The sequence below is a fragment of the Mucilaginibacter tolerans genome, from assembly GCF_030519375.1.
Classification (GTDB): Bacteria; Bacteroidota; Bacteroidia; order Sphingobacteriales; family Sphingobacteriaceae; genus Mucilaginibacter.
Map to the genome: position 1 here is coordinate 288,357 of NZ_JAUMKB010000002.1, position 115,343 is coordinate 403,699.

Sequence of the window (115,343 nt, forward strand, 5' to 3'; positions counted from 1 at the left end):
TACCGGGCTCTCCAGGGCATAACCTTCAGGCATGCGTATATTTTGGGTATTCGAATAATTTAGCTGGAAGGTAGCAGTTAAGTTCTTCACTATCTGCGTACTGTATTTGGTGAAGATGGTGTTCCTCAAAAAAGACGTATTAGGCACTGTACCTGTTTGGTTGAAGTTGGAATAAGATACAAAGTAATTTGAAACCGGACCACCCCCATTTATACTAACCGTATTGTTATAAGTGTGCCCAGTTTTAAAAAACAGATCGGCCTGGTTATACTTTTTAGCAGGCTGGCCATTGATCTTCAGGGTGTCCATTAAAGGCCCCCAGGAGGTACTTGTTTTCTGGTTTGTACCGTCATAAAATATCCCATGTGTACCTTGTGCATATTTATCCTGAATTTGAGGGAGCCACGGATTTTCGAACGAAAAATCGGACGAAAAATTAATAGTAGGTTTCTGATTGTTGGCACCGTTTTTTGTAGTAATAATAATTACTCCGTTTGCACCGTCCGAGCCGTACAAAGCTGTGGCAGCAGCCCCTTTTAGCACGTTAATGTTATCAATAATTGAAGGGTCTATATCAGCTAGCCTATTGGTACCGGGCCCGGAATTGAGATTGCCCGTCTCGCTATTATCTATAGGCACACCATCCAAAATCATCAGAGGATTGTTATTTCCATAAAAAGAGGAAGCACCACGAATAACAATACGTGACGAACTTCCCGGTGTACCCGACGAGGTGGTAACCTGCACGCCAGATACTTTTCCATCAATAGCATTCACCAGGTTTGGGTCTTTCGCCTGTACCAGTTCATTACCCTTTATTTCCTGGCTGCTATAAGTCAGAATCTTCTTCTCACGCTTTACACCCAGGGCTGTAACAACTACTTCATCAAGCTGCTGGTTATCCTCGGCTAATCTGATCTCAATGCTTTCGTTGTTTGTTAAATTAATTTCCCTGGTAATATAACCTATGGCAGTTATTACCAAAGTTGCAGGCGCTTTATAGCTTATCTCGAAGGCACCCTGTGCATCGGTCGCGACACCACGGGTAGTGCCTTTTATTTTCACCACCACACCCGGCAAAGGCGTGCCATGTGAATCCAGCACATGGCCCTTGAGGGAGATTCCCTGGGCATATGCGGCTGAATAGAGTGCAAGCACTCCCAAGCAGCAAACAATCAGCTTTTTAAGTACATGTTTTAGCTTCATAGTCAATAGTTTTAAGTTTCTTTTCAATGATCAATTAGTAAGTAATGGAGCAGTAAAACTATCGGGTAACGACCGGCTTTTTTTTCAGGAATCTTGCTAACAGTTGCAGTATTTTAACATAGTTGTTACATAAAGTTCACAGATCGTACTTAGAGAAGATTTATGCGGAGAAATGTCTGGCCGCTAAACACAGCAAGTGGTGCAAAAACAAGACGTGTTCATAAAGGCGCCTGATATCGCAAAAAAGGGATCAAACCATGAGGCTTAAGAAAATGAAACGTAGTTTATTCAGGATAATATCCCGGGGATCTTATTCGGGCTATTTGCCCAGGTCGTAAAACCGCCAGCTTGTGTTAAAATTTTTATTCAAAGGCGCGCCGGTAAGTATCGCTCTTGTCATTTCAACCGGGATAAGGTTTTCTTTAATAACGGCATCGTTGAATTGCTTGTAAGTCATCTTTCCGTTGTCTACCAGCTCTTTTTTAAGGCTCATCAATTGTAGTCCGCCAACCAAATAAGCTACCTGGTACAATGGCCCATAGCCCCCTTCAAATGACCGTCTTACCTCACCTTCAGCATTTGCTCGTTCATGGCCCACTCTGTCGGCCAGGAAATCGATGCATTGCTGCGGTGTCCAGTTACCCAAATGATAGTTGAGCGAGAAAATAATGCGTGCACACCTATGCATCCGCCAAAACAACATGCCTACCCGTTCTTCGGGTGTTTTAGCAAAACCCTGGTCGTAAAGCAGCAGTTCCCAGTATAACGACCATCCTTCAATGGCAAAGGGTGTAGCAAAGTCCTGACGGTAAGCTTTATATCTACTGCCCATAAAGTATTGCAAATTGTGCCCCGGTATCAATTCGTGCTGTACGGTACCCCTGGAAAAGTAGGGGTTATTGCCGCGCATGCTCATCAGCTTGTCGTCCTCCTGCATAGTGTTGGTCGGATAGGAAATGCTGATTTCACGGCCTCCCGTAAAAAACGGGTTTACCAGTTGCCGCTTTGGTGTCATCATAATCATGCCCCAGGTTTCTTCAGCAAGAGGAGGTATCGTGATCAGATCCTTCTCATTTATAAAGCTGATAGCATCATTATATAATTTCAAAATCAGTTCAGGCTGTTTACCAGGCGCTACATAGCTGTTTTTCACTTTTTCCAAAGCTTTCTTCCAATCGTCGCCGTAACCCATCTCCCTCGATGCCTTTAGCATTTCTTTATCGCACCATGCAAATTCCTTTGTTGCAAGCCTGATCAGTTCCTCAGGCGTATAGGGTATCATTTCGGCGTTTAGCTGACGAATGATCTCATCACGACCTATCGGAACACCTTTTATGCCGCTGCTGTCGGGCTTTTGAGTAGTTAGAAGCTTCCCTTTTTTTATGATCTTTTTACCATAAAGCGTTAATGCGCTGTCCAAAGCATTGTATGGCTTTGGAGCCCAAAAGGTGAATAAAGGATCGTAGCCATTATAAAAATCAAAAAAGTTCTTCAGTCTGAATTTTAGCCCAGTCACCGCCTCATGAGCTTTAGCCGCAAGCTTCATATCCAAAAATGGTACTTTACTTATGGCAATGGAGTCTGTCTTAAGCTTTTTTAGAATTGAATTCAAGTGATCGGCCACTTCCTGTCCATCCATTGCCGCGCCGCGCCGGCGTTTTTGCTCCAACAGATAAATGTCATCTGCAAACGAAATGTACTTCCTGATACTATCATATTGTTCTTCCTCCTTTTGAAGGCTTCCCAGCTCGAACCTGATTTTCTTCTTTAGCAGGATATAATCTACCTTTCCATAAACGCTCATCGCGTCAAAATCAACCTGGTCAAGTTTATTAAGATAATCATTATTGACCTCTGTCAACCGCTTCCTTTGTTCGGGCGAGTTCAGCACGGGATATTTCTGCTGATACTCCTCGTTAGGATTAAGATGATAAGGCCAGTAAAAATCTTTGATTGCATTAATATCCTGGCCATATTGAATGACCAGTCCGCTGACCTCACTTGCCTGTTCATACAGGCTCGATTGCTGATTAATTTTTTGTGCTTTCGCATCAGCCTGGACTAATATAGTCAGGAGTAAGATAAGGCTCTGTACAAAAAGCTTATTACTGTCGAATGATCTCCGATTTTTAAAACAAATCATGATTAAGATATTAGAACTTAGAATTTCATTACATGGCATAAATCTGCCAAGCAGGTTATTTAAAAAGAGCAAATTGTTAGCTTGCAATTTTAGAGGCACTGTTCACACTATTTAGATAATTATCAAGGTACTCACGTGGCGAAGTGCCAATAACGCATTTAAAAACACGGTTAAAATTGGTGATGCTCTTGAAACCACATTTATAGGCTACTGTCGATATGCTCTCGAACCTATGCGCGGTTAGCTTTTTGCAGGCCTCGTTTATCCTTATCTCGTTGAGGAATGATATAAAGGTGTGCCCGGTGTGTTTCTTAAAGTACCGGCAAAACGATTCGGGGGTCATGCAAGCCGCCTGGGCAATATCTTCTAAGGTGATGGCTTCCATGTAGTTTTTCATGATATAATTGTAGATATTACCGATCCTGATACCTTCGTTTTCGGTGATGGCAGGTAAATCGCCATAAGACGAAAGTGGTTCCAGCTTAGTATCAATTTCCATCATGCTCTCCAGCAGTCCGAAAAACTGCACAAGCTTGTTGGAGCCAGCAGCATTCTTTACTTCAATCATCGCCTGTGAAACCTGCTGAAAATGATTATCGGGGACTTTGAAACCCTGTTGATGCTGTTGCAAAAAAAGTTTCAGGCTTTTCATTTCGGGTAACTCAAAAAGCGGCGATAATAAACCGGCAGGATTGAAAAAAAGAGTCATTGCCTTGATCATTTTACCGTTACCGGGTTTGAAATATTCAGGGTTGCTTTTGAATAGATGAGGCAGGCTGCCACCCAAAAAATAAATTTCGCCCGACGAATAAGCATGCATATTGTTGCCAGCTATCAAAGTTCCTTCACCTCGTTGTATCCAGGTCACCTGCACCTCCTTATGACGGTGCAGATAGGGGTAGTGATAAGGTAACTCCACCTGCTCCGTGATGACACTTTTGTCATGAACTACCGGGATAGTAAATTGTAATACTTTCATAGCTCGGCTTTTAATCTTTTTCTGAAATTTACAATTATTTAACCCAAATATTCAACTGTTTTACTATAAAGGTTAATATATAAGAAAACACTGCTAAAATGTGTGTCAATATCACACTTATTCAAGAGAAAAAACAAAACAATGCTACTATTTTATGCCGGGTAGTACAAAACCTGCCACGAATATTAACAAGATAAAATTTGCACAGCACCAGTCAATAATTTGCCACTATTGCTTGTCGTGTCTGATAATTTTGTTTTCCGAAAACTTAAAGAGTATCTTGCTAATTTAATAACCTGAATTAAATGAATAAATATCTTGCAATTGCTGCATGCTGTTTGTCAGCGACCTTCTTTGCCGCTCACAAAGCGAATGCGCAGTCATACGTACCTGAGTTAAATGATAACCGTTTGGCGATAAGACCTAAAATTGAGATCAAGGCCTACTCATTTGACCTGCAGGATGTGCATCTGCTGAAAAGCCCTTTTCAGGAGGCGATGGAAAAGGACGCGGCTTATTTATTGTCCATCGAGGCGGACCGGCTGTTGTCGGGATTTCGATCGCACTCAGGCCTGAAACCAAAAGGAGCCTTATATGAAGGATGGGAGTCGTCGGGACTGGCCGGGCACACGCTCGGGCATTACCTTTCAGCAATTTCGTTGCATTATGCTTCTACCCACGACCCCAAGTTTAAAGAAAGAGCTAATTATATTGTAAAAGAACTGAGGGAGTGCCAACTGGCACGTAAAACAGGTTATGTGGGCGCGATACCTAAAGAAGACACAATATGGGCTGAAGTTGCCAGGGGTGATATCAGATCGAGAGGATTTGATTTGAATGGGGGCTGGTCGCCCTGGTACACCGTACATAAAGTAATGGCCGGGCTACTGGACGCCTATTTATATTGTCATAGCCAGGAAGCGCTAACCGTATGCAAAGGAATGGCCAATTGGACTGGTGAGACGATTAAAAACCTTAACGATGACCAATTGCAAAAAATGCTGTTATGCGAATATGGCGGTATGGCCGAAACACTTGTAAATTTATATGCCATCACCTCAAACCCGCGTTACCTGGCGCTTTCTTATAAATTTTATGATAAGCCTATTCTCGATCCTTTAGCTGAGCAAAAAGACATCCTTGCAGGAAAGCATTCCAACACACAGATTCCAAAAGTTATCGCCAGCGCCCGGCGCTACGAGCTTACCGGTGATCTGAAAGATGAGCGCATCTCAACCTTTTTCTGGGAAGCGATAACACATAATCACTCCTACGTAAACGGCGGCAACAGTAATTACGAATATCTTGGCGAGCCTGGAAAGCTAAATGACAAACTTACTGAGAGCACCACTGAAACCTGCAACACCTATAACATGCTGAAACTCACACGGCATCTGTTTGCTGCTAACCCATCGGCAACTTTGATGGACTTTTACGAGAAGGCATTATACAATCATATACTCGCTTCGCAAAACCACAGAGACGGAATGATGTGCTATTTTGTGTCGCTGCGTATGGGCGGGAAAAAAGAGTACAGCACCCCATTTACAACGTTCACCTGCTGTGTAGGCTCAGGCATGGAGAACCATGTCAAATACAACGAAAGCATTTATTTCCGGGGGAGTGACGGCAGCTTGTATGTCAATTTATTTATCCCATCCGTACTTTACTGGAAGGACAAAGGCGTTACCATTACTCAAAATACAGGCTTGCCCACCGATAACAAAGTTGATCTTACTATAAATACGCTGAAAACAACAGCTTTTGCAATACGCATACGCAAACCTAAATGGGCCGTTAATTATTCAATTAAAATTAATGGAGCCGCACAAAAGGTATCGGCTGACGGACACGGATACCTTGTTTTAAACCACAAATGGAAAAACAAGGACAAAATTGAGTGCACCTTTGAGGAAAATCTCTATACCGAAGCTATCCCGGACAATATGAATCGTAAAGCACTATTCTACGGTCCAGTGCTGCTTGCTGGTGTGCTGGGCGATACTGAGCCCGATCCGCTTAAGGGCATACCAGTTTTTGTGACCAACACAAATGATCCTAATCAATGGTTGCAAATGACCGATCCCAAAAATCTCACCTTCCAGACTAAGGGTATTGCGAAACCAACCGATATTAAACTTATACCTTTTAATCAAACAACGAATCAATATTATTCGGTTTACTGGGATGTTTTCTCACCGGAAACGTGGGCCGCGCAACAAAAGGCTTATCAGGAAGATCTGAAAAAACAACAGGCCCTTGAAGCTCATACTACCGACGTAATACGTTTGGGCGAGATGCAACCAGAGCGGGACCACAACTTTACCGGTGAGCACGAAATAACCGGCGAGGATCATCAGAAAAAATGGCGATCGACAGAAAACGGGGGATTTTTAAGTTTTGAAATGAAAACGGACACAGGTTCACGAAATACCTTGATCAATACCTATTGGGGAATGGATAATAGGGGTAGGGTATTCGACATCCTGGTCGACGGCGCTAAAATTGCAACAGAGGATTTGAATAAATATAAAGAGAGTAAATTTTATAACATATCCTATGATATTCCGGTTGAATTAACGAAAGGGAAATCAAAAGTGACGATAAAGCTGCTGCCTAAAGCCGGTAACGGTGCTGGGCCGATATACGGATGCCGGATGGTGAAAAATAGTTGAAGATGATGAAATAAACCCGGTCAATTTGGCTGGGTTATTAATAAAGTATTTCAAAGTGTTGTAATGCGTTCCATCCGTTGCACTGACAGCCAATAACCTAAAAAGTTGTTTGCTTGCTTTATTTTATGTGTCCTTCCCAAATTATGTACTGGTAAAGCCAACGTCAATTTTAAATCAATTGTCATTTCACCAATCCACATTTCCTATATTTGTTCTACCTTGAAATTACAGTAAAACACACTTATTCTTTAAACCCATACCCATGAAAACCAATATTGGAATCTCCGAAGAAAACAGGAAGGCTGTTTCCACTCAACTTGCAAAGTTACTCGCCGACGAATTTGTTCTGTACACCAAGACACGTAACGCGCACTGGAACGTGGAAGGGCCTGATTTTCATTCGATGCATTTGTTTTTTGAGTCACAATACGAAGAACTTGATGAGATAATGGATAGCGTTGCAGAGCGTATTCGCATGATCGGTCATTATGCACCCGCTACCTTGAAAAGCTTTTTACAGCTTACTCATTTGGGAGAGCTCACCGAAAGATCAAACGATAGCCTCGGCTTCATCCGCGAACTGGTTGAGGATCACGACAGCATTATTCAATTTATCAGAGGAAATATTAATCCCTTTGCCAATGAATACGGCGATGCAGGTACCAGCGATTTCATCACCGGGCTGATGGAAACACACGAAAAAATGGTGTGGTTCCTACGTTCGCATCTGAAATAGCAAAGTAATCTGCAACCTATAAAAAGGGCGGATAGCATGTGTTGTGTTATCCGCCTTTTGTTTATACGCACTCAATTAATCTATCTTCGTATATCGCTTAAACATAATCTAACCAAAATGAGAATTATTCGCTGGGGTATTTTAGGCACAGGGCGCATCGCACGTAAATTTGCATCCGACCTTAGATTGGCAGAAAATTGTGTATTAATAGCCATCGGCTCGCGCAGTCAGCAATCAGCTGATGAGTTTAACAAAGAATTTCCGGTGCAATATTGCCATTATAGCTATGAGGAATTGGCTCAAAACCCTGAAGTCGATGTAATCTATATAGCCACGCCCCATAATCTGCATTATGAAAACACCTTGCTGTGCCTACAACATAACAAAGCTGTATTATGCGAAAAACCTTTTGCCATGAACAGCAGGCAGGCTGTCGAAATGATTAACATGGCAAAAGAAAAGAAACTTTTTTTAATGGAGGCCATGTGGACTAAGTTTCATCCCCACTACATCAAAACGATTGAGATGATAAAGCAGGGTTTATTGGGCGAAATCAAGTCTGTATTGGTAAACTTTGGTTTTAAACCAATCCCACCTATCCCTGCCAGGCTATTTGATCCTGCATTGGGTGGCGGCACCGTAATGGATATTGGTATTTATAATATATTCATAGCAATGAGTGTGCTTGGCAAACCCGACCATATTGAGGCTACCATGACACCCGCCTCTACCGGCGTTGACGAGCAGTGCGCTGTACTTTTCCGCTATAAAAATGGGGCTTTGGCCCAATTGTTTTCTACCTTTTCTTCTAACCTGGCAACAGAAGCCGACATTAGCGGCACCGACGGAAGGATCAGGCTTACATCGAGGTTTTATGAGCCGTCCTCCAACATCGAGTTTTATAATGGACGACCGGATTCAAAAGAACTTATCGCTGTACATAAAGAAGAAGGTTTTGGTTATCAATATGAGGCCCGGCATGTAAATGATTGTTTGAGAAATGGGCTAACAGAAAGCAATGTCGTTTCCTTTGCCGATACTCTTTTAATGATGGAAGTACTGGATAAAGTCAGAAATATAGCTGCCATTCATTATCCGGCCGATGAAGTTTAACCGGTTTTATATCGCACAGACTTTTTACATTATATTATATCAGTGACCTTGTACTTTATGATTTTGGGGCGGGATAGATTTTAAGTAAGTGTACATAACATCTACATCCTGGTCACTTAGCCTTTTAAATTCAGGCATTGGCGGGTGTAGTTTTCCGCTGGGTGATTTGCCTTCTTTTACAGCTTCACGGAACTGTATTTTGTTATAATTGCCAATCCCTGTCTGCTTATCCGGGGTAAGATTTGAGGCATATATTTCGCCCCCTGACGGGGTTTTAAATTTCATACCACCCGCCATATAACCTTTGGATTGCTCAGGAATAAGATAATTTAGCTTGGTAAGACTTTTTGAATGGCAATGAAAGCAGCCAATGTTGTCTATTAAATAGCGACCTGCGGCAACTGAGTCGCTTTCGTTCGGCCTTTTTATTTCCGTTTTATAAGGCAGAGGCTTCGCCATCATGTTCATTGCCATTTTTCCAATCCATGTCAAATGACTAATTCCGATAGATGTATCAGCAGCAGCTACGGCCGGATCATCGGAGCGGAGATAACCTATGATATCATTAAGGTCCTCATCGGCCATATTGGGCCTCAGCATATAGGGGATAAAACGACCATCTCGGGCTATGCCTGTTTTGAGCAAATATTTTAACTCTGCATCTGTATAGCGGGGAGCAATGCCATTTGATTTGGATTTGGTAAGATTTGCAGAATATACTTTTCCCACAATACCTGGCACTTCATGAATACGCTTCCCGATAAATTTACCGACAGAGGGATCATAATGACATCCGCCGCAAATACTGTAAACCAATACCTGGCCATGTTCCAATGTAGCTTCCGAGCGTGTAGCTGTAAAGCTTGATTTTGTGGTATCAAATTTTGTTTTACAACTGCCTATAATAACGGCAGCCGATAAGATACTTATTGCTGATAGCCGTTGATATTTTTGCATGGCACAGAATTGTCTTACTCATTAATACATAATCAATTAAACGTTTTAAATGTTTTATAAATGAGAAACAATTTATGACCGCAATTACCACCACTTCAATGGAAACTTGATCTTATCTACCGAGCTCACCACAAGGTCCGGTTTAAAGGCGTAATGATTCAAGGTGTCCTTATCAGATATTCCGGAGAGCACAAGGATGGTTTTGTAGCCCATTTGCACACCGCCCTGTATATCAGTTTCCATCGTATCGCCGACAACTGTGGTTTCGGCAGTTTCCAGTCCGAGATATTTACGTGCCGAGCGCATCATTACGGGACTTGGTTTACCTGTAACAAAAGCCTTTCGGCCTGTGGCTTCTTCAATCATGGCTGTGGTAGCTGCAATGCCCAGGTTGTTCCATCCGGGTTTTTTGGGGGACGGGTCACGGTTGGTGGTGATAAATTTAGCGCCTGCCAATATCATGTCTACCGCGCGTTGTACCATTTCGAGGGTAAAATTTCGCCCCTCACCCAAAACCACAAATTCAGGATCAGTATCTACCAGTGTAATACCATTCTCATGTAGACTGGTTAACAAACCGCCTTCGCCTAAAACATAAGCTGTAGTTCCGTTAGGACTTTGGTCTCCCAGGAATTTCCCGGTCGCCATAGCACTTGTATAAATATGATCTTCGGTTACTTCTATACCAAGCCGCTTAAGTTTACGTACCGCTTCCAGCCGTGTACGCTGGCTATTGTTGGTCATAAACGTAAAAGGTATATCGTTTTTGAGTAAGTAACTTATAAATGTATCTGCTCCGGTAATCAAATCCTCACCGCTATAGATGACGCCATCCATATCGATTAAAAGTCCGTGTTTCATAATGGATATTTTTGTATTTCAGTAGCCTGCTGGCTGCCGCATTTAGTTCAAAGATAAGTATAAACTAGCTGAAATAGACTTTTATTAACATAAATTCATTAAAAATTAGCTACAATTGCCAATATTGTTAATTAAATGTTAATTTGTTAATAAGTTGACAATACCGGGTTGTGATTGACTGATTTTTATCGATGTAAAAAATTTATATACATTTAGCTTATTAAATGGAAGCTAAAAACAACAAACGCACCATACGTGCCTGGGCCTTTTTTGATTGGGCCAATTCAGCCTATAACCTGGTCATTACTTCAACTATTTTTCCGGCTTATTATGTTGCCATTACCAATAACGACAAAACAGGTAATCATGTAACTTTTTTCGGGCACAGCTTTGTCAATACGGCGCTTTCTGATTATACACTGGCGGCAGCCTACCTGGTAATTGTTATCCTATTGCCAATGTTAACAGCCATAGCCGACTACAGGGGGAATAAGAAAATATTCATGCAGTTTTTTACCTGGCTCGGCTCAATATCCTGCTGCATGCTATATTTTTTCAAGTTTGATACTTTGCAAACCAGCATGATATTTTTCGGGCTTGCAGCTATAGGATATAGTGGCGGCTTCGTTTTTTATAATTCATACCTGCCCGAAATTGCTACGTTGGACATGCAGGACCGTGTAAGTGCCAAAGGGTTCACCTATGGGTATATCGGCAGTGTAATATTGCAACTTATCTGTTTCGCTTTTGTGCTTGAGCCACAATGGTTTGGTATTGTTGACAAATCGTTCCCGGCACGATTATCATTTTTATTGGTGGGTATCTGGTGGATATGCATTGCTTACATACCCTTTACTATTTTGCCAAAGGGAAGTCCCAATGCACAAAGTCATCATAAAAATATTATCAAAGGTGGTTTTATTGAGCTGGGCAATGTATGGCGGCAGGTGAAGAATATGCCTGTTTTGAAACGCTTTTTACCGGCATTCTTTTTTTATTCAATGGGTGTACAAACTATCATGCTTGTAGCAACCAGCTTCGGAGCAAAAGAGTTGCACATGGAAGCCAAGTCCTTGATATCGATTATCCTGATCATCCAACTGGTGGCTATTGGCGGGGCTACACTGATGTCGCGCCTGTCGGATAAATTTGGCAACATAAAGGTGCTTACCCTGGTAGTAAGCATTTGGATAGTGGTGTGTATTGCTGCTTATTTTATCACCAATTCCAATCAGTTTTACTTCCTGGCGGTAGTGGTTGGACTGGTAATGGGTGGTATACAATCCCTTTCACGTTCTACTTATTCTAAATTCATACCGCAGGATATACCCGATTCGGCTTCATTTTTTAGCTTTTATGATGTGACCGAAAAACTGGCAATAGTAGGAGGGATGTTCAGTTTTGGCCTGGTAGACGACATCACCAACAGTATGCGCAATTCGGCACTGGTGTTGTGTATTTATTTTATTGCAGGACTGATTTTGCTTCTTTCCCTATTAAATTATCAGAAAAGGCATAATCGGATTTAATTATAATTTTTCGTCTGCAAAATTGATAAGGATCATTTTTTAATAGATTCTGGCATCGCAGTTTTGCCGCGATGATTATTTATAAAACTTTCACATTCGATTCAGCGCACTTTTTGCCCAACGTACCCGAAGGGCATAAATGCAAAAACATGCATGGGCATACTTATCGGTTAACAGTTTTTATTGATGGGGAAATTACAGGGCCTTATGGATGGATGATAGACTTCGCCGATTTGAAAAAACATATCAGTCCTATAATTAACCAGCTCGATCACCATTGCCTGAATAATTTAGAGGGACTGGAAAACCCCACCAGCGAAAACTTGGTTGTGTGGCTTTGGAACAGAATAAAGCTTTTGATACCTGAATTGAAAAGAATCGAACTAAATGAAACCGCAACTTCGGGGGTTATTTACGAGGGTAAATAATAATCGATTAGCGTTCATACATCATGTTTCACAACATATTTTCGCTTAAACACCCCGAAATTGAATAAAAGCTTTTTCCTTAAAAGCAGTGAACGCCAATCGATAAATAAAATACCACCTATAAAGAATAGCCCTAATATCAGACTAACAGCTGATGGCCAGGAGAAACCTTTGTCAATAATATTTTCGATATTTTCTGATGCGTATTTGCCTAAATGCACTGTAATAGCATCACTTGTGAATTTGCCAACAAAAAAGACAGGTATCACGTAAATCGCGTTGATGCGGGCCATACCACTGGCCAGAAATATGGGGGTGGTGGGCAATGGCAACAAAGTGTAGGCTAATATTGCAACCTGTCCGCGCCAACCAAGGTCCTTCATCCGTTCGCCAAGAAACTGTACATCTTCATTTTTTGATTTCTTGAATATTCGGTCAGCCAGCATCGGAACATATAATGTAAGTACGTACCTGCCCAAAATAGAACCTGCTACACCTATGATAATTACCCACCAGATGTCGAGTCCAAATGCAACTTGCAGAAAGACCATAATTGTAAAGGCCGGAGGAAGCGGAATTGGCACAACATCAAACAAAAAAGCCCCTAGGAAAACTAACAGGTATTGCCACCACATATTTAATATTGAGTTTCAAATTCATCTAATATAGAGGCAAAAGCTATAATAAATATATGATAAATATCATTTGATGATCTGAAATAAGTCACTTAAATTGCATTAGTTCCGCTTATTGCAGATTGAACTAAACATAGTTTACCTAAATTTTCAATATTATACTGATGAAGAAAATCTTATTTACAGTCTTATTTTTAGCCCCGTTTATCGGGTTCGCACAAAAACTCAAAGAATATCATGCGTCAAATGGGATAACTTATCATCCGGGCGATACCATTAAAGTTGGATTAGGATCAATGCCTGACGGTAATTTTAAATATATCCAGATCAATCAATTGCTTCCCGGCCCGCCGGACCCGCGGCGCAGCAACAGTATGACTGCGCGCAAAGATATGTCGGGCAGCGGTTATGTGATCAAAAAGATTCAGAATGTAAGGCAAATGGGCGGCGGTGATAAAACGGTGATCACCATCAAAACCGGTGGTCTGCCGACCTGCGATATCTGGATAGACGAAGCGATAAAGACCTGTGAAGTAACGCCCTGTGCTGATCAGAAATCCGGTACAGCAACCCAATACAGTGTTGCCGACGAACTGCTCAAACTAAAAAAACTACTGGACGCGGGGGGCATTACCCAGGCGGAGTATGACGCGCAGAAGAAGAAGTTGCTGGCACAGTGAAGGATGGCATAAGTCTTGAGTTCTGAGCTTTAAGTCTCAAAGCCTGTGCATTATTCAGATTATTTTTGATAATTTCAGGCACCAATCATAAACTTTATGGGAGACAAACCAGGTAAAAAGACCTCTGGCCGAAGAGACTTTTTAAAAAGCGTCAGCGTGGGCGGAACAATGGCTTTTATTCCGCTAAATATACTTAGCATAGCGGATAAGAAACCTGAGCCGGCACCATACCCAGCCGAATTATCCAAAAAGCACTCTGATGAAAAGCGAAAATATAATACACCCTATACTGGCGAATTCCTTAACCGTGTTGCTTTCCCGATAGGCGGCTTGGGTGCTGGTATGTTTTGTTTGGAGGGCACGGGTGTTGTTTCGCAGGTATCGGTACGCAACCAGCCGGATATGTTTAATGATCCGGGGATGTTTGCTGCCATTTCAATAAAAGGCATCGAAAACGGGGCCAAGTTAATGGAAGGTCCGGTGCCTGACTGGAAAAAATTTGGTTTGCACGATGCAGGAAATGGTCTGAGTGGATCGACCACGGGATTGCCGCATTTTCATAGTGCAAGCTTTAAAACGGAATTCCCTTTTTGCCAGATTGAACTTACGGATAAGGACATTCCCTTATTGATCCAAATTACTGGTTGGAGCCCTTTTATTCCAACTGATGATGACAATTCGAGTTTGCCGGCTGGGGCTATTGAATATCACTTTACTAATCCTGGTAAAACAGCCATTGACGCGGTCTTCTCCTTTAATGCGAAGAATTTTTTAAAGGTTGACGAGGGAAAAAATAGTATAAAGCCAATCAAAAACGGCTTTGTCTTGTCCGAAGTCGGAACAAAAGAAAAACCATATCCTACAGATTTTGCCATTTTTTCGGCAGAAGAGAATACCGTGGTCGACCATTGCTGGTTTAGGGGCGGATGGTGGGACCCGTTCACCATGGCATGGAACGCGATAAAAAACGGCGAGGCAAAAAGCAACCCACCTGTGCCTAATGATGCTCCGGGGGCAAGCTTATACGTGCCATTTAAATTGGAGGCCGGTCAGAAAAAAGTCATTAGAGTGATGATGACCTGGTACACGCCTGATTCGGAAATTACCTTCGGCAAAATGAGGACCCGCAAGCAAGACTGCGATGCTGCCAGCGGATGCTGCAATACACCTTCGGATCTGGAACTGGATAAATACGATAAGAATTTTAATGGTAAGTTTTACAAGCCCTGGTATAGCAGCAAATTTGATAGCGTGAGCGCTGTTACAGCTTATTGGGCTCAGAATTATGACGACCTGAGAAAGAAGTCGGGATTATTCAGTACCACCTTTTACAATAGCACGTTGCCAGCTGAGGTAATCGAAGCCGTTGCAGCCAATCTTACCATCCTGAAATCGCCAACGGTAATGCGCCAGTTTGATGGCCGCTTGTGGAGCTTTGAAGGCTGCGGCGACTCATGGGGATGCTGTCACGGATCGTGCACGCATGTATGGAACTATGCGCAGGCTATCCCGCACCTGTTCCCGGCGCTGGAAAGAAGTTTGCGGCATACCGAGTTTTGTGAGAGCCAGGATGAGAGCGGGCATCAAACTTTCAGGGCCAACCTACCCATAGGGCCGGCAGCACATGATTTTCATGCTGCTGCAGACGGGCAATTGGGCGGCATAATGAAGGTTTATCGCGAATGGCGCATCAGCGGGGATAATAACTGGATCAAAAAGATGTATCCCATGGTAAAAACAAGCATGGATTACTGCATCAAAACCTGGGATCCGCGCCATAAAGGCGTAATAGAAGAGCCGCACCATAACACCTACGACATTGAATTTTGGGGACCCGATGGGATGCATACCAGCTTTTATATCGGCGCGCTCAATGCATTTAGCGCCATGGGCGAATTCCTGGGAAAGGATGTAAGGTTTTACCGGCAGCTATCATCCAAAGGCAAGAAAATGCTGGAAAGCGAATTGTACGACAGCGAATATTTTATACAGAAAATAACCGTCGCCGGTTTGAGTGCTAAAAACCCGGCTACAGAGCAATCATTTGGGGGCGAATATTCAAAAGAAGCGCAGGCATTATTGGAAAAGGAAGGACCAAAATACCAGTACGGCAAAGGCTGCCTTTCTGACGGCATACTCGGGGCATGGATAGGACGCATGTGCATGGTGCCAGAGACGATCGATCCGCAAAAAATTAACAGCCATATTAAAGCGGTTTATAAGTATAATTTTAAAGAAGACCTGAGCGAACATGCCAACCCGCAGCGCCCGTCCTATGCCTTGGGCGACGAGGCAGGTCTGCTATTATGTACCTGGCCAAAGGGCGGAAAACTATCCCTGCCATTTGTTTACAGCGACGAGGTATGGACCGGCATTGAGCACCAGGTAGCATCCCACTTAATGCTGATGGGTAACGTGGAAGAAGGTCTTGGCATTCTCCGCGCCTCGCGTGACCGATACGATGGCCGTATCCGCAACCCTTTTAACGAATACGAATGCGGTCATTGGTATGCCCGGGCACTGGCTAGCTACGGCTATTTGCAAGCACTTACCGGCGTTCGTTTTGATGCGGTAACCAAAACGCTTTACATCGACTCTCGAGTTGGGGATTTTACGAGTTTTCTGAGTACTGAAACTGGGTTTGGGAATGTGAGTTTGAAAGGTGGGAAACCGTCGTTGGATGTGGTTTATGGGAATATTAAGGTGGAAAAGGTGATGGTTGGTGGGAGGGAAACGGTTTTTTAATAGTTATTTTAGACTGATAACCAATAATATACCTATATGATAACTAATCGTAATCGTTTATTGTGGATGATAATCCTTTTAACAGGACACATCTCTGCCGGCTTTGCCCAGGCAGCAAAACCATTGATGACTTTAAAACAGATAGACCCTGAATTCAGCAGCATAGTTAGTAGAAACGCTAAGGCGCAAATATTGGCCGATGGGTTTTTGTGGAGTGAAGGGCCAGTATGGGTGGAAAGCCAAAAAATGTTCATTTTCTCTGACGTTAAAAAAAACATGATTTACAAATGGACCGAGGAGAAAGGCAAGGAGGTTTATCTGAAGCCTTCGGGCTATACAGGGACTTTACCGAGGGGTGGAGAGCTTGGCTCAAATGGCCTGGGGTTAAATTTAAAAGGCCAATTGGTGATCTGTCAGCATGGTGACAGGGCGGTATCTATAATGGACGCTCCTTTGGATAAACCCCAACCCAAATTTATCAAGATAGCATTTAATTATAAAGGTAAAAGGTTTAATAGTCCCAATGACCTTGCCTTTTTAAGCAACGGCGATATTTATTTTACAGATCCGCCCTATGGACTTGAAAAAAATGTGGACGACCCTTTAAAAGAGGCGCCATATCAGGGCGTTTATAGAATTTCAGCGAACGGCAAAATAACCCTGCTTACTGATACGCTCACTCGGCCAAACGGCATAGGATTCTTTCCTGGCGGCAAAACCATATTGATCTCCAATTCAGACCCCTCAAAAGCTTATTGGTATGTTTATGATCTTGATAAGAACGGCCTTTTCACTCATGGCAGGATATTTTACAGCGCAAATGAGGCGGCAAAGACAGCCGCCGGCATGCCCGATGGCCTAAAGATCGACAAAAAAGGCCATGTGTTTGCTTCCGGCCCAGGCGGCATATGGGTTTTCAACCGGGCAGGCCAGTTACTGGGCAAAATATTAATAAATGATCTTGTTTCTAATTGCCGTTTATCGGGTGATGAGAAAACACTGTATGTAACATCCAATCATCGTGTTTTGAAGATAGTGCTGCGTTAAAGTGCGTGGCGGAGACGGGTCTTTGCGCACCGCACTTCGAGTCCCCCAGCGTGACACCCTTTTTGTCAAAAAAACACAACTAAACTGATTATCAAAATCTTATATTTACTTAACCAAAGTAAACCGACATGATAAAAGTGAGCGTTCTCTATCCGAATGGGGAGGGTAAAACCTTCGATATGGAATATTACCTCGGTACACATATTCCAATGGTTTTGCAATTATTAGGCGATGCATGTAAGAAGGGAGCGGCGGAGCAGGGTATTGCCGGCGGTACGCCAGGCTCGGCGCCAACCTATACAGCAATGGGGCATATGTATTTTGAAAAACTGGAGGACTTTAACTCTGCGTTTTCACCCCATGCCAGCGAAATTATGGGTGATATTCCAAACTATACCAATATTGCCCCGGTTATTCAGATCAGCGAGGTGAAGCTCTAAATTGGTGTTCACACCAAACAAAGATAAAAGCGGCTACCAATACCCAATGACCGGGCGACAATTAAAAACTTTTTCTGAAATTAGTCGCCGATGAAAGTTGAGTTGTTTATCCCTTGTTTTGTTGATCAGCTTTACCCTGATACCGCCTGGAATACCGTTAAAGTTTTAGAAAAAGCGGGGTGTTCAGTTAGCTACAACCCCGAGCAAACCTGTTGTGGTCAGCCGGCATTTAATGCCGGTTTCTGGGACGAAGCTAAAACAGTGGGAACGAAATTTCTCAATGGCTTTTCAGAAGACAGTGTGATTATAGCGCCTTCTGCATCCTGCACGGGCATGGTCAAAAACTACTATAACGACTTGTTTACCAATACACTCTTGCATAATAAATGCCGTGCCATACAGGGTAATATTTATGAGTTATCGGATTTTCTGGTGAATATCCTGCAGGTTGATTACTTCGGTGCCGAACTGGATGGGCGTGCTGTATATCATGATAGCTGCAGCGCCCTGCGCGAATGTAAAATTAAAGAAGAGCCACGCCAATTATTATCCAAAGTGCTCGGCTTGGAACTGGTAGATCTGAAAGATAACGAAACCTGTTGCGGTTTTGGCGGTACATTTGCCGTCAAGTTCGACGCTATATCCACTGCAATGGCCCAGCAAAAAGTAGATAATGCCCTGGCAGCGGAAGCTGATTATATTATATCCACTGATGCGTCCTGCCTGCTACACCTGCAGGGGTATATCGATAAAAACAATCTTCCAATCAAAACTATGCACCTGGCCGATGTACTGGCTCATGGGTGGGGGAATGTTTGATTTACGATTTTAGATTGACTTGAATCATAATGAATGCTTTTTTGTTTGGCAGATATGATGCCATTAAAAATGCATAAATATCACAGTGATCATGATAGTGGTGTGGTGGCTTATCATATTGAAGATCGTGATATAAAGATCCTTTTTCCTCCTGATAAGGATGGGAAGCCGTTTGTATATACCTACAGTTACTCCAGACCGGGCAAAAAGCATGTGGAAGAAATGAAGAAGCTTGCTGAGAAGGGCTCGGATTTGGCAACTTATATCAATAAAAATATTCGAGAAAGGTATGAAAGGAGAGACCGCGCTGACAATGTGATTATAACAGATTAATCGGCATAATCAAAATTCAACAATCTGTATAATCATCTAAAATCTTCTATATTTGCACACAAACATAAGGTCACTTAGTAGGTGACCTATTCATTTTTCATAGAAAATTAAATCATAGTTGTAGATGATTAACATTACACTTCCCGATGGTTCCGTTCGTCAGTACGAAAAGGGAACTACTGCCATGCAGATCGCTCTGTCGATCTCCGAAGGCTTAGCAAGAAACGTATTAGCGGCCGAAGTTGACGGCCAGGTTTGGGATGCCAGTCGCCATATTGAACAAGATGCGCATGTAAAATTGCTTACCTGGACCGACACTAATGGTAAATCGACTTTTTGGCACTCATCAGCCCACTTAATGGCCGAGGCTTTAGAAGCTTTGTATCCTGGCACTAAGTTTGGTATCGGTCCGGCTATTGAGACCGGTTTTTATTACGATGTAGATTTTGGTGACCGCGAGTTTTCTTCGGATGATTTTAAACAGATCGAAGACAAAATTCTGGAGCTGGCTAAAACTAAAGAGGAATATGTCCGTACGCCGGTGTCCAAAGCTGATGCTATTGACTATTTTACAAAAAAAGGTGATGAGTACAAGCTTGACCTGATAAAGGACCTGCCTGACGGCTCTATCACTTTCTATACACAGGGTAACTTTACTGATCTTTGCCGTGGGCCACATATCCCGAACACAGGTTTTATAAAGGCAGTAAAACTAATGAATGTTGCCGGCGCTTACTGGCGCGGTGACGAGACTCGTAAACAGCTAACCCGTATTTATGCGGTTACTTTCCCGAAGCAAAGCGAATTGACTGATTATTTGCACCTGATAGAGGAGGCAAAAAAACGTGATCACCGTAAATTAGGTAAGGAGCTGGAATTGTTTGCCTTTTCTGAAAAAGTCGGCATGGGCCTACCATTATGGCTGCCAAAAGGCACTGCTTTACGTGAGCGTTTGGTAAACTTTATGCGTAATGCACAGGTAAAAGCGGGTTATGAGCAAGTTATCTCTCCGCATATCGGTCATAAAAACCTGTATGTAACTTCTGGTCATTACGAAAAATATGGTAAGGACAGTTTCCAGCCAATACAAACACCGCAAGAAGGAGAGGAGTTTTTCCTGAAACCAATGAATTGCCCGCATCACTGTGAGATGTATAAAACCAAACCGCGTTCATATAAGGATCTGCCGGTTCGTTATGCTGAATTCGGCACTGTTTATCGCTATGAGCAAAGCGGTGAGTTGCATGGTTTGACACGGGTTCGCGGCTTTACTCAAGATGATGCGCACTTGTTTTGCCGCCCCGACCAGGTAAAAGAAGAATTTAAAAAAGTGATTGATCTGGTGCTGTATGTGTTCTCGGCCCTGGGTTTTGAAGAATATACTGCACAGATATCGCTTCGTGACCCTGAAAATAAGGCCAAGTATATTGGCTCTGACGAAAACTGGGCATTGGCCGAACAGGCTATTATTGAAGCAGCTGATGAGAAAGGTTTAAAAACTGTCGTAGAATTAGGCGAAGCCGCCTTTTACGGACCTAAGCTCGACTTTATGGTAAAGGACGCAATAGGCCGTAAATGGCAGTTAGGCACTATACAGGTAGATTATAACCTGCCAGAGCGCTTTGAATTGGAATATACCGGCAGCGACAATCAAAAGCACCGCCCGGTGATGATCCACCGTGCGCCTTTTGGCTCATTGGAGCGTTTTGTGGCAGTTTTGATCGAGCACTGCGCGGGTAATTTTCCGTTGTGGTTATCGCCTGAACAATTCACCATCCTGCCCATATCTGAAAAATATGAAGAATATGCAAAAAAACTTTCTGATATATTAAAAGATTCCGATATTTGCGGGCTGATTGATTTTAGAGACGAAAAGATAGGGCGGAAGATACGCGACGCTGAAGTCAAAAAAATCCCTTATATGCTTATTGTAGGCGAAAAAGAGGCAGCTGAAGGTTTAGTTTCAGTTCGAAAGCATGGACAAGGCGATTTGGGCAGCATGACTATTGAAGAATTTAAACAACAAATAATAAAAGAAATAACGGTATAACTTGGCATTAAACAAACCCAATTTTAACAGAGGACCAAGGCCACCTTTTAAGAAAAAGGAAGCCGAACACAACATTAACCAATTCATCAGAGCTCAGGAAGTTCGCCTTGTAGGTGACAACGTTGAGCAAGGTGTGTACTCATTAAGAGATGCACTTGCGATAGCACAAGAGCAGGAATTGGACCTGGTTGAAATCTCTCCGAATGCTGTTCCGCCTGTTTGTAAAGTAATAGACTATAATAAGTTTATTTACGAACAGAAGAAGAAGATGAAGGAGATCAAAAGTAACGCTAAGCAAACCGTTATAAAGGAGATCCGCTTCGGACCGAACACGGACGACCACGATTTCGAGTTTAAATTGAAGCATGCCATCAAATTCCTGGAAGCAGGCGAAAAAGTGAGGGCATATGTACACTTCAAAGGTCGTGCGATAGTATACAAAGAGCAGGGAGAAATTCTGTTACTGCGTTTCGCACAGGCATTAGAGGAAGTCGGCAAGGTTGAACAATTGCCAAAACTGGAAGGAAAACGGATGTTCTTAACCGTAGCTTCCAAAGGAGTAAAGAAATAAATTTTACGTGTGACGTTTTACGTTGTACGTTTTTTATAGAGAGCAAACGTTGAGAAACGTAAATATCTAAAAACAAACAAATAGAGTTATGCCAAAAATGAAAACCAATTCCAGTGCTAAAAAGCGTTTCACGCTTACTGGGACCGGTAAAATCGCAAGAAAGAACGCATACAAAAGCCACATCTTAACCAAGATGTCAACCAAACGTAAGCGTAACCTTACCCACACCAGTTTAGTATCTGATGCGGATATGGGTAACGTAAAACGTATGCTTTGTATCGGAAAGTAATTAATTAATTTTTAAACCAGGTATTAGAGTAAACAAGATCTCCACATAAACGGGAGGCACTCACTACCAAAAAGACAAAAAGATGCCACGTTCAGTTAACGCAGTAGCGTCGAGAAGACGCCGGAAAAGAATCATGAACCTCGCCAAAGGTTATTGGGGTTCAAGAAGCAAGGTTTATACCGTTGCAAAAAACACAGTTGAAAAAGGTTTACAGTACGCTTACCGCGACCGTAAAACCAAGAAAAGAGAGTTCAGGGCTTTATGGATACAACGTATCAACGCAGGTGCCCGTCAGCATGGGATTTCTTACTCTCAGTTAATGGGTAAGTTAGCTGCTAAAAATATCGGTTTAAACCGTAAGGTATTGGCTGATTTAGCGATGAACAATCCGGATGCTTTCAAAGCAATTGTTGATGCTGTAAAATAAAGATCCAGCAAAATAATTTTTAAAAGGCTTGCATTTATGCAGGCCTTTTTTGTTTATCTCATATCAGCCAAAGTAGGTATCCTAAAGCTGATCCCCCAAGCACCACAAATGCGGTGTTCAGTTTTTTAAAACCAAATGATACTGCAAAACCTAAAATAGCTATTACGATGGTTTTCCAGTCGGTAACCGATGATTTGCCCATTTCTATGCAAACTGCAAGTATCAAAGCGATCGACGCCATATTTACTGTATCCAAAAAAACTGACATTACTTTTGAGCTTCGCAGTTTGCGAACAAGGGGGTTCAAAAATGCCACAAACAGAAATGACGGCAGAAATATACCGATAGTGGCAGCAACAGCTCCTTTAATGCCGCTCAGTTGCCAGCCAATAAAAGTAGCTGATGAAAATACAGGACCCGGCGTAAATTGTCCTACAGCTATTGCGTCGATCAATACCTGGTGAGAAAGCATCCCGGTTTTTACCAGTTCTGTATTCAAAAAAGCGAAAAGTACGTAACCGCTTCCGTATAAAATTGATCCTATTTTAAGAAATATCCAGAATAATTTCCATTGACTTTGGTTAGTAGCAGGCAGATCACCACCTGCCATCAAGAATGAAAGCGGTAAGATCAAGTTCATTGATGCGGTATTGGTTTTAGCAAGGTGAACAAGAATACCTATTAATCCAGCCCCAAACAACAGATATATTTCATTTACACCATACAGTGCTAATAGGGCACATGCTATTCCAATCAACCCTAATTCGGTAGTTTTTAATGCCTTTTTACCAAGGTTGATCATCAGCGATACAACAACTCCGATAATAGCCGGTTTAATACCATAGGTAAATGGCGCCACTTGCGGCAAAGTACCATATTGCTGATAAGCCCATGCCAGCAATCCTGTGATAATTACAGCAGGAAGAATGAAGCATGCACCGGCAACCAGCAAGCCTTTCCACCCGGCGTGTTCCTGGCCACAATGCAACGCCATTTCTGTAGAGTTGGGGCCGGGTATAAGATTAGTTGCACCAATAAGGTCTAAAAAATGCTCATGGGATAGCCATTGCCGCTTCCTTACAATTTCTTCCTCCATCATGGCAATATGTACAGCCGGCCCACCAAAGCCTATGAGACCTAGTTTCAGGAATACACGGGCTACTTCAGCTAAGTTTGATCTCTCCGGTTTCAAATCATGAAGGCTTTAGTATTTAAATTTGAATTTTTTTAGATTAGGTTGATATTTACGCTCTCTCTTCAATTCATATTGATAGATTGTCTGCGCCAGGTTCTTCATAAAAGGCAGGCACACGGTTTTGTACTCATATTTGTTGTCGTTGTAAATCTGATCATCATTGGATTGTACCACAGCTGAGATGATAAATTCTACCTTATTCTTAAAATCAGCTATGTAAGCATTATCAATATCATAGCCGTAGGAGTCGCCTATCTTATTAAATATCCGGATATGGGGATTCATTACTGCTAAGCTATCGCCGCCATAAAACAGCCATTTACAATAAGCAGGGAAATACTCGGGTGGACTATAAGTTGGGTGCTTGCTTTCTGTAGGCCACATGCTCATGTATTTATAGAACAACTTATATTGGTCGTCTGTCAGGTTAAAGCGATCATTTTCAGGATAAGTCTCAGGAAATAATAAGCGTTTTAAAACCGACTGCTGATCCACAAGAGGGTAGACATTATTTTGTGAAAAGTCAAAAGGCTTCATTACCAGTTTATCGTCTTTATCCAAATAGCCTTTGCCCTGTATCATATTTTCAAGATGCATGGAGTAATCTTTGGAGTCATACAGAGCTGGTTTATGATATACCAGTTTATTCCTTTTATAAAAATCGATCGAGTTGGTGTGTCTTGCACTTTCATCCTTATCGCCAATAGCCAGCCTGCCTATAATGCGAGTGCCTGTTAAGTTATATTTTTTTAGTTTATCATTTATTTCTTCACGTCCAACGAACTCATACAAACGGTTATAAGCATCATTATCGCTCACCAGCAATATCTTTTTAATATAATGCTCAATGCTCGGCAGCCCACTTTTGGATGAAGTGTCTTTGGTCACTTTGGTTTGCCTGGCAAAGGCGCTATCAGTGATCATAGTAGATTTAACCGTAAAACCTTTAATGTTAAGTTTATTCAGTTTTTCCAAAGTGAAAATGGCGGTAGGCAACTTTACCGTGCTGGCAGGATAGAAGTACCGGTTTGGATTCAACCGGTAACTAAATGATTTAAAATGAGGGACATTATGCTCATCACGATCAATTTGAGTGTACAAAACCTGCACCTCGTTGTGGCTTGGGTGATGTAAAACATGTTCAAATACCTCAGAATGAGATTCAATAAGGGTTTTCAGAAAAACCGTATCCGGCTGTTGTGCCATGACAGATAGATTTAGAACAAGCACCAGGCAGGTAAGGCAAAACTTCATGTGTTAAAGATAGAGATTAGTTGATTTAGTTAAATCGTTGATTGGGTAGATTGAACTAGCCATATGGGATAATTTAACCAGTTAACTAAATCAATCAATCAACTAACATATTTGAAAATCACAAATCCATCACCTACATTTGCGGCGCTTTAGGTTTTCCTGAGAGCATCAGGAAATTAAAAGGGAACCAGGTGTAAATCCTGGACTGTCCCGCAGCTGTAAGCTCCATAACCAAAGTTCACTCAAGGCCACTACCCCGAATATTCGGGGCGGGAAGGCAGAACAGAAGGGGAGTGAGTCAGAAGACCTGCCAGAGCACAGAACTATTCATAGCTTTCGGGGATTGAGGCTTGAATGTGAAACTTGCTCACCTTAGTTTCCATTCCAACTTTCCATTTCTGTATGCTGTGGGGTTAAACTCACAACAACATGAAAAAAAATTATGTTAACGTTGTCGCAAGCCTGGGGCTTGTGCAACTGGCTTTGCTAAATATAGCAGCCCATGCCCAGGAGAAAAACCGGGCACTCGACACGGTAGTGGTTACCGCTACACGCTCACCAAAAAAATTGTCCGAAACAGGCCGGGTAGTTACCATTATTTCCGCCGAGCAAATTAGCCGTTCGCAGGGCAAATCATTGCCTGAATTATTAAATACCGTTCCGGGCATTATTTTTTCAGGAGCGAACAATGCACCCGGAATAAGCTCAGATGTGTACGTGAATGGGGCCTCAACAGGTAATACACTTATTCTAGTTGACGGTTTTCCGGTGAACAATGCATCCTCTATTGACGGCAGTTATGACCTGAATGCCTTCCCACTCGACCAGATCGATCATATTGAAATATTAAAGGGAAGCGGCTCAACTTTATATGGTTCTGATGCTGTGGCAGGGGTAATCAATATTATTACCAAGCATGCCCAAAAACAAGGGTTGAAAGCCTCTGTACAATTATCCGGAGGCAGCTACAACACTTTCAAAGAATCAGCAGGGGTAACAGGGACATTAAAAAATACCGGTATTGCTGTTAATTTATCTAATACAGACTCCAGGGGCTTTCCTGCAGCAACGGATACAATCGGCAAAGGGAATTTTAGAAATGATGACTTCCATCAGCGTTCAGCAAGTGTAAATGTAAATCAGCGAGTTACCGATAAATTCAGTCTGAATGGTAATCTTCAAACCACTTATAACAAAGGACATTTACCATACGGCGCATTTATTGATGATAAAAACTATACTTATAACAACACTTTCCTATTTGCCGGTATCGGCGCAAAAATGGCGCTAAAAAAAGGTGACTTGAAGTTCAACTTAAGTCAAAACAACGTTTGGAACAATTATAATGATCTTCCAAACAATGCGAACTTTAATACTCCATATCACGAAAAAATTAAAGGCCGTATAACAAATGCCGAAGCTATCTTCAATTATGGTTTGAATAAATATCTGGACATAACAAGCGGTGCCGACTTTAAATATAGCGGTACAGATGAGATTGGCACAGATACTTTGCCTAGCAAAAACAATAACATAACAAGTGTTTATACATCTATATTCTTCAAATCAGATATGTTCCATCTAGAATTGGGCGGCAGATATAATTATCACAGTAAATATGGCAACAATTGGACCTACACAATAAACCCGTCGGTGCTTCTGGCCGGTCAATTTAAATTATTTGCAGCTGTCGCAACTGCGTTTAAAGCGCCTACGCTTTACCAGCTATCTTCGCTATACGGCAATGGAAGTTTAAAACCTGAAACCACAACTTCATACGAAGCTGGTTTTGACTGGAATATTATCAGTAATGCCTTATCATTCAATACATTGTTTTACAAAAGAGATACCAAGGATGTGATTTACTTTAAAAATTTGCCAGATTATCCATTTGGTATATACGAAAACGGGGCATTTGAGCATGATAAAGGGTTCGAGAGCACGCTTACTTTAAAATTAGGCCAGGTTTCGGCATCGGTTTATGCAGCGTATGTTACCGGTTCGCAAACTGACGCCAGCGGCGTAAGAACCGATGGTTTGATCCGTCGGCCAAAAAACACCTATGGCGCTAACATCAATTACCAGGTGCTAAAAGAATTAGCATTTGGCTTGAACTATAAATATACCGGCGGCAGGGCAGATACAAAGTTTGCCCCGGTTACCTATGTACCAACCCCGGTAACTTTAAAACAGTATAGTCTGGTTGATGGCCATATTCAATACCAGGCTACCAATAGGCTACAACTATTCGGTGATTTGAACAATATACTTAACGCGAAATATACCGATTGGCTTGGTTATAATACCAGGGGCATTAATTTTACAGCAGGATTAAAGTATCAGATCAATTAAATTTCATTTAAAGAGATATTTAAGTAATTTTACACTATAATAATCATCATGTCACTACAAAAAATAAACCTCAGAAACAGCTTGTTGATCTTAATGATCATAATAGCCGGTGCAACCCGTCTAATCAACTTCAACCATATTACCGGATGGACAAACTTTACACCTGTTGGTGCAATGGCCCTTTTTGGCGGAGCTTATTTTTCGGATAAATGGAAAGCCTTTTTGGTGCCTTTATTTACTCTCTTTATAAGTGATATTGCACTAGACTATCTTTATTTTGGCAAATTCATGCTTTTTTATGACGGAGCGCTACCTGTTTATTTTGCATTTGCCCTTATGGTGCTTATAGGAACTTTCATTAAGAAAGTTAATGTAACTAATGTGGTTTTAGGTTCTGTTGGAGCTGTTCTGGTTCATTGGCTTATTACAGATATCGACCCATGGTTGCAGGGAACGATGTACTCTAAGAGCTTTTACGGATATGGTGAGTCTTTAATTGCGGCTATTCCATTTGAAAAAGGGATGCTATTCGCAAACCTTATTTATGGAGCTATATTATTTGGCGGCTTCGAATTAGCTAAGAGTAAATTTGCTGTATTGCGCAACAATCAACAGGTTGCAGTTTAAATAATAAGAATATAAAAGAAAAGCGATCCGCATTACGCAGATCGCTTTTTTTATAGGTCGATTTTTATGATATATTATATAACAGGCGGTACACGGTCGGGTAAAAGTCGCTATGCCCAACAATTAGCGTTGAGTTTGAGTGATAACCCCGTTTACCTCGCTACGGCCCGGAAATGGGATGAGGATTTTGAGCAACGAATCAGAAGGCATCAACAGGACCGTGACGAGCGCTGGCAGAATATTGAAGAAGAACGATATCCATCAAAACTTGATTTACAAGGCAGAATAGTAGTTTTGGATTGTGTCACTTTATGGCTCACCAATTTTTTTTCGGATACGAAATATAACGTTGACGAAACATTGAAGCAGATCAAAACAGAGTTTGATAAACTTGCCGGGATTGAGGCGACCTGGATCATTATTTCAAACGAAATTGGCATGGGCATGCATGCGGATACCGAAACCGGGCGAAAATTTGCCGACCTGCAGGGCTGGATAAATCAACATATTGCCCAAAGGGCCGATAAAGCCATTTTTATGGTATCGGGACTACCTCTAAATTTAAGGGGATGAAGAATGTAGTCATTTTAACTGGTGCCGGCATAAGTGCCGAAAGTGGTTTAAAGACTTTCAGGGATAGCGATGGCCTGTGGGAAGGGTACAACATCCAGGATGTGGCTACACCAGAAGCATGGGAATGGAACCCAACCCTGGTGCAGGATTTTTATAATATGCGCCGGAAATCTGTTTTGGAAGCGAAACCTAATGCTGCGCATTATGCTTTGGCAAAGCTTGAGGAAAAATATAAGGTAACCGTCATCACACAAAATATTGACGATTTACACGAAAGGGCTGGTTCAAAAAATGTATTGCATTTGCATGGGATCATCACACGTTCACAATCGAGCAAAAATCCCAACCTTACGTACCCGATAGATGGATGGGAATTAAAAATGGGCGAATTATGTGAATTAGGTTCGCAGTTAAGAGCTCATGTAGTTTGGTTTGGTGAGCCGGTACCGATGATAGATAAAGCCGCTCAAATATGTTCGCAAGCAGATATTTTTATGTTAATAGGCTCATCATTGGCAGTTTACCCGGCCGCAGGTCTGCTCAATTTTGTGCCGGCTTATGTTCAGAAATATGTTATCGATCCTAAAATACCTTCTGTTTATGGTATTGAATCGATGGTTAGAATAGAAGCAAAAGCTGCAATTGGCGTACCCCGGCTGGTTGAGGAGTTGTTAAAATGAAATAAGGATGGAAACGGAAAGCGAAAGACTATTTAATCAGGAAGAGGCCGATCTTTTATTAGACATCATGGTGAACAGGAGGGATGTAAGGGGAAACCGCTTTTTAGACCGGCCGATAGAGGAAGAAAAGATCCGGCAAATTCTTTTAGCCGCAGTAAATGCGCCATCTGTTGGGTTTTCGCAACCCTGGGAGTTCGTTTTGGTAAAGAGCAATGAAATTAAGCAACAAATAAAGGAGAGTTTTAACAAGGAAAATGAAAAAGCTGCAGATCTTTTTGAGGGCGAAAAACAAAAGGAGTATAATCGTTTAAAACTGGAAGGCATTTTCGAGGCACCATTAAACATTGCTATATTTTATTCGCAAGCTCAAAAACCAGTTCTCGGGCAAACTTCAATGCCCGAAGTTGGACTTTACAGCGTGGTATGTGCTATTCAAAATATGTGGTTAATGGCCCGCGCATTAAATATCGGTATGGGCTGGGTTAGTATTATCGATCCGGAAAAAGTCAAATATATTTTAAAAGCCCCTGAGAACAATAAGCTAGTAGGCTATTTTTGCCTGGGTTATACCAGCCAGTTTCTTAAACAGCCCGAACTAGAGATGCTGAAATGGGAGTCGCGCAAAGAATTGAAAGAAATAACCTTTAATGATACTTATTAAGTAAAACTTTTGAAGTAAATGTCCGAAAAACTGAAATGTATTTTTAATTGGAGCGGGGGCAAGGATAGCGCTCTTGCATTATACCATTGTCTTCAAAATCCTAACATTGAAATCAAATATTTAGTTACCACCGTAAACGACGCGCTAAATCGTATTTCGATGCATGGTGTAAGAGAGGAATTGCTGGTTTTGCAAGCAGAACGAATCGGTATTCCTTTATATGAAATAAGGTTGCCCGAAATGCCTGGCATGGCCGAGTATGATAATGCCATGCGCCTTCATATGGAAAAATTCACAGAAGAGGGGGTAAGTCACGCTATTTTTGGAGACATATTTTTAGAGGATCTTAAAAAATACCGCGATGAACGCCTTGCAGAAGTGGGGATGATGGGCATTTACCCGCTTTGGAAAAGGGATTCGCATGAATTGATAGATGAATTTTTAGGTTTAGGTTTTGGCACCGTCATTGCCTGCACACAGTCGCGTTTGGAGAATTTTGTTGGTAAGGAAATCACATACGATCTGATCAAGGAACTACCTGATAATGTGGATGTATGTGGTGAGAATGGTGAGTTCCATACTTTTGTATTTAAAGGCCCTATATTTTCATCTCCAATCGATTATCAGACAGGAGAAAAAGTATTTAAGGAATACGCTGCTCCAAAGAACACCGATGATACGTGTTTTTCATCAGATACGGTGAAGGGTGTTTCGGGCTTTTGGTATTGCGACCTGTTACCTATCGATTGATATAATTCACCGTTTGATAGCAGCCCTGTTGTTTGGCCACCGTTATTTTGGTAACTGAGCTATACTCGACTTCAAGCTGGAAGGTTTTTTCTAGCGGAATACTTAAGATATACGCAAGCAGGGAACGGATTACCCCGGCATGGGTCACTACAACTATCCTGTCTGAGGGTAAGGCTAATAATTCGTCCCAAAATTGGGTACAACGACCATGCATCTGCACAAAACTTTCTCCACCGGGCACCTGGTAATTCGCAAAATCAGCCATCCAGGCATTTAAAACCGGCTGGTCTATATCCGTCCATAAACACTGTTCCCAGTCCCCAAAATGCATTTCTGAAAGCCGTGAGTCAATCTGAAATTGATCGTCCGACAAGAAGCCGGCCAGTTGCTTGCATCGTTGGTAAGGACTCGAGTAAAATAATGCCCCGCGTAAGCTTGGCCCCATTTTCTGTTTTAGAGCAGTAAAATGGTTGGCCCAATCTGTTGCCAGGTCAATTTCTGATTGGCCGTAACATAATTTATGGGGGTTGTTAACAGCGGTATGCCGTAACAGGTAGATCTCCATCAGGCAGTATATTTAAAGATCAATATAAGACTCATATAAAAAACAACCTCCGATACCTGCTGCAATGCACCCAAACAATCGCCGGTGTAGCCGCCTATCCATTTTTTGAAATATCTGGAAAAATACCAGCGAACAAACAATAGTGGTACCAACGCAAGCAATACATAAACGTTTGCAAATAAAATCAAAGGCGCAATGCCAAACAGAATAGCAAAGATTAATTCACCAGAAGTCATTTTTGTAGCCAATGGTTTTGATTTGCTGGTGTCGTCATCGCGGGCATACTCATCAGTGAAGATCAATGACACCGCATTTAAACGGCTTATAGCATGCCCGCTTATCAGAGCAAGCACCAATGTATTTATTGGGAAATACTTCAATACAGACCATTTTAGAAGTAAAATAAGCCCCAATCCGATCACACCGAATGTACCGAGCCGTGAATCCTTCATGATAAGCAAGATTTTCTCCTTTGTCCAGCCGCCCCCAAAACCATCACAAACATCGGCAAAACCATCCTCGTGGAAAGCGCCAGTAATAATAATAGAAGCGATCATACTGAATATTAATGCTATCTCAACCGGGAAAACCAATTGAAACAACCAATAAATAAGTGCGCCTGCAGATCCAACAATAATACCGACTACCGGAAAATATTTAGACGCCTTGTTGAGGTACTCTTCGGAATGATCAACCCATTTAGGACAAGGTATCCGGGTAAAAAACATCAACGCTGTAAAGAATATTCTTATTTCCCGTTTCATTATTCTTTGGTGCTAACTCCTGCGGATTGAAAACTTGCCATTTCATTTAAAAAATTAATCGCAGCCTTTACCAAAGGAAATGCGACCGCCGCGCCGGTTCCCTCGCCTAAACGCATTCCTAAATTTAACAGGGGAGAGAGGTTGAGATATTCCAGCAGCAACTGATGCCCTTTTTCGTCTGATTGATGGCAGGCGACAATATAGTTTTTTATTTCCGGGTGAAGCTTAAAAGCTGCAAGGTAAGCTGTGCTGGCTATAAAACCATCAAGCATTATGAGCATCTTATTTTCAGCGGCCTGTAACATGGCGCCTGTCATCATTGCTATTTCATAGCCAGAAAATGCAATCATGATTTTTTCCCAATCAAGCAAATTGCCATGATGTGCGGCGACAGCTTTCAATATGCTGATCTTTTTGTTTAAACCCGCGTCATCAAGCCCCGTACCGCGCCCTGTGCACGTGGCAAGGTCGACACCTGTAAAGTAATGCATCAGCAGCGATGCCGACGAAGTATTTCCAATGCCCATCTCTCCCAATGCAATACAGTTACAGCCTGCCTTGTATAAGTCATTAATAATGGCTGCACCTTTTTCAATACATTCCGCCAATTCAGCAGGTGTCATCGCAGTTTCTTTTAAGCAGTTCCGCGTACCCTTGTTCACCTTATAGTTTAACAGGTTCTCAGTTTGCCCGAAATCATGATTTACCCCAGCATCCACTACCTTGACATCTAAACCATTCTGCTTTGCAAACACGTTAATAGCCGCTCCTCCGTTTAAAAAATTCATTACCATCTGGTAAGTTACTTCCTGTGGATAGGGGGTTATTCCTTCGTGAACAAGTCCGTGGTCTCCTGCAAAAACCACTACGGTTGGATTGTCTAAAGTAGGTGTAAGAGATTGCTGGATTGTGCCTATCTGACTTGCCAATGACTCAAGTTTTCCTAATGCCCCGAGTGGTTTAGTTTTAAGATCTATTTTGATTTGTAATGCTCCAACTATTGTCGAGTCGGGCGTTTGAATATTGAAATTTTTCATGCAAATGGAGTGTTCTTTACTGCCAAATAATATTTTGTAATTAGTTATAATTTATTAAAAATAAATGCCTTGTAATACTTTTATTAAAGTTTTTAATTAAGTAAAAAGTCAAATTAACCATTCATTGGTCTTTTTCTGCCAAATAAAATTCTGTTTTCTATATTCAATTACTACAATTAACTGTATTTTAAATATTTATATAATTTATTTATATTAATAGTTATATCTAAAATATGCATCCTTATAATCTTTCCGCATTTCTACAAAACGTGCTGCTATTTTAGCCATGAACTCTTCATCGAGTATTTCAAACACACTGTTCACACCGTCTGTCAAATCCATTTCCGGTACTTTATAGCTTTGCTCGAGCGTGCCTTGCTCAGCCTTCACAATAAACTTCTGATTCATGTATAATATCGATACCTTAAATTCAGGATGGGGTAGTTCTGCAATAATTCTCATAATTCATCCAATTTTATTTGCCCTTTTAGCGGGTCTAAATTATTTAATGTTCCGGTACAGGCGATGGGCTTAAACCGCGCGAACAGCTCTTCGCTGTACCAGCCTTCTTCTCTTGTTTTTCTGATCACTTCGCTATGCTCTTTGGAACCGTAGGCATAAGCTTTTACATCATCCAGGCTATTCCAAATAGAGAACGTGGACTGTCTGTATAAAGGTCGTTCGCCAATTCCCAACGACATAATGTAGCCGGGCGATCGCCTCATTAAATCAGATACTTCATCTACGTTGCTCCAGAAATTCTTTAGCCGGTTAAATCTTACTGTCGCCCTTGTTAATATGACAATAGGTCCATTGTGACCTTGAATGTTTGCGCTTCCAAAGGGTTCTTTACCTTCCCACTTGCCGTGGCTCTGCAATGGTTCGCACAATATGGTCCATTTTTCACAGCCAAATTTATTCCACCATCTGGATACAAATGAGTCATTATAAAACCGGTCGAAAGCTTCGCTGCCATCCCATACCGCCAATAATCCCCATTGCTGCCAATCAGGCTTAAGGCTGAACGTGCCGTTTTTTCCGCTACCAACCAATTGCCAGAAAGAGCACCCTCTTTGTCGCTTCATAGGCGCGCGGTGCATTGCCATAGCCAGCAAAGCAAAGGGGATATACCGTTTGCGATAACGAACCATGGTAAGACTAACGATCATTAAGGCGAAATAAAAGATTAAATATGAGATTTAAGTTATTTAATTTAAAGGCGGCATAACTACATTTGTTTTATGGCCGAAGACTTAACCATCATACAATCAACAGACAAGCAGGAGCAATATCAATCGCTGATTCCGCAGATAGAAGCGCTACTGGAAGGGGAGAGTGATCTAATTGCTAACCAGGCAAATACCATAGCCGCATTAAAGGAACAATTTAAGTGGTTTTGGGTTGGATTTTACTCAGTGAAGAATGGCGAATTAGTGCTAGGCCCTTTCCAGGGACCGGTTGCCTGTACGCGTATTGCAAAAGGAAAAGGCGTGTGCGGGGCGGCATGGGAACAAGGCAAAGCCCTGATCGTGCCGGATGTCGATGCATTTCCCGGCCATATCGCCTGCAGCTCACTTTCACGCTCGGAAATTGTGATTCCCATTTACCAAAATAATGAAGTGGTTGCGGTACTTGATGTTGACAGCCAGGAGCTGGATCAATTCGATCAGACCGATGCGCAATACCTCGAGCAGATCGTAAAATTGTTGCGGTTTTAATGGGCAAGATATTCCTGATCTCTGGTTTGGGTGCAGATGCACGAATATTTCAATATATCGATCTTCTGGGCCATGAGGTAATCCCGATTGGTTGGCTTGAGCCAGAAAAGCAAGACTCGTTGTCTACCTATGCACAAAAGTTAATCGATCATTACAAAATAACTCCCGGATCAATTGTCATCGGTAATTCCCTCGGCGGCATGCTGACAGTTGAGATTGCAAAAAGAGTAAAACTGGATAAGGCTATTCTTATCTCGTCCATAAAAACCGCAAGTGAAGCCCCCAGATCGCATTTATTGTACAGATATCTTCCGCTTTATAAATTGATCCCGTCCACATGGCTTCCTCAAACAGGTTTTATAGTACGGAAAGTGATGGGAAAGATGTCAAAGCGTCACCAGGAGTTATTTGTGAGCATGCTGAAAGGTACCTCGCCAAAATTTATAAAATGGGCATTGGGCGCTATTTTGCATTGGGACAACCAAACTATACCACCCAATGTTTATCATATCATTGGCGATAAGGATAAAGTATTTCCTTATAAAAGAATAAAAGGCGCAACTATCATTAAGGGCGGCACGCACATCATGATTTACACCAAAGCAAAAGAAATTAATAATTGGCTAAAAGACATTATCAATTGAAATTACCTCAATCTTTTTATCTCGGTTCCGATGTTGTTTCACTAAGTAAACAGCTGCTAGGTAAGTACTTATTTACTTCAATAGATGGTTTACTTACTGGTGGATATATCACTGAAACAGAAGCTTATAATGGGGTAATAGACAAGGCCTCACACGCTTTTGGCAACAGGCGTACAGCCAGAACCGAAATCATGTACAAAGAAGGGGGTATAGCCTACATCTATTTGTGTTATGGCATCCACGAAATGCTGAATGTAGTTGTTTCTGCCGAAGGAGAGCCGAGAGCTATATTAATCAGGGCTATTGAACCCACAGCCGGCATTGACATTATGCTGAGCAGAAAGAATATGGACATCCTAAAGCCCAACATAACGGCGGGCCCCGGTTCAGTTGCCAAAGCTCTGGGAATAGATCGGAAATTAAACAGCGTCAGCCTGCAAAGCACCCAACTTTGGATAGAAGACAGGGGGCTCACTTTTACAGACGATCAGATCGCGGCCTTGCCACGCATCGGGGTAGCTTATGCACAGGAAGACGCTTTATTACCGTACCGGTTTTATGTGAAGGGAAATAGGTACGTGAGCAAACCCAATAAATGAATTTGGTTGCGTTACATTTCGTAATATTGACTGATGATTTACCAAAACACTTTAGAATTTGCTGAAAGTCTAGATGCGCGGGATAGCCTGAGCCATTTCCGCAATGAGTTTCTGATCCCACAACATAATGGAGAAGATTCAATCTATTTATGTGGGAATTCATTAGGACTTCAACCTAAATCAACTGAAAAGTATCTGGAGGCACAACTAGGTGCCTGGAAAGATCTTGCAGTTGAAGGCTGGTTTCAGGGTGATGATCCCTGGCTGCAATTTCACCATCAGCTAAAACAGCCTTTAGCTAACCTGACAGGTGCCAAAACAGATGAGGTTACCGTGATGAATTCACTTACAGTAAATCTTCATTTACTGCTTGTAAGTTTCTATCAACCAAGTAATAAAAGATATAAAATATTAATGGAAGGCGGTGCTTTTCCATCGGATCAATATGCAATTGAAAGTCAAGTAAACTTCCATGGCTTTGAACCAGAAAAGGCCATCATTGAAGTTTTTCCGCGCGAAGGAGAACATATTTTACGGACCGAAGATATCATTTCGGCCATTGAGCAAAATGCAGATGAGCTTGCGTTGGTCTTATTTGCTGGAGTAAATTACTACACCGGTCAGGTGTTTGATATGGAGGCCATAGCCAAAGCTGGTCATGAAGCTGGCGCATACGTTGGATTTGACCTGGCGCATGCTGTTGGCAACGTGCCTTTGCTATTGCACGATTGGGGTGCTGATTTTGCTTGTTGGTGCTCGTACAAATATATGAATTCCGGTCCGGGAGGGATAAGCGGGATATTTGTGCACGAAAAACACTTCAATAGCCCCGATTTGAAACGATTTGCCGGCTGGTGGGGATACAGGCCTGACAAACGTTTTTTGATGGCACCGGGCTTTAAACCAGCCAATGGAGCAGAGGGCTGGCAGGTGAGCACAAGTCCGATATTATTGATGTCCGCCCATAAAGCAGCGCTTGATATTTTTGAAAAAGCAGGGGGTCTAGGAAAACTGAGACAAAAAAGCATTCTGTTAACTGGTTATTTGGAGTATCTGATCCTTGAGATCAACCAAAAACATGGAGAAGAATTATTTGCGATCATCACACCCTCTGATCCAAACATACGCGGATGCCAGTTATCCGTTATTTGCAAAAGAAATGGCAAAGCTATCTTCAATTACCTGGCTGAAAACGGTATTATCGGCGATTGGCGCCAACCCGATGTGATCCGCCTGAGCCCGGTGCCGCTTTACAACTCATTTAAAGATGTATATAAGGCCGCAATGCATCTGGACATGTCTTTGGTTGTTTCAGAATAGAACCCATGCTGAAGGTAGCCTACGATCCAATCTATGCTCATCCCTTACCTGGGGGGCACCGGTTTCCAATGTTAAAATACGAACTGATACCGGAACAGCTCATCCATGAAGGAACGATCACCAAGGAAAATCTCTTTTCTCCGGAACCTTTGGATGAGGAAACAATTCTCTTGACTCATGATGCAGATTACTGGTACCAGCTTCGTGATTTGACTTTGCCTCAAAAAGAACAACGCCGCATCGGTTTCCCGCTTTCAGCACGCTTGGTGGAGCGCGAAATACGAATTGCCAAAGGAACAGTCGATGGTTGTCGCTATGCTTTTGATAACGGAATCGCTTTTAACGTAGCCGGCGGCACGCACCACGCCGGAACAAATTGGGGTGAGGGTTTTTGCCTGCTAAACGATCAATCTATTGCAGCTAACTATTTATTAAATAATAAATTAGCATCATCTATCTTAATAATTGATTTAGATGTGCACCAGGGTAACGGCACTGCGCAAATTTTCGAAAATGAGCAAAGAGTATTTTCATTTTCGATGCATGGGGCGAATAATTTTCCGTATCGGAAAGAAAGATCAGACCTTGATATTCCTCTGCCTGACGGGACAGACGATAAAGAATACCTGGATATTTTGAAAGACACTTTACCCAAACTTATCAATCGACAAAAGCCTGATTTTATATTTTATTTATCTGGCGTGGATATTTTGGCGACAGACAAATTAGGAAAACTCGCTCTGAGCAAAGAAGCATGCAAAGAGCGCGATAGTTTTGTATTAAAACAATGCCGAAGACACCAGATTCCTGTGCAGGTGAGTATGGGTGGGGGTTATTCAACAGACATCAGAGATATTGTGGACGCACATTGTAACACCTATAGACTGGCACACGATCTGTTTTTTTAATCCTGTGCGATTACAACCGGGGCGTTAAACTCGTGTTTCTTACTGATTACCTGGAAACGGATAAACGGTAGTAGAGACGAGGTCAGCAATCCCAGAACTAAACCATACCACACACCTGATACGCCCATATGAAATTTGATACCCAGCAGATAGCCCACCGGTAAACCCAACACCCAATAGGCAATAAAAGTGATAAATGTCGGCACGTTCACGTCACCCATACCACGCAATACGCCAAGGCCAACAACCTGTGTTCCGTCAAATAATTGGAAGAAAGCTGCAATTATAAGCAACTGTGCTGCAATAACTATCACACTTTTATCTGAAGTATATATCCACGGCAGCAGATGGTTTCCAAATGTAAAGACCAATGCCGCTATCGCCATAAAGACAATCGCAATATGGTAACTGGATATAGCAGACAGCCTTAGTTCCTGATGTTTTCTAGCCCCGAAAAAATTACCTGACTTGATCGCCGCCGCTGCAGAGATACCGCTTGCGCCCATGTAGGTTAACGAAGCCAGACTTATTGCAATCTGATGAGCCGCCTGCGCAACCGGACTTATCGTCCCGATCATAATTGCGGCGCCGCTAAATGCACTAACCTCAAAAATATATTGCATAGCAACCGGTCCGCCGATTTTCAGTATTTTGCTGCTGCGCAATCGGTCAATGTTTTTAAAAGCAAAATTGACCAGGTATTTCCTAAAATGTTTTGACCGGAATACATAAAAACCCATGACAATAGCCATTGTACAACGGTCAATCAGCGTGCTGTAACCTACGCCACGAATGCCCATCGGTTTGATACCGAACATACCTTTTACGAAAATAATACCAAGGCAAACATTCAATATATTACCCCAGATGGAGATCAGCATCGCTTGTTTGGTAAATCCCAAGCCTTCGGCGAACTGTTTAAAGGTATTAAATACCAGGAGTGGGATAAGTGATATGCCCAGTAAAAACAAATAAGGCTTAGCCTGCTCAACTACTGCCAGAGTTTGGTCAAGATGCCCAATCAGGTGCATTGTGCCAAAGCTTATCGATACAAACAGCAAAATGCCTGTAATGACATTAATGAGCAAGCTATTGGACAGTAATTGTCCGCACTCATTAAACTCACTCCGTCCGTTGTGTTGTGCTATTAATGGCGTTATCCCATAGGAAATTCCTATTCCAATTACCATTGCAATCCCAAAAATGCTATTTACCAGTGATACAGCAGCGAGAGGAATAGTTCCTGCAAAATGCCCAACAATGATACTATCGGCCATTTGTACAAGCGGATGGCCAAGTTGTGATATCATCACAGGAATGGCCAAACGAAGGCTATCCTTGTAAAAGGGCTTGTATTTCTGGTAAAGGTTTTTCATTATAATTAGTTGCGGGGCAGCAAATCTAATAAATTATAGCTTGTTCAGGCGGCGGTGTAATATTCTTCTTTTTCCGTAGTATGTACACGTATCACCCCTGAAAGCACCATATTAACCAATATACGCTGCGCATTGCGCCGGGTTAATTTAAGCAAATTGCAATACTCTTTTACGTTAATGCGTTCCTGCTTGTCAAGATACTCCAGCAAGGCTTTCTCGTTGGCTGAGTATTCAATCAAAACGCCATTATCGTCAGCCGAACGCTTCAATACATCAACCACAATTTTGCTGGCTAATACACTCTTATCTTTTACACGCACATATACCCACCATTTTCCATCTTCGGCAAGAGCATAATGAGGCTTACTATCGCTTTCTTTTATTTCGACAACCAGCACCAGTTTATCATCCAGATAAACCTCTTCAAAAACCGGTTCTAAGGCAGGTCGGGCAAAAAACTGCGCAGCCTTAGTGATCATATACCGTTCCTCATCTTCAGATTTTACTCCTTTTATAGTGCCATCATCAGCAACACCAATGAGCAAGCGCCCGCCTTTGTTGTTGGCAAACGAAACCATGGTGCGCGCTATTTTCTCGCAACTGGTAATGGTCTTTTTAAAATCAAGTGTTACACCTTCGCCTTCAAAAATCAGCTTTTTGATATTCATTTTTCTCCTCCTTGATCGGTTTTCTGATAAGGTGCATAAATTTCCATCCATCTGCTGGGATTACTAAGCTCAGTAAAACCGAACTGCTTATATAACCCATGCGCGTCTAGTGTCGCAAGCGACCAACGCCTCAGTCCCTGAAACTCCGGGTATTGTTTAATGGTTTGCATTAACCATTTCGAGAGCCCTAAACGCCTGTATTCCGGAAGGATAAATACGTCACAAAGATACGCAAAAGTGGCCATATCTGTTATTACACGCGTAAAGCCAGCTTGTTTGCCATTGTGATAAACTCCAAAACAAATGGAATTATCGATGGCTCTTTTCATCCGCTCACGCTGTATACCCTGAGCCCAATAAGAATCATTATTGAGATAGTTATATACCGTCTCAAAATCAATCAGGCTTTTATCAGTTGAAATGATAAATCCTTTTTGCGCAAATACTTCGTCGTTCATTATTATTTTCATCAGATAGCAACGGTATCTTGGGTTTCAGTTAAAATCAGGTTACGGATATATATTTCGCTTGACACGGCCACGCACAGTTCGCCTTCTTTGTTATACATTTCAATGGGATAAGCTTTTACATGCTTGCCATTGGTGTTTAATACATCCTCGACCTCAGTTATATCTTCTTCGGTAATATTGATATCGAAAAACAGGTCGGTCCGGCCGGGCTTCAAATAGTTAATTTGAGCCGACTTTAGCCATACCCGTACATGGTAACCTTTGTGCTTTAATATTTGATGAAAAAGCAAAGGATAAAACGGATCTGCCGCCGCGAAAATAGTCCCCCCGAATATGGAATGGTTATAATTATTATTGATCAGGCTTTTGTTCACTTTCACCCTCACGCCACGGAAGTTTCTTGCAAACCTGATCACCCAAATGCGTTGAAAAAGGAGAGGGGGGTAAAAACGAAGTGCCCACTTCAAAACATTCTCAGATACCAGCATGATGGCTAAATATCCGAAATTTATGTTTAACCCCTATCTGACAATTGTAAAAAGAAATCAACATTGAATGAGTTATCACCACACCAACTTGTAGCCGATGCCCCTAATGTTGATAATTTGGACATTAGGATCAGCTTCCAGTCGCTTACGCAATTTGGTGATATAAACATCTAAGCTACGGGCATTAAAAAAGTTGTCATCTCCCCAAATCGTTTTCAGTAAAGACTTTCGTGAAATCACATCCTGTTCCTGCTGGCATAAAAGCTTCAGGATATTACTTTCCCGCGAGGATAGTTGCCAGCTTTCGATGCCCTGATGAATGCTGTTTTTGTGCGGATTAAATAGAATATTGCCTATTGAAAAGCTTTCGTCCTTTTTCACTTTAGACTTCTGTAACAGCCGGTTATCACTGAGCAACACCCTTATTCTTACAACCAGTTCTTCAACACTGAATGGTTTCTTCAAGTAATCATTGGCTCCGGATTCAAACCCGGCCACAACATCTTTAGGTTGCGACCGGGCGGTTATGAAAAGGATAGGCGTGGTCTTGTCGTTAAGACGAATATATTTAGCTACTTCAAACCCGTCCATTTTAGGCATCATAACGTCCAATGCCAGGATATCAGGTTTGCATTCTACATATTTTTGCCAGGCCTGCTCGCCATTTGAACACAGTATCACTTCAAAATTTTCATGCTCCAGGCTTTCGCGCACAATATGCGCCAGGGCAAGTTCGTCTTCGGCTAAAAGTATCCGTATTTTATTCATTGATTATAAGGGATAGATATAATGAACTCGCTGCCAATATTGGGTTCGCTCTCAGCCATAACGCTGCCACCATGTGCCTCTACGACATATTTCACATAACTTAGCCCAAGTCCCGTTCCTTTCACATTATGCACATTGCCGGTGGGTACGCGATGAAATTTATTGAACACCTGACTGATATGCGATGCTGGTATACCAATACCATTATCTTTAACCGAAAGTAAGGCATTGTCGCCAACTTTGTAGCACGTTATGATGATTAACACCTGCTCATTGGAATATTTTATGGCATTATCTAACAAGTTTACCATGATATTCCTGAAATGAAGTTTATCAGCTATGATCGTTTTTATATCGCCCTTGTTCTCATAATAAATGGTTACCGGTTTGTTGGCCTTTAGCTTTTCGGTTTCTATCACATCATTTATCAGCTCATCTATATTTATCTCTTCTTTAACAAGCTTTACTTCATCATTGCCGAATGCCGCTACATTTAAAACCCGGCTTACAATATCATTTAACCGTGTAAGCTCATTCCTGGAGGTCTGCAAGTAACGCTGTGTTTTTTCAGGATCGTTTAGTGCATTATATTTCTGCAGACCTTCAATAGCGACAGTCATGGTGGCAATTGGGGTCTTCAGTTCATGGGTCATGTTGTTGATGAAGTCATCCTTCAGTTCGCTCAATTTCTTCTGCTGAATGATCGTTTTGAAGATATACCAAAAGCAAAATACGGTCAACACAACAAGAAGTACCGACATTAACAATGTAATCAACATGCCTTTCAAGATGGCATTTTGTGGGTTTCTGATCACAGCCCTCACAAAGAACTCTGGGCCAACTATATTTACAAACATCCTGAAACCATGATATTTATAGTGATACTCCGTAGTTTCACTATAATGTGAATTTAGCTTTGCCGGTGCCGTGGCTGAAGTTGAAATTATCAGATTAAATGGCGCCCGGATATGCAGTCTATTTAATTCAGTCTTTAGATATTTCACTATTTTGATGCTATCAGTCTCACGAAAATCTTTTCTAAGTGCATAAACGGTATTAATTAATGCCGGATCAAACTTCATAATGCGATCTTCAGGTATATCCATTTCGCTTTTGTCATGACTGATCGTTGAGCCAAGTATGCCATGGGAACTGATGTCATAAATACTAAACCCCTGAAGAATATTGTGCATCAGCACCGGGTTATTGAAAGCAGCTTCAGCAATTAGTTCTCTTAAATTAGCTTTGTGATCTATCTTTTTCCTATAAATCCCTAATTGAGAAAAGGGTATAAGGCTATTGTCCTTCGTCTGCCAAAACAAATTTGATATTGAATCAATGTACAAATATTTTAGGTTATGATCGGCCGTTTCGGTTATAGTGTCGAGTTTCAAACGGGTTTCGGGAGGGGAGAGGCGCCGTGCGATAACCGTGCGCAGTGAATCCAAATATTCCTTTTTACAATCGTTTATGGCGCGCTGCAAAGCCACGTCAATATTGCTGTCAAATTTTTCCTTGTTTACTGCATAAGCATTTAAAGCCCAATATATCTGGAAAGCTATTATACCAAACAGCGATAAAGTGATCAGTAAAAAAATAATATTGAGCTTTCTGCGCATCGGTCGGTTTGAATAATACTCTAATATATAACGAGCAATCCAAACAAGATCGATCTGTTAACATACGTTAACATAAAGGAGGAAAAGAATATAAAAATCACGCCATTTCGGCGAGTTACGACAACGGTGTATGTTTTTTGATTAAAGTATCCCTTTAACAACACCACCATCGGCTCTTAAAGCGGCGCCGTTGGTAGCTGACGACAAAGGACTGGCGATATAAGCTACCATATTGGCAACTTCATCGGTACTGGTAAAACGCTGCAATAACGAAGTTGGCCGCACGGATTGGAAAAAGTCTTTTTCAATGTCCTGGATGCTTTTATTTTGATCTTTAGCCAGTTTTTCGATAAAATCACCAGCACCTTCCGAAAAAGTTGGACCCGGTAAAACAGTATTCACAGTAACGCCCGTACCTTTGGTTAACTCGGCTAATCCACGGGAAACGGCTATCTGGGCCGTTTTGGTCATTCCGTAATGGATCATTTCATCAGGTATTTGTATAGCAGATTCACTGGAGATGAAAATGATTCGTCCCCAATTTTTGGTGATCATTTTGTCAAAATAAGCCCGGGCCAGACGCACACCGCTTAATACATTCACTTCAAAAAACTTCATCCAATCGCCGTCCGTAATGTCCCTGAATGCTTTTGGCTCAAATATGCCAACATTGTTTACCAGGATATCAACTTCTGGCAGCTGCTCAATTAAATTTTCTATATCCGTGCTGTTTGAAAAATCGGCAATCAATCCATAGATATTCTCATTACCGGTTTCTTCTTTCAGTTTTTTTATGGCCGATTCAACGCGTTCACTGGTACGGCCGTTTACATAAACCTGTGCGTTTTCTTTTGCTAATTGTTTAGCTATCGCATAACCGATCCCGGCCGTTGACCCGGTAACCAGGGCTTTTTTGTTTTTCAATTGCAGATCCATAGTGTCTTTCGTTTTTGGTAAATGCGAATCTACAGGCAATTGCTATTGTATGTAACATTTAATGATAAATATTAAATCGATTTGACAATTAATATATTTTCTCATAATTAATATTATGTTAAGTAATATCAAGATTTTAAAGGCCTGCTTATTTTGCAGGCCTTTAAATGATCTCCCCCTATCGACTATTTTTTGGGCAAAGCATCTATTTTCTTTTGAGTCTCATTAGCGTTAGTGTTATCCTGAATTCCCAGATAATACGATTTCAGGTTGGTTAATGCGTCCGGAGATTGCGGATTCAATTCAACTGCTTTCAATAAATATGGTTTTGCCAGGTTGAACTGATCGACAGCTTTCTTCATAGCTGCATCATAGGATTTCTGATCGTTCAGAAAACGGGCTGCATTGTACATATCAATAGCCGGAGCCATAATTACATAACCCAGGTTTAATATAGCTTCAAAATAATTAGGGTCTAAAGCTACAGCCTTTTTGTATTGCTCGGCAGCTTTTGCAAAGTCGTCTGCCCGGGTTTGCCCCAGTTTAGCTATTTGCGGATTAGGCGTAAATTTAGTCCCTGGTTTAGCCTTGCTTTCAGCGGCTTTATCAGCTTTCTGCAATTTGGCCATTTCTTTTTGTACGCTTTCAGCTATTTGCGAATACGTGATCCCCGCATAATAATACAGTTTTTTGTTATTGGGGTCTGCTTTAATAGCCGTTTCAATTTTTGCTATCAGGTCACCTTGCTGGCCAGCCTGAAGACTTGTTTCAATCTCAGCTTTACGCAGATCAGCATTATTTGGATATTTGGATGCAGCTTCACTTGCAATCTTCACCGCATTAGCAGTATCCTTATTTAACATATACAGCACTGGCATATCCATATATATCTTTTCTTTATCCTTATAATTGGTAGCTAATAGCTTGTTATAATTTTCTAAAGCACCAGGATAGTTTTTTGCATTAGCAGCCGAAACACCCGCATAAAGCATTGAGGTCGTATCACCAGGTAATATCTTTTGCATAGCTATAAAAGCATTATAAGCCTCTTCAAATTTTTTGTCCTGGTAAGCCTTTACACCTTTGTCCAATTCTATTTGCGCCAATTCCCTGCTAGCATGATCAATCAAGTTCTTGTACTCATTTTTTGTGTCTGTTTCCTTTGCCTTTGCAATAGCTTCTTCGGCGGTGGCTCTTTCGGTAGCAGCTGTAGCAGCATCAGCCTCATGAGAAGTTAAAGAAGCATAAATAGCTGCTTTTAATGCATAAGTTTGAGGCAAAGTAGCTGTTTTGGCATTACTTGAGGCCTTGTCAATGGAAGTTTTAGCACTGGTTAATGATGGCTTTGCAAGTGCAAAGTTTGCGTTAGCAATTCCGTCATATTTCTCATACTCAGACTGAGCATTACTCAACTCACCTTTCTGAGCAAATGCACTTATGGTGATTAGCCCTAAAAGGCCGGTCAATAAGAATTTGATTTTCATGTGTTATTGATTGGTTACTAATTTAAGTTTTTCGCTTACTTTATCTAATTGATCCTGGTTACCTGTTTTTTCATATACCATTTGCAGCAATTGCAGGCTTTTAACATCATTGGGGTTTATTTCTGCAGCTTTTTCAAGCCACTGGCCTGCTCTTGCAATATCTTTTGCGCCGTCGTCGCCGTGTTTTAAGATCCCTGATTTAAAATACAGAACACCAAGGCTATACACTGGTTCATATAAAGAACCATTCAACTCAATAGCATGTAAATATAGTGATTCTGCCTTATCAAATTTATTCAAATGATCATAGCAGTTCGCACTTATAAAAACCACCTCTTCGTTATTGGGATTTTCGTCCAGCAATTTCGGTAGCAAAGGCTCTAACGCATGATAATCACGCTTATTATTATAGATATTGGCTTCATCAAGAAGCAAAAACTTATCATCGGGTACATGTTTCCTCCCCTTTTGCAGAATCTGCAAGGCTTTGGAAGTGTCCCCTATTGCTTTAAAAGTATTTGATGCGGCCTCAATATATTCGGCTTTTGTACTATCCGTCTTCAGAAGATCGGTATAGTATTTTCCAGCATCTAATAAATTTCCCAGCCTATTATTAGCATAAGCAATATATGCATTCAGATTTTTGAACTCGGGTGCATATTTCTTCGCTTTTTGGAAGGTTGCGATGGCATTGTTAAAATCCGACATCCGCATATAGTCAAAACCCTTGCGCAAATAAACATTGGCTATACAGTTTCGGCAATAATCAAGTTCGGGCTGGTACTTGTAGCTCTTTTTGTTAGCTAACAGCTTATCCAGGTGACGACGCGTCTGATCAAAGAAATTTGACGGCTGTTTGGTCTTGTTAGTTGAATCGATATAAACAATGCTCGAATAAACAACCGCCTTATACATATTTTTTTGCAGGTCAACCGAGTCAGAATGAGTTTTAATCAAACTGTCAACTGATTTTTTGGCGCTGGTTAAGTATTTGAGATCCTTCTTCTGCTTGTAAAAAGCCAGATTGTTGACCACGCTTTTAAATACTTCTGTTTGCCCAAAAGTGACCGAAGCGGAAAATAACGATATAACAAGCAGTAAAATTACCTTGCGGCAAGCCATATTTTATTCAGTTTCTTCGCCAGTTGAAGATTCAGTATCAGTATCCGGATTTTCAGTTCCTTCGATGTTATCCTGTGCTTCCTCGTCCTCGTCATGTTCGATTTTTGCTACTGAAGCGATCTCATCATCCCCCTTCAGGGTGATCAGCCTCACTCCTTGCGTAGCACGGCCCATAGTTCTTAACTCACTAATAGCGATACGGATAATGATACCTGATTTATTAATGATCATCAGGTCTTCCTTATCAGTAACACCTTTTATAGCAACAAGTTTTCCTGTTTTATCAGTAATATTAAGTGTTTTTACACCTTTACCGCCGCGGTTGGTCACACGGTAGTCATCAATATCGGTACGTTTACCATAACCTTTTTCAGAAACCACCAATACGGTTGTTTCAGGGTTATCAATACTGATCATACCTACTACTTCATCACTCTGGTCCTCCAAACTAATACCACGAACTCCCGTAGCTGTACGTCCCATCGGGCGAACGGTTGACTCATTAAAGCGGATTGCACGGCCTGATTTCAAGGCCATTACGATCTCACTGGTTCCACTAGTCAGGTTAGCCTCCAGAAGCATATCGCCTTCGTTAATGTTGATGGCATTGATACCATTAGCACGTGGGCGTGAATAAGCCTCCAGCGAGGTCTTCTTGATGGTACCTTTGCGGGTACACATGATAATAAAGTTATTTTCAAGATATTCCTGGTCTTTCAGGCTGGTTAACTTAATATACGCCTTGATATTCTCTTCCTTAGGAATATTGATAATGTTCTGGATAGCGCGGCCTTTGGATGTACGTGAACCTTCCGGAATTTCGAATACCCTTAGCCAGAAGCAGCGACCTGCTTCGGTAAAGAACAGCATATAGTTGTGGTTGGATGCCACTAACAAGTGCTCGATAAAGTCCTCATCACGGCTATTGCTACCAATGGCTCCTTTTCCACCCCTGCCCTGTCTGCGGTATTCGGTAAGCGGAGTGCGTTTGATATACCCTTCATGTGAAATGGTGATCACCACATCTTCATCCTCGATGAAGTCTTCGGTCATCATTTCGGCAGATGAATGCACAATTTCAGTTTTGCGCTCATCACCGTATTTCTCCCTTATCTCGGAAAGTTCATCCTTAATGATCTGGATACGCAAGCCTTCGTCGGCCAAAACAGATTTTAAGTATTCTATCTGCTTCATCAGTTCAGCGTATTCGGCTTTGATCTTATCACGTTCCAGTCCGGTTAACCTTCTCAGGGTCATATCCAGGATAGCGCGTGCCTGTATCTCACTCAGGCCGAACTTGCTCATCAACCCGTCGCGGGCTGCATCCGGCGTATCAGAAGCACGGATAAGGGCAATCACTTCATCCAAATGATCTAATGCGATCAGTAAGCCTTCGAGGATGTGAGCACGTTTCTCAGCCTCTGCAAGCTCGAATTTGGTACGGCGAACGATCACATCTAACCTATGATCCACAAAGTGATGGATCAGGTCTTTCAGGTTGAGCATCATCGGTCTGCCATGCACAAGCGCTATATTATTTACGCTAAATGATGTCTGCAGCGAAGTGTATTTGTACAGATTATTTAGTACGATGGCTGCATTAGTATCTCTTCTGATCTCGTAAACGATACGAATACCTTCACGGTTAGATTCATCCCGGATAGCGGTGATACCGTCGATCTTTTTCTCGTTGACCAGATCGGCAGTACGCTCGATCATGATCGATTTATTTACCTGGTAAGGTATTTCGGTTACAATAATACGCTCACGATCGTTATTGTAAGTTTCAATCTCGGCACGGGCTCTTAATACTACACGGCCACGACCGGTTTCAAAGGCATCGCGCACACCTTCGTAACCATAAATGATCGCGCCTGTCGGGAAATCTGGGCCCTTGATGTGTTTCATGAGTTCCGATATCTCGATCTCACGGTTTTCCATAAACGCAATGGTAGCGTCGATAACTTCTGTTAAGTTATGCGGGGCCATGTTGGTAGCCATACCTACAGCAATACCCGAGGCACCGTTAACCAGCAGGTTAGGGAATTTTGATGGCAGTACGGTTGGCTCTTCAAGCGAGTCGTCAAAGTTCAGCTGGAAGTCGATGGTGTCCTTGTTGATATCGGCCAGCATCTCTTCTGCTATCTTTTGCAGCCTTGCCTCAGTGTAACGCATTGCCGCCGGGTTGTCACCGTCGATTGATCCGTAGTTACCCTGGCCCTCTACCAGTGGATACCGTAAGCTCCACTCCTGGGCCATACGCACCATGGTATCATATACCGACGAGTCGCCGTGCGGGTGGTATTTACCCATCACCTCACCGACGATACGTGCAGATTTTTTATAAGGTTTGTTATTGCTTAGTCCCAGATCAAGCATGCCAAAAAGCACACGCCTGTGAACAGGTTTTAAGCCGTCGCGGACATCGGGCAATGCCCTGGATACGATAACCGACATTGAATAATCAATGTAGGCCGATCGCATTTCTTCATCAATATTTATTGGAATTATTCTGTCTTCTCCCTGGTTGTTTCCAGTTCCTGTTTCGTCAGCCATTTTTCTTTTTTCTGTAGAATCTTCTGGTTATACTGCCGGTTTAAATTTGCTTTTTTACCGACCTGCGAAGTTAAAAAAATACTTCGTTTTAAGGCAGGTTATTTATACACATTCGGGCTGATATGTGAGTAAATCAAACAATAAATTGAATATAGATAACGCTAAGCAATGCCTGATTATTTCATGCGTTTCCAATACTCCTCTACCACCATTCCGCCGGGCAAAGTAGCCTTAAGTGTAAGTGTGTCATTACGAATGAAATAGAGATATGGAACAGGGATATTTAATACTTTTGATGGTGGTCCGCTAAAGGTTTGGGTTTCTACGCAGGTATCGTCGTGAAGGATATAATCGCCGGCTTCATATTTTTCAGGAGCGCTGCCACTATCGACAGAAAATGATTCAAAATGCTCTTTGTCGTATTTACGCTGAAGCTTATAATCAGTAGGTGCCCCCTCCTTCTTGCCGTTATAAATGCCGCCAGCGTATTCCCAGGCGCCTTTTAACGACTGCTTCGCAATAAATGAGGATGCAGTAATCGCTAAAACAAATAGTGATGCAACAAAGCCTGGTTTCTGCCTCATACCCAGTTAATCCCCTTTTTTAACAGTGCTAACGTTTTTTCTTCATCGCTATTGGGTTCAGGTTGAAAATTATATACCCATTTAGCTGTTGGCGGCAAACTCATCAAAATAGATTCGATGCGACCGTTAGTCTCAAGTCCGAACTTCGTGCCTGCATCATACACCAGGTTAAACTCTACATACCGGCTGCGGCGCTGATATTGCCATAGCTGATTCTGTTCTGTAAAATCCTTCTCCCGGTTGCGGTTTACAAGTTCGGTATAAACCGGTGCAAAAGATCGCCCTATCGCTTTTGAGAACTCAAATACTTTTTCCCAGCTTAATTCATCACTTGCAGTCAACCGGTCGTAAAATATGCCGCCTATGCCACGGGTTTCATTCCGGTGCCTGATAAAGAAGTAGTCGTCTGCCCAGAGCTTAAAGCGGTGGTAGAAATCATGATAATAGCTATCGCAGACTGCTTTCAGTTTGCTATGGAAATAAACTGCATCATCCTCGAAAACATAATGCGGCGTAAGGTCAATCCCCCCACCAAACCATCTCACTTCTGAGCCCGGCATTTCAAAATACCGGATATTCATGTGAATGATGGGCACCATGGGATGATTGGGATGTATAACGATAGAAACGCCTGTTGCAAAAAACTCTTCCTGATCAACATTCAGAGCCTTTTTCATTGCCTGTGGCAAATGACCATAAACGGCTGAAAAATTCACTCCGCCTTTTTCAAAAATGTTCCCGTTTTGAATAATACGTGTGCGGCCACCGCCGCCACCTTCTCTATCCCATAGTTCTTCTTCGAAGCGCGCTTTACTATCGCATTGCTCAAGGGACGAGCATATTTCATCCTGTATTAGCCGGTAATCTTCAGCTACCTGTTCCTTACTGATCATCGGGGGCAAAGGTAGTTAATTAGTTGATTCGGTTAATCAGTTATCAGTTAAGCAGGTGATTGTTGGCTGAACCTGGATTGATAGAAATTTAACCATCACAACTATTTCGACCCATACAACCAGCCAACAACTTAACTAACCTCCACGTAATCCAGATCCTTATGAAAACTCTCTTTTAACTGACTAAGGCAGAACAATGCCAAAACAGTAAGAATGGCCATCATGATGTACGCGCTGTTAATCATGCCGTAATGCAGTACAAACACATTAAAAAGGGCATTGATTGGGATCAGCGATCCACGGATAAAATTGGGGACTGTTGTAGTAACCGTCGACCGTATGTTGGTGCCAAATTGCTCTGCTGCAATAGTTACAAATGTGGCCCAGTATCCTACTGCAAAACCCATGAAGAAGCAAAGCCAGATAAACTGACTATTGGTAATGCCCTTAGCGCTGAGATAAGCTACGACACTCAATGCAGACAAAATCAGGTAAATGAGCATCGTTAATTTTCTTGATTTGGTTAGCTGAGCCAATATTGCGGCAAAAATCCCGCCTACGGAAATGCCAACATAACTATAAAGAATGCCGGTACCGGCACTTAATGTTCCCTTTGCACCTAAAGCTTTCCCAATTTCAGGTGATTGCGTAATCAAAATACCTACCACATACCACAAAGGGGCTCCGATAAATATGCAACACAGGTATTTATAAAACCGCTTCCAGTTGCTAAACAGCATCAGCATATTACCTTTTGATACTTCTGAAGCTTTAGCGACCGTTTTATACATTCCTGATTCAAAAGTTCCCAATCGCAATAAAAGCAGGATGATTCCTAATACACCTCCAACATAATAAGCAGTGCGCCAATCATATTTGCTCACCATCGCTGCAGCTACAGCCCCCAAAAGACCAATAACTGCTACAAACATGGTTCCATATCCCCTGTTTTCTTTGCTCAACGTTTCACTGACTAATGTAATACCAGCCCCGAGCTCTCCGGCTAAACCTATGCCTGCAATCAACCGGATAATGGCATACATGTTAACATCGTGCACCATACCATTGGCAAAATTGGCTATGGAGTATAAAAGGATCGATCCGAATAAGACTTTTATGCGACCCAATTTATCACCCAATATTCCCCAGAATATGCCGCCTATTAACAAGCCAAGCATTTGCATGTTGATGATATGTACGCCCGTCAATCGATTGGCATCACCATCTGCAACACCAATATCATGCAAACTTTTAACGCGCACGATCGAAAAAATTACCAGGTCATAGATGTCAACAAAATAACCCAACGAGGCTACCAATACCAGTAAAATAGCGTTGCGGGTAAGTTTGGGAGAAGCGGTTTCTGTCATAAATTGCAATAATTGGGTGGGCTAATTTAATTAATTATTCATTTTAGCATAAAAAAACCTCTGCAATTCAGTTGCAGAGGTTCTCAAAATCAGAATAAGTTTAATCTATATCTTTTTCACTTTTACCGCCTGTAATCCTTTTCTGCCTTCTTCCACATCATATTCTACGCTGTCATTGTCCTTAATGGCATTTACTCCTCCTTGTACATCTTTGAAATGTACAAAAAGATCTTTGCCTTCATCGGTAATGATAAAACCGTAACCTTTTTGTGTGTTAAACCATTTTACTTTTCCAGTTTTCATAATTTATTATACTGTTAAAAAAAATTGTGTTAAAGATTAAAAACTAAAGGCAAACTGAAATAAAATTGGTTTTAACTCTCAGAAAGCATTATAATATTAACCTGTTTTTCAAATATATAAAATTATTTAAAAAATAAAAATTATTTATTTGGTTGTGGCGTTGTGCGTAAATATGATTTTATAACTTTATGTCCCTTAGGGAATTTAGCCGGTATATCTTCAGTTTTAATTGCGGGAACCACAACCACGTCTTCGCCGTCTTTCCAATCAGCCGGTGTGGCAACGCTATAATAAGCAGTCAGTTGCAACGAATCGATCACGCGTAGTATTTCCTGAAAGTTTCTTCCGGTTGATGCGGGATAAGTGATGATCAATTTAATGGTCTTATCAGGAGCGATAATAAACAGCGAACGCACCGTAGCGGTCAATGACGCATTTGGGTGGATCATATCGTAAGTCAGGGCAATTTCGCGGTTCTCATCCCCTATTATCGGGAAATTCACTTCGACATTTTGGGTTTCATTGATGTCGTTGATCCAACCTTTATGCGATTCCACTGAATCCACGCTCAGCGCGATGACCTTCACATTACGTTTTTCAAACTCATCTTTTAACGAAGCTGTTTTACCCAATTCAGTAGTACATACCGGTGTATAATCTGCCGGGTGTGAAAACAATACGCCCCAGCTGTCGCCAAGGTATTCATAAAAATCTATTTCACCTTTTGATGTCAGGGCCTTAAAGTTCGGGGCCACATCGCCTAGTCTTAAGCTCATAAGAATAAAATTTAATGGTTTATCGAGATTATAAATTTACAGCCATTACTGGCATTGTCAAGGGCAAGTTGCAAAATATCTATCAAATACATATACATTGTAGAATAAAAATTACACCAACATTATACAAGGTTTGTTGTTGAAGCTAATTAAGAACCTTAAGCTGATACTTATCCGATGGCAAGACATACCTACCAAACAGGAATTATAGGCAACTGTGCATTCCTGGCGCATGTAAACAAGAACACCAACATCGACTGGCTTTGCTGGCCCCGTTTCGACAGCACATTTATTTTCGGGGGTCTGCTTGACAAGAAAAAAGGCGGAGAGTTTTCAATTTTGCCGGAAGGAGATTATACTTCTTATCAATATTACCAGGAAAACACGAATATATTGATCACTGAAATAACCGTAAAAAGTGGCGGAGCATATCGCATAACCGATTTCGCTCCGCGTTTTTATCAGAGTCAACGATATTATAAACCCTTGATGCTGATAAGGAAGATTGAAGCGATAGACGGCTCGCCCCGAATAAAAGTAAAATGCACGCCTGTTTCGGAGTATGGTGAGATCAAATTACAGGTTAATCGCGGCAGCAATCATATCCAGTATTTAGGAGGGGATGAAAATATGCGGTTGACCACCGATATCCCTATCAGTTATATTTTTGATGAACATGCTTTTGTGTTGAATGAGTCCAAATATCTGGCAATGACCTACGGCGAGCCGCTGGAGGCACCTTTGGTAAGTACTTCGGAACGTTTTCTTCACGAGACAACCCGTTATTGGCAAACATGGATTAAACACTCATCTATTGCCCCTTTTTATCAGCCTTATGTGATCCGCTCGGCCCTGGCGCTTAAAATACACCAGTTTGAAGACACCGGCGCTATTATCGCTGCAAGTACTACCAGTTTGCCTGAGTCGCCGGATAGCGGCCGAAACTGGGATTACCGCTATTGCTGGCTGCGTGATACCTACTATGTGATCACCTCACTAAACCATATTGGCCACTTTGAAGAGATGGAGAAATACTTTAACTACGTTACGGATATTTCTTTCTCTGAAGACTTTAGATATCAGCCTCTATATGGTATTACCGGCCAGAAACGTTTAACAGAGAGAATATTAGATGATCTGGATGGTTATATGGGCAACCAACCAGTCCGAGTTGGTAATCAGGCTTATGAGCATATTCAGAATGATATTTATGGACAGGTACTCATCTCTGTACTCCCCTTGTATACTGATCATCGCTTTATATTTTCTGAAAGAAAAGATTCGGCGCGCTGGATAGATTATTTGCTTACCAAAATAGAGAAGACTATTGATGAAAAAGATGCCGGGATATGGGAATTCCGCAACATGGCTAATATTCATTGCTATAGCAATCTTTTCCAATGGGCCGGGGCCTGTGCTGCGGAGAAAATGGCGCGTACCATAGAGCATAAAATATTGGTAAGAAAAGCCATTTCGTTAAAAAAGCGAGCCGCCAAACATATCGAAAGCTGTTATGATCCGAAAAGGAAAGTGTATACTAATTCGTCGGCGAGTCCTAATCTTGATGCCAGTACATTGCAACTAATCATGATGAATTACCTCGACCCTACATCAAAAAGGGCCAAGGACCATTTAGCTGCATTAGAAAAAGAACTAAAGGCATCTAACGGATTATTTTACAGATATTTATACAAGGACGATTTTGGGAAACCGCAGGCTACTTTTCTGATCTGCGCCTTTTGGTATGTGGAGGCACTGGCAACTGTGGGCCGTATAGATGATGCATTGAAGGAATTTGAAAATTTGCTTCAGTTTTCAAATCATCTGTTGCTTTTCAGCGAGGATGTTGATGAGAATGACGGTAGTCAGTGGGGTAATTTTCCTCAAGCCTATAGCCATGTGGGGTTAATGAATGCGGCCTATCGTATTGCTATGAAGCTGGACAGGCCGATATTCTTATAGTCGTCAATATTTCACAAAGGTGTTCTCTGCAAGTGATTTTAATAATCTACGGGCTTCAAATGGGGTACGCAGATAAAATTTCGCTGCAGACAGATTGCTTCCGATTTTTATAGTTATGGCACTTTCAGGCAGCGCTTTAAAGATATCTTCGTCGGTATAATCATCGCCCAAAGCCATTATAAAATCGTATTTATCCCCATCCACCATAGTCAATGCTGCTTTGCCTTTGTTGATTTCCATATTCTTCACTTCCACTACTTTATCACCTGGCAACAACTGCAAGCCCTTATCATTAGCGATATATTTGAGCGTATTCATTAATTCTCCCGCCCTGAGTTCACCCAATCCTTTTTGGGCCTTGCGGTAATGCCAAACCAGAGAATAGGATTTCTCTTCAATAAAAGTTCCGGGTGTGCGGTCGACATAAGTTTCCATCACCGGTAAAATGTCGTGTTTCCATTGTGCAGAAAGCCCCGGCAGTTTATGCCATCCCGAGTGTTGTTTTTTGAACCAGGCACCATGTTCCGCTATCAGGTCAATGTCGTAATCGGCAAACCATTCGCCCAGAATATCATGTTTACGCCCGCTGATCAGCACAACGTGATTTGCAGGGTCTTCTGTTAAGTGATTTATGATGGAATACAGATCTTCATCTGGAACTGCCTGATCTATAACCGGTTTAAAATCGACCAGGGTACCGTCATAGTCCAGGAATATAATCCGTTTTTGTGTTTTGGCATAACGGCTGATGATGGACTGTTCGGTAGCAGAACCGACGTGACGTGTGAGCATTGAGCGCTGCAGCTGTTTCACCTCGTTCAGTTTATCCATAAATATTTTTACCCAATGCGATACATTAAATTTGGAAACCATTTGCCGCATTTGCACCATACGCTTTCTTTGCTCTTCAATAGGCATATTAATAGCCTGGATAAGCGTCTGTGCTACCTCAACAGTGTTATTAGGGTTAACAATGAGTGCATCTATCAGTTCCTTCGATGCCCCGGCCATTTCACTTAAAATAAGCACCCCGTCGTTATTCACGCGACTGGCCACATATTCTTTGCTTACCAGGTTCATACCATCGCGCATGGGCGTCACCAGGCAAACATCAGCGGTTGAGTATAATGCTGATAACATTTCTATAGGCAGCGAACGGTAATAATAATGGATAGGCACCCAGTCAATAGTGCGGTATACAGAATTAATTGTACCCACGTTCTTATCAATCTGATCGCGCAAATGAGCGTATTGCGGAACAGTGTCACGTGATGGCACAACGACCATATAGAGAGCAATTTTCTCGCGGTATTCCGGATAATGTTCTAAAATATATTCGAATACGTGGAGGCGTTGCAAAATACCTTTGCTATAATCGAGCCTGTCAATGGTGACGATGAGCTTTGTATTTTTGAAAGTATCATGAATTAACTTAACATCTTTTTTTACCTCCGGATCACGAGTTAGGGCTGCATATTTTTTATCGTCAATTCCCATTGGGAAGGATTCGACAACAATAGATCTTTCGCCATCAGTAATGATATTGGCAGACGAAGTTACCGGCAATATCCTGGTAGAAGCATTGATAAAATGGCGCACATCGTCAAAGGTGTGAAATCCCACAAGGTCGGCGCCTAAAAGGCCATGCATCAGTTCGGCACGCCAGGGTACCAGTCTGAACATTTCATAGGATGGAAAAGGTATATGCAGAAAGAATCCTATTGAAAGATCAGGGTGTTCTTTCCGTATCAGGCTTGGCAAAAGCATTAATTGATAATCGTGCACCCAAATCGTGTCTCCGGGTTTAGCAACGCTCAATACTGCCTGTTTAAACTTTTCGTTTACCTGCTGATAGAAATCCCAGTTCGATTCTTTATAGTTAGCATAAGTTGAGGCATAATAGTGAAAAACCGGCCATAGCACCTCGTTCGAAAAGCCCTCATAATACTCACTTATTTCCTCCTGAGATAAAAATACCGGCCATAAACTTTGATCTTTTAGTTGCCGGGTGATTTTTTTCTGAACGCTTTCGTCGGTTATTTCCAGCCCTGGCCACCCTATCCATATATTATCATTTTGTTTATAGATGGACCCTAAACCTGTTGCCAGTCCACCTTCACTTGGCGACAGCGTATATTCGCCATTAATTTCCTGAATCCTTACAGGCAGCCGGTTTGAAACAATTATGGTTTTAGGCATATCAAGCGCATTTTACCCTTAATAAAGGCCTGAAAGGTGTAAGTTGTTTTAATTATTATGCACAAAAGGCATAAAAAAAGCCATCCCAAATCTGGAATGGCTTTTTAAAGCAGTAATTTTTAAATTACTTTACTTCTTTGTAAAACTCAATGTGAGCATCAGGGCTAATTTTTACCAATACTTCTTTAGCCTCGCTTTTCAGGTCAACAAAGTATGCTGTCTCATCAGCGTCAGGGTTCAACTCAGTGTTGTTTTGGATAACAATCACTTCATTAACGTCATAACCCTTGTAGTATTCGTTGATTTCTTTCATAGCTTTTGCTGGAATAGCCTTAGCATCAATATCCTGAGTTAAAGCAACAAACTCACCGTTCAGGTTATAAAAAGCAGTTTTCTTTACGTTATCACTAACGAAATCAGCTTTTTGGAAAGAACCATTAACAGTCCAAACTACGTTAGTAGCATCGGCAAAGTCAGCATTGAATTGGTTTAAAACTGAGTAAGAAACATTCACATCAGTTTTAGCTTTTTTAGTGCCATCGGCAAATACGCTTGCGCTAAACAAAGTAGCGATTGCAGCGGTTATAAATAATTTTTTCATTGTCTTAAATTTTAAATCCGCAACAAAAATAAGCTACAATTGCTAAATTTTAAAATATTTGGCAACTTTTGTAATTATTTTATAAAGTATAGGACGTTTTTTTGAGTTTTGCAAAATCCTATCGTAAATTAAGTGTCTTTTTTACATTATTGCAATAAATTTCCAGGTTACTTAGTGTACATTATACAACAAGTAAATTTCTTAACAATTTCTTTGCAATTTGATGACAAATGGCATATTTTGATAACAAATAATTTATAAAAGCGCTTATCTATTCTTCAAACTTGGAAGCAAAATAGCGATTGTGCCGCTCAAAATATGATATAAATAATAAATCGGGTTGATTCTCGGCTGATTTGTCAAGCTATTGATTGGTTACTTGACTGAATCAAAATTTACAGAATTTAAGGATCTTTGAGTTGGTCTAAATCGGGGTAGATAGTTAAGTGTAAAAAAAAAATAAAAGCGCAAATTGACAAATCAGTTTTGACGTTTATTCCCGGTTACTTCGCCTAAAGAAAGTGGTGAGCCAAAAAATTAGCAATTTTAGAGAAATGAAATTTTAGCTTATACCTGTACTTTGCAAAAACGATTTAGGCTTTGAAAAGACATGATAAGTAAAATGACACATGTAAGCATCTATGTTCTGGACCAGAAAAGAGCTTACGACTTCTATACCAATAAACTCGGATTTAAGGTTATAAAAGATGTACCGATGCCGAATAATGACCGCTGGATCACCGTTTGCCCACCTGAGCAGCCTGAACTTGAGATTATATTAGCGCCGCTAACCAGGGGCCTATTGCCCAAAGACACAATTAAAGTTTTGAAAGAACTTGTTGAAAAAGGGACTTTTGGTGTAGGCCTTTTTACCTGCAACGATATTTTTGCTACCTATGAAGAGTTAAAAGCCAAAGGCGTTGAGTTCACCAAAGCTCCCAGAAAAGAATTTTACGGCACTGAGGCCATATTTAAGGACGATTCAGGCAACTGGTTCTCACTTGCACAACTTGTTTAAACAATGCCCGAAATATGAAAACAATATTTGACCGAACAACAAGGGATGTATTGATCAACAGGATCAATTCACTCAATGAAAACAGTATGCCTCAATGGGGCAAAATGAATGTTTATCAGATGATAAAACATTGTACATTATGGGAAGAAATGGTATCGGGCGAGTTGAAATGCAAACGGGCATTGATCGGCCGCGTGTTTGGGAAAATGGCATTAAAGAGCTTAGTGAAAGATGAGAGTCCACTCAGGCGCAGCACACCCACGAGCCCGGAGCTTATCGTGACAGAAACCAGTGGCGATATCATCGCCCAAAAAGCAAAATGGATTGCATTGATCGAAAAAAATGCACAGCCTTCAAACACCGGCTTTATACACCCCTTTTTCGGACAGATGACCAGAGAACAGGTTGGGCATTTAGCTTATAAGCATATCGACCACCACCTGCGGCAATTCAATAAATAGCAAATTTGAATCTTTCCGCTGCTTTTGCTGATGTTGTTACCAACAAGGATTATTTTTCAGGGTATCTCTGCCTTATAAGGAAATAGCGGTTTGTCAGTGACAAATTGAGAAATTTGTTGAACGCAACAAATTGATGCGACAGTTGATAATATACCGACGCTGTTTGTACCCTGAGACTGCAACTATTACAAGTGTCCTACGTCATTACACCTGTTACATGTAATACCCTGATATAATTGGTCGAACTTTTACAGAGCTTTTATATAGTCAAGAAAAAGATATAATGCCTTTTTCTTATCGTCAGTCAGGTTAAAATCCAGCCTGTGCATTAGGTAATCCTCCAGATCAAAGTCATCGCGCTTTGGGAGTTCCTTTAATAATTCAAGGCGATGATCAAGACCAAATTTTAGGCCTTTATTAAACTCTTCGGTAAATTCCTTCGAAATGGGTTTATTGGATATCCAGGCGGCAAATACAAAAGGCAAACCCGTCATTTTTTTCCATTCCTCAGCCAGGTCATATACATATTTAAATTGCTGTTTTTTGCCAAAAGTGCGGTCGCCGATTTGCACAAATGCTGTATATGTATCGGCAGATTGAGCATAATCCGCGGCATTTATGATCTGTTGCGGTTCAACTTTCCAGAAGTTTCTTATCAGGACTTTTGCCAGGTTGTTTGAAGTGCGGGATTGTGGATCGAGCTGAATAGTTTTCACTTCGTGAATATCGCAGTTGCTGAAAATAAATACCGAGTTAACTGCTCCATTTGCACCAATGCAATAATCGGACACAATATGCCACTCAGGCAGGTTCAAAGCAGCAGCAACAGGTATCAGGCCAATATCTACTTTATCATCAATGAGTTTTTGGGCGCAATCAGATGGGATATCAAGGCTCAGGTCGATCTGATCGATTACCGAAGTATGTTGTATTCCGTAAATAAATGGTTTGGTATTGGTATAGCTGACGGCAGATATTCTGATCTTTTTCACGGGGTAGTTACGTATTATTTTAAATGTTGCGCATTATTAAAATCGACAACCTCGTATTTGGCGCCGTCCCAGGTCACTTTATACAGCACCAGGTTTTGATGCGGGAAATTCTCCATTTCGGTAAGAGGCAAATTCTGCAAAATGCAAAGGAACAAGCGCAGTGCACGCCCATGCATGCAAATGAGCACCGTTTTTTCCTCAGCATGGCTCATGATAACCTTCAATGCCTCTAATTGCCTTGCTTTTACTTCATTTGGACTTTCGCCACCTTCAAACTTACTGTCAAGTTTACCATCCAGCCAATCACGCATCAACTTTAAAAAGGCGGCTTTGTTTTCGGGTGTACTTGGTTGGCCTTCTAAAACCCCCCATGCAAGCTCATCCAATCCTGATAGCTTTTCAAATGGAATGCCATCATCAATAAAAGGCTGGATACTTTGCTGAGTGCGCTTTAACTCAGAAATATAGATTTTATCAAAAGGAATATTCTTATAAGCCTCATGAAATAACTGTGCTTGGCGGCGGCCCTCGTCATTCAGGTCCGTATTTCGTCCCCGTCCTTGCACAATACCTTGTTTGTTCAGGTCTGTCTGCCCGTGGCGAACTATGTATAAAGTCTTTTCGATCATTAATAGTATGCTGCTTTTAGTTAATCACTGGCAGCTTATAAAATTGTGGTTTTACTTCTTCAGGAAATTCAAAATCGGTATAGTCGGTCACTACATTGTATAGCGTATCGCGCTCAATCGGTTTCCGGCCAATCTGTTTGATCAGCTCTACCAATTGTTTGGTGCTCATGCCCGGATGCTGTTCCTCTGCACCAGCCATTGAGTATATTTTGGTTGTATCGTCCAGCGTACCGTCAATATCATCCACTCCGAAATTCAATGATAACTGCGCGGTATTGCGACTGATCATTGCCCAATAAGCTTTAATATGATCGAAATTATCCAGGTAAATACGTGCAATAGCATAGTTGCGCAAGTCCTCAATTACTGTCGACTCCGGCACGTGTGACATTTGATTATCCTGGTTACGGAATTTCAATGGAATGAAAGTCTGAAAACCACCGGTACGATCCTGCAATCGGCGCAAGCGTTCCATGTGATCTACCCGATGCCAGAATTTTTCGATATGCCCGTACAACATGGTAGCATTGGAACGCATACCCAGTTTATGCCATTCTTCATGTATCTGCAGCCATTGATCGGCGGTACATTTATCCTTGCATATCTGGTCGCGGATCTCGTCGTGAAATATCTCGGCCCCGCCACCCGGGATTGACTCCAGGCCGGCATCTTTCATCATCTTCATACCTGTAGCATAATCAATTTTGGCTTTCTTGAAGATATAATGATATTCAACAGGGGTCAACGCTTTTACATGCAGGTTGGGTCGATGTGCCTTTATTTTGCTGAACAATTCCGTATAAAACGGCACATCATATTGGGGTAAAACACCTCCTACTATGTGTACCTCAGTTACCGGCTCATCGTCGTATTTTTTTACCATGTTCAGCATATCTTCCATGGTGTATTCCCAGCCTTCCGAGCGTTGCTTGATCAGGCGCGAATACGAACAGAACTTACAATCGTAAACACAAAGATTGGTAGGCTCGATATGAAAATTGCGGTTGAAATAGGTATTATCACCATGTTTTTTCTCGCGGATATAATTCGCCAGCACACCTAAATATCCCAATTCACCTTGTTCGTACAGCAAAACGCCTTCATCAAATGTGATGCGCTCACCATCCAACACTTTTTGCGCAATGTGCTTTAAATCAGCAGAAAGATCAGGATCCTGCAATAATAAGCGTAAATTATTTCCGGCTTCCATTGAAAAAACTTTGCTGCAAAAATAGGAAATGTTAATGTAAAGCGTGTGTAAACATTAATTTACTGATCACAAAACTTTAAGTTTGTCTTTATGAAAATCGAGACTATAGCTATTCATGCAGGCAATCATAATGATGAATCATCCAGAGCGGTAATTCAGCCTATTACTATGTCGACCACCTTTGTGCGCGAGGCAGATGGCTCATTTCCTGCGGGATATATTTATAGCAGGTCAAGTAATCCTAACCGGACTTCGCTCGAAAATGTACTAACTAAACTAGAAGGTGGTACAGACGCGGCAGCCTTTTCTTCGGGTAATGCAGCTGGCATGTCCGTTTTTCAGACATTGAAACCGGGCACACATATTATTGGGCCGGATGACATGTACCACGGCTTACGCAACCAGATCAAAAATCTTTTTGCTAACACACTGGAGTTCGATTTTGTTGATATCAATGATCCGGCAGTTTTAGCGGCACATATTAAACCGAACACAGAATTGATCTGGGTGGAAACACCATCGAACCCTTTATTGAAGATCACAGACATAAAAGCAATAGTTGATACCGCTCGCAAATACAATATAAAGGTAGTTTGCGATAACACCTTCGCCACTCCTATCGGCCAACAGCCTTTAGCTCTCGGAGCAGATATGGTGATGCACTCTTCTACCAAGTATTTCGGCGGGCATAGCGACCTGATGGGTGGCGCTTTGATTACAGCCCAGAAAAATGAGTGGTGGGCAAAAATCCGCCAGGTACAGGAAATGGGTGGTGCTATCCCCTCGCCTATGGATTGCTATTATTTAACCCGAAGCATCAAAACACTGCCATATCGTGTTAAAGGCCATATCCATAATGCACAGCTACTTGCCGAATACCTGGAAAATCACCCTAAAATTGAGCAAGTGATGTATCCCGGGTTGTTGTCGCACCCACAGCACGCAACAGCTAGAGCGCAAATGTTAAACTTTGGTGGCATGCTATCATTTTGTGTAAAAGGCGGTTCGGATGAAGCTCGGAAGGTGGTCAATAAATTGCAAATATTCACCCAGGCAACCAGTTTAGGCGGAGTTGAAAGTTTGATAGAGCACCGTGCATCCGTAGAAGGCCCCGATACTAAAACACCGCATAATTTACTGCGGGTATCCGTTGGCCTTGAACATATTGATGACCTAATAGAAGACCTTACACAAGCTCTCGATTAGGCTTTCATCGCTTCTGCTTTCCTGAAGTATTGCATCGCTTCTTTACCAAGGGCTCTTCTCAAAATACCGATCTGACCGATGTGGTATGACTGGTGATCATTAATAAATGCCCATAAGCCTGCCACGGAATTATCAAAAGGGGCAATTGGATGCCTGGCTTCAATAACCGCATTTAATGCTTCTTCAGGAAGATTAGCCAAACCCGCTCTTATTGCCGGAGTTGTTTCGTTCCATTTATCTTTAAGCTGTTCAATAGTCGGAAATTCGCCCTTTGACATTTTTCTTTCTTCTTCAGTAGAGCCTTGTATCGTTAGAAAATGTCCGGTCCAGGGAATTTCTACTTGTGCACCGCTTATTCTGACTAAATTTCGTTGTGCCCATAAAAGATGACCTGCCAGCCATTTAATACTGTTTAATGGTTCTACAATACATTTATTGGCTTCCTCATCGCTGATATTATCGATAACATTATTGAACAATACATCGTGCAGATCATATTGTGCTAAAAGTTGATTTTTTGCTGACATAGCTTTTTTTATCAAAGTTAGATGCAAAATGGACCGGCGATGAGGTGTATACACGCCAACTTGAGTGCCTTTTGCGCCATTTTTGAGCTGAAAGCTTAAAGCAAAAATCAGAAAAAAAGCCGCTTTGCTCTTTTGCCTTTCATCTTTTTGCTAAGAAAATAAAATTTAATTTGGAGATATAGCCCTTTATAAGCTATGTTTGCAACATTATTTGGTAGCAATACCTCGATCATTACCTATCATACAGGTTTTGGTTTATAAAGAAGCGGCGAGAGATCAGGCTCAAAGACCCGCTGGCAACCCTCCAGAGTGGAGAAGGTGCCAAATCCTGGCCCGGCGAATGGACGCCGGGGGATATAAATTAACAACCATGAAAAGATTAATTAAAACCACACTCCAGCAATTTCTTTGTTCCTTCAGGGACCTGTCAATTTCTTACAGCTATTCCGACGGCTGCATGTGCATGTGTTACTGTTGTTAATTTACACGATTGGGTTTATTATTTAATTCACGTGTAGCCAACAACGGTAAGGTATTTTCTTTACCCAAAACCAAAAAACTAATTCATTACCAAGCAAGAACTTACTTACACATTAAAATTTTACTACCATGTCAACATTAAAATTTGAAACATTGCAACTGCACGCCGGACAAGAAGCTGATCCGACAACAGGCTCGAGGGCTGTGCCTATTTATCAAACCAGTTCATTTGTCTTTAAAAGCGCTGAGCACGGTGCAAACCTTTTCGCTTTAAAGGAATTTGGCAACATCTACTCCCGCATCATGAACCCAACCACCGATGTGTTTGAAAAACGCGTCGCAGCATTGGAAGGCGGTGTAGCCGCATTAGCAACTGCTTCCGGGCAAGCAGCACAATTCCTGGCTTTAAACAATATTTTACAGGTTGGTGAAAACTTTGTTACCTCACCATACTTGTATGGCGGGACCTACAATCAATTTAAAGTATCATTCAAACGCCTGGGAATTGACGTGCGGTTTGCTGAAGACGATAGCGCCGAAAGCCTTGAGAAACACATTGACGGTAAAACCAAAGCCATTTATGTAGAAACTTTGGGTAACCCTGAATTCAACATCCCTGACTTTGAAAAAATTGCCGCATTAGCTAAAAAGTATGATCTACCGTTGATCGTGGATAATACTTTCGGCGCGGCCGGTTACTTATTCCGTCCGCTGGAGCACGGGGCTCATGTGGTGGTACAATCAGCTACTAAATGGATCGGTGGACACGGCACCAGTATAGGTGGCGTGATTGTCGACGGGGGTAATTACAACTGGGGTAATGGCAAATTCCCGCAATTCACCGAACCATCAGAAGGTTATCATGGATTGGTGTTCTCTGATGTATTTGGAATAGGCGGACCGTTTGGCAATATCCAGTTTATCATTCGTGCACGTGTGGAGGGCCTGCGCGATTTTGGACCGTCAGCATCACCATTTAATTCCTTCCTTTTCATACAGGGACTGGAAACGCTTTCGCTACGTGTACAACGGCATGTAGATAATGCCTTGGAACTGGCTAAATGGCTGGAAGTTCATCCCCAGGTAGCAAAAGTGAACTATCCAGGATTGGAATCATCACAGTACCATACTCTTGCAAAAAAATATTTGAAAAATGGCTATGGCGCTGTATTATCCTTCGAGATAAAAGGCAATAAGGAATTAGCCGGAAGATTCATTGACAGTTTGCAATTGGTGAGCCACCTGGCAAACGTAGGCGATGCTAAAACGCTGATCATACAGCCATCGGCAACCACGCACCAGCAGCTTTCAGATGAAGAACAACTGGCAGCAGGTGTTACACCAAACTCGTTGCGAGTAGCAGTAGGTATTGAACATATTGATGATATAAAAGCAGATTTTGAACAGGCCTTTGCCAAAATTAAACAAGGTGAGACTGAGTTTAGCCTCAATTAAATGCAGGCCTTATAACGTTTTTAGTTTTTTTTAAGTGATATAGAAAGTTATTACGGAATGTGGCTGATCAAATTTCAGCCGCATCCGCAGTAGCAAATGAACAGAATGAGCAGACAGACTTATACATACTCGCAAACATTCAAGCTCGAATCAGGTAAAAAGCTGGAGGGACTTGAAATTGGGTTCCATACATATGGAAGATTGAATAAAGACCGGGACAACGTGGTGTGGGTTTGCCATGCCCTCACCGCAAATTCTGATGTTTTTGACTGGTGGAAAGGCTTGTTTGGAGCAAACGATTACTTCAATCCGGAAGAATACTTTATTGTATGCGCCAATATCCTCGGTTCAAACTATGGTACTACCAGCCCGTTGAGCGAAAACCCAACAACTGGTCAGCCCTATTATCTGTCATTCCCCGAAATTACTGTTCGCGATATGGTGAATGCTCACCGGTTATTAGCAGATCATCTGGGTATCAATGATGTTAAAATTTTGATCGGTGGTTCCCTTGGCGGACAACAGGCTTTGGAATGGTCTATCATCGAACCAAACCGCATTAAAAATGTCATTTTGATTGCTACAAATGCACGTCATTCACCATGGGGTGTTGCATTTAATGAATCGCAACGGTTAGCAATTGCTGCGGACAGAAGTTTTTATGCCAATAAACCAGACGGTGGCTCCAAAGGCTTAAAAGCTGCGCGCAGTATTGCCCTGCTCTCCTACCGCAGTTATAAAGCCTATTCAATTACCCAACAGGAAGATAGCGACAAAAAAACGGATGATTTCAAAGCATCATCTTACCAGAATTATCAGGGTGATAAGCTGGTGAAACGTTTTAATGCTTATAGCTACTGGTACCTGAGCAAAGTAATGGACTCTCACAATGTAGGCCGTAGCAGGCATGGCATTGACAAGGCTTTGAGCCTTATTAAGGCAAAAACACTGGTGATTGGTATCAAATCTGATGTGTTGTTCCCAATCGAAGAGCAACAATACCTGTTTAATCATATACCTAAAGCGGCCTTTGCCGAATTTGATTCATTTTATGGCCATGATGGCTTTTTGATCGAAACAGAAGTATTAACCAATGTCATTACTTCATTTTTTAAAACAGACGTTAAAGGAAAAATTATAGAACTGCAACAATCCGCATAATGAGTAAAAAGTTAACTATCGGTCTTTTTGGCTTTGGCGTAGTAGGCCAGGGTCTTCATGATATTATAAAGACCAAAAATCTGAACATTGAAATTGTTAAAATTTGTATAAAAGACGGAAGCAAGCAACGTAGTCTCCCGTCTCATTTATTTACTACTGACAAAGACGAACTGCTGGATAACCCGGAGATCAATACCATTGTGGAATTGATCAACGAGACTGAACCGGCTTTCGAGATCGTTTCAAAGGCATTAAAAACTGGCAAAAACGTGGTTTCAGCCAGCAAGAAGATGATTGCCAACCATTTGGACGAACTGATCGACCTGCAGCACCAATATGGCACGTCGCTGCTATACGAAGGCGCTGTATGTGGCAGTATCCCTATTATCCGTAACCTTGAAGAGTACTATGATAACGAATTGCTGCACTCCATCTGCGGCATTTTCAACGGATCATCCAACTACATCCTTTCAAAAGGCTTTATTGAAGGACTTGATTATGCAGCAGCCTTAAAACAGGCTCAGGACCTGGGCTTTGCAGAAACCGACCCAACTATGGATGTTGGCGGGTATGATGCTAAGTTTAAACTGGTAATTGCTGCTGCGCACGCTTATGGTGTAGTAGTAAAACCGGAAGAGGTATTCAATATCGGTATACAAACGCTTTCAGCTTATGATTTACAATATGCACGTGAAAAAAACCTGAAGATAAAATTGGTACCCGTTGCAAAAGAGTTAGATGATAAACATGTAGCACTATTCGTTCTTCCAAAATTCGTGACTGAAAGTGAGTTCCTCTATAATGTGGAGTATGAATATAACGGTGTTATCGTACAGGCTGCCTTTGCCGATCAGCAGTTCTTCTTTGGTAAAGGCGCTGGTGGTCACCCAACTGGTTCGGCGGTATTATCTGATATAGCAGCTTTGCGTTACGATTATCAGTATGAATACAAAAAGGCTAAGTCAAAAAAGGACTTAAACTTTACTAATGATATTGAGATCAATATCTATTTACGTTATGAAGACGACGACCTGGTAGAAGCTTTGGGCTTTGAATACATTCATGAACGTTATTTATCAGGCAATTATAAATTTGTTATCGGAAAAATCAACCTCCAAAAACTGATCGACAACCAGCATCGTATATTGAACGAAAGGGCTTTCATCGCCTTTGCCGATCAGCTGAAAGGGGTCAGTTTAGCTCCGGCAAGAAAACAAGCGGAAGAAGTGTTAGAATAAACATTTCACTGCTTATGAATAAAGGCTCCCAAATGGGAGCCTTTATTCTTTTGTATGTATGTGTTTAATTAGGGGCTATTTTTATATGGCTCTATCCAAATCCCACTGTTCCAGATAATCAGCCACGCGACGCAGGAACGAACCTCCCAAAGCACCGTCTACCACACGATGATCGTATGATAACGACAGAAACATCATATGTCTGATAGCAATCATATCACCTTGTTTGGTTTCAATCACCGCCGGTTTCTTTTTGATAGCACCAACAGCCAATATAGCTGCTTGAGGCTGATTGATGATGGGTGTACCCATCACGTTACCAAACGAACCTACATTAGTGATAGTGAAGGTTCCATCTTTGACATCATCGGGCTGCAATTTGTTATTGCGGGCACGATTTGCCAAATCATTTACTGATTTGGTCAACCCTATAAGATTTAGTTTATCTGCATTTTTTATAACCGGAACGATCAGGTTACCGCTTGGCAATGCTGTAGCCATACCGATGTTTACAGCCGCTTTTTTAATGATCTGGTAGCCGTTTACGGATACGTTGATCATCGGCATATCTTTTATCGCCCTTACAACTGCCTCAATAAATATCGGGGTAAAGGTGATCTTCTCACCTTCTTTTTTCTCAAAAGCACCTTTAACCTTTTCACGCCACAATACAAGGTTAGTTACATCGGCTTCCACAAATGAAGTTACATGCGGCGATGTATGCTTGCTCATCACCATGTGGTCAGCAATCAGCCTGCGCATTCTGTCCATTTCAATAATTTCATCCCTTCCGGATGCGGAGGCTGCGGGAACAGAGAATGGTTTATCTTCAAATATGGGTTCTGGCGCTTTATAAGCCGGCGTTTCAATTTTGGGCTGAGGAGCTTCCTGGACAGGCGGAACATATGAACTTTGTTGTGGTTCGGTCTGGCTATTTAAGGATGACGGGCTTTGCAAATAATTCAACAGATCGTCTTTAGTAAGACGGCCTTCTGCTCCGGTCCCTGGTATTTTATCCAGTTCTTCTATGCTGATACCTTCCTGAGCTGCAATATTTTTTACCAATGGAGAATAAAATCTACCCGATCCCTTGCTTTCTTCAGAAGCTTTTACCTCTAATTGTTCTATACCCGGTATAGGTTCAGAAATAACAGGAGCATCTTTCGGTTCTTCGGGTAGGTTAATTTCTTGTGGTTCGGCAACTATAGCCGGAGCTTCGTCATCGCCCTCCGTTTCAATAATAGCAATCACTGCACCCACCTGAACCACTTCATTTTCGCTGCAAAGTTGTTGAATTAGTTTTCCTGAAACTGGTGAAGGCACTTCAGAATCTACTTTATCAGTAGCAATTTCCATTACCGCCTCATCCGCTTCAATATAATCGCCTGTATTTTTATTCCATTTGATTATGGTAGCTTCAGCAACACTTTCGCCCATTTTTGGCAGTAACAGTTGATATCTGGCCATATAGTTCTATATAATTTGGTCAAAATTAGTTATTAGTTTTTGAATTCCTCAAGCAATAAGTGCAGCATGTTTAACGCTGCAATAGCTGTCCTTTCGATATTCTGCAAGCGTTTATTGCCAAATTGAAATTTCTTTGTTATTGTTTTTTCAGCATTAGCCACTCCTATCCATACTGTTCCTACCGGCTTTTCAGGCGTACCGCCATCAGGCCCTGCAATACCTGTTACAGCAATAGCGTAATCTGATTTGAAGTTCAGCAACGCCCCCTCTACCATTTCAGTCACTGTCTCCTGGCTCACTGCACCATGTTGCCATAGTGTCTCATTCTTCACTCCCAGGACACTTTCTTTCAACTCATACGAGTAAGAAACGGCGCCGCCAAAAAACACTTTTGATGAACCTGGATGCTGGGTGATCAAATGCGCAATATATCCACCTGTACAACTTTCAGCGGTTGATAAAGTGAGCTCTTTTTCACCCATATAATTTAATATAGCCTTTTCAAGTGCAATATCTTCCGCTGCTACCACTGCTTTGCCAACACGTTCAACAATTCTTCCGGCAAATAATTCAATTTCTTTTTTTAAAGAAATTTCATCATCACCATACCCGCTTAAACGTAAACGTACCTGCCCAAGTTTAGGTAAGTACGCTAATTTTATATAAGGTGGCAAAGAGTTCTCAATATCAGCTATTTTTTCTGCGAGATACGATTCCCCTTCACCGACTGTCAGAATAGTTTTATGAATGATAAAAGGAAGGCTAAACGTCGCTTTAAGCTTCGGGATTACTGACTCTTCCACCATGTACATCATCTCGTGAGGTACACCCGGCATGGACATGTATACTTTACTCTGATAGTTAAACCACATACCAGGGGCTGTTCCGTTCGCATTCAATATTACTTCGCAGTTTTCAGGGACGAGGGCCTGCTGTTTATTTACATCCAATAAGGCTTCTGATACACCGCGCAAGCGCCTGAAAATTTTTTCTACATTTTGCAGAGCCTCTTCATTTTCAACTAAGCCAACGCCGAAATATTCTGCCAATGTTTTTTTGGTAATATCGTCCTTTGTGGGTCCAAGGCCACCTGTAATCAAAATAACATCTGCTCTTTGGTGAGCTTCTGCTAATGCATCAAGAATATGTTTTTTATCGTCAGATACGGAAGATATTTGCTTTACATGAATTCCGATGGCATTCAGTTTCTGTGCTATAAATGCAGAGTTAGTGTCGACGACTTGTCCTATTAATATTTCATCGCCAATTGTGATTATTTCAGCTAACATTCCGCAAAGTAAGCGTTTTTTATTGATTAGGAGTGTAGTATTGATTACTGGTATAATCACTTCTTTTGGTCAGTTTCAAATCCTGTAGTATAGCAGCCTTTACACGCAAGGTTACATTATAGGATTTATAATACCCAAAAGGCAGCCATTGCATAGACAAATCCCAGCAATGCAAGTCACGATAAATGCCAAAAGAAGTGGCGCTGCTTAATTTGCCCTGACGAAGGTCATAGTTGGTTGTATACTGTACTTTCCATTTGGGTGTGACATTTAAATCACCACTCAACTGAACCGTGTTGGTCACATAGGTGGACGTATAAGAATTATTGAAGTTAAAGCTATAATTAACCGATACGTTCCAGGGGATATTGAAATCTACATAGGCGCTGGGATCACTGTTAAGCAAAGCAAGCTTAGCGGCTTGTTCCGGGTTCATATTTTGTAAGGTATTGCCAGGGGTCGGTGTTGCGGTCGTCTTTGGTTTAAAAACCGCCGGATTTAAACTTGCGCTTGCAGAAACATTAAACGATGTTAAAGTTGGGAACTTCCCATCCTGGAAGGTATACCGATTGATAGGAACCTTATATTTAACAATCGTATTATTTCCAATTGAATCGCGTACCTGGGTTACATATGGGTCCAGGCTGCCGCCAATGGAAACGTTTAGCTTTTGTTTAAAAAGCGCCGTGTGTCCCGAGAAAGATACAGCCGATAGCTTAAATGAGTCTGCAGCAAAATTGTAAAAAGTAGAAATGTTGAAGCCATCCAGAATTTTTATTTTTCTGTCAGTTCCGGAGGTATCTGTACTCTTTGCCCGCATCTTGGCTTCAATATTATTGTCAATAGTCAGGCCCAAACCCGCCGTTTTCCCTGTTGACGGCCCTCCGTAAACCGCGTTTTGGAAAATGGAGTATTTCTGGTAGCTGATAGGGTAAGGTATCGTCGCAGAACTGATTGCATATTGATAATAACCGAACGAGGGGTCTGAAAAATCCGGGTGATAGCTGAAACTCAATGAAGGTGTTGCTACATACCGGATAGCCATTAGATTACTGTTCTTAAAGCTGAGCGTACTGTAAATTTTTGTAGATAAAGAAGCTCCCACATTGTACTGACCGGCTCTTTTAAAACCACTAAGCGTGTCAAAAACCAATGAGTCGTGACCAGGGACGCTCCCTCTGGCAAAATGTTCCTTATAATGCTGAAAATACCACCATTCCTGGTAATTGATGCTAGCACTAAACTGGAAATACTTTAATAAATTCTGATTGAAGCCAATGGGAATATTATGCTGAAACCCATTTTGAAGACGTTTTGTCAGCGTCTCGCTTTTAAATAACTCAGCCTCTGGTACAGCAGTAACCTTGTTGGTACCTTGCAGGCTATACCCTACGGTGATCTTTTGATACCACTTTTGTGTTCCTACCCTCTCCTTCGAATCAAAAGGACTTATAGTAGACATATTAAAATTGAACGTGGGCAGCTCCAGTGTTACCGTTTTGTTAACCAAATCCTGGCTGTGAGAAAGATTGGCTGTGAAGTTGAATGGCGTACCTGCCCATGTTTTGCCATAAGCAATACTCGAACGTAAGCTGCTCGAAGTAAGATTGTTCATGTTATACCCTTCTGTTGCCGGGTTATTTTTAAAAAACCCCGACGTACCTGCATTAACCGATGCACTAAAAGTAGTGCCGGGATGGGCATTAGGGTTTTCACTATGAGACCAGTCAATATGGAAGTCTTTACTCGGAGGATCACCAGGTAATCCGTAGTTTGTTGAACTGTAGCTTAATGACAACGAACCAGAATACTTATAACGATTTAAGTACCGTGCAGTGGTATTTACCTCATAAGAACCTTTTGAATAAAGTGTACCGGTGTTTGTCAAATCAATATAGTCATTGAGAGCAATATAATAACCGAAGTTTCTTAAATAAAAACCCAGCCGCTGATCTTCACCAAATGTTGGAATGATTACACCGGACGATCTTGCATCCGGTTTAGGAAAAAATCCAAATGGAATAGCTAATGGTAAAGGGATCCCCTCAATTTCAAGAAAAGCGGGCCCTGATATAATCCTGTTTTTTTCTCCGATACCCTTGGTTATTACTATACCGAAATGCGTCTCGGGATAAGGCAGATCGCAGGTACTAAATATGATGTTGCGGTAGGCAGCTTCGGTTTCGTTCAATTTTTTAACCTGTCCGCCTGTAATAAAGTTGCCATCCTGCTCTGAAGATGCATTATATATTTTCCCTTTTTTTGTCTCGTAATGAAACAACAGGGAGTCGGAGGTCACCGGTTTATCTTTACCTTGTTTGGAAATTGGCCGCCCAATATATCGATGGGTAAGCGGGTCTATCCGGCCGCTGGAAAATATGATCTTATTCTTTTGATCGACCCTTATATAATCAGCATCAAGCTCAAAGTCTTCATAAGTTACACGCGCTCTGCCATACAAGTATAAAATCTGGTGCACATCGTCATATCGCGTCGAATCTTCTGCATGAGCTGTAACAATTGACTTTAAACCACCGTTCTTCTTTGTAGTATCATTTTGAGCTGCTGGTGCTTTTGCGCCTTTGGGCTGTTTTTTATTCCTGAGAAGCTTTTTATCGCGAATGGTATCCAGCTTTATAATAGTATCGGCAACCGGTTTATAGCTTCTATAGTTGTTAACCTTTGCGGATGCTTTTACGTTTACCGTTAAAATAATTACTAGCAGAAAAAACAGGCTTACGAATTTCAAAATCGAATATGAATAGTATTTTTGCAGGTATAGTTAACAGCGTTCAAAAATAATGAAAAATAAGGCATTGAAAAGATTGATTTACGGTTTATTGGCGTTTCTCATTTCGCTACCTCTATTCTCCTTTAGATCAGTTACTCCCATAAAGAATATCTCCACCGATAGTACATTTAAACTCCGGACTATCATTGTTGATGCTGGCCACGGTGTGCGTCCTGAGGGCGCGGTAGGACACTTTTCACCCGGCGCATCCGGTTCATATTCCCATGAGAGAGATGTAACGCTGTCCATTGCAAAAAAATTGCAGGTTGCAATAGAAAAAGAGCTTACGGGCGTGAAAGTAGTATTAACCCGTAAAACAGAGGAAGATGTATCATGGCAGCACCGTGCCGATATTGCCAATGAAAACAGAGGGGATCTATTTATATCCCTGCACTGTAATTCGCTGGCGCCAAGACGCATCAGAGAAGTTGTCGGTCATAAACATCATAAACCTGTTTACAGAAGTGTGGAAGTTCCCGACCGCTCCGGAAAAGGCGTATTAATGTTAGTGTACGGATTTCATCGTACCAAAGAAGAAGAAAATGCGATAAAGAATACCCAGATAGAAGAAGATGCGGACATGAATCAAACCAGCGCCGATGCTAATGACCCGCTGACGATGATTCTCATTAACGACTATAAAACTAAGTTCCGCAAACAAAGTATTCACCTTGCGAACCTTATAAATAACGAGTTTGTTGAGGACGGCAGACGAAGTGAAGGCATCCGCGAACAAGGTGTTCTAGTATTATGCCATAGTGCTATGCCTGCTGTATTGGTGGAAACGGGCTATATCAATAACCCCGACGATGAAGCATTCCTGAATTCAGAAAACGGCCAAAATGAGGTTGTTGATGCAATTATAAGGGCGTTAAAAAGCTACAAGGATGAGATAGAACAAGTAGCCAAATAATTATATTAGATTTGGGATGTAAGATTTGAGATATGAGACAGAGCGGCAAGAGGTAAATTCTGACAGTTTAGATTTCATTGCAATCGCCTCTATTTTATATCTCAAATCACATATCTCAAATCTCAAATCTATCATATGAAGATATCAAACGAAACCAAAATAGGTATACTAACGGCCCTGGGAATTACTGTCCTGATATTAACTTACAGCTATTTGCGTGGTAACGATGTTTTTTCCAGCACTAATAAATTTTATGCTATTTATGACAGTGTGGAAGGTCTTTCCGTATCTAAACCTGTCCTGGTGAATGGTTTCCCTATTGGCCGGGTTTCTAAAATGGATTTGAGGCCCGATGGTAAAACCATCGTTCAATTCAAGATAGAGCCTAAATACAATGTGCCTAATAATACACTCGCCAAACTGGTAAGTACTGATCTGTTGGGAACCAAAGCGATTGTATTTGAAATGGGCAACAGTAAAGTTTATGCTGAAGACCAGGATACTTTGAAAGCTGATGTTCAGGGTAGCCTTGCCCAAAGCCTGCAGCCAATACAAAAAAAAGCTGAACACCTGATTAATAAATTAGATTCCTCACTAGCAGCTGTCAATAAAATTCTGAATCCTGATTTTCAAAAAAATGTCGATCGTAGTTTTTTAAGTATTGCCAACTCACTTCAAACACTGGAAGGCACTACGAAGAAGCTTGATGCACTAGTTGCTTCGCAAAGCGGTCATATTAATAATATAATGGCTAATGCGGAGGATGTTTCGGGCAACCTAAAAACAAGCACGTCACATTTGAATGCCATTGCTTCCAATGCTGAAACTTTGAGCCATGATATGGCTAATGGTAATATCAAACAAACCCTTGATAACGCCAATAAAGCGGTTGCGGATCTACAGGCTGCGATAAGTAAGATTAATAATGGGCAAGGATCAGTGGGCTTATTATTAAATGATGATAAGTTGTATAAAAATTTGAACGACGCCTCAGCCAATCTAAATGCTTTATTTATCGACCTCAAGGCTCATCCAAAGCGATATGTGAGCTTCTCGGTATTTGGCGGGAAAAAGGATAAATGAGGATGATATGTGCAAATGAGAAAATGTGCAGATTATCTGGGCATTATCATTTGCACATCTGCATCAAAAAAATCATTCAATTATAAAAGTCTTCCCCTCAACAGCTAACTCCGTTTCGGGGAAAACGCTTATAGCTTCATCCAAAAGTTCCATCAATGTTTTATATCTGGCCGAGAAATGTCCTATCAATAGTTTTTTGGCATTAGTTTTCAACGCCACTTCCCCTGCTTGTAGTGCGGTTGTGTGAAAAGTGCTTTGTGCCCTGTCGAGCATACTATTTAAAAAAGTTGCCTCATGATATAAGAGATCAACATTGCTTATTTGTGCAAAATAGCTTTCGTCATAAATAGTATCCGAACAATAGGCATAGCTCTTCGGTTCTTTAGGGTTATTGGTGATTTCCCAATTCTTATAGACAGTACCATCCTGGGCGATATAATCCCCCCCCTTTTTTATCTCGGAGAATTGATTAATAGGGATATTCAGTTCAATTATCTTCTCTTTTATGATCTTTTTTAGGCGCTTCTTCTGCTTAAATAAAAATCCGGTGGTCGCTATCCTGTGATTGAGCGGAATAGTCTCGACAATGATATCGGTTGTATCCAATATTATTTCAGATTTATCGGCATGAGTAGCAATAAAATCAATCGGGTACTGCAAAGTTGTATCCGAATATTTTAACTGCAGATCGATGATTTCCTTTAGTTCAGCCGGTCCAAACAACTTTAGTGTTTTAACACGCCCGTTAAGGTGCATAGACGACAGCAAGCCAACCAGGCCCAGATAATGATCGCCATGAAGATGACTGATAAAAATATGATCGATACGACTGGCTTTTACATCAAAGCGCAGCATTTGCTGTTGCGTGCCTTCGCCGCAATCAATCAAATATAAACGATCATTAATGTTTAGTACCTGCGCCGACGGGTTTCTATTGTAGATTGGAGTTGCCGAACTGCTGCCCAGTATTGTTACCTCAAATTTCATATCAGGTAAACAACATTGGATGTTATTTTGCTTCTTTCTTTAACTGCTTTTCTACTTCTTCCATAAAAACAAGATCGATCGCTTCTTCGGTGGTCGGAACAATAGAAAGTACGGAGTCTAGCTGGGATATAGCGATCAAACGAGCTACGGCATCATTTAAGCCGGAAAGAATAAAAACACCTGATGCATTTTTACATAAACGGTGGCCAACTAATAAGCTGCTCAAACCTGATGAGTCAGCAAATTTTATCTGTGAAAGGTCCATGATGATATTTCTCTGCCCTTCAGTATTGATCAGAATCAATTCAGATTTTAGCTGTGGAGTTACCAACGAATTCAATTTGGATTCGTTCAACTTCAACAAAACATATTTATCGTGCTTATCAACAGTAAATTTCATCTTGTGTTAATTATGCTACTAAGATATAATTTTTTTACATACAATAAAAAATTACAAGGCCGTAAGGGCTTTATTTATTGCTCCTTCCACCCTGCTTAAAACTGAGTCATTGTCAGACTTAACAAAGTTCTCGCCTGTAATTTGTTCAAATAACTCAATATAACGATCTGATATTGAATTAACTATTTCTTTAGTCATAACCGGAACTACCTGGCCGTCTTTACCCTGGAAGCCGTTTTCAATCAGCCATCTTCTTACAAATTCTTTTGATAACTGCTTCTGGGGCTCATTAATCTTTTGGCGCTCTTCGTAACCTTCTTTGTAAAAATAGCGGGAAGAATCCGGTGTATGGATCTCGTCGATCAGGTAAATCTTGCCATCCGCTTTTCCAAATTCGTATTTGGTATCCACTAAAATCAAGCCCCTTTTTGCTGCTATTTCAGTTCCGCGCTGGTATAATGCATGTGTATATTTCTCTAACTGCGCGTAATCTTCAGCTGATACGATACCACGTTCAAGTATCTGTTCTTTAGATATATCCTCATCATGGCCAACAGACGCTTTAGTAGTCGGCGTAATGATCGGCGCAGGCAGTTTATCGTTTTCTTTCAGTCCTTCAGGTAAACTTACTCCACATACCTCTCTTTTTCCTGAACTATATTCACGCCATGCATGGCCGGCCAGATAGCCGCGAATAACCATTTCTACCTTAAAAGGGTCACAAATGCGACCGATAGTTACGCTCGGATCAGGAACTGAAACTACCCAATTAGGTACGATATCGCTGGTGTCATGCAAAAATTTGGCAGCGATTTGGTTCAACACCTGCCCTTTATAAGGAATTGGTTCAGGCAACACCACATCAAAAGCCGAGATGCGGTCGGTAACCACCATTGCCAGGTATTTATTATCTATAGTATAAACATCCCTAACTTTCCCCTTATAAAAGTTGGTCTGCTTTGGAAAATGAAAATGCGTCTCTTTTATTGCGTCCATTCTTGTTTTAGATTTGAGATGTGAGATTTGAGATGTGAGATTCATACAATCCCTGTCTCATATCTCACATCTAATATCTCATATCTGTTACTGTATATCCCCGTATGCCTCCAATATGCGTTTTACCAGCTTGTGGCGCACTACGTCTTCACCTGTCAGGTAGATCAGCTCTATGCCTTTGATGTCCGTCAAAATCCTCAATGCAGTATGTAAACCTGATTGTTGTTTTTTAGGCAAGTCGATCTGCGTCACGTCACCGGTAACAATAAACTTAGCTGATGGCCCCATACGTGTTAAAAACATCTTTAACTGCATATCGGTGGCGTTCTGTGCCTCATCCAATATCACAAAGCAATTATCGAGCGTACGACCGCGCATAAATGCCAGTGGCGCAATTTCTATGGTGCGATTCTCCAGGTAGACCTTCAGTTTTTCGGCCGGGATCATGTCATCCAACGCATCATACAAAGGTCTCAGATATGGATCGATTTTTTCCTTCAAATCACCAGGTAAAAACCCTAGGTTCTCCCCTGCCTCAACCGCCGGGCGTGTCAGGATAATACGTTTTATCTCTTTGTTCTTCAAAGCGCGAACCGCTAATGCAACAGCAGTATAGGTTTTACCGGTACCGGCCGGCCCGATGGCAAATAGGATATCATTTTTATCGATACCAGTGACCATTCGTTTCTGGTTGGCGGTTCTTGCTTTAACCAATATACCATTGGGGCCAAATACCAGCACCTCGCCTGTTGTCGATTTATCGTTTACGGATTCCGAAATAGGGTGAATCGTCGCTCTTGAACCTAAAATCCTTTCCAGGTCGGTAATGTTCAGGTTCTCAAACTTCTCGACATGATTGAGCAGGTGCGTGAATTTTTCGTCAAAAACTGCCAGTTCGTGATCGTCGCCTAAGACCTTTAACTCGTTACCTCTTGCAACTAATTTTAGCTTTGGGTACTGTTTTTTTATGATCTCGAAGTGGTCGTTATTTGGTCCCCACAGTACAGCAGGGTTCACATTATCTATAGATATTTTAAGTTCGTTCAACAGTAATGAATTTATAGTTGCAGAATTTTTTATGAATTAAAAATTGAATATTTGTAGCATCAAATGCTAGCACAAGATTAGCAATAAATATTTAAAAAATTAATGGCAATAATAACTTTAACTACTGATCTGGGCGACAAAGACATTTACCAGGCTGCACTTAAAGGAAGTATTTTAAAATTGTTGCCAGCGGTAAACATTGTAGACATAACTCACAGTGTAGCTGCCTTTAATGTACAACAGGCGGCTTTCATTTTAAAGAACAGTTTCTATTATTTCCCCGAACAAACTGTCCACCTGATAGGCATTGATACCGTTTATAATTCTGACACTAAGTACCTGGCGGTCAGCTATAAAAATCATTATTTTGTCGGGTCGGATAACGGAATATTTTCACTGATGTTCGATTCTGAACCGGACGAAATGGTAGAGATAAATATTATGCAGGACCTTAAATTTCTGCATTTCCCCCTGGCAGACATTTTCGTTAAAACAGCATGTCACCTGGCTGGCGGAGGCAAGTTGAGCGAGATCGGCTTACCTATCGCTGCCATGGAAAAGAAGATGAACCTGCAGCCTATTGTGGAAAAAAACATGATAAAGGGTGTGGTGATCTATATCGATTCATTCCAGAATGTGATCACCAATATTACCAAGGAGTTTTTCAATAAAGTGCAGCAGGGTCGTCAGTTCACTTTATCATTCAAGCGCAACGAAACGATTAATCACTTGAGCTGGCATTATAACGAGGTTCCTGAGGGCGAAAAGCTATGCCTGTTTGGAATAAGTGATCATTTGGAGATCGCCATAAACAAAGGCAATGCAAGCGGGTTATTAGGATTGAATTTAGGCGACAGCGTTATCATCAATTTTGAATAATTGCATATGAAAAAAATTTCCGGACTTTGCTTTCTGTGTTTATTTCCTGTATTTGTTTTTGCGCAAAAATCAAACTCCGACTCCTTAGCGTATCAGTTGCAAAGAGCTAAAATCAACCAGATGCTGGACCAGCGCCGGCAAAAGTTCGGACAGTACGACCAGAGCCTGAAAATGCATACCGGTATATTCGGACTGCAAACTAAAAAAGATATCCGGCGGTCGAATGATATTCTGATGGATATCGTTAAAACCGATGACGATATATTCCGCGAGCTTAAAATATTGATGGATTACCGTGTCTTCCAGCAGCAACAGGCGCAAACGCATTCTACAGAATCGGAGAATGTGACGCTGGCTTATATGAATACTATCAATCGGTTAAGAAGCCAGATAGATCAGCTAACACAGGAAGCCCAAAAAGAAAAAGCCCACCAGCAGAACGTGTTACGCACCCTGATCGGCGCCGTAGTTCTCCTATTTGTGTCAATTTTATATTTAATAACAAGAAAACGCGCAGTTAAGGCTTAATTTTGTGGCTTTTATAATCAGAAAATGGCAAGAGGAAGAAGTAGTCTGAATAGTGGTGGCAAGCAGGGAGAAGAGCTTCCTAAAACTAAACTAAGCAGGCAAACTTTAAAAAATGTTTCCAAACTTTTATCGTACGTACAGCCTTACCGGGGCAAATTCATAGCAGCTTTATTTTTTCTATTCTTATCCAGTTTGGTTGGGCTTGCGTTTCCATCTTTTTTAGGTGGCCTGATCGATGCTGCGCAGGGAAAACACACCAACAAATTTTTACCAGCTACTGTTCAGGGCATAGGTTTGCTGGCATTGATCGTCCTTTTCTCGCAGGCCTTTGTTTCTTTTTTCAGGATACTTTGGTTTGTGCAAATAGCAGAACGATCGCTGGCTGACATCAGACGCGATACTTATTTTAAGCTGATAACACTGCGAATGGACTTCTTTGCCAATCGCCGTGTAGGCGAATTGAATAGCCGTATCTCAGCCGATTTATCGCAAATACAAGATACATTAACCACCACACTTGCAGAAATAATCAGGCAGTTGGTATTACTGATCGGTGGTATCACTTTCCTGGCTATTGTATCCATCAAGCTAACATTGGCTTTGCTCGTAGTGTTGCCAGTATTAGTAGTAACCGCCGTACTTTTTGGACGGTTCATCAGAAAACTCTCAAGGAAGGCACAGGATAAACTCGCCGAATCAAATACGATTGTAGAAGAGACGTTGCAAGGCATTGCCAATGTTAAGGCCTTTGTAAATGAAGCCTATGAAGCCAGTCGCTATGGTAAAAATATTCGTGAAGTAGCAAACATCGCTATAAAAGGCGCTAAATACAGGGGACTGTTTGCATCATTCATCGTATTCGGCATGTTTGGGGCCATTGTAACTGTAATTGCTTATGGATGTTTATTAGTAAGCCACAATGAGCTAACCGTGGGCGAATTATTCAAATTTGCTCTGTATGCTGTTTTTGTCGGCAGCGCAATGGGGAGTTTCCCGGAACTATATGCCAACATACAGAAGTCTGTTGGTGCCAGTGAGCGCGTGTTGGAAATACTGGACGAAAAAGGCGAAGATGTTTCCATTGATCATGCTGAAAACGAGATCAAGCAAAAGATAGAAGGTAATATCGCCTTCGATAATGTCAACTTCCATTACCCATCACGCTCAGAAATTGAGGTATTGAAAGGCGTTTCCTTTGAAGCGCAAACCGGGCAAAAGGTCGCTATAGTCGGGCCTAGCGGTTCGGGTAAGTCCACCATGGCTTCGTTGATATTGCATTTTTACCACCCGCAAAGTGGAACTATCCTGTTTGATCATCAACCATCTGACAAATATAGTCTTACCGATATCCGCAACCAGGTGGCTATCGTACCGCAAGATGTAATGCTATTTGGCGGTACAATACAGGAAAATATTGCTTATGGGAAATTGAGCGCTACTAAAGAGGAAATCATACAAGCAGCCCAACGCGCTAATGCACATCATTTTATTACGTCCTTCCCGGAAGGATATGATACGGTTGTGGGTGAGCGTGGCGTAAAACTTTCAGGCGGACAAAGGCAACGTGTTGCTATTGCGCGTGCATTGTTAAAAAACCCATCAATTTTAATTTTGGACGAAGCGACCTCTTCCCTGGATTCTGAATCAGAGCGCCTGGTACAAGACGCTTTGGAAGAATTAATGAAGAACCGTACCTCTATTATTATAGCCCACCGCCTTTCAACTATCCGCGAGGCTGACAAGATCATTGTTCTTGAAAAAGGGAAAGTGATCGAAAGTGGGAACCATGAAGAACTGATCGGTAACGAAAATGGCCTGTATCGTTATCTGAGCCAGTTGCAGTTTGAGGTGTGATATTGTTTTAAGTTGGACGTAATACGTTGTACGTTTAAAATCACCTCAATAAATAGTAATTTGCAAATCAAAAACGTAGCACGTAAAACGTATTACGTATAACCTAACGAATGAAACTGACTATACACGGCGCGGCCCGGCAGGTGACAGGAAGCATGCACCTGCTCGAGGTTGACCAATATAAAATACTGATAGATTGCGGACTGGATTATGAAAAAGACCGCAGCGTTCAATCGAATGAGAATTTTCCTTTCGACCCGTCAGAAATTGATGTGGTTGTTCTGACCCACGCACATATAGATCATTCAGGCAATTTGCCTACCCTGATCAGAATGGGTTTTGATGGGCAGGTACTATGTACCCCCGCTACTGCCGACCTGACTGAACTGTTGTTGCTTGACTCAGTGAATATTTTCATGGGAAAGATCAACAAAAGCCGCAAGCATAACCGCAAAAAACATCAACATCCTGCCCAGCAGCCGCTATATTTGCAAAAGCATGTGATGGATACTATGGAACGGGTGGTAACTATAGGTTTTAACCGTTCATTTCGTATAAATGGAAACATTGAGTTGACTTTTATACCTGTTGGACACTTGTTAGGCGCCGCCGCTGCCGTATTTAAGATAAATGACCATGGTGAAGAGAAAACTATAGCGTTTACAGGCGATATAGGCCGCAAAAATTATCCTGTGCTTGATGATCCGCAGGATTTACCACATGTGGATTATTTGGTCACAGAATCAACCTATGGCGGTCGGATGCATACGAAAGATAAAACGGTTGAACAGGCATTAATCGAGACTATTGAAAAGGCCTGTATAAAAGAACAGGGGCGGTTGATTATCCCGGCTTTTAGTATCGGTCGTACCCAGTCGCTGGTTTACTCACTGAATAAAATCTTCACCAAAGGGCTTTTGCCGCCGGTAAAGGTATTTGTGGACAGCCCGATGGCTGTTGCTGCCACCGAGATATTCCGTAAGCACCACAGCCTTGTAAATGAGGAGGCCAGGGAATTTTATCAAACTAAAGGTGATGAGTTTGAATTTGATAACCTGGTATACATAGAAAGCTTGCAGGACAGCCGGCAGATATCCAATTATTTTGAGCCTTGCATTATTATTTCATCGGCAGGAATGTTGGAGGGCGGACGTATTCAGGATCATTTGTATGAGAATATCCAGAATTATTATTGTACTATCCTGTTTATCGGATACTGTGCTAAGGGAACTTTAGGGCATCGCTTACTTCGCGGCGATCCTATTGTTCATATTAAGGATCGTGAGCTTTCTGTTTATGCTACGATAAGGCAAACTGACGTTTTAAGCGCCCATGGCGACCATGAAGACCTGATGAATGTTGCCCGGCAACAGCATAAGGACAAGTTGAGAACCATCTTCCTGGTGCATGGCGAGGAAGCGAGTATGCAGGCTCTAGCTGAAGCTTTGGAAGAAGAAGGCTTTCCGGTGTCGATTCCGGAAAAGGATGTGACTTATAGCCTGTAAATTATTTCGTTAATAGTGAATTTATACATGGGAGTTATGATTCATGATTCCATATAGAGATTTTGCGATAACGTCGATCTGTATATTTCAGAAAATGTATTTCCATCTTTTCAATGGTATGCAGCTTCATTTTACGATTAAAATAACCGGATATATATCCATCGTATTCTCGTGAGCTTGTAATGCTTAATTTACCATCTGCTTTTTTTGTTATTGCAAAAGTCACCGAGCGGACCGGAGCACTTAAACTGGCAACTTATTCCTTACGGTTGCGGTTTTCTTTACAAACGCTGGCCGGATGAGCCAACTGTTCTTATTTCGTGTCCTGACTAACAGCCAGTAAAAAAAGAAAGTCGTTGTTGCTACTATTATCAAATTTATGCCCCATTCAGGAAATTTTCCTTTCAGGTCGATCAAAAGACCATCAGCACCCAGATTTCCGAAACCAAATAATGCAGGTATTCTATACGAATAATAACAAGATACACCGGCGGCAGCAAAAAAGCCGGAAAGTTTTGGTTCATACTTTTGTTCAGTGTTTGCCAATAACAAACCATAAATTGTCAACGACACCAATAAGGCGAAAAATGGTATTTCATAAGTCATGAATAGCTCGTGCAAGCTGCCTGTGAATCGATTGTCCGGAACATGAAACCACCCCCATATAAAACCTGGCAAGCCACCAGTGGTAAGAAATCCGCTCATACGGAACCATAAATTCTTTTTTGAAGCTTCTGGACGAATGTTCGGCGTTGAATCCGGACATGGAACCATGCAATTTGCACATTCGGAACAATGCGCGTTAGGTAAACTTGTAAGTATATTGCCACCATATAGTTTTTCAACTGGATGAATCGGACATAGGCCCGAACACCACGCACTTTTCCATTCATAAAAAAAACCTAAAATGCCCCCGGCTAAAACCATTGTGATAATCAATACCGCGGTTGCCGGTCCATTTGTATTAAATACAGCGTGGCGAAGTGGCACTATAACATATAACGCAACTATCGCGATCAAACTAAATACACCCGATTGTTTGGGAGTTAACTTTTTCTTTTTCGATAAACCAAAACGTCTTGGCAGAAGATTAGTCGTAGCCAAGGGACACACGTTTCTCCACAATCCGGTGCTGACTACCAGCAATGCAGGGGCAACGGGAATTAAGATATTCCAGAAGAGCATTATCCCTAAAGCGGGAAAAAACAATAAACAAGATAAAATAACAACGCCAATCAGCCAAAATAAGGCTTGAACAATTCGCCAGATTAATAGAGTGCGGGGTGGTAAGTGACGATATACTTTTAACTCGGGCATATATTTCTGCGCGCAAAATATCAGATAATTGACACAGCAAAAATGATTTGGGTCACTAAAAATGATTTTATACGATTCACCCTACTGATAGTACTCACAACACTATTTAAACAAAAAACCCAGCCAAACTGACCGGGTCTTTAAATCGTACAGAAGAAGGGATTCAAACCCTTTTATCTTACTTCTTAAAATGCTCTATTATCAAACTTGCCAGTTCCACCCCTATTCTTTCCTGGGCTTCGTTGGTAGCGGCGCCGATATGCGGTGTCAATGATATTTTAGGGTGCTTTAATATTTCTTCACGTGGGGTTGGTTCGTTGTCGAATACATCCAGTGCAGCAAATGAAACCTGTCCGCTGTTCAAGGCGTCTATCAAAGCCAGTTCGTCGATCAAACCACCGCGGGAACAGTTTACTAAGCCCACGCCTTTTTTAGTTTGAGCAAGCTCAGCAGCACCCAATAGGGCTTTATCTACAAATGGAGTATGCAGAGTGATAAAATCTGCTGTTTTTATGATCTCCTCTAGCGTCGCAGTCTTTACAGATGCTTTGACGACTGTACCGCCGCCCAATACTACCTCAACTTCAGGGTTGAACGGATAAAGGTCATATGCCAGCACATCCATTCCTACACCGATAGCAATTTTTGCCACCTCACGACCAATACGGCCAAAACCAACAATACCCAAAGTCTTACCGCGAAGCTCGATGCCTTTTGCATAAGCTTTTTTCAGGTCATTAAATTTGGTGCTGCCTTCAACCGGCATTTTACGGTTGCTATCAGGCAAAAAACGAACACAGCCGAATAATTGTCCAAATACCAATTCTGCAACGGATAAAGAAGATGATGCAGGCGTGTTATAGACGCCAATGCCTTTTTCTTTAGCATAATCTACATCGATATTATCCACACCTACCCCACCGCGACCGATCAGTTTCAGGTTAGGGCATGCGTCGATTAATGCTTTGCGCACTTTGGTAGCGCTGCGCACGGTGATGGCATCATAAGCCTGCAATTTCACAGGCAGTTCATCCTGTGGTATGTTATTAGTATCTACTTCAAATCCGGCATCTTCCAGCATTTTCTTGCCAATCGGATCGATACCATCGTTAGCTAATATTTTGATCATTTTTTTAGTCATTTGTCATTATGTCATTAGTCATTGGCCCCATCAAAAATGATTAGTGACCAATGACTGATGACCAAATAAATTATTTATTCTTCTCCTGGAATTCCTGCATTGCATCGATCAACACATGTACGCTGGTTATCGGTAATGCATTATAAATTGATGCCCTGAAACCGCCTACACTCCTATGGCCTTTAATGCCCACAATTCCTTTTTCTTCGCAATATTTAAGGAACGGTTTTTCGTGTTCTGGATTTTCAACCACAAAACAAACGTTCATGTGTGAACGGTCTTCAGGAACACAAACCGGCTTGAACAATGGGTTACGGTCAATTTCAGTATACAAAGCTTTTGCTTTCGCTTCATTTTCTTTTTGAATAGCCTCAACACCACCTTTGGATTTTAACCACCGCAGCGTCAGCATCGATACCAAAATGGCAAAGCAAGGCGGGGTGTTGTACATCGATCCACCTTCAATTTGAGTTTGGTAATTGAACATTGCAGGTATCTTACGGCCTGTTTTACCTAATATCGAATCTTTTACGATCACCAGAGTAACACCCGCAGGACCCATATTCTTTTGCGCACCTGCGTAGATCAAACCAAAATCAGCCACATTTATTTTACGGCTGAAAATGTCTGACGACATATCACACACCATTGGTATGGGCGATTTGAAGAATTCCTGCAACTGTGTACCATAAATGGTATTGTTTGACGTAATATGGAAATAAGCAGCGTCAGCAGGAATAGTAAAATCCTTAGGAATATAAGTGTAGTTGCTTTCTTTAGAGGTAGCTACTACTATAGTTTCTCCAAAATATTTTGCTTCTTTGATTGCCTTGCTGGCCCATACGCCTGAATCCAGATAAGCAGCTTTACCGCCTTCAGGTAGTAAGTTATACGGTGCTAAAGCGAACTGCGTGCTTGCACCGCCCTGTAAAAATAATACCGAATAACCTTCGGGAACTTCAAAAAGTTCTTTCACCAGCTTTACAGCCTCATCCAAAACAGCCTCGAATTCAGCCGAACGGTGCGATATTTCTAATATCGACAATCCTGTTCCATTGAAATCTAACACTGCCTCTGCGGCTTGTTTAAATACCTCATGTGGTAAAATGCCTGGTCCGGCACCGAAATTGTGTTTCATATTATTTTTTTGATTTAAAATAACTTACTGGCATAATTGCCAACTTTATATTTGGTAGGCGCAAAGTTAATAAACTTGATAATGATCGAAGAGTTTATTTGCAATTTTTTTATCATAATTACAAATCTGATCAACGCTCTAAATTTAAATAATATTAAAAAATCAATTTTAACTTAGTATTAAGTGAATTGATTGCAATAATGATAATTTATAGCGGATTTTTTAAATTTTTGATAGCCTGAAGCTGATCGGCGGCTGAGAAAACTGAGTTACCGGCGACAAAAACATTTGCTCCTGCCTCAACTAGTTGCTTCACATTTTGCTCTCCAACGCCGCCGTCTACCTCAATATACAGGTTTGGATTACGCGACGAACTTAAAGCATTCAGATCATGAAGTTTTTTATAGGTATTTGCTATGAACTTTTGTCCGCCGAAACCGGGATTTACAGACATGATCAATACAAGGTCCAGGTCAGCAATAATATCATCTAAAAATGCAACAGGCGTATGCGGGTTTAACGCTACTCCGGCGCGGCATCCTAATTCTTTGATGCCTTGTATGGTACGATGCAAATGTGTACAAGCTTCAAAATGAACCGTAATCCCATTAGCCCCCTTTTCCGCGAATTCTTTAATATAACGATCGGGGTCAACAATCATTAAATGAACGTCCAAAGGCTTTTTAGCGTGCTTTTTCACTGCTTCCATCACTGGAAAGCCGAAAGAAATATTGGGTACAAACATACCGTCCATTACATCCACGTGAATCCAGTCGGCTTCGCTCCTGTTCAGCATTTCAATGTCGCGCTGAAGGTTGCCAAAATCAGATGCTAAAATGGAAGGTGCTACAAGATGGTTCATGGGTCGAATATAGCGATTACTAATAAGTCATACAGAAATTTTGTACAACTAAGGAAGGATTTTGACACTGCTACGAATACCTTAAATAATCCTAATCACAGTTTTGTAGCAGATCATAATACTTTTTCATTAATGCTACATCATAATCGACAAGTGAGTTATAAGCTTCAGAAACAAGCTCATTCAAAACAGGAATAGCGACATGGCTGCTATTATTGGGTATTGATTCTGATTGTTGTATCAACTGTTTAACACGCATGATTTCATAAAGCAACAGTTTGGTCAAATCGTCCTCCTTATTTTGCAAAACAGATGCCTTTCCATCAAGCAAACTTAATGAGTCAATGTTAATGGGACTTAGGTTATCGTTGGGATCGGATAAAGGATCAATGCGCATCTCATTCACTATAAGTTTAAAAAAAATGTTTTGTTTTCGAAAAGTGAAAAAAAATTTCATAAAAAAAGCCCCCGTTTCCGGAGGCCTTATAGTAACTTGATTATTAAATTATTGTGCTTTCTCTGGTTTCGGCAACAAGGCTTTTCTCGAAAGCTTTAATTTACCCTGCTTATCGATATCCAGCAGTTTAACACGTACTTCATCACCTATTTTAAAGATACCATCCATCGTTTCGAAACGTTTATGGTCAATCTCTGAAATGTGCAGCAAGCCGTCTTTGCCAGGCATGATCTCAACAAATGCACCAAAAGGCATTATTGATTTCACCTTACCTTCGTAGACCTCGCCAACTTCAGGTTTCGCGGCTATAGCTCTGATGCGTGAAACGGCAGCATCAATAGAAGCTTTGTTTGCAGCAAATATCTGAACGATACCCTGGTTGTCTTTTTCTTCGATCGAGATAGTAGCACCGGTTTCACGCTGCATTTCCTGTATGATCTTACCACCCGGCCCTATAACAGCGCCAATATATTCTTTATCGATCTTTATAACAATAATACGTGGTGCATGCGGTTTGTAGTCTTCACGCGGCTCGCTTAACGTCTTTTTGATCTCGTTTAGGATGTGCAGACGACCTTCTTTAGCCTGATCCAAAGCTTTTGTTAAAACTTCGTACGATAAGCCATTGATCTTCAGGTCCATTTGACATGCAACAATACCATTTTCAGTACCTGTTACTTTAAAGTCCATATCACCTAAATGGTCTTCATCACCTAAAATATCAGACAAGATCGCATATTTGGTTCCCATTTCATTGGTAATCAAACCCATTGCGATACCTGTTACCGGAGCTTTGATCTTAACACCTGCATCCATCAGCGCCAGAGTACCGGCACATACTGTAGCCATTGAAGATGACCCATTTGATTCCAAAATATCAGATACAATGCGGATAGTGTATGGATTTTCATCCTCTGGTGGCAGTACTTGTTTCAATGAACGCATTGCCAGGTTGCCGTGACCGATTTCTCTACGGCCTGCTCCCCTGTTCGGACGAACTTCGCCGGTTGAGAAACCAGGGAAATTATAGTGAAGAATGAATTTCTGATAGCCATTGATAAATGCACCATCGATCATTTGCTCATCTTCTTTAGAACCCAAAGTTACGGTAGTCAATGATTGTGTTTCACCACGAGTAAAGACTGCCGATCCGTGTGCTGAAGGAAGATAACCTACTTCGCTCCATATCGGGCGGATTTGTGTAGTCGTACGGCCATCCAAACGTTTACCTTCATCCAGTACGAGGTTACGGATAGCATCATACTCTACATCGTGATAATATTTTTTAGCAAGAAACAAAGTAACATCGTCAATCTCGCCTAAAGTTTCAATATAGGTATCACGAACTTCTTTAAATTTAACTGCGCGCTCATCTTTTGCAGAAGCAGAAGAAGCGATAGCATACACTTGTTCATAAGTAGCAGCATAGATCGCTTTCTTTAGTTCTTCATTATGGTCTTCGTGGCTATAAACACGTTTTTCGGTTTTACCAACGGCAATGGTCAATTCCCTTTGAATCAAACATTGGATTTTGATTGCTTCATGCGCGAATTTGATGGCTTCGATCATCTCAGCTTCCTGGATCTCCTTAGCTTCACCCTCAACCATGTTGATGTCAAACTCAGAGCCAGCTACGATAAATTCTAAAGTAGCAGTTTCCAATTGACTTAATGTTGGATTGATAACTAATTTACCGTCAATTTTAGCTACACGAACCTCTGAAATAGGGCCGTTAAAAGGAATATCAGAGACAGCTAAAGCTGCTGACGCAGCTAAGCCCGCCAAACAGTCAGGCATAATTTCTTTATCAGCAGAAATTAAGCTGATCATTACCTGGGTATCTGCGTGATAATCTTCTGGAAATAAAGGACGCAAAGCGCGGTCAACCAAACGTGAGATCAATACCTCATAATCTGATAATCTTGCTTCACGACGTAAAAAACCACCCGGGATGCGGCCAGTGGCAGCATATTTCTCCTGGTAGTCAACTGATAAGGGTAGAAAATCAACTCCTTCTTTTGCTTCGGGCGAAGAGACGACCGTGGCCAGCAACATCGTATCTCCCATTTTTACAACAACAGACCCATCAGCCTGTTTGGCCAGTTTTCCGGTTTCGATCTCTATGGTGCGTCCGTCACCCAAATCGATAACCTTTTTAATTACATTTAAACTCATCTTGTTTTTGTTGTGGTGTGCTTTTCATCTTCAGAACACACCGATTTTTATTTTGTGTATAATTGTTTGCAAAAGTAAAAAAGCCACCCGAATTTGGATGGCTTTTTAAGAAATTCAGGAAAGATTTATTTGATGATATCACGCAGCTGTAAAGCTTTGATGATGGCACGGTATCTTTCAATGTCTTTGTTATACAGGTAAGCCAATAATGCACGGCGTTTACCTACTAGTTTTTGCAGCGAAAGCTGAGTTGAAAAATCTTTTTTATTGTTTTTCAAATGTCCTGTCAAATGCGCAATACGGGTTGTAAATAATGCGATCTGTCCTTCAGCCGAACCTGTATCGGTTGCGCTTTTGCCATGTTTTGCAAAGATCTCTGTCTTTGCTTCTTTACTTAAATACATTACTTGAATAATATTAAAGCGTTAATACTTTTGTTAATTGAGGTGCAAAGGTAATGTATGTTTTTGGATAAATGAAATAAATATTTAACAATAGTTGTTTGGGTTAAGTGGTTGATTTAGTGAGTGGTTATTTAAAATAAATTGAACTGTAGTTGCAATGTATTCTCGTTATCCTCTTCTTTTAAATTTGTCTTTACTTACCCACCCAACTTTTATAAATAGCAGCCTGCAGTTGATTAGGGCTGATCATAGGTGTTATTTTAAAGCTTTTTTCGCGCTTTTGGGCCAGCCCTATCGCTACCTCTTGTTTAACGCCGTCTTTTTCCGTTGTAATATTCAAGGTATCACCTTCCTTCTTACCTTCCATTGCCTTTTTAAATGCCTCTGGCGATGCAGGAATGCCGTCAATTGTTAAAACCTTTGTTCGGCTACGGATGCCTTTATTCCAAGCGGGCGACTGAAAGTCTACGTTTATTATACGCATCGTGTCGCGCAGCATTCGCATATTAAGACCGCTCCAGGTAGTTGATACCGTGGTGGTTGCCGTATCAATATTCAATCCGCCATAAGCAAAATATTTAGGATAATCCGGCGGTTTAACTGTAGATGCATACTCAAATAATTCAGGCAATGGTGTACCTGCTATTTTTTCGCATTCCATTTTAAATTCCATTTCAGTAAAGCCGCGTTTTAATTGCTTATAATATTTATAGTAAAGCAGGCGCATTACATCATCCAGCGTTTTTTTATTTTGCGTGACATGGCGTATACTAAAATCAAGCATTAAACCAAGAATAGGGCCCTTATCGTAGTATGAAATAGTTTTATTAAAATCATCGTTCACACGTCCGTTCGGCCCATCGTTCCATGTAAAATAGCTGGCCTGTGTAGCTGATTGATATAAATGTCCTGGCTTATTTTCATAATTTTTCAGGTTAGTCTGAAAATCAGCAAACATATCTTCGGGTGTCATGATGCCTGCACGGCGGGTAATGAGGTATTCATAATAAACCGTAAAACCTTCGCTCACCCAAAGCATATTGGTATGATTTTCTTTTGAATAATCAAATGGACCAAGCTCTACCGGCCTGATACGCTTTACATTATAATTGTGAAAATATTCATGTGCAATAAAATTATAAAGCTTCTTGAGCGCATCAGGCGTATTAAATCCTTCCCCTCCGCTAAAACTTAACGATGAGGAGTTTAAATGCTCAATCCCCCCACCACCAGCGCCGATAGAAAGGAATGTATAATGAGTGTACGGGACATCGCCGATTATATCGCTGCCCGTTTGAACTATCTTTTTAAGATTGTCCATAAAACCCTGTCTGTCAAACGCAGGTAGCTTATATCCAATAAAATTATGCGGCTTGTTCCTGACAGTAAATGGCGGAAGAATTTCCAGTTCACCCATTAGAAACGGGCTATCGTACAATGCATCAAAATCATCCGCTTTAAATGTATGATATTTACCAGGTATAGTATCCAGGCCCGTTGCCACCAGACTGCTCCACTTACTATAGGGTTTCATTTGTATGGTAACAGGATGGCGCAATTCCTGGTCAAGGTACATAAACAACCCGCCTGGGGTTATATAGCCTCGTGTTTCATCGAGGTATACATTACCTACAAAGGGTACTGTTGCCTTAACATCATAACTTATCTTCACAGGAGCATTGTTGCTATAAACGCGCCAGGTAGTTTTTGAAGGCTGCTCCCACTTTACTGCTGCTCCTTTGGCGTCAACAGCTGAAAAGTTTTGTACTGCCCCGGCAAAATCTATTAACTGATAATAACCTGGTGTCCAAACACACATTTTATAATCTAGCACCTTGCCTGCACTGGTACTGGTAAGTTCTACGTGGTACAAATGCTCCGGAGCTCTTTCCATGCTGACAGTATATCGCATATTTACTGGTTTTTGCTGTCCGGAAGCAACAACTGAAAACAAAAAAAATGGCAGTAGCAGCGTATATAATGTTTTCATTCAAACAATGGTTTTTCCGAAGTTAGCAAACAAATTATTATTGTACAAAGCATGGTTTACAGGGCTTAATACGTCGGCCCGGATTGTTTTTAATTTCAGTTAATCTGATTAACTTTCCAACCTTTCAACTTTGCATTCTACAATCAATGGCAACACAACAGTACTCCACCTTCGAAACAGAATTCCGCGTAAGGCCCGATGATATCGACATGTTTCAGCATGTGCATAATAGTAAATATTTCGACTACGTACTGGCTGCGCGATATGATCAGATGGAACGCTGTTACGGTATGGCCATGGAAAAGTTTATGGAGCGGGGCTTTGGCTGGGTGGTGCGCACAGCCCATGTAGAATATAAACGCGCCTTAACGATGGGCGACTACTTCGTCGTTAAAACCGGCATTGATAGCATAGATGATAAAGGCTGCCGTGTAAAATTTTCGATCACCAACAAAGCAACGGGTAAAGTTTGCTGCGACGGCTGGTTTGATTATACGATGATCGATATGCAAAACGGCAGATCAGCTAAAATACCACAGGATATTATGGAGCAATATTTGATTTGATTAACAGACTCGGTCCACGATCTGGCGGATAGATTTTTTTTAATGCCTTATATTTCCTTCAATCAATTCTCCATAAAACTCACCTACATTCATTCCGGCAGCCCTCACCTGTTGTGGGATCAGACTATTAGCCGATTGCCCTGGTGTGGTATTAATTTCAATGAAATAAAACTCTTCGGCTCCTTCCAGTAAAATAAAATCAATACGCACCATGCCCTTGCAATTCAATCTCAGATATACTTCCGTTACGATTTCTGCAATTTTTTCGTTTTGCTCATGAGTTAGATTTCCCGGGGTGATTTCCTTGCTTACGCCCGGAGTATACTTGGCTTCGTAATCAAAAAACTCTTTTGAGCTGATAATCTCAGTAGCCGGTAACACTTTTATTTTTCCATGTAGGCGTGCGATACCAATACTAAATTCGCGGCCCTTGATAAATTCCTCTACCAATATCTGATCATCTTCTGTAAAAGCCCTTTCAAATGCATCATGCAATCCTGCAGCATTTTGCACTTTGCTCATTCCAACGCTACTTCCGCCGTTGTTGGGCTTCACAAAAAGTGGGAATTTCAGCTTAGCAGCCACAGCCGATATATCATGTATGCCGCTTTTAAAAATCTGCACCGAACGAGCAATGTTTAATCCGTGGATACCATTGACAATAGCTTTAGTATATGCTTTGTTCATGGTAATGGCTGAGGTGGTGGCATCACAGGTATTATAAGGTATGCCCAGCATATCCAGGTAACCCTGAACTTTTCCATCCTCTCCCGGTGTGCCATGTATAGTGATAAAAGCAAAATCAAACTTTACTTTCTGACCATCTAAAGTGATAGTAAAATCATTTTTGTCAACAGGAAAATTGCCCTTATCTGAAGCATAAAACCAACTGTCGCGATTTATATAAATGGTATAAACATTATACTTATCCGCGTTTAGATTGGCTGCGATATTCTTTGCGCTGTTTACAGATACTTCGTATTCTCCGGTGAAACCTCCGGCTAAAAGGGCTATATTTTTACGAAACATTGTGGTCAAATTTGAATTCCGAAATTAATGATAAAGTCGGCGCAATCTAAATATTATATTTTTTAAATTGTTGTTACGCCGATTTTATTGCCTGATAAATGGCCCATATTTTATACTTATATTTAACCAAATAACGTTAACCATTTGATCCACTTTGAGGTATGAATCAGAAAATCGGCATTCCGAATTTCGAAATAAAGATTTATGTTTGATAGCTGGATCAGCACAGCACAACCCTGATAAATTCAAATGAGCAAATTTACAGCTTACTTAAAAACCAAATCATTCCGCAATACCATCATATCCGCTATTCTTGTTGTCATTGTTGTAACCTTAATAGCATTCTACAGCCTTAGCTATTATACGCGCCATGGCTCAGGTATTCTGGTCCCTAAAGTGATCAATATGCCGATAGATAGGGCACTCAATGTACTTAAAGATCAGGGATTTGGCGTAAGTATAGATTCCGTATATGTTTTGGATCAGGCACCTGGTACGGTGATAGAACAGGACCCCGATGCAGGAACTAACGTAAAAGAAGGTCGTATGATCTACTTGAAAATCGTAAAAAACCAGGCGCCCAACGTGGCTTTGCCTGATATAATAGATGCCCCTTATATTTCTGCTGAAGCAACGCTTTCTAACTATGGCTTAAAGATCGGTGACACAACCTATCAGCCCGATATTGCCCGTAACCATGTACTCCAGGTTAAATTTGCGGGTCAGGCTATACAGGCGGGAACCAAAATACCTAAAGGCTCAAAAGTCGATTTAGTATTAGGCGATGGGTCAGGCGCCAGCGAAGTAGAAATACCTGACCTGGTTAACCAGGATCTGGATGCTGCCAGGTTCGTGTTAAAGAACAGTGGATTGGCATTGGGTGTTATCACTTACCAGGGTACTATTACCGACTCAACTAACCTGGTTATCTTATCACAAGTTCCGGCCAAAACAGATTCAGTCACCAAAGTAAGCAACGGCACCCGCATTAACGTTACCGTTACGCAGGGCAAAAAAACACCATGACGGATATAGATGCTAAAGAAGTGTTTGTCCGCCTGCAAAATGGCGAACATTTGAACTTGCTTGATGTGCGCGGCGAAATGGAATACCATACTTTTAACATCGGAGGGAAGAATATCCCCCTACCCGGTCTACAGGAAAATATTGATGATTTGGAATGGAATAAAGACGATGAGATCATCGTTATCTGCAAAGTTGGCCTGCGAAGCGCTACGGCCAAATCAATTTTAGAGTTGAAAGGTTACAAAAATATCAGAAATTTGACCGGCGGTTTGGTCGCCTGGCAAAAAAATCAATCAAAATAATTTACCATTATACAATGGAAGAGCAAAAGAAATCAAGTTCTGTTAAAAAGTATATCATAGCGTTTGTTGTTATTATTATTCTCGCATTGGGAGGCACAGGTTTATTTTACTACTTAAAATATTTCGGTGCGAACGTAACCGACAAACAGGAATACCTCTACATACACACAGGTGCTAGTTACCAGGATGTATATAAAACCATCCGTGATGAAGGAATAGTTAAAGATTCAACGACATTTAACTGGGCTGCTCAAAATATGAAATATACTACCCGCGTTAAACCAGGCAGATACCATTTAGTAAGCGGCATGAGTAACCGTCGCCTTATCAATATGCTGGCGTCGGGAACTCAGGAGCCTGTCACCCTTAATTTTCATAATTTAAGATTGAAAGAGGAATTTGCAGGATTTGTATCTAAAAAGATCGAACCAGATTCAACTTCGATTATCCGTTTGTTAGATTCAACTGACTTCTTAAAACAATATGGCTTTACTCCTGATAACGTGTACGCCATGTTCATCCCTAATACCTATCAGGTATATTGGAACAATACGCCTGAGAAGTTTTTCAAGCGGATGTATGCCAATTACGAAAAGTTCTGGACACCTGAACGCAAGCAAAAGGCCGAAGCTATTGGCCTGTCTCCTATCCAGGTTTCAATATTGGCATCAATAACTGATGCAGAAGCTTTGCACGACGATGAGATGCCGACAATAGCCGGCTTGTACCTGAACCGCCTGAAAAAGGGCATGAAATTAGAATCAGATCCAACAGTAATTTTCGCCAAGCAGGATTTTACCATTAAACGCGTTTTGAATAAATACCTCTCGTTCGATTCACCTTATAACACTTATTTGCACACTGGTTTGCCTCCGGGCCCTATCATGATGCCGTCCGTAAATGCCTTAGACGCCGTACTTGACTTCAAAAAGACCGACTACATTTATATGTGCGCTAAAGCTGATTTTTCAGGTTATCATGCCTTTGCTACCAATGTGGCCGATCACTTGGTAAATGCCCATAGATTTCAGCAAGCCCTTAACGAACGCAATATCAAAAAGTAATGTTTGAGCATACCACTAAAGTTCGGGTAAGGTACGGTGAAACCGACCAGATGGGCTACATGTATTATGGCAATTACGCTGAATTTTATGAAGTGGGCCGTGTTGAGATGTTACGTAGCCTGGGTATGACCTACAGTGGTATGGAAGCTTCAGGAATTATGATGCCCGTGCTTGAAATGAAGTGTAAGTATATAAGACCTGCCTTATATGACGAAGAGATAAGCGTGAAAGTGATCATGGATAAAATGCCGGGCATAAGGATCCATTTCAAATATGAACTATATAATCCAGCCGGTGAACTGATTAATATCGGAGAAACGCTACTGGTGTTTGTCAACATGGACACAAATCGCCCCTGTATGCCTCCGCAGGAATTTATTGATAGATTGAAGCCATTTTTTAAGTAGATTTGACTTAAATGGAATGGTTGCACCGCTTTTTACGACGGTTTGTTTTTTACAGGTATCTTATTGAATGTACCAAGTATATTGCCTTTCCAGGGTTCAAGCCCATATCCCTTTATACCGTTGCCGTCTTCTTTTTTAGTGAAATAAAGCAAGGCAAACTGGCCAATCAGGCCTCGTCACTCGCTTATAATTTTATGCTGGCATTGTTTCCGGCAACGATTTTCTTATTCACATTGATCCCATACATCCCCATCAAACATTTCCAGGATAACTTGGTAGACATGATGGCCGGCGTAATGCCACGAAACGCATACCTGGCTTTTCAGGATGCTATTAAGGAGATCATCACGAAAAAGAGCGGTGGTTTAACGTCTTTTGGTTTCCTAACCACTATGTTTTTCGCTACAAATGGCGTTAACAGGCTGATACAGGCATTTAATAAGTCATCATTAGTAAAAGAAACCAGGAGTTATGTTCATAGGCGCTGGGTGGCTTTAGTGCTCACCATCATGATTTGCTGTTCAATGTTTGTTGCCGTGGGTATTATGATAGCCGGGCACAAGATATTGGTATTCTTACAGCATCATTTTTATAGCAAAGCCCACGGATGGTTTACAGCGATAGCGTTGCTGAAATGGGTAATAGTAGTTGCCATATTTTTTGTAACCGTATCACTTTTATACCGTTATGGCCCGGCTCACAAACAAAGGTGGAAGTTCCTGAGCCCGGGCTCTATATTGGCGACAAGCCTGGCGGTTCTGACTTCGCTTGGGTTTACTTTTTACATCAATAATTTTTCGTCTTATAATAAAATTTATGGCTCTATCGGCACGCTAATCGTGATCATGATATGGCTCTATTTGAACTCGCTGATTATACTGATCGGCTTCGAACTTAATGCCAGTATTGAGCTTTGCAAGCGAAGTATTAAGATCGTAAAACCCAAGTTCAATACTTTTCGAACGACAAAAACAGAGAAAACCAACCATTAAATATTTACAAGTCAGATACTTATTGATTTATTTAAAAAAACTTAACATCAAATTTGCCAATTCGACCCGGTTTTGTACTTTTGCCCCCGGAGAGATGGCAGAGTGGTCGATTGCGGCGGTCTTGAAAACCGTTGACTGTTAAAGGTCCGGGGGTTCGAATCCCTCTCTCTCCGCCGAATAAAATTAATGCCTCGCGAATGCGGGGTATTTTTATTTTATGGCCTTTCCCAACATCTCCTCCACGCCTTTTACAAAACAAATATTACTTCTCGATAGCTATAAGTTTATTTAACTTGTACAGCGAATTCTAAGCCCGTAATCGTCTAAATACAATCTCATGAAAAGATATAGCTATCTAATTCTACTCTTTATTTGTTTATTTAGCACCAATCTATTGGCGCAACAGGCTCTGCCTGATAGTAACTACGTTGTCAGAGGGTTTGCCATTGCTGCTCCGAAACCAAGTGGTCTGGAAGATTTTGTAAAATTTATTGATCAAGAACTAGCTCCCAGAAAGATAAACACATTGATTCTTCGGGTTGATTTTAATTATAGCTACAAGAGCCATCCTGAACTTCGCGATTCGGCATCATTGACTAAAGGGGACGTAAAGAAGATTGTTGAAGCATGCAAGAAGAACAACATTGCAATCATTCCGCAGATCAACCTGTTGGGGCACCAATCGTGGGCGCATAAGCTGAATAAGCTATTAGAGAAATATCCTGAATTTGATGAGACACCATGGGTAAAAATGCCGGCTACCGCTGCTGAATATAAATGGCCGAATGCTAATAATTTGTATTGCAAAAGCTATTGCCCGCTTCATCCGGGAGTGCATAAAATAGTGTTCGACCTGGTAGACGAGGCGATGGAGGTATTTGAAGCGAATGCATTTCATGCAGGCATGGACGAAGTATTTTACTTAGCCGACGATAAATGCCCACGCTGCGGTGGTCGTGATAAAGCGGTGATCTATGCCAATGAAGTGCAATTGATCCGTGATCATCTTGCCGAAAAAGGCAGAGAATTATGGATATGGGGCGACAGGTTGATCGACGGCCGTGCTACCGGTATTGGTATGTGGGCCGCGAGCTATAACGATACTTATCGAGCAGTGGATATGATACCCAGAGATGTCGTAATCTGCGACTGGCAGTATGACCGCGACAACCAAACTGCCGTATATTTTGCGCTGAAAGGATACCGCGTGGTAACCTGTGCCTGGAACCGTCCGCAGGTAGCTGTAAGCCAGGTAGAAGATCTTTATCGTTCACGCACTCTGTCTGTTACCCCAATGCGCAGCCGCTTTTATGGTATAGCCGAAACGGTATGGTCTCCATCCGTGCAGTTCCTGAAAGAATATTATAATAAGGACACCGCTCAATCTAAACAAAATACCCAAAGCAATGCTTTCAGAGCATTATTTGATAAGATGGGTGAGTTGGATCAACCCGCTGCAGCTAAATAAAACAGTATCTAATTAACAAACACCTCATCAACAAATACCCAGGATGGTTTTCCTTTTGCAGGATGCCATCCCGGCAATTTGTAAATAGGCTTTGCTATAAATTTTATACAGGTGATAGGCCCGCTTTCATGCAGTTTGCATACCAGGGGCTGTAAAATATCCGGATCACCTTTCTTTTGTAACTCAGTTGTTAATGAACCGATAGCCTTTAAATGCTGTATGTCTGTGCCACCCCATACTTCTACTTCAGTTGGCAAAAAAATCTGGCTGCCAATCATTTTCAGGCAGTTCAAAGTCAGCGTACGTGGTTTTATCGGGTTTTTAAAGTAAAGCATCAGCTCCATATCGGTTTGGGTTCCCAGCCATTTATTGTTACCGAAATTCATACCGCCCAGTTCGCCATCGGTTAAGGTTTTAGCCCCATCAGCCTGGTAGCGTTCGTTAACGGGTTTGATTAGGGAAATACTATCAGGCGCGAAAGTATTTTTATAAAAAGTATAGCTAACCACATCACTACCATACCAGCCAGCTTTATAAGCTTTGGCTTTAATAGTGGTGTTATCGGCAATCATAATACCTGGCTTGTATATAGCTGATTTAACACTGTCCGGGTCTTTCCCATCAGTGGTATATCGAATATCAACTCCTTTGATTGGGTTGGTAACAATCAATTGAACCGGCTTACTAAAAACAAATGCCGTGTTTTTTACTTGCGGTGGTATCAGTTTCATCGGCTTACCATCGTCTTTAAAACCTTCTATAAGTGTTACCTTTTTATTGGAATTTACGAACGCCTGTAGCTGTTTCACCGTAAGGCCAGTATTCCAAAGCACCACCTCTTTTAAATTTTTCAAGGTCTTTAACTGATCTAATGCCTGTGCACTCAATTTTGCCCCGGCGAGTGAAATCGAATGTAAATATTTCAGCGATGACAGGTCCTTTAAAGTATTCCCTGTAATATCTGAGAAATTGAGATTTAACGTGCGGAGATTTTCAAATTTGGCAATTGTTTTAAGGTCACCGTCCTTTACGGGCATTTTGTTCAGGTCGATTGATACAACTTGCTTTTTGATCCCACTTAATTCATCAAGCACTTTAACGTTGTAAGTAGTTTTATTATAAATATTTACAGCTAATGCAGGCGACTCTTTCGCCAATGCGTAAATAACACGATAATTATTATTGAGCTTTTTGATCTCTTTATCATCAGCAGCAGCGAAATCATAATGCTCTTCTGATGCTTCCGCAGGTTTCAGGAATATTACTGCAGCCATGCGTAATGAGTCGGTTGCAGGGAAATCGGTTACCTTCTTTTTGAAATCAGCATTCGCTTTGATCCATTGATACAGCACATTCATTTCAGCAGCCGTCAATTGTGGTTTGCCCGATGGAGGCATGTGCTTCTTCTCTTCTTCAGGCAAATGAATACGCTGCAGCAGCAAGCTCACTTGCGGCTGACCCGGTACAAATAGCTTTCCTGACTTCCCTCCTTTTAAAACTGATTTCTCATCGATTAGCATCAAGCCTCCCTTTAATTTATCAGGATTATGGCAGCTAATACATTTTGTCTCCAATATTGGCTGAATCACATCACGGTAAACCAATGCCTGATCGATAGGCACCAACGGACGTGAGCTTTTCATTACCGGGCCCAATACAAAATTATCTCCATGAGTAATATTTGCACCATAGTGACCTGCCATCATCAAAAAACAGACTGTAGCCACTGCCCCCGATTGTGCTGTACGTGGCTTGTACCATGAAGCATTTCGCAGCCAGTAAATGGCTGTAGATATAAATACGATACATACTCCAGACCATTTATGCCATTGCACGCTGTTGCTATCGTAACCCGGCTCGCGCGCCAGGAACAAACCCATAATTGCCGTAGTAGCCGCCAATAATGCTCCCGAAAGCAATAAAACCGTAGTGAATTCATCATAAAGTTTCTCGTTTGCAAATGCTGATCTGAACCGGAAAAACTCCAGCAACATGGCCAGGATCAGCAGCACGATAGGGAAATGCAATATCATAGGATGAAGCCGGCCTACAGGCTGCAGCCAAAGCGGTATTACCAGATGATCCCCGGCAATCAGTAAAACAACAATGAAAATATTCAGCGCAAATAACAAATTACCTGCAACACCCTTGTAACTGTCTTTTATCATTTAGCGGGCAGCAAATAATTAAACACGAGTAAATTTATACGGATACACCTTGCCCGAGGCCCACTGCGCTACGTACAGGTTCTCATCATCATCCACGCAAACATCATGCGGGTTAAGGAATATCTTTTCGGCCTGCGACATGGGCTGTAATACGCCATCCTTATAAATAGGTTCGGTACCGCCCAAATTGGAAACGACTTTGTTATTCTTATCCAGGATAGTTGTAAAACCCGAGTTTTCTTTACCCAGATCAGGTGAACGCAACACAGCCGCATACAAGTGATCACCCTTTATTACAGGACGGCACACACAGGCTCCGGGTAATTTAATCACTTCAAGTAATTTACCATCCATGCTGAACCGTTTAAAGCAATTGCGGGTACGATCGGTAACTAATAAAGTCGGCGTAGCATTTCGTCGGTCTATTACAATACCATGGGCGTTATCCAAATGCTCGTCGCCATCACCGCGACCGCCGAAATAATTTTTGATCTTCCCATCCTTATCATAGTGGATAACATATTGTGAACCGTAACCATCAGCAATAAAGAAGTCGCCGTTCTTATCCACCGTAGTTTCTGTAGGGATAAAATCTTTTGCCTCCTTATATACGCCAGTGTCGAGCGGCACATCAATGGTCATTAATATCTTTCCATCGATAGTTGTTTTGTATACCTGATGCTTAACCGTATCAGTAATGAATAAAAACTCAGTTCCGTTCTCGTTAACCAGGGTTAAACCGTGTGCACCAGGAAACTCATGCCCCCAGGTACCCAGCAACTTACCCGATTTGCTATAGATCAATACATTATTTTTAGTCTCATTGGTCAGCAACAATATTCTACCCTTTTTATCCTGAACCATTTCATGACAATCGTTCACAGGATTGATATTGGGGTCGGCCTTGCTCCATTTGTTATCCATACGGTAACGCATATTACCGTGACCATAAATAGGTCCGTCATCCTTAGCTAATAGGTCTTTTGCAATAAAAAAACTTGCTGAAGCAATTGCTGATGTCTTTATAAAACTTCTTCTCTCCATGATATTCTGAATCTTTAGGAAATAATATCTCTTACTACATTTCCGGCTACGTCGGTGAGCCTATACCGTCTGCCCAAACTCTTATAGGTCAATTTAGTATGATCAATACCCAATTGGTTCAGCACAGTTGCATGGAAATCATGAACATGCACAGGGTTCTTCAAGATGTTATAGCCAAAATCGTCCGTCTCGCCGTAGACTATACCCGGAGTAATACCACCTCCTGCCATCCATATGCTAAAGCAACGCGGATGATGATCGCGGCCATAATTTTTCTTTTCCAACTTGCCCTGGCTATAATTGGTGCGGCCGAATTCGCCGCCCCAAATTACAAGCGTCTCGTCCAGTAGACCGCGTTGTTTCAAATCAGTCACCAATGCTGCCGATGCCTGGTCAACATCCTTAGCCTGTCCTGCCATTTCCATAGGGAGATTAGTATGCTGATCCCATCCCTGGTGATATAACTGAACAAATCGCACTCCATTCTCCGACAGCTTTCGCGCCAGCAAACAATTGGCTGCATAAGTACCTGGCACCAAACATTCTGGGCCATACAATTTCACAATATCATCCGGTTCTTTGGAAACATCCATAATTTCCGGAACGGCGGTCTGCATCCGGTAAGCCATTTCATATTGCTTTATTTTGGTAGTGATCTCCGGATCCTGGAATTCTTTGTAGGATAGCTCGTTTAGCTCTGACAGTTTATCCAGCATCTTACGGCGCTCATGGCGGTTCAATCCTTCCGGGTCGTTCAGATATAATACTGGATTTTCGCTGCTGCTGAATAATACGCCCTGATGTATGGAATCAAGGAAACCATTGCTCCAGAGCTTGGAATATACGCCTTGACCGTTGCCTTTACCTTTTGAAAGCAGAACGGTAAACGCAGGCAGGTTTTTATTCTCGCTACCCAAACCATAGCTCACCCACGATCCCATACTCGGCCTGTTACCTTGTTGCGCACCCGTCTGAAAGAAAGTGAGCGCCGGATCGTGGTTAATGGCCTCGGTATAAAGTGTTTTAACAATACAGATATCATCGGCAATACTGCCAATATGTGGGAACAGGTCACTTACCCAAGCACCTGATTTACCATATTGTTTAAAATCATAATAAGAACCAGCCAATGGAAATGACTTTTGCAAAGCAGTCATCCCCGTTAGGATCTGCCCTCCACGAACTGACGGTGGCAATTCCTGCCCAAACATTTCGCGCAGCTTTGGTTTATAGTCGAAGGACTCTAGTTGTGATGGTGCACCATCCTGGAAAAGATAGATTATCCGCTTGGCCTTTGGCGCAAAATTCGGTATGCCCGGAATAAAATCAGCTCCATTATCACTATTAATACCTGATAACAAGTCAGGGATCAGCAGCGAGCCTAATGCCACACTACCTAAACCCAAACTCAACCTCGACAGGAATTTGCGCCTGTTAATACTGAGACCATGTTCTAAAAATTCTTTTTCCATAATCAGGTTTTAGTAATGGCTTCCTCTAAGTTATATATCGTATCGATCACTTTCATCATCGCAGCCAGCTTAATTTTATCCATATTGGCAGGCATTGGGTATTCCCCTACTGCCAATAATTTATCCGCGTCTTTTTTGTTGATTGATTTCAGCTGATCCTGGTAATAGGAGGTTAAAATACTCATCTCCTTATCCGTTGGTTTACGGCAAATGATTCTTCTGAACGCGGTATATATTTTATCCTTCGGCTGACTGTTATCCTGCAACATCTTTTGCGCCAATACCCTGGCAGATTCCAGCATAGTTGGGTCGTTCATCATTTCCAATGCCTGAAGCGGGGTATTGGTGCGCAAGCGTTGTACTTCACATTGATCGCGGTTGCTGGCATCAAAAATGGCCATTTCAACAGGCGGCGATGTGCGCTTTATCAAAGTATACATCCCGCGGCGGTACAAATTCGGACCATGCACTTGCCGGTAACTTGCCAATTGCCCACGTCCTGATGTGGTATTTTCCCACAGCCCCGCTGGTTGGTATGGGTTTAAACTCGGCCCTCCTATCGCCTTGTTCAGTAAACCACTGCTTGCCAAAACCATATCCCTGATAAACTCAGCAGGCAAGCGGCTACGTGGACCTCGAGACAGTAAAATGTTATCCGGATCGTTTTTCAATTTATCAGGAGTTACAACTGCTGACTGCTTGTAAGTAGCCGACATCACAATTTGTTTTACTAAGCGCTTCATGTCCCAACCATGAGTTTTGAAATCGACAGCAAGCCAGTCCAACAATTCTGGATTCGAGGGTAACTCGCCCTGCATACCGAAATCACCCAATGTTTTTACAATTCCCCTACCAAAGAATTCCTCCCAAATCTGATTGACATAAACCCTTGCAGTTAATGGATTTTTATCGTCGAAAACCCAATCCGCCAAACCGAGCCTATTTTTTGGATACGCGTTATTAAATGATAAAACAGCTTTCGGAGTGCCCGGAAGCACCTCGTCCCCATGTGAGTCATAGTTGCCACGTTTCAGAATGTAGGTTTTTCTGTAAGCTTCGCTATCCCCCATTACCGAGACGATAAGTTTACCCGTGTCCATCTTGTTTACAAATTTCAATACGCCTTTAACATCATCATTGCTAATCTGCATCATCGGCCTTTTCGCATAAGTTTCCGGACCGCCAACTGTAGACTGTAAACCGGGTTCTTTTACACTATTGAAAAATGAAAATATCTGGTAGTATTCCCTTTGCGAGAATGGATCAAATTTATGATCGTGGCAATGTGCACATTCCAATGTTACGCCCATTAAAGCTTTGCCGAATGTATTTGTTCGATCAGTTACATAGTTTATGCGATATTCTTCATCAATCACGCCGCCCTCTTCTGTTATCTTATGATTGCGATTAAACCCCGTGGCTAATAATTGCTCTTTAGTATGATTTGGAATCAGATCGCCTGCCAACTGCCACGTAATGAAATCTTTATAAGAAAGGTTCTCGTTGTAAGCATGAATCACCCAATCGCGCCACGGCCACTGTGTGCGGTAGTTATCATCCTGGTAGCCATGAGAATCAGCATATCGGGCAATGTCCATCCACCGAAGCGCCATTTTCTCACCATATTGCGGACGTGCCATCAATTCATCCACCATTCGTTCATAGGCATCTGGTCTTTTATCGGCCAGGAAGCGATCCATCAAAGCTACATCAGGCGGCAGACCATTGAGGTCGAAGCACAAGCGTTTTAGCAATCTCTCTTTATCTGCCTCAGAATTTGGCTTAAAACCTTTCTGCTCCTGTTTGTGCAATACAAAATAATCGATAGTGTTTTTAGGCCACGATTTATCTTCCACCTCAGGAACCTTTGGTAATTTCGGTGGCACAAACGCCCAATGTTTCTCGTATTTGGCGCCTTGCTTTATCCATTTTTTAACCAGCTTTACTTCATAGGGCGTCAAAGGCTTCAGATTTGATTTTGCTGACGGCATCATCTCGCTTGAGTCCGAAGTAGTTATCCTGCGGTAAAGCTCCGAGGCTCCCGGATCGCCCGGAACAAGCGCATGTTTATCAGGTTCGTCTTTTAATGCAGCGTAAGCACTTTCGGGGATATCAAGTCTCAGATTAGCCTGACGTTTATTGGCATCAGGACCATGGCATTTAAAGCATTTATCGGATAATATGGGTCTGATATTAAAGTTATAACTAACTACATCAGGTATTTCCTCAGCAGCGACAGAGCTTTCGGATGTGTTATGACAAGCATTGAGACTTATGATCGCTGCAATAAAAAAAATCGCTACACAAATGACAGCTAAACGCATTGGGTACTTCTATGGTCTATAAATTGGTTTTAATTGCAGAAAATTAATTATTATGTATGCAGAATTGTGTAAGAATCATTACACATCATTCCCATAGTTTGCTAATTGGTTACACAATTTTCGGAAAATAAATGAGAAATAAAATGGAGAATTCAGCACAGTAAATGGACAATATTATCATTTATGCGCCGTAGCTCTAAGGGAGGATTGGAAACTGAGGCTTTATATAAAAACTTGATCAATACTCAGCGAGATTTTATTTACTTTTGAAACCCATTTAACCCGGAGAGATGTCAGAGCGGTTCAATGTGCCTGATTCGAAATCAGGTGTACTGTAACAGGTACCGGGGGTTCGAATCCCTCTCTCTCCGCCCGGTGAGATTTTAGAACACTGCGAAAGCCTGCAAATTATTGATTTGCAGGCTTTTTTGTTTAATAATGATTATGATATAAATATTGTCTTAGAACGGAGTTAGTTATTATAATGAATACCACAATTACCACTAAACTTCCCGTCACAATGCCTCATCAAAAAAATACAAATATATTTGCGCAACTCAAAAGCTGCATATATATTTGCAACCCACGGGTTGCGCAATTAATAATCAAGAATGAAACAAGATATATTCCAGGCCATATCAGACCCAACACGCAGGGCTATTTTAACGCTAATCGCTATCCAGGCATTAACACCAAATGCAATGGCGGAAAAATTTGATATGACCCGCCAAGCGGTATCAAAACATATTAAAGTATTGCACGAATGCGAATTGATTAAACCTGAGCATAGCGGCAGGGAGATTTATTATCACTTCAATGCTAAAAAAATGCAGGAGTTTGACCATTGGTTAGCCCAATTCAGGCAAAACTGGGAAACTCAATTTAACCAACTTGACCAATTATTAACAACAATTAAAGAACAAAAATAATGAACAACGATTTGCTATTTGATTTTAACGTCGACAAAACCGCGAAAACGGTTTATATAACCAGGGAGTTTAATGCCGGGCTATCTTTGGTATGGGATGCCTTTACTAAAGCCGAACTACTGGACCAATGGGGGGCACCTGCACCTATGCGCGCCAAAACCAAGTATATGAATTTTGAAGTAGGCGGGCGGCGATTTTACGCGATGATAGGCCCCGACGGACAGGAACGTTGGGCAGTGCAGGAATTTACATCCATTACCCCGAAAACCAATTTTAAGATGTACAATGCGTTTGCAGATAAAGACGAAAATCGTGAACTGCCGGGTTCTGAATGGGATTATAATTTCAGCGAACAAAATGGCAGAACAAAAGTGAGTATCACCATTTTTAACGAATCGTTTGAGCGGTTGGAAAAATTATTGGAGGGCTTCAAAATAGGCTTCACCATGACCTTAAAAAACCTGGAAGATCTGTTAACCACTTTATCGCAGAAATTACAAGAAGAAAAATAGAAACTTAAAAATAAAGTTATGAGAGCAATCAATCCCTGGATCAACTTCAATGGAAATGCTGAAGAAGCATTCACTTTTTACAAATCAGTTTTTGGCGGCGAGTTTACAAAGATCATCCGTTTTAAAGATTTAGCAAGCGCTGAATTTTCGGTAGCAGAATCTGAGGCAAACAAACTTATGTACATTTCGTTACCTATTGGCAATCACAACGTATTGATAGCCAACGATGTTCCCGAATTTATGGGACGGGTAAACGAAAACGAAAACCGGTCTAAAATAGTTGTTAGTGCCGAAAGTAAAGAGGAGGCCGACCAAATATTTAACGGTCTATCGGTAGGCGGAGAGATTGAAGGCCCCATTGGCGACGGTCCCTGGGGTACCTACGCCGGCATGTTCAGAGACAAGTATGGTATTGAATGGATAGTGGAATTTGACCCCAAATTATAGCGGGCAAATTTAACCAAAGAAAAAAGCGGCCCTTTACATGGTACCAAGTCCAATGTCATAAAATTAAGCCAGATAAAGCCTATTTATATGGCTTTTCTTATTTTGCACTCAAATCAGTTGCTGGGCCAGACCGATGAGCAGCCCGTCGGCTGCGCGCAGGTAGCAAAGCCGGTAAGAATTTTGATACTGGACAATTCCCCCAACCATTTGTGCACCATGTTTTTCTTGGAGCCTTGCCACCATCTCATCAATGTTTTCAACGGTAAACATTACGCGCAGGTAACCTAGTGCATTCACCGGGGCAGTGCGGTGATCGGAAACAACTGCGGGCCTGATAAATTGAGAAAGCTCCAATCGACTGTGGCCATCGGGAGTGACCAACATTGCAATTTCCAAGCTTTGATCGCCAAGACCGGTAACACGTCCCGCCCATTCACCTTCTACCATAGCCCTGCCCTCCAGCTTCAAGCCAATCTCCTGAAAAAATGCAACCGTTTTATCGAGGGATTCAACAACAATCCCCACATTGTCCATTCTTAATAGTTTGTTTTTCGTCATAAATCTTTCTTTTAATTAAAAGTAACAATACCCTTACAATTTATGTTTTATCAAAGAAAGACCACCTGCGGAGACAATCCAAACAATCCACGTTTCAAATCGGCAGTTGATAGATGAATTATGGGCTAATGGCTGAAGCGGCCTGTATTGAAGACCTTATAGCTTATTTCCCCTGGCCCGGATAATCACCTCGGCCATCAGTAAATTACCTGTCCAGCCCAACCATGATACGACATGATAAACATCCATAGGACCGGGCGCAAATAATAAAACCAGCAGCCATTTCCAAGCTCTTAGGCTCAGTGCCGAAAGCGTCAAGGCGTAGCTACGGTACATCCATATTTTGTGTACTCTTACATCGCCTGCCCATATAGCTGCAACGCCTTTCCAGGTAAAGGCTATCCACAAAACTGCCAAAATGCAAAAAGCAGTTTGACTGACCAACCCTCCATTTCCGTAATAACCCATGATCAGACCAGATGGCCCGGCAAGTAAAATAATGCCGCCGGTATATATCCGCCCGCTCCATTTGTGAATGGTCGGGAATCGCTGTCTTATAAAAGCAGGAAATTGCAACATACCAGACAGCAATACAAACATCCCTGTATATACATGTGCAAAAAAGGCCACGCGATAGTGCAGCATGCCTGTTACATCTCCCTTTATCTGCAGAAAGGCCACATCAGTACGCACGGGGATATACTGAAGTGTGATGAGCAGCATCAGGTAGGAAAAGAACATCAGGCAGGCATACCATAGCGCATTGCCAGCAGTTAACAAATAATGTTTTTTACTTAGCTGCATAACCGATCATCGCCCGAAAGCATCATAGAATTCCTGGGCATATTTTTCGTAAGGGGCCATCATCTTCAGGTTTTGCTTTTCTATTGGGGTGAGTTCTGCAGTAACGTCATTACTGATAGGCACATACCACGACTGTTCACTGAAATACCAGCTCAAACGCGACTTTTTAAAGGTGTAGCCATGCCGTGCAAAAATAGAATTGCGAAGTATTAAAAGGTCGGCTTTTTTTAGGTTGGCAAGGTACTTCGTAGTCAGTACATCGGTTGAAGGATTATATTTCTGTACCTCAGCTGATGTTGTAGCATAGCGCGCATCCGTATAAGTTTCTCCACTATCAGGCTTTATATTTATCTTTTTTGATTTACTCCAATCAATATAACTACTCTCTTCCAGCTTCCAGTCCGGATTATAGTTGAAAAGCTTTTTTGTTAAAGCAAAATCGTGGGAAGGAACTTTGTCTCCGCCACTCCAGTGACCTGTAAGCAAGCTATCTCCTTTGGCAATACTCACCGTGTATGTTCCGGTTGATTTTTCGTCAGAAACACCTTTAAAAGAGAACCTGTACTTAGACCCTGATTTGATCATGTTGCATTTAAACGGACGGAGCTTTCCTTGAATTACGATGTGACCTTCTACCTGGTCGCCATCAATATGATCAAGCGAAATGTTTATTTTATTATATCCGCTCTCGTAATCTCCATCTTCTTCAAGACTATCGGCTTTATCAGGACCGAAAATACCGGCCCAATAGCCTGTGAGATCTTTTTCATCTTTAATAATCAGGTTCGTAGTAGCATCCGGAACAGGAAATTTTGATTTACCTGATTTTGAAGTTTGAGTTGAGCCTCCGCTTTTTTTAATACAGCCGCTGCAGCCCTGCAGACAGATAAGAGTGCCAAGGACAAAAAAATGTAATAAGGGTTTCATGGTTAAAAAATTTGAGCTGAATATACTATTTGTTTGGATTTATTGTCAGTGAAATTTATCTTTGCAACTAAGATACTTATTTAATAAGATATGAGCAACGAGCTAATCACGAAAATAAGAAGGCTAAGCCAGCAATATGCCTACACCTCTATCCAGATGCATGAGGCTGTTGCCAGGAAGGCTGGGTTTTCAGGCACCGACCATAAATACCTGGGTTTCCTATTACAAAAAGGACAAATGACAGCCGGCGAGCTTGCCAATTTGACCGGATTGACGACAGGCGCAGTTACAGGTTTAATAGACCGGTTTGAAAAGAAAAAACTGGTTAAAAGACAATTTGCTGAAGACGACAGACGCAAAGTTTTCATTGTACCCGACACTGAAAAAATAATGGCGCTTTTACAACCTCTTTATAAAGAATTCCGAAACAATTCAGAAAAATTGATTGCTTCATTTCCAGAAAAGGAACTCAAAATTCTTGAGACCTATTTTTCAAAAGCAATTGAAATAATGGATGAAACAACAAATAATATCAATAACAAGTAACCAAAGTTGAATAAATATATGAGTTCCAACGTACTCGGTTTTCAGAAAATAGATAAAACAAAGCTGGCACTCGCCGGGGGAAAAGGCGCCAACCTTGGAGAACTATCCAAAATTGAAGGGATCCAGGTGCCTGATGGTTTTTGCATCACTACGGAAGTGTATAAACAAATTATTGAGGGTAACGAGGACATTAACTCACTTCTGGATCAATTGAATGTTTTAAAAGCAGATAATCGGAAAGAAATAAGTGAGATCAGCGCGAAGATCCGAGCGCTCATTGAAAGAGCAGCTATTGCAGAGCGCATAGCGGAGGAGGTGACTGGCTATCTCACAAAGTTTGATGAAAAAGATGCCTTTGCTGTGCGCTCGAGTGCTACGGCTGAAGACCTGCCGGCAGCATCCTTTGCGGGGCAGCACGACACCTACTTAAACATTATCGGAAAGGAAGAAATTCTGAAGCATATCAGTAAATGCTGGGCTTCTCTTTTTACGGATCGAGCGGTAACCTACCGGATGCAAAACGGATTTGATCACCGGCAGGTTTATTTATCTGTTATTGTTCAAAAGATGGTTTTCCCGCAGGTTTCAGGGATTTTATTTACTGCTGATCCGGTTACTTCTAACAGGAAAGTATTATCCATCGATGCAGGCTTCGGACTTGGCGACGCGCTGGTTTCCGGTCTGGTGTCTGCTGATAACTATAAAGTACAGGGCGGAGAAATTGTCGATAAGATGATAGCGGCAAAAAAGCTGGCTATCTTTGGTCTAAAAGAAGGCGGAACAGGAACGCAACACCTTGCTCGAGATCAGCAAAATATTCAAACACTTACTAACGAAGAAATTTTAGAGCTGGCGCAAATAGGGAGACGGATCGAAGCGCATTTCGGTTACCCGCAGGATATCGAATGGTGCCTGGCTGATAGTGCATTTTATATCGTCCAGAGCAGGCCAATCACGACCTTATACCCTATTCCCGAAGCAAACGATCAGGAAAACCATGTCTATGTATCTGTCGGTCATCAGCAAATGATGACCGATGCAATGAAACCATTGGGCTTGTCTTTATGGCAGTTAACAGCCGCCCGACCAATGTTTAAAGCTGGCGGCAGGCTGTTTGTCGATGTAGGCCCTATGTTGGTCTCCCCTGTCAGCAGAAAAACGATAATTGATGTCATGGGCGAACATGATCCATTGATAAAGGACGCGCTCATGGTCATAACAGAACGTGAAGATTTTACGAAATCCTTGAGTGATAAAGAAGAATCGCCGGTTATTAAAAGCAGCAAAGGTAAATCGTCCGCAGATATCCTGGCCCAGATCGAAAACGATCCTGCCGTGGCCGCTGAACTAATCAAACAAAGTGAAACTGTGATAGCGGAATTAAAGCAAAACATCCAAACTAAAACGGGGACAGATCTATTTGACTTTATCCTTGAAGATGGGCAATTAAGGAGGAATTTATTTAGCGCTCAAAATTTGAGCGCGATTGTGGCTGCAGTAGATGCTTCTGCATGGATCAACGAAAACATGAAGGAGTGGTTGGGCGAGAAGAACGTGGCTGACATACTTTCTCAATCTGCTCCCAACAATATTACTTCGGAAATGGGCCTGGAATTACTGGATGTAGCAGACGTGATTCGCCCTTATCCGGAGCTCATTGAATATCTAAGGCAGGTGAAGGATGATAACTTCCTCGATGAACTAACTAAACTGAACGGTGGACGGGAAGCACGAAATGCCATTAGCGGCTATCTTAACAAATACGGAATGCGCTGTACCGGAGAGATTGATATTACCAAAGCGCGCTGGAGCGAAAAACCGGCTACCCTTATCCCTATGATCCTCAATAACGTCAAAAATTTCGAGCCGAATGCCGGGAAACAAAAACTTGAACAGGGACGACAGCACGCCTTAAAAAAAGAACAAGAATTATTGGACCGGCTGAGCCGTTTGCCCGATGGCGAGCAAAAAATACAGGAAACAAAACAAATGATCAACCTGCTCCGGAATTTTGTCGGGTATCGCGAATATCCAAAGTATGCCATTGTTAGCCGATCCTTTGTTTATAAACAGGCTTTATTGAAAGAAGCTGAAAAACTCCGTCAAGCCAAGGTCATTCGTGAAAAAGAGGATGTGTACTATCTTAGCTTTGAAGAATTTCGTGAAGTTGTGCGAACACAAAGACTGGATCCGCAACTGATCAGCAAACGTAAAGAAGAACACAAACTTAATGAAAGACTAACACCGCCGAGGGTCATAACTTCTGATGGTGAAATTATTGCAGGTAAGTATAAACGGGAAGATTTACCAAACGATGCAATTGTGGGCCTGGCAGTTTCTTCGGGTGTTGTAGAAGGCCGTGCCCGTGTTATCCTAAATATGGAAGACGCTGTTATTGAAGGCGGAGATATATTAGTCACCACTTTTACGGACCCAAGCTGGACACCATTGTTTGTTTCCATAAAAGGTCTTATTACAGAAGTAGGCGGAATGATGACGCATGGAGCAGTTATATCCCGGGAATATGGCTTACCGGCAATTGTCGGTGTAGAGAATGCCACTAAACTGATCAAGGACGGACAAAGAATCCGGTTAAATGGAACAGATGGCTATGTGGAGATATTATAACTTAGACTGCAAAATGCTACATTAGTAGAGCAAAGTGTTTACTTT

General features: G+C 41.6%; 108 protein-coding genes, 2 tRNA genes and 2 riboswitches (1 of these 112 only partly in view). Of the genes, 53 read left to right on the plus strand and 57 right to left on the minus strand.

The window, feature by feature from the left end; translation table 11 throughout:
* From Q3A68_RS03865 to Q3A68_RS03875, 3 genes are all read right to left on the minus strand, one after another.
* On the minus strand, positions 1-1,206 hold the 5' portion of the coding sequence (locus Q3A68_RS03865; RefSeq protein WP_302899732.1) for a SusC/RagA family TonB-linked outer membrane protein. Its footprint begins 1,830 nt before the window's first position; only the first 1,206 of its 3,036 coding nucleotides appear in the window; it begins with the start codon at positions 1,204-1,206; its stop codon lies off the left edge, out of view.
* Positions 1,207-1,525: 319 nt separating this feature from the next.
* Positions 1,526-3,349 carry a DUF885 family protein gene (locus Q3A68_RS03870; protein ID WP_302899733.1) on the minus strand — a complete coding sequence of 608 codons (1,824 nt, stop codon included), beginning with the start codon at positions 3,347-3,349 and terminating at the stop codon, positions 1,526-1,528.
* 76 nt (positions 3,350-3,425) lie between these two features.
* Positions 3,426-4,328: an AraC family transcriptional regulator gene (locus Q3A68_RS03875; RefSeq protein ID WP_302899734.1), complete on the minus strand. Its 903-nt coding sequence runs from the start codon at positions 4,326-4,328 to the stop codon at positions 3,426-3,428.
* 305 nt (positions 4,329-4,633) lie between these two features.
* On the opposite strand from Q3A68_RS03875, the gene Q3A68_RS03880 reads away from it, so the two are divergent.
* From Q3A68_RS03880 to Q3A68_RS03890, 3 genes are all read left to right on the plus strand, one after another.
* Positions 4,634-7,003, plus strand: a complete 2,370-nt coding sequence (locus tag Q3A68_RS03880) for a glycoside hydrolase family 127 protein (protein ID WP_302899735.1) — start codon at positions 4,634-4,636, stop codon at positions 7,001-7,003.
* Between the two features lie 262 nt (positions 7,004-7,265).
* Positions 7,266-7,739: a Dps family protein gene (locus Q3A68_RS03885; RefSeq protein WP_302899736.1), complete on the plus strand. Its 474-nt coding sequence runs from the start codon at positions 7,266-7,268 to the stop codon at positions 7,737-7,739.
* 117 nt (positions 7,740-7,856) lie between these two features.
* Positions 7,857-8,852 (plus strand): Gfo/Idh/MocA family protein, encoded by a 996-nt coding sequence (locus Q3A68_RS03890; protein WP_302899737.1) that lies wholly within the window; start codon positions 7,857-7,859, stop codon positions 8,850-8,852.
* Between the two features lie 39 nt (positions 8,853-8,891).
* On the opposite strand, the gene Q3A68_RS03895 is transcribed toward Q3A68_RS03890, so the two are convergent.
* Positions 8,892-9,809 carry a hypothetical protein gene (locus Q3A68_RS03895; protein ID WP_302899738.1) on the minus strand — a complete coding sequence of 306 codons (918 nt, stop codon included), beginning with the start codon at positions 9,807-9,809 and terminating at the stop codon, positions 8,892-8,894.
* A gap of 84 nt (positions 9,810-9,893) precedes the next feature.
* Positions 9,894-10,670, minus strand: coding sequence for an HAD-IIA family hydrolase (locus Q3A68_RS03900; RefSeq protein WP_302899739.1), 777 nt, complete (start codon positions 10,668-10,670; stop codon positions 9,894-9,896).
* Between the two features lie 224 nt (positions 10,671-10,894).
* On the opposite strand from Q3A68_RS03900, the gene Q3A68_RS03905 reads away from it, so the two are divergent.
* Entirely contained in the window at positions 10,895-12,199 is a 1,305-nt protein-coding gene (locus tag Q3A68_RS03905) for an MFS transporter (RefSeq protein WP_302899740.1), read from the plus strand.
* A 71-nt stretch (positions 12,200-12,270) separates the two neighbouring features.
* Entirely contained in the window at positions 12,271-12,627 is a 357-nt protein-coding gene (gene queD / locus Q3A68_RS03910) for a 6-carboxytetrahydropterin synthase QueD (RefSeq protein ID WP_302899741.1), read from the plus strand.
* A 14-nt stretch (positions 12,628-12,641) separates the two neighbouring features.
* Here the strand turns inward: queD and Q3A68_RS03915 are convergent, their stop codons facing one another.
* Entirely contained in the window at positions 12,642-13,178 is a 537-nt protein-coding gene (locus tag Q3A68_RS03915) for a hypothetical protein (RefSeq protein WP_302899742.1), read from the minus strand.
* A 248-nt stretch (positions 13,179-13,426) separates the two neighbouring features.
* On the opposite strand from Q3A68_RS03915, the gene Q3A68_RS03920 reads away from it, so the two are divergent.
* The 10 genes from Q3A68_RS03920 (at position 13,427) to rplT (ending at position 22,663) form a co-directional block, all read left to right on the plus strand.
* On the plus strand, positions 13,427-13,942 hold the full coding sequence (locus tag Q3A68_RS03920) for an SHOCT domain-containing protein (RefSeq protein WP_302899743.1): 516 nt from the start codon (positions 13,427-13,429) through the stop codon (positions 13,940-13,942).
* A 96-nt stretch (positions 13,943-14,038) separates the two neighbouring features.
* Positions 14,039-16,687, plus strand: a complete 2,649-nt coding sequence (locus Q3A68_RS03925; RefSeq protein ID WP_302899744.1) for a GH116 family glycosyl hydrolase — start codon at positions 14,039-14,041, stop codon at positions 16,685-16,687.
* 66 nt (positions 16,688-16,753) lie between these two features.
* Positions 16,754-17,734 (plus strand): SMP-30/gluconolactonase/LRE family protein, encoded by a 981-nt coding sequence (locus Q3A68_RS03930; protein WP_302899745.1) that lies wholly within the window; start codon positions 16,754-16,756, stop codon positions 17,732-17,734.
* A gap of 128 nt (positions 17,735-17,862) precedes the next feature.
* Positions 17,863-18,174: an EthD family reductase gene (locus Q3A68_RS03935; RefSeq protein ID WP_302899746.1), complete on the plus strand. Its 312-nt coding sequence runs from the start codon at positions 17,863-17,865 to the stop codon at positions 18,172-18,174.
* A gap of 90 nt (positions 18,175-18,264) precedes the next feature.
* Positions 18,265-18,993: a (Fe-S)-binding protein gene (locus Q3A68_RS03940; protein ID WP_302899747.1), complete on the plus strand. Its 729-nt coding sequence runs from the start codon at positions 18,265-18,267 to the stop codon at positions 18,991-18,993.
* A gap of 69 nt (positions 18,994-19,062) precedes the next feature.
* Positions 19,063-19,326: a hypothetical protein gene (locus tag Q3A68_RS03945; RefSeq protein ID WP_302899748.1), complete on the plus strand. Its 264-nt coding sequence runs from the start codon at positions 19,063-19,065 to the stop codon at positions 19,324-19,326.
* Between the two features lie 124 nt (positions 19,327-19,450).
* A complete protein-coding gene (thrS, locus tag Q3A68_RS03950) occupies positions 19,451-21,376 on the plus strand; it encodes a threonine--tRNA ligase (protein ID WP_302899749.1) in 1,926 nt (641 codons plus the stop codon).
* 1 nt (position 21,377) lies between these two features.
* On the plus strand, positions 21,378-21,947 hold the full coding sequence (gene infC / locus Q3A68_RS03955; protein WP_302899750.1) for a translation initiation factor IF-3: 570 nt from the start codon (positions 21,378-21,380) through the stop codon (positions 21,945-21,947).
* Between the two features lie 88 nt (positions 21,948-22,035).
* Complete coding sequence (gene rpmI, locus Q3A68_RS03960) at positions 22,036-22,236, plus strand: 50S ribosomal protein L35 (RefSeq protein WP_091372129.1); 201 nt, start codon at positions 22,036-22,038, stop codon at positions 22,234-22,236.
* An 82-nt stretch (positions 22,237-22,318) separates the two neighbouring features.
* Complete coding sequence (rplT, locus tag Q3A68_RS03965) at positions 22,319-22,663, plus strand: 50S ribosomal protein L20 (RefSeq protein WP_302899751.1); 345 nt, start codon at positions 22,319-22,321, stop codon at positions 22,661-22,663.
* 58 nt (positions 22,664-22,721) lie between these two features.
* On the opposite strand, the gene chrA is transcribed toward rplT, so the two are convergent.
* Both chrA and Q3A68_RS03975 read right to left on the minus strand, forming a co-directional pair.
* Positions 22,722-23,855: a chromate efflux transporter gene (chrA, locus tag Q3A68_RS03970; RefSeq protein ID WP_302899752.1), complete on the minus strand. Its 1,134-nt coding sequence runs from the start codon at positions 23,853-23,855 to the stop codon at positions 22,722-22,724.
* A 12-nt stretch (positions 23,856-23,867) separates the two neighbouring features.
* Positions 23,868-25,112, minus strand: a complete 1,245-nt coding sequence (locus tag Q3A68_RS03975; RefSeq protein ID WP_302899753.1) for a serine hydrolase — start codon at positions 25,110-25,112, stop codon at positions 23,868-23,870.
* Between the two features lie 133 nt (positions 25,113-25,245).
* Positions 25,246-25,441, plus strand: a riboswitch (cobalamin riboswitch).
* A gap of 100 nt (positions 25,442-25,541) precedes the next feature.
* On the opposite strand from Q3A68_RS03975, the gene Q3A68_RS03980 reads away from it, so the two are divergent.
* The 6 genes from Q3A68_RS03980 (at position 25,542) to Q3A68_RS04005 (ending at position 30,755) form a co-directional block, all read left to right on the plus strand.
* The gene (locus Q3A68_RS03980) at positions 25,542-27,464 is read left to right on the plus strand and encodes a TonB-dependent receptor plug domain-containing protein (protein ID WP_302899754.1); all 1,923 of its coding nucleotides are present in this window, start codon (positions 25,542-25,544) and stop codon (positions 27,462-27,464) included.
* Between the two features lie 48 nt (positions 27,465-27,512).
* Positions 27,513-28,091 (plus strand): DUF6580 family putative transport protein, encoded by a 579-nt coding sequence (locus Q3A68_RS03985; RefSeq protein WP_302899755.1) that lies wholly within the window; start codon positions 27,513-27,515, stop codon positions 28,089-28,091.
* Positions 28,092-28,157: 66 nt separating this feature from the next.
* Positions 28,158-28,664 (plus strand): bifunctional adenosylcobinamide kinase/adenosylcobinamide-phosphate guanylyltransferase, encoded by a 507-nt coding sequence (locus Q3A68_RS03990; protein ID WP_302899756.1) that lies wholly within the window; start codon positions 28,158-28,160, stop codon positions 28,662-28,664.
* Positions 28,661-29,344: an SIR2 family NAD-dependent protein deacylase gene (locus Q3A68_RS03995; protein ID WP_302899757.1), complete on the plus strand. Its 684-nt coding sequence runs from the start codon at positions 28,661-28,663 to the stop codon at positions 29,342-29,344. Before Q3A68_RS03990 ends, Q3A68_RS03995 begins: the two co-directional genes overlap by 4 nt.
* 7 nt (positions 29,345-29,351) lie before the next feature.
* Positions 29,352-30,005 carry a 5,6-dimethylbenzimidazole synthase gene (gene bluB, locus Q3A68_RS04000; RefSeq protein WP_302899758.1) on the plus strand — a complete coding sequence of 218 codons (654 nt, stop codon included), beginning with the start codon at positions 29,352-29,354 and terminating at the stop codon, positions 30,003-30,005.
* A gap of 18 nt (positions 30,006-30,023) precedes the next feature.
* Positions 30,024-30,755 carry a Dph6-related ATP pyrophosphatase gene (locus Q3A68_RS04005; protein WP_302899759.1) on the plus strand — a complete coding sequence of 244 codons (732 nt, stop codon included), beginning with the start codon at positions 30,024-30,026 and terminating at the stop codon, positions 30,753-30,755.
* Here Q3A68_RS04005 and cobC read toward each other — a convergent pair.
* From cobC to Q3A68_RS04030, 5 genes are all read right to left on the minus strand, one after another.
* Positions 30,745-31,320 carry an alpha-ribazole phosphatase gene (gene cobC / locus Q3A68_RS04010; RefSeq protein ID WP_302899760.1) on the minus strand — a complete coding sequence of 192 codons (576 nt, stop codon included), beginning with the start codon at positions 31,318-31,320 and terminating at the stop codon, positions 30,745-30,747. The two genes, Q3A68_RS04005 and cobC, sit on opposite strands and share 11 nt — an antisense overlap.
* Positions 31,320-32,084, minus strand: a complete 765-nt coding sequence (locus Q3A68_RS04015) for an adenosylcobinamide-GDP ribazoletransferase (protein WP_302899761.1) — start codon at positions 32,082-32,084, stop codon at positions 31,320-31,322. The genes cobC and Q3A68_RS04015 overlap by 1 nt, the downstream gene beginning before the upstream one ends.
* Complete coding sequence (gene cobT / locus Q3A68_RS04020; protein ID WP_302899762.1) at positions 32,084-33,121, minus strand: nicotinate-nucleotide--dimethylbenzimidazole phosphoribosyltransferase; 1,038 nt, start codon at positions 33,119-33,121, stop codon at positions 32,084-32,086. Before cobT ends, Q3A68_RS04015 begins: the two co-directional genes overlap by 1 nt.
* A 213-nt stretch (positions 33,122-33,334) precedes the next feature.
* Positions 33,335-33,583, minus strand: a complete 249-nt coding sequence (locus Q3A68_RS04025) for a hypothetical protein (RefSeq protein ID WP_302899763.1) — start codon at positions 33,581-33,583, stop codon at positions 33,335-33,337.
* Positions 33,580-34,290 (minus strand): DUF3291 domain-containing protein, encoded by a 711-nt coding sequence (locus Q3A68_RS04030; protein WP_302899764.1) that lies wholly within the window; start codon positions 34,288-34,290, stop codon positions 33,580-33,582. Before Q3A68_RS04030 ends, Q3A68_RS04025 begins: the two co-directional genes overlap by 4 nt.
* Before the next feature lie 72 nt (positions 34,291-34,362).
* Here Q3A68_RS04030 and Q3A68_RS04035 point away from each other — a divergent pair, with 72 nt between their 5' ends.
* The 5 genes from Q3A68_RS04035 to Q3A68_RS04055 are packed head-to-tail and all read left to right on the plus strand — an operon-like array spanning position 34,363 to position 38,310.
* Positions 34,363-34,839 (plus strand): GAF domain-containing protein, encoded by a 477-nt coding sequence (locus tag Q3A68_RS04035; protein WP_302899765.1) that lies wholly within the window; start codon positions 34,363-34,365, stop codon positions 34,837-34,839.
* Positions 34,839-35,483: an alpha/beta fold hydrolase gene (locus Q3A68_RS04040; protein WP_302899766.1), complete on the plus strand. Its 645-nt coding sequence runs from the start codon at positions 34,839-34,841 to the stop codon at positions 35,481-35,483. The genes Q3A68_RS04035 and Q3A68_RS04040 overlap by 1 nt, the downstream gene beginning before the upstream one ends.
* The gene (locus Q3A68_RS04045) at positions 35,480-36,082 is read left to right on the plus strand and encodes a DNA-3-methyladenine glycosylase (RefSeq protein WP_302899767.1); all 603 of its coding nucleotides are present in this window, start codon (positions 35,480-35,482) and stop codon (positions 36,080-36,082) included. Before Q3A68_RS04040 ends, Q3A68_RS04045 begins: the two co-directional genes overlap by 4 nt.
* 33 nt (positions 36,083-36,115) lie before the next feature.
* Positions 36,116-37,402 carry a kynureninase gene (kynU, locus tag Q3A68_RS04050; protein WP_302899768.1) on the plus strand — a complete coding sequence of 429 codons (1,287 nt, stop codon included), beginning with the start codon at positions 36,116-36,118 and terminating at the stop codon, positions 37,400-37,402.
* Between the two features lie 5 nt (positions 37,403-37,407).
* Entirely contained in the window at positions 37,408-38,310 is a 903-nt protein-coding gene (locus tag Q3A68_RS04055; RefSeq protein ID WP_302899769.1) for a histone deacetylase family protein, read from the plus strand.
* Here Q3A68_RS04055 and Q3A68_RS04060 read toward each other — a convergent pair.
* From Q3A68_RS04060 to Q3A68_RS04130, 15 genes are all read right to left on the minus strand, one after another.
* The gene (locus Q3A68_RS04060; RefSeq protein ID WP_302899770.1) at positions 38,307-39,686 is read right to left on the minus strand and encodes an MATE family efflux transporter; all 1,380 of its coding nucleotides are present in this window, start codon (positions 39,684-39,686) and stop codon (positions 38,307-38,309) included. The two genes, Q3A68_RS04055 and Q3A68_RS04060, sit on opposite strands and share 4 nt — an antisense overlap.
* A 44-nt stretch (positions 39,687-39,730) precedes the next feature.
* Positions 39,731-40,354, minus strand: a complete 624-nt coding sequence (locus Q3A68_RS04065; RefSeq protein ID WP_302899771.1) for an AlbA family DNA-binding domain-containing protein — start codon at positions 40,352-40,354, stop codon at positions 39,731-39,733.
* Entirely contained in the window at positions 40,351-40,812 is a 462-nt protein-coding gene (locus Q3A68_RS04070) for a GNAT family N-acetyltransferase (RefSeq protein WP_302899772.1), read from the minus strand. Before Q3A68_RS04070 ends, Q3A68_RS04065 begins: the two co-directional genes overlap by 4 nt.
* 11 nt (positions 40,813-40,823) lie before the next feature.
* Entirely contained in the window at positions 40,824-41,312 is a 489-nt protein-coding gene (locus Q3A68_RS04075; RefSeq protein ID WP_302899773.1) for a DUF4442 domain-containing protein, read from the minus strand.
* 75 nt (positions 41,313-41,387) lie between these two features.
* Entirely contained in the window at positions 41,388-42,080 is a 693-nt protein-coding gene (locus Q3A68_RS04080) for a response regulator transcription factor (RefSeq protein WP_302899774.1), read from the minus strand.
* Complete coding sequence (locus tag Q3A68_RS04085) at positions 42,077-43,699, minus strand: sensor histidine kinase (protein ID WP_302899775.1); 1,623 nt, start codon at positions 43,697-43,699, stop codon at positions 42,077-42,079. The genes Q3A68_RS04080 and Q3A68_RS04085 overlap by 4 nt, the downstream gene beginning before the upstream one ends.
* A 141-nt stretch (positions 43,700-43,840) precedes the next feature.
* Positions 43,841-44,635, minus strand: coding sequence for an SDR family NAD(P)-dependent oxidoreductase (locus Q3A68_RS04090; protein ID WP_302899776.1), 795 nt, complete (start codon positions 44,633-44,635; stop codon positions 43,841-43,843).
* A 185-nt stretch (positions 44,636-44,820) separates the two neighbouring features.
* Complete coding sequence (locus tag Q3A68_RS04095) at positions 44,821-46,119, minus strand: tetratricopeptide repeat protein (protein ID WP_302899777.1); 1,299 nt, start codon at positions 46,117-46,119, stop codon at positions 44,821-44,823.
* Between the two features lie 3 nt (positions 46,120-46,122).
* Entirely contained in the window at positions 46,123-47,241 is a 1,119-nt protein-coding gene (locus Q3A68_RS04100) for a tetratricopeptide repeat protein (protein WP_302899778.1), read from the minus strand.
* A gap of 3 nt (positions 47,242-47,244) precedes the next feature.
* Positions 47,245-49,797: a DNA gyrase subunit A gene (gene gyrA / locus Q3A68_RS04105; RefSeq protein WP_302899779.1), complete on the minus strand. Its 2,553-nt coding sequence runs from the start codon at positions 49,795-49,797 to the stop codon at positions 47,245-47,247.
* Between the two features lie 176 nt (positions 49,798-49,973).
* Positions 49,974-50,381, minus strand: a complete 408-nt coding sequence (locus tag Q3A68_RS04110) for a hypothetical protein (protein ID WP_302899780.1) — start codon at positions 50,379-50,381, stop codon at positions 49,974-49,976.
* The gene (hemF, locus tag Q3A68_RS04115) at positions 50,378-51,274 is read right to left on the minus strand and encodes an oxygen-dependent coproporphyrinogen oxidase (RefSeq protein ID WP_302899781.1); all 897 of its coding nucleotides are present in this window, start codon (positions 51,272-51,274) and stop codon (positions 50,378-50,380) included. The genes Q3A68_RS04110 and hemF overlap by 4 nt, the downstream gene beginning before the upstream one ends.
* Positions 51,275-51,405: 131 nt before the next feature.
* Positions 51,406-52,644: an MFS transporter gene (locus tag Q3A68_RS04120; protein ID WP_302899782.1), complete on the minus strand. Its 1,239-nt coding sequence runs from the start codon at positions 52,642-52,644 to the stop codon at positions 51,406-51,408.
* A gap of 105 nt (positions 52,645-52,749) precedes the next feature.
* Positions 52,750-52,947 carry a cold-shock protein gene (locus tag Q3A68_RS04125; RefSeq protein WP_302899783.1) on the minus strand — a complete coding sequence of 66 codons (198 nt, stop codon included), beginning with the start codon at positions 52,945-52,947 and terminating at the stop codon, positions 52,750-52,752.
* A gap of 140 nt (positions 52,948-53,087) precedes the next feature.
* On the minus strand, positions 53,088-53,723 hold the full coding sequence (locus Q3A68_RS04130) for a peroxiredoxin (protein ID WP_302899784.1): 636 nt from the start codon (positions 53,721-53,723) through the stop codon (positions 53,088-53,090).
* 177 nt (positions 53,724-53,900) lie between these two features.
* Between Q3A68_RS04130 and Q3A68_RS04135 the strand changes: the two genes are divergently transcribed.
* Entirely contained in the window at positions 53,901-55,685 is a 1,785-nt protein-coding gene (locus tag Q3A68_RS04135) for a glycoside hydrolase family 15 protein (RefSeq protein ID WP_302899785.1), read from the plus strand.
* Between the two features lie 3 nt (positions 55,686-55,688).
* Here Q3A68_RS04135 and Q3A68_RS04140 read toward each other — a convergent pair whose 3' ends face one another.
* Together Q3A68_RS04140 and Q3A68_RS04145 are read right to left on the minus strand one after the other, a co-directional pair.
* The gene (locus Q3A68_RS04140) at positions 55,689-57,884 is read right to left on the minus strand and encodes a bifunctional alpha,alpha-trehalose-phosphate synthase (UDP-forming)/trehalose-phosphatase (protein ID WP_302899786.1); all 2,196 of its coding nucleotides are present in this window, start codon (positions 57,882-57,884) and stop codon (positions 55,689-55,691) included.
* 124 nt (positions 57,885-58,008) lie between these two features.
* The gene (locus tag Q3A68_RS04145) at positions 58,009-58,485 is read right to left on the minus strand and encodes a hypothetical protein (RefSeq protein ID WP_302899787.1); all 477 of its coding nucleotides are present in this window, start codon (positions 58,483-58,485) and stop codon (positions 58,009-58,011) included.
* 622 nt (positions 58,486-59,107) lie between these two features.
* On the opposite strand from Q3A68_RS04145, the gene Q3A68_RS04150 reads away from it, so the two are divergent.
* Together Q3A68_RS04150 and Q3A68_RS04155 are read left to right on the plus strand one after the other, a co-directional pair.
* Complete coding sequence (locus Q3A68_RS04150) at positions 59,108-59,503, plus strand: VOC family protein (RefSeq protein ID WP_302899788.1); 396 nt, start codon at positions 59,108-59,110, stop codon at positions 59,501-59,503.
* A 14-nt stretch (positions 59,504-59,517) separates the two neighbouring features.
* A complete protein-coding gene (locus Q3A68_RS04155; RefSeq protein ID WP_302899789.1) occupies positions 59,518-59,964 on the plus strand; it encodes a DUF1569 domain-containing protein in 447 nt (148 codons plus the stop codon).
* A gap of 248 nt (positions 59,965-60,212) precedes the next feature.
* On the opposite strand, the gene Q3A68_RS04160 is transcribed toward Q3A68_RS04155, so the two are convergent.
* Genes Q3A68_RS04160 through mqnE form a run of 3 tightly spaced genes read right to left on the minus strand, consistent with a single transcriptional unit; the run spans position 60,213 to position 62,795 of the window.
* Positions 60,213-60,956 (minus strand): menaquinone biosynthetic enzyme MqnA/MqnD family protein, encoded by a 744-nt coding sequence (locus Q3A68_RS04160; RefSeq protein WP_302899790.1) that lies wholly within the window; start codon positions 60,954-60,956, stop codon positions 60,213-60,215.
* A 14-nt stretch (positions 60,957-60,970) separates the two neighbouring features.
* The gene (locus Q3A68_RS04165; RefSeq protein ID WP_302899791.1) at positions 60,971-61,585 is read right to left on the minus strand and encodes a histidine phosphatase family protein; all 615 of its coding nucleotides are present in this window, start codon (positions 61,583-61,585) and stop codon (positions 60,971-60,973) included.
* A gap of 16 nt (positions 61,586-61,601) precedes the next feature.
* Positions 61,602-62,795 carry an aminofutalosine synthase MqnE gene (gene mqnE / locus Q3A68_RS04170; protein ID WP_302899792.1) on the minus strand — a complete coding sequence of 398 codons (1,194 nt, stop codon included), beginning with the start codon at positions 62,793-62,795 and terminating at the stop codon, positions 61,602-61,604.
* A 90-nt stretch (positions 62,796-62,885) separates the two neighbouring features.
* Between mqnE and Q3A68_RS04175 the strand changes: the two genes are divergently transcribed.
* Positions 62,886-64,001: a trans-sulfuration enzyme family protein gene (locus tag Q3A68_RS04175; protein ID WP_302899793.1), complete on the plus strand. Its 1,116-nt coding sequence runs from the start codon at positions 62,886-62,888 to the stop codon at positions 63,999-64,001.
* On the opposite strand, the gene Q3A68_RS04180 is transcribed toward Q3A68_RS04175, so the two are convergent.
* Positions 63,998-64,528: a DinB family protein gene (locus Q3A68_RS04180; RefSeq protein WP_302899794.1), complete on the minus strand. Its 531-nt coding sequence runs from the start codon at positions 64,526-64,528 to the stop codon at positions 63,998-64,000. The two genes, Q3A68_RS04175 and Q3A68_RS04180, sit on opposite strands and share 4 nt — an antisense overlap.
* 252 nt (positions 64,529-64,780) lie before the next feature.
* A riboswitch (SAM riboswitch) is annotated at positions 64,781-64,891 on the plus strand.
* Positions 64,892-65,137: 246 nt separating this feature from the next.
* Here Q3A68_RS04180 and Q3A68_RS04185 point away from each other — a divergent pair.
* The 3 genes from Q3A68_RS04185 (at position 65,138) to Q3A68_RS04195 (ending at position 68,862) form a co-directional block, all read left to right on the plus strand.
* The gene (locus tag Q3A68_RS04185; RefSeq protein ID WP_302899795.1) at positions 65,138-66,463 is read left to right on the plus strand and encodes an O-acetylhomoserine aminocarboxypropyltransferase/cysteine synthase family protein; all 1,326 of its coding nucleotides are present in this window, start codon (positions 65,138-65,140) and stop codon (positions 66,461-66,463) included.
* 105 nt (positions 66,464-66,568) lie between these two features.
* Complete coding sequence (locus tag Q3A68_RS04190; protein ID WP_302899796.1) at positions 66,569-67,624, plus strand: homoserine O-acetyltransferase family protein; 1,056 nt, start codon at positions 66,569-66,571, stop codon at positions 67,622-67,624.
* Positions 67,624-68,862: a homoserine dehydrogenase gene (locus tag Q3A68_RS04195; protein WP_302899797.1), complete on the plus strand. Its 1,239-nt coding sequence runs from the start codon at positions 67,624-67,626 to the stop codon at positions 68,860-68,862. The genes Q3A68_RS04190 and Q3A68_RS04195 overlap by 1 nt, the downstream gene beginning before the upstream one ends.
* Before the next feature lie 81 nt (positions 68,863-68,943).
* Here the strand turns inward: Q3A68_RS04195 and Q3A68_RS04200 are convergent, their stop codons facing one another.
* From Q3A68_RS04200 to Q3A68_RS04210, 3 genes are read right to left on the minus strand one after another with little or no spacing between them, the layout of a single operon-like run.
* Entirely contained in the window at positions 68,944-70,329 is a 1,386-nt protein-coding gene (locus Q3A68_RS04200) for a dihydrolipoamide acetyltransferase family protein (RefSeq protein ID WP_302899798.1), read from the minus strand.
* Between the two features lie 32 nt (positions 70,330-70,361).
* A complete protein-coding gene (locus Q3A68_RS04205; RefSeq protein ID WP_302899799.1) occupies positions 70,362-71,618 on the minus strand; it encodes a competence/damage-inducible protein A in 1,257 nt (418 codons plus the stop codon).
* A 19-nt stretch (positions 71,619-71,637) separates the two neighbouring features.
* The gene (locus Q3A68_RS04210) at positions 71,638-74,367 is read right to left on the minus strand and encodes a putative LPS assembly protein LptD (protein ID WP_302899800.1); all 2,730 of its coding nucleotides are present in this window, start codon (positions 74,365-74,367) and stop codon (positions 71,638-71,640) included.
* 52 nt (positions 74,368-74,419) lie between these two features.
* On the opposite strand from Q3A68_RS04210, the gene Q3A68_RS04215 reads away from it, so the two are divergent.
* Together Q3A68_RS04215 and Q3A68_RS04220 are read left to right on the plus strand one after the other, a co-directional pair.
* Positions 74,420-75,322, plus strand: a complete 903-nt coding sequence (locus Q3A68_RS04215) for an N-acetylmuramoyl-L-alanine amidase family protein (protein ID WP_302899801.1) — start codon at positions 74,420-74,422, stop codon at positions 75,320-75,322.
* Between the two features lie 135 nt (positions 75,323-75,457).
* The gene (locus Q3A68_RS04220) at positions 75,458-76,405 is read left to right on the plus strand and encodes an MlaD family protein (RefSeq protein ID WP_302899802.1); all 948 of its coding nucleotides are present in this window, start codon (positions 75,458-75,460) and stop codon (positions 76,403-76,405) included.
* Between the two features lie 72 nt (positions 76,406-76,477).
* Here Q3A68_RS04220 and Q3A68_RS04225 read toward each other — a convergent pair whose 3' ends face one another.
* From Q3A68_RS04225 to Q3A68_RS04240, 4 genes are all read right to left on the minus strand, one after another.
* Positions 76,478-77,392 carry a ribonuclease Z gene (locus tag Q3A68_RS04225; protein ID WP_302899803.1) on the minus strand — a complete coding sequence of 305 codons (915 nt, stop codon included), beginning with the start codon at positions 77,390-77,392 and terminating at the stop codon, positions 76,478-76,480.
* Positions 77,393-77,414: 22 nt separating this feature from the next.
* Positions 77,415-77,792 (minus strand): STAS domain-containing protein, encoded by a 378-nt coding sequence (locus Q3A68_RS04230; protein ID WP_302899804.1) that lies wholly within the window; start codon positions 77,790-77,792, stop codon positions 77,415-77,417.
* Between the two features lie 51 nt (positions 77,793-77,843).
* Positions 77,844-78,788: a phosphoribosylaminoimidazolesuccinocarboxamide synthase gene (locus Q3A68_RS04235; RefSeq protein WP_302899805.1), complete on the minus strand. Its 945-nt coding sequence runs from the start codon at positions 78,786-78,788 to the stop codon at positions 77,844-77,846.
* An 87-nt stretch (positions 78,789-78,875) separates the two neighbouring features.
* On the minus strand, positions 78,876-79,835 hold the full coding sequence (locus tag Q3A68_RS04240) for a PhoH family protein (protein ID WP_302899806.1): 960 nt from the start codon (positions 79,833-79,835) through the stop codon (positions 78,876-78,878).
* A gap of 102 nt (positions 79,836-79,937) precedes the next feature.
* Here Q3A68_RS04240 and Q3A68_RS04245 point away from each other — a divergent pair, with 102 nt between their 5' ends.
* From Q3A68_RS04245 to Q3A68_RS04260, 4 genes are all read left to right on the plus strand, one after another.
* On the plus strand, positions 79,938-80,714 hold the full coding sequence (locus Q3A68_RS04245) for an SAM hydrolase/SAM-dependent halogenase family protein (RefSeq protein ID WP_302899807.1): 777 nt from the start codon (positions 79,938-79,940) through the stop codon (positions 80,712-80,714).
* 6 nt (positions 80,715-80,720) lie between these two features.
* A complete protein-coding gene (locus tag Q3A68_RS04250; protein WP_302899808.1) occupies positions 80,721-81,242 on the plus strand; it encodes a hypothetical protein in 522 nt (173 codons plus the stop codon).
* 24 nt (positions 81,243-81,266) lie between these two features.
* Positions 81,267-83,096 carry an ABC transporter ATP-binding protein gene (locus tag Q3A68_RS04255; protein WP_302899809.1) on the plus strand — a complete coding sequence of 610 codons (1,830 nt, stop codon included), beginning with the start codon at positions 81,267-81,269 and terminating at the stop codon, positions 83,094-83,096.
* A gap of 110 nt (positions 83,097-83,206) precedes the next feature.
* On the plus strand, positions 83,207-84,601 hold the full coding sequence (locus tag Q3A68_RS04260) for an MBL fold metallo-hydrolase RNA specificity domain-containing protein (protein ID WP_302899810.1): 1,395 nt from the start codon (positions 83,207-83,209) through the stop codon (positions 84,599-84,601).
* Positions 84,602-84,844: 243 nt separating this feature from the next.
* Here Q3A68_RS04260 and Q3A68_RS04265 read toward each other — a convergent pair whose 3' ends face one another.
* The 8 genes from Q3A68_RS04265 to Q3A68_RS04300 all read right to left on the minus strand — a co-directional run bounded on the left by Q3A68_RS04265 (position 84,845) and on the right by Q3A68_RS04300 (position 94,085).
* Positions 84,845-85,918 (minus strand): hypothetical protein, encoded by a 1,074-nt coding sequence (locus Q3A68_RS04265; protein WP_302899811.1) that lies wholly within the window; start codon positions 85,916-85,918, stop codon positions 84,845-84,847.
* A 178-nt stretch (positions 85,919-86,096) separates the two neighbouring features.
* On the minus strand, positions 86,097-87,047 hold the full coding sequence (locus Q3A68_RS04270) for a D-2-hydroxyacid dehydrogenase (protein ID WP_302899812.1): 951 nt from the start codon (positions 87,045-87,047) through the stop codon (positions 86,097-86,099).
* Positions 87,048-87,129: 82 nt separating this feature from the next.
* Entirely contained in the window at positions 87,130-88,197 is a 1,068-nt protein-coding gene (serC, locus tag Q3A68_RS04275; protein ID WP_302899813.1) for a 3-phosphoserine/phosphohydroxythreonine transaminase, read from the minus strand.
* A 208-nt stretch (positions 88,198-88,405) separates the two neighbouring features.
* The gene (gene rpe / locus Q3A68_RS04280; RefSeq protein ID WP_302899814.1) at positions 88,406-89,059 is read right to left on the minus strand and encodes a ribulose-phosphate 3-epimerase; all 654 of its coding nucleotides are present in this window, start codon (positions 89,057-89,059) and stop codon (positions 88,406-88,408) included.
* A 91-nt stretch (positions 89,060-89,150) separates the two neighbouring features.
* The gene (locus tag Q3A68_RS04285; protein ID WP_302899815.1) at positions 89,151-89,456 is read right to left on the minus strand and encodes a hypothetical protein; all 306 of its coding nucleotides are present in this window, start codon (positions 89,454-89,456) and stop codon (positions 89,151-89,153) included.
* Positions 89,457-89,564: 108 nt separating this feature from the next.
* Positions 89,565-91,691 (minus strand): polyribonucleotide nucleotidyltransferase, encoded by a 2,127-nt coding sequence (pnp, locus tag Q3A68_RS04290; protein ID WP_302899816.1) that lies wholly within the window; start codon positions 91,689-91,691, stop codon positions 89,565-89,567.
* A gap of 125 nt (positions 91,692-91,816) precedes the next feature.
* Positions 91,817-92,095, minus strand: a complete 279-nt coding sequence (gene rpsO, locus Q3A68_RS04295) for a 30S ribosomal protein S15 (protein WP_302899817.1) — start codon at positions 92,093-92,095, stop codon at positions 91,817-91,819.
* Positions 92,096-92,288: 193 nt separating this feature from the next.
* Positions 92,289-94,085 (minus strand): M61 family metallopeptidase, encoded by a 1,797-nt coding sequence (locus tag Q3A68_RS04300; protein WP_302899818.1) that lies wholly within the window; start codon positions 94,083-94,085, stop codon positions 92,289-92,291.
* 146 nt (positions 94,086-94,231) lie between these two features.
* On the opposite strand from Q3A68_RS04300, the gene Q3A68_RS04305 reads away from it, so the two are divergent.
* On the plus strand, positions 94,232-94,651 hold the full coding sequence (locus Q3A68_RS04305; RefSeq protein ID WP_302899819.1) for an acyl-CoA thioesterase: 420 nt from the start codon (positions 94,232-94,234) through the stop codon (positions 94,649-94,651).
* Between the two features lie 39 nt (positions 94,652-94,690).
* On the opposite strand, the gene Q3A68_RS04310 is transcribed toward Q3A68_RS04305, so the two are convergent.
* Positions 94,691-95,680: a D-alanine--D-alanine ligase gene (locus tag Q3A68_RS04310; protein WP_302899820.1), complete on the minus strand. Its 990-nt coding sequence runs from the start codon at positions 95,678-95,680 to the stop codon at positions 94,691-94,693.
* A 249-nt stretch (positions 95,681-95,929) separates the two neighbouring features.
* On the opposite strand from Q3A68_RS04310, the gene Q3A68_RS04315 reads away from it, so the two are divergent.
* The 7 genes from Q3A68_RS04315 to Q3A68_RS04345 all read left to right on the plus strand — a co-directional run bounded on the left by Q3A68_RS04315 (position 95,930) and on the right by Q3A68_RS04345 (position 100,939).
* Positions 95,930-96,706: a PASTA domain-containing protein gene (locus Q3A68_RS04315; RefSeq protein WP_302899821.1), complete on the plus strand. Its 777-nt coding sequence runs from the start codon at positions 95,930-95,932 to the stop codon at positions 96,704-96,706.
* The gene (locus Q3A68_RS04320; RefSeq protein WP_302899822.1) at positions 96,703-97,008 is read left to right on the plus strand and encodes a rhodanese-like domain-containing protein; all 306 of its coding nucleotides are present in this window, start codon (positions 96,703-96,705) and stop codon (positions 97,006-97,008) included. Before Q3A68_RS04315 ends, Q3A68_RS04320 begins: the two co-directional genes overlap by 4 nt.
* Before the next feature lie 14 nt (positions 97,009-97,022).
* On the plus strand, positions 97,023-98,072 hold the full coding sequence (mltG, locus tag Q3A68_RS04325) for an endolytic transglycosylase MltG (protein WP_302899823.1): 1,050 nt from the start codon (positions 97,023-97,025) through the stop codon (positions 98,070-98,072).
* Positions 98,072-98,479 carry an acyl-CoA thioesterase gene (locus Q3A68_RS04330; protein WP_302899824.1) on the plus strand — a complete coding sequence of 136 codons (408 nt, stop codon included), beginning with the start codon at positions 98,072-98,074 and terminating at the stop codon, positions 98,477-98,479. Before mltG ends, Q3A68_RS04330 begins: the two co-directional genes overlap by 1 nt.
* 11 nt (positions 98,480-98,490) lie before the next feature.
* Positions 98,491-99,471, plus strand: coding sequence for a YihY/virulence factor BrkB family protein (locus Q3A68_RS04335; protein WP_302899825.1), 981 nt, complete (start codon positions 98,491-98,493; stop codon positions 99,469-99,471).
* An 88-nt stretch (positions 99,472-99,559) separates the two neighbouring features.
* Positions 99,560-99,644 (plus strand) — tRNA-Ser (locus Q3A68_RS04340).
* A 164-nt stretch (positions 99,645-99,808) separates the two neighbouring features.
* Positions 99,809-100,939: a family 20 glycosylhydrolase gene (locus Q3A68_RS04345; protein WP_302899826.1), complete on the plus strand. Its 1,131-nt coding sequence runs from the start codon at positions 99,809-99,811 to the stop codon at positions 100,937-100,939.
* An 8-nt stretch (positions 100,940-100,947) separates the two neighbouring features.
* On the opposite strand, the gene Q3A68_RS04350 is transcribed toward Q3A68_RS04345, so the two are convergent.
* From Q3A68_RS04350 to Q3A68_RS04365, 4 genes are read right to left on the minus strand one after another with little or no spacing between them, the layout of a single operon-like run.
* Positions 100,948-103,107, minus strand: a complete 2,160-nt coding sequence (locus tag Q3A68_RS04350; protein WP_302899827.1) for a c-type cytochrome domain-containing protein — start codon at positions 103,105-103,107, stop codon at positions 100,948-100,950.
* A gap of 18 nt (positions 103,108-103,125) precedes the next feature.
* Positions 103,126-104,151 carry an NHL repeat-containing protein gene (locus tag Q3A68_RS04355; RefSeq protein WP_302899828.1) on the minus strand — a complete coding sequence of 342 codons (1,026 nt, stop codon included), beginning with the start codon at positions 104,149-104,151 and terminating at the stop codon, positions 103,126-103,128.
* Between the two features lie 14 nt (positions 104,152-104,165).
* Entirely contained in the window at positions 104,166-105,623 is a 1,458-nt protein-coding gene (locus Q3A68_RS04360; protein ID WP_302899829.1) for a DUF1501 domain-containing protein, read from the minus strand.
* Between the two features lie 2 nt (positions 105,624-105,625).
* Positions 105,626-107,947: a PSD1 and planctomycete cytochrome C domain-containing protein gene (locus Q3A68_RS04365; protein WP_302899830.1), complete on the minus strand. Its 2,322-nt coding sequence runs from the start codon at positions 107,945-107,947 to the stop codon at positions 105,626-105,628.
* A gap of 284 nt (positions 107,948-108,231) precedes the next feature.
* Here Q3A68_RS04365 and Q3A68_RS04370 point away from each other — a divergent pair.
* The 4 genes from Q3A68_RS04370 (at position 108,232) to Q3A68_RS04385 (ending at position 109,835) form a co-directional block, all read left to right on the plus strand.
* A tRNA-Ser gene (locus Q3A68_RS04370) sits at positions 108,232-108,318 on the plus strand.
* Positions 108,319-108,558: 240 nt separating this feature from the next.
* Entirely contained in the window at positions 108,559-108,876 is a 318-nt protein-coding gene (locus Q3A68_RS04375; protein WP_089778544.1) for an ArsR/SmtB family transcription factor, read from the plus strand.
* Positions 108,876-109,388 carry an SRPBCC family protein gene (locus Q3A68_RS04380; protein WP_302899831.1) on the plus strand — a complete coding sequence of 171 codons (513 nt, stop codon included), beginning with the start codon at positions 108,876-108,878 and terminating at the stop codon, positions 109,386-109,388. Before Q3A68_RS04375 ends, Q3A68_RS04380 begins: the two co-directional genes overlap by 1 nt.
* 18 nt (positions 109,389-109,406) lie before the next feature.
* A complete protein-coding gene (locus Q3A68_RS04385; protein WP_302899832.1) occupies positions 109,407-109,835 on the plus strand; it encodes a VOC family protein in 429 nt (142 codons plus the stop codon).
* A 108-nt stretch (positions 109,836-109,943) separates the two neighbouring features.
* On the opposite strand, the gene Q3A68_RS04390 is transcribed toward Q3A68_RS04385, so the two are convergent.
* The 3 genes from Q3A68_RS04390 to Q3A68_RS04400 all read right to left on the minus strand — a co-directional run bounded on the left by Q3A68_RS04390 (position 109,944) and on the right by Q3A68_RS04400 (position 112,124).
* A complete protein-coding gene (locus Q3A68_RS04390; protein WP_302899833.1) occupies positions 109,944-110,393 on the minus strand; it encodes a VOC family protein in 450 nt (149 codons plus the stop codon).
* A gap of 156 nt (positions 110,394-110,549) precedes the next feature.
* Positions 110,550-111,197 (minus strand): DUF2306 domain-containing protein, encoded by a 648-nt coding sequence (locus Q3A68_RS04395; RefSeq protein ID WP_302899834.1) that lies wholly within the window; start codon positions 111,195-111,197, stop codon positions 110,550-110,552.
* 6 nt (positions 111,198-111,203) lie between these two features.
* Entirely contained in the window at positions 111,204-112,124 is a 921-nt protein-coding gene (locus tag Q3A68_RS04400) for a YARHG domain-containing protein (protein ID WP_302899835.1), read from the minus strand.
* Between the two features lie 90 nt (positions 112,125-112,214).
* On the opposite strand from Q3A68_RS04400, the gene Q3A68_RS04405 reads away from it, so the two are divergent.
* Both Q3A68_RS04405 and ppsA read left to right on the plus strand, forming a co-directional pair.
* Positions 112,215-112,670 carry a MarR family winged helix-turn-helix transcriptional regulator gene (locus Q3A68_RS04405; RefSeq protein ID WP_302899836.1) on the plus strand — a complete coding sequence of 152 codons (456 nt, stop codon included), beginning with the start codon at positions 112,215-112,217 and terminating at the stop codon, positions 112,668-112,670.
* A gap of 18 nt (positions 112,671-112,688) precedes the next feature.
* Positions 112,689-115,298 carry a phosphoenolpyruvate synthase gene (gene ppsA / locus Q3A68_RS04410; RefSeq protein WP_302899837.1) on the plus strand — a complete coding sequence of 870 codons (2,610 nt, stop codon included), beginning with the start codon at positions 112,689-112,691 and terminating at the stop codon, positions 115,296-115,298.
* Positions 115,299-115,343 lie beyond the last annotated feature (45 nt).

What these genes read in the sequence shown, in the direction of transcription:
- Q3A68_RS04015 (WP_302899761.1), bottom strand. Translation starts at nt 32,084, where the DNA reads ATGAAACGGGAAATAAGAATATTCTTTACAGCGTTGATGTTTTTTACC.
- Q3A68_RS04180 (WP_302899794.1), bottom strand. Translation starts at nt 64,528, where the DNA reads ATGTCAGCAAAAAATCAACTTTTAGCACAATATGATCTGCACGATGTA.
- Q3A68_RS04145 (WP_302899787.1), bottom strand. Translation starts at nt 58,485, where the DNA reads ATGAAAAAATTATTTATAACCGCTGCAATCGCTACTTTGTTTAGCGCA.
- Q3A68_RS03985 (WP_302899755.1), top strand. Translation starts at nt 27,513, where the DNA reads ATGTCACTACAAAAAATAAACCTCAGAAACAGCTTGTTGATCTTAATG.
- Q3A68_RS04320 (WP_302899822.1), top strand. Translation starts at nt 96,703, where the DNA reads ATGACGGATATAGATGCTAAAGAAGTGTTTGTCCGCCTGCAAAATGGC.
- Q3A68_RS04195 (WP_302899797.1), top strand. Translation starts at nt 67,624, where the DNA reads ATGAGTAAAAAGTTAACTATCGGTCTTTTTGGCTTTGGCGTAGTAGGC.
- Q3A68_RS04215 (WP_302899801.1), top strand. Translation starts at nt 74,420, where the DNA reads ATGAAAAATAAGGCATTGAAAAGATTGATTTACGGTTTATTGGCGTTT.
- Q3A68_RS04090 (WP_302899776.1), bottom strand. Translation starts at nt 44,635, where the DNA reads ATGGATCTGCAATTGAAAAACAAAAAAGCCCTGGTTACCGGGTCAACG.
- Q3A68_RS04055 (WP_302899769.1), top strand. Translation starts at nt 37,408, where the DNA reads ATGCTGAAGGTAGCCTACGATCCAATCTATGCTCATCCCTTACCTGGG.
- Q3A68_RS04025 (WP_302899763.1), bottom strand. Translation starts at nt 33,583, where the DNA reads ATGAGAATTATTGCAGAACTACCCCATCCTGAATTTAAGGTATCGATA.
- Q3A68_RS04405 (WP_302899836.1), top strand. Translation starts at nt 112,215, where the DNA reads ATGAGCAACGAGCTAATCACGAAAATAAGAAGGCTAAGCCAGCAATAT.
- Q3A68_RS04305 (WP_302899819.1), top strand. Translation starts at nt 94,232, where the DNA reads ATGGCAACACAACAGTACTCCACCTTCGAAACAGAATTCCGCGTAAGG.
- Q3A68_RS04400 (WP_302899835.1), bottom strand. Translation starts at nt 112,124, where the DNA reads ATGAAACCCTTATTACATTTTTTTGTCCTTGGCACTCTTATCTGTCTG.
- Q3A68_RS04085 (WP_302899775.1), bottom strand. Translation starts at nt 43,699, where the DNA reads ATGCGCAGAAAGCTCAATATTATTTTTTTACTGATCACTTTATCGCTG.
- Q3A68_RS04225 (WP_302899803.1), bottom strand. Translation starts at nt 77,392, where the DNA reads ATGAAATTTGAGGTAACAATACTGGGCAGCAGTTCGGCAACTCCAATC.
- Q3A68_RS03905 (WP_302899740.1), top strand. Translation starts at nt 10,895, where the DNA reads ATGGAAGCTAAAAACAACAAACGCACCATACGTGCCTGGGCCTTTTTT.
- Q3A68_RS03935 (WP_302899746.1), top strand. Translation starts at nt 17,863, where the DNA reads ATGATAAAAGTGAGCGTTCTCTATCCGAATGGGGAGGGTAAAACCTTC.
- Q3A68_RS04005 (WP_302899759.1), top strand. Translation starts at nt 30,024, where the DNA reads ATGTCCGAAAAACTGAAATGTATTTTTAATTGGAGCGGGGGCAAGGAT.
- Q3A68_RS03975 (WP_302899753.1), bottom strand. Translation starts at nt 25,112, where the DNA reads ATGAAGTTTTGCCTTACCTGCCTGGTGCTTGTTCTAAATCTATCTGTC.
- kynU (WP_302899768.1), top strand. Translation starts at nt 36,116, where the DNA reads ATGATTTACCAAAACACTTTAGAATTTGCTGAAAGTCTAGATGCGCGG.
- rplT (WP_302899751.1), top strand. Translation starts at nt 22,319, where the DNA reads ATGCCACGTTCAGTTAACGCAGTAGCGTCGAGAAGACGCCGGAAAAGA.
- Q3A68_RS03990 (WP_302899756.1), top strand. Translation starts at nt 28,158, where the DNA reads ATGATATATTATATAACAGGCGGTACACGGTCGGGTAAAAGTCGCTAT.
- Q3A68_RS04190 (WP_302899796.1), top strand. Translation starts at nt 66,569, where the DNA reads ATGAGCAGACAGACTTATACATACTCGCAAACATTCAAGCTCGAATCA.
- rpe (WP_302899814.1), bottom strand. Translation starts at nt 89,059, where the DNA reads ATGAACCATCTTGTAGCACCTTCCATTTTAGCATCTGATTTTGGCAAC.
- Q3A68_RS04315 (WP_302899821.1), top strand. Translation starts at nt 95,930, where the DNA reads ATGAGCAAATTTACAGCTTACTTAAAAACCAAATCATTCCGCAATACC.
- Q3A68_RS04185 (WP_302899795.1), top strand. Translation starts at nt 65,138, where the DNA reads ATGTCAACATTAAAATTTGAAACATTGCAACTGCACGCCGGACAAGAA.
- Q3A68_RS04140 (WP_302899786.1), bottom strand. Translation starts at nt 57,884, where the DNA reads ATGCCTAAAACCATAATTGTTTCAAACCGGCTGCCTGTAAGGATTCAG.
- Q3A68_RS04080 (WP_302899774.1), bottom strand. Translation starts at nt 42,080, where the DNA reads ATGAATAAAATACGGATACTTTTAGCCGAAGACGAACTTGCCCTGGCG.
- cobT (WP_302899762.1), bottom strand. Translation starts at nt 33,121, where the DNA reads ATGAAAAATTTCAATATTCAAACGCCCGACTCGACAATAGTTGGAGCA.
- Q3A68_RS04350 (WP_302899827.1), bottom strand. Translation starts at nt 103,107, where the DNA reads ATGATAAAAGACAGTTACAAGGGTGTTGCAGGTAATTTGTTATTTGCG.
- thrS (WP_302899749.1), top strand. Translation starts at nt 19,451, where the DNA reads ATGATTAACATTACACTTCCCGATGGTTCCGTTCGTCAGTACGAAAAG.
- Q3A68_RS04130 (WP_302899784.1), bottom strand. Translation starts at nt 53,723, where the DNA reads ATGAGCTTAAGACTAGGCGATGTGGCCCCGAACTTTAAGGCCCTGACA.
- Q3A68_RS04245 (WP_302899807.1), top strand. Translation starts at nt 79,938, where the DNA reads ATGGCAATAATAACTTTAACTACTGATCTGGGCGACAAAGACATTTAC.
- Q3A68_RS04075 (WP_302899773.1), bottom strand. Translation starts at nt 41,312, where the DNA reads ATGCTGGTATCTGAGAATGTTTTGAAGTGGGCACTTCGTTTTTACCCC.
- Q3A68_RS04335 (WP_302899825.1), top strand. Translation starts at nt 98,491, where the DNA reads ATGGAATGGTTGCACCGCTTTTTACGACGGTTTGTTTTTTACAGGTAT.
- hemF (WP_302899781.1), bottom strand. Translation starts at nt 51,274, where the DNA reads ATGATCAGTAAGGAACAGGTAGCTGAAGATTACCGGCTAATACAGGAT.
- Q3A68_RS04060 (WP_302899770.1), bottom strand. Translation starts at nt 39,686, where the DNA reads ATGAAAAACCTTTACCAGAAATACAAGCCCTTTTACAAGGATAGCCTT.
- Q3A68_RS04135 (WP_302899785.1), top strand. Translation starts at nt 53,901, where the DNA reads ATGGCAAGACATACCTACCAAACAGGAATTATAGGCAACTGTGCATTC.
- Q3A68_RS04285 (WP_302899815.1), bottom strand. Translation starts at nt 89,456, where the DNA reads ATGCGCATTGATCCTTTATCCGATCCCAACGATAACCTAAGTCCCATT.
- Q3A68_RS04205 (WP_302899799.1), bottom strand. Translation starts at nt 71,618, where the DNA reads ATGTTAGCTGAAATAATCACAATTGGCGATGAAATATTAATAGGACAA.
- Q3A68_RS04175 (WP_302899793.1), top strand. Translation starts at nt 62,886, where the DNA reads ATGAAAATCGAGACTATAGCTATTCATGCAGGCAATCATAATGATGAA.
- Q3A68_RS03885 (WP_302899736.1), top strand. Translation starts at nt 7,266, where the DNA reads ATGAAAACCAATATTGGAATCTCCGAAGAAAACAGGAAGGCTGTTTCC.
- Q3A68_RS03925 (WP_302899744.1), top strand. Translation starts at nt 14,039, where the DNA reads ATGGGAGACAAACCAGGTAAAAAGACCTCTGGCCGAAGAGACTTTTTA.
- rpmI (WP_091372129.1), top strand. Translation starts at nt 22,036, where the DNA reads ATGCCAAAAATGAAAACCAATTCCAGTGCTAAAAAGCGTTTCACGCTT.
- Q3A68_RS04345 (WP_302899826.1), top strand. Translation starts at nt 99,809, where the DNA reads ATGAAAAGATATAGCTATCTAATTCTACTCTTTATTTGTTTATTTAGC.
- Q3A68_RS03995 (WP_302899757.1), top strand. Translation starts at nt 28,661, where the DNA reads ATGAAGAATGTAGTCATTTTAACTGGTGCCGGCATAAGTGCCGAAAGT.
- Q3A68_RS03915 (WP_302899742.1), bottom strand. Translation starts at nt 13,178, where the DNA reads ATGGTCTTTCTGCAAGTTGCATTTGGACTCGACATCTGGTGGGTAATT.
- Q3A68_RS04230 (WP_302899804.1), bottom strand. Translation starts at nt 77,792, where the DNA reads ATGAAATTTACTGTTGATAAGCACGATAAATATGTTTTGTTGAAGTTG.
- Q3A68_RS04125 (WP_302899783.1), bottom strand. Translation starts at nt 52,947, where the DNA reads ATGAAAACTGGAAAAGTAAAATGGTTTAACACACAAAAAGGTTACGGT.
- cobC (WP_302899760.1), bottom strand. Translation starts at nt 31,320, where the DNA reads ATGGAGATCTACCTGTTACGGCATACCGCTGTTAACAACCCCCATAAA.
- Q3A68_RS03875 (WP_302899734.1), bottom strand. Translation starts at nt 4,328, where the DNA reads ATGAAAGTATTACAATTTACTATCCCGGTAGTTCATGACAAAAGTGTC.
- Q3A68_RS04100 (WP_302899778.1), bottom strand. Translation starts at nt 47,241, where the DNA reads ATGGCTTGCCGCAAGGTAATTTTACTGCTTGTTATATCGTTATTTTCC.
- Q3A68_RS04250 (WP_302899808.1), top strand. Translation starts at nt 80,721, where the DNA reads ATGAAAAAAATTTCCGGACTTTGCTTTCTGTGTTTATTTCCTGTATTT.
- bluB (WP_302899758.1), top strand. Translation starts at nt 29,352, where the DNA reads ATGGAAACGGAAAGCGAAAGACTATTTAATCAGGAAGAGGCCGATCTT.
- Q3A68_RS03920 (WP_302899743.1), top strand. Translation starts at nt 13,427, where the DNA reads ATGAAGAAAATCTTATTTACAGTCTTATTTTTAGCCCCGTTTATCGGG.
- Q3A68_RS04200 (WP_302899798.1), bottom strand. Translation starts at nt 70,329, where the DNA reads ATGGCCAGATATCAACTGTTACTGCCAAAAATGGGCGAAAGTGTTGCT.
- Q3A68_RS03900 (WP_302899739.1), bottom strand. Translation starts at nt 10,670, where the DNA reads ATGAAACACGGACTTTTAATCGATATGGATGGCGTCATCTATAGCGGT.
- Q3A68_RS04330 (WP_302899824.1), top strand. Translation starts at nt 98,072, where the DNA reads ATGTTTGAGCATACCACTAAAGTTCGGGTAAGGTACGGTGAAACCGAC.
- Q3A68_RS04390 (WP_302899833.1), bottom strand. Translation starts at nt 110,393, where the DNA reads ATGACGAAAAACAAACTATTAAGAATGGACAATGTGGGGATTGTTGTT.
- Q3A68_RS04220 (WP_302899802.1), top strand. Translation starts at nt 75,458, where the DNA reads ATGAAGATATCAAACGAAACCAAAATAGGTATACTAACGGCCCTGGGA.
- Q3A68_RS04360 (WP_302899829.1), bottom strand. Translation starts at nt 105,623, where the DNA reads ATGGAAAAAGAATTTTTAGAACATGGTCTCAGTATTAACAGGCGCAAA.
- Q3A68_RS04260 (WP_302899810.1), top strand. Translation starts at nt 83,207, where the DNA reads ATGAAACTGACTATACACGGCGCGGCCCGGCAGGTGACAGGAAGCATG.
- gyrA (WP_302899779.1), bottom strand. Translation starts at nt 49,797, where the DNA reads ATGGCTGACGAAACAGGAACTGGAAACAACCAGGGAGAAGACAGAATA.
- queD (WP_302899741.1), top strand. Translation starts at nt 12,271, where the DNA reads ATGATTATTTATAAAACTTTCACATTCGATTCAGCGCACTTTTTGCCC.
- Q3A68_RS04150 (WP_302899788.1), top strand. Translation starts at nt 59,108, where the DNA reads ATGACACATGTAAGCATCTATGTTCTGGACCAGAAAAGAGCTTACGAC.
- Q3A68_RS03945 (WP_302899748.1), top strand. Translation starts at nt 19,063, where the DNA reads ATGCATAAATATCACAGTGATCATGATAGTGGTGTGGTGGCTTATCAT.
- Q3A68_RS04395 (WP_302899834.1), bottom strand. Translation starts at nt 111,197, where the DNA reads ATGCAGCTAAGTAAAAAACATTATTTGTTAACTGCTGGCAATGCGCTA.
- Q3A68_RS04375 (WP_089778544.1), top strand. Translation starts at nt 108,559, where the DNA reads ATGAAACAAGATATATTCCAGGCCATATCAGACCCAACACGCAGGGCT.
- Q3A68_RS04155 (WP_302899789.1), top strand. Translation starts at nt 59,518, where the DNA reads ATGAAAACAATATTTGACCGAACAACAAGGGATGTATTGATCAACAGG.
- Q3A68_RS04035 (WP_302899765.1), top strand. Translation starts at nt 34,363, where the DNA reads ATGGCCGAAGACTTAACCATCATACAATCAACAGACAAGCAGGAGCAA.
- Q3A68_RS04070 (WP_302899772.1), bottom strand. Translation starts at nt 40,812, where the DNA reads ATGAACGACGAAGTATTTGCGCAAAAAGGATTTATCATTTCAACTGAT.
- Q3A68_RS03870 (WP_302899733.1), bottom strand. Translation starts at nt 3,349, where the DNA reads ATGATTTGTTTTAAAAATCGGAGATCATTCGACAGTAATAAGCTTTTT.
- Q3A68_RS03890 (WP_302899737.1), top strand. Translation starts at nt 7,857, where the DNA reads ATGAGAATTATTCGCTGGGGTATTTTAGGCACAGGGCGCATCGCACGT.
- Q3A68_RS03880 (WP_302899735.1), top strand. Translation starts at nt 4,634, where the DNA reads ATGAATAAATATCTTGCAATTGCTGCATGCTGTTTGTCAGCGACCTTC.
- Q3A68_RS04235 (WP_302899805.1), bottom strand. Translation starts at nt 78,788, where the DNA reads ATGGACGCAATAAAAGAGACGCATTTTCATTTTCCAAAGCAGACCAAC.
- Q3A68_RS04300 (WP_302899818.1), bottom strand. Translation starts at nt 94,085, where the DNA reads ATGAAAACATTATATACGCTGCTACTGCCATTTTTTTTGTTTTCAGTT.
- rpsO (WP_302899817.1), bottom strand. Translation starts at nt 92,095, where the DNA reads ATGTATTTAAGTAAAGAAGCAAAGACAGAGATCTTTGCAAAACATGGC.
- Q3A68_RS04065 (WP_302899771.1), bottom strand. Translation starts at nt 40,354, where the DNA reads ATGAATATCAAAAAGCTGATTTTTGAAGGCGAAGGTGTAACACTTGAT.
- Q3A68_RS04380 (WP_302899831.1), top strand. Translation starts at nt 108,876, where the DNA reads ATGAACAACGATTTGCTATTTGATTTTAACGTCGACAAAACCGCGAAA.
- Q3A68_RS04255 (WP_302899809.1), top strand. Translation starts at nt 81,267, where the DNA reads ATGGCAAGAGGAAGAAGTAGTCTGAATAGTGGTGGCAAGCAGGGAGAA.
- Q3A68_RS04040 (WP_302899766.1), top strand. Translation starts at nt 34,839, where the DNA reads ATGGGCAAGATATTCCTGATCTCTGGTTTGGGTGCAGATGCACGAATA.
- Q3A68_RS04265 (WP_302899811.1), bottom strand. Translation starts at nt 85,918, where the DNA reads ATGCCCGAGTTAAAAGTATATCGTCACTTACCACCCCGCACTCTATTA.
- Q3A68_RS04310 (WP_302899820.1), bottom strand. Translation starts at nt 95,680, where the DNA reads ATGTTTCGTAAAAATATAGCCCTTTTAGCCGGAGGTTTCACCGGAGAA.
- mltG (WP_302899823.1), top strand. Translation starts at nt 97,023, where the DNA reads ATGGAAGAGCAAAAGAAATCAAGTTCTGTTAAAAAGTATATCATAGCG.
- Q3A68_RS04030 (WP_302899764.1), bottom strand. Translation starts at nt 34,290, where the DNA reads ATGATCGTTAGTCTTACCATGGTTCGTTATCGCAAACGGTATATCCCC.
- serC (WP_302899813.1), bottom strand. Translation starts at nt 88,197, where the DNA reads ATGAAACACAATTTCGGTGCCGGACCAGGCATTTTACCACATGAGGTA.
- Q3A68_RS04355 (WP_302899828.1), bottom strand. Translation starts at nt 104,151, where the DNA reads ATGGAGAGAAGAAGTTTTATAAAGACATCAGCAATTGCTTCAGCAAGT.
- Q3A68_RS03980 (WP_302899754.1), top strand. Translation starts at nt 25,542, where the DNA reads ATGAAAAAAAATTATGTTAACGTTGTCGCAAGCCTGGGGCTTGTGCAA.
- Q3A68_RS04385 (WP_302899832.1), top strand. Translation starts at nt 109,407, where the DNA reads ATGAGAGCAATCAATCCCTGGATCAACTTCAATGGAAATGCTGAAGAA.
- Q3A68_RS04270 (WP_302899812.1), bottom strand. Translation starts at nt 87,047, where the DNA reads ATGATCAAAATATTAGCTAACGATGGTATCGATCCGATTGGCAAGAAA.
- mqnE (WP_302899792.1), bottom strand. Translation starts at nt 62,795, where the DNA reads ATGGAAGCCGGAAATAATTTACGCTTATTATTGCAGGATCCTGATCTT.
- ppsA (WP_302899837.1), top strand. Translation starts at nt 112,689, where the DNA reads ATGAGTTCCAACGTACTCGGTTTTCAGAAAATAGATAAAACAAAGCTG.
- Q3A68_RS04165 (WP_302899791.1), bottom strand. Translation starts at nt 61,585, where the DNA reads ATGATCGAAAAGACTTTATACATAGTTCGCCACGGGCAGACAGACCTG.
- Q3A68_RS03895 (WP_302899738.1), bottom strand. Translation starts at nt 9,809, where the DNA reads ATGCAAAAATATCAACGGCTATCAGCAATAAGTATCTTATCGGCTGCC.
- Q3A68_RS04365 (WP_302899830.1), bottom strand. Translation starts at nt 107,947, where the DNA reads ATGCGTTTAGCTGTCATTTGTGTAGCGATTTTTTTTATTGCAGCGATC.
- Q3A68_RS04120 (WP_302899782.1), bottom strand. Translation starts at nt 52,644, where the DNA reads ATGACAGAAACCGCTTCTCCCAAACTTACCCGCAACGCTATTTTACTG.
- Q3A68_RS04110 (WP_302899780.1), bottom strand. Translation starts at nt 50,381, where the DNA reads ATGAGGCAGAAACCAGGCTTTGTTGCATCACTATTTGTTTTAGCGATT.
- Q3A68_RS04095 (WP_302899777.1), bottom strand. Translation starts at nt 46,119, where the DNA reads ATGAAAATCAAATTCTTATTGACCGGCCTTTTAGGGCTAATCACCATA.
- Q3A68_RS03930 (WP_302899745.1), top strand. Translation starts at nt 16,754, where the DNA reads ATGATAATCCTTTTAACAGGACACATCTCTGCCGGCTTTGCCCAGGCA.
- Q3A68_RS03940 (WP_302899747.1), top strand. Translation starts at nt 18,265, where the DNA reads ATGAAAGTTGAGTTGTTTATCCCTTGTTTTGTTGATCAGCTTTACCCT.
- pnp (WP_302899816.1), bottom strand. Translation starts at nt 91,691, where the DNA reads ATGAGTTTAAATGTAATTAAAAAGGTTATCGATTTGGGTGACGGACGC.